Here is a 112,816-nt window from a genome sequence, read left to right on the forward strand (position 1 = left end):
GCTCAACGCCAACCGCTATGCCTACGCCGGCAACGACCCCATCAACAACACCGACCCCACCGGCCACGACACCGGATGTGTCTCGGACGCGGGTCAGATAGGTCTGCTGGTCGGTGCTGGGGTAGGGACAATCGGTGGGGCGCTTCTTGGAGGCATTCCTTCCGCCGGCGTCGGCGCCCCCGTGGGCGCCGGCCTCGGAGCCATGTATGGCGGGGGAGTCGGTGGTTTGGTCGGCGTCGTCGCGGGTGCCATTTTGTGCTGATAACGAGAGCAAGTCACCGACATTCGCAGGAGGCCCGGCTGTGCCAGCTGAGGACAATAAGGCAGAGCCCAAGTTGCTTCTGCCATTAATCATCGTCGCGACCATCACGCTTGGGGTCGTAGCGGTAACGGCTATTGTGACGACCGACGGTCGCGAGGGCTGGTTCCTACTGCTCCTTACTCTGCTGCTCTGGTGTCTTCGATTTTTCTACGTTTGGCAAGTCAAGCGGAAGTGAACCTTACGCGACTGCACCGGGTGAGAGTCCTGGCCAGATCGGCCTATGGGCCTGCCCGCGCAGCTGTGGTGACGCTCGCCGAGCCGACCGGTCCACGGGACATCGACAGCGGGCACCGCGTTCGAGGGCCCGGTGACGCAAGAGGCGCTAGGCACGCTGACCTGCTGGCAGAATCGTGATGGTGAGTGGTGGGGTGCGGTCACCTACAGCTTTCCGACTCGCCACATCGGATCACCCATCCAAGACCGCACCACCGGCTGGATCCACTACGGCGCCCGCTACTACGACCCCACCACCGGCAGCTTCACCCAGCAAGACAGCCTCGACGCACCGCTGGACCCCCTCAACGCCAACCGCTACGCCTACGCCGGCAACGACCCCATCAACATCACCGACCCGCGCGGATATGCGGGCTCCATTGATTCGGCGGGAGCATGCGTTATTGGGGCTGCCTGTGCCGGGGTTAGCGGTGGCGTGGGGTTGGCCGTCGTGGGCAGTGTCGTTCCCGTCATCGGAACTTCACTCGGCGCCGTCGCTGGCTTCATCGGTGGAGTTGTCGGTGGGTGCGCGGCCGGAGTTGTGACCCAGGCGCTTACCGAGAAAGCATTGGAGGACTGACCGCCATGAGGGATCGATGATGCTGCTACCGTCAGTTAGTGCGACTTGAGACCGCCATCGTTTTTGCACTAAGCCCGACCTTCGTCCCAGCTCCGCCCATGGGCGAGGTCTAGATGCGAGCGATGGGCACATCGCCGCTGTGGCCGGCTGCTTGTACCGGCTCAGCGGCCGACCGAGGCGGCAGGAGCCGTTCGGATCGTCAGCGGTCGGTGATGTGGCGGACGACCAGGCGGCCGTCGGCGTCCCGCTCGACCCGGTCAAAGCCCAGCGTGGTCGGCACGGAGGGTCGGCGGGTGGGGTCCAGCGTGCCCTGCGGACGGGGCTCGGGCCCGGCGTCGGGCGTCCCGGCCGAGGCCGGCGGCTCGGCGGAGGGGACGTCCGCGGCGCAGCCGGTGAGCAGCCCGAGGGCCGTCACCGCCGCCGTTACCAGACCCGCTCGCAGCACCCGTCCCACGGACGCCAACCTACCGGGAGGCGCCAACCCGACAGGATGGGTGGCATGACGACCATCCCTGTCCTGGACGGCCACAACGACCTGGCGTGGGCTCTGCGCGAGCACGCGATGGACCCGGCGACGGTGGAGCTGGGCGAACGGCCCGAGCTCCACACCGACCTGACCCGGCTGGCGGCCGGCGGGGTGCGGGGCCAGTTCTGGTCGGTCTACGTGCCCTGCTCCTTCACCGGGGCCGACGCCGTCACCGCCGTGCTGGAGCAGGTCGACACGGTCCACCGGATCGCCGAGCGGTGCCCGGAGCTGGTGCTGGTCGACGACGCCGACGAGGCCGTGCGGGTGCTGACCGCCGACGACGGCCGGGTGGCCAGCCTGCTGGGTGCCGAGGGCGGGCACTGCCTGGACGGCTCCCTCGGGGTGCTCCGCACTCTGCGCCGGCTGGGGGTGCGCTACCTGACCCTCACCCACAACTCCAGCACCGACTGGGCCGACTCGGCCACCGACGAACCCCGCCACGGCGGGCTCACCGGGACCGGCCGGCAGATCGTGGCCGAGATGAACCGGATCGGCATCATCGTCGACCTGTCCCACGTCGCCGCCACCACCATGCACGACGCCCTCGACGTCACCACCGCGCCGGTGCTGTTCTCCCACTCCAGCGCCCGCGCCGTCTGCGACCACCCCCGCAACGTGCCCGACGACGTGCTGGCCCGGCTGGCCGACAACGGCGGCACCTGCATGGTGACCTTCGTGCCCTCCTTCGTCTCCCAGCGGGTGCGGGACTGGTCGAACGAGGTCCGCGAGGCGGTCCGGGCCGCGGGGGAGGACCCCGCCGACGACGCCACCTGGCAGCGCTGGACGTCCGGCTGGTCCACCCCGGCGCCGAGGGCGACCCTGGAGGACGTGGTGGCCCACTGCGAGCACGTCCGCGAGGTGGCCGGCGTGGACCACGTCGGGCTGGGCGGGGACTACGACGGCTGCGCCGGTCTGCCCGAGGGGCTGGAGGACGTCAGCGGCTACCCGCGGCTGCTGGACCGGCTGACCGAGCGCGGCTGGTCGCGCACCGACCTGGAGAAGCTGGCCTGGCGCAACGCGATGCGCGTGCTGCGGGGTGCGGACGCGGTGGCGGCCCGTTCGCGCTGAGGTCAGGCCAGCGCGGGGAGCAGCGCCGGACCCCACACCGCCCCGAGGGCGGCGCCGAGCACCATGCAGGGCCCGAACGGGAAGGCGGTCTGCCGCGAGGCGCGGCGGGCCGCCACCAGCACCACGGCCACGGCGGCGCTGAGGGCGAAGGCGGCCAGCCCGCCGAGCACCAGCTGCGACCAGCCCAGCCAGCCGAGGAAGGCGCCCAGCACACCGGAGAGCTTGACGTCGCCCGGCCCCAGGTCCGAGGGGGCCGCCAGGGCCAGCACCAGGTAGACCACCGTCAGCACCAGCGCGGACAGCAGCGCCCGGGCGAGGGGCGCCCAGCCGTCGCCGGCCGCGGCGGCGACGCAGAGCGGGAGCAGCAGCGCCGGGTAGAGGGGGCCGACCAGGACGTCGGGCAGCCGAAGCACCGCCAGGTCGACGACCACCAGCAGCGCGCACCCCAGGGCGAGCAGCGCGAACCCGACGAGCTCGGCCCAGCCGGTGGCCAGCGCGGCGGCCCCGGCCCCGGCCAGAGCGGCGAGGGGAGCGGCGACCGGGCGCCGCAACCAGCGCGAGCCGCTGCCGGCCACGGTCCGCAGCCAGGGCTCGGCCGTCGCGGCCAGGGTGCCGGTGACCAGGGCGGTCAGCACCACCACGGTGGGTCCCACCCGCTCAGCCGAGCGCGTCGACGATGTCCATCGCCGCCGGGCCGAGCAGCACGATGAACAGCACCGGCAGGATGCACAGCATCAGCGGGAAGATGACCTTCACCGGGATCTGCATGGCCTTCTCCTCCGCCCGCTGCCGCCGCTTCAGCCGCATCTCGGCCGCCTGGGTGCGCAGCACGTCGGCGATCGAGATGCCGTAGGCGTCGGCCTGGACCACCGCGCGGATGAACCGGCGCAGATCGGGGGTGTCGGTGCGGGCGGCCAGGGCGGCGTAGGCCTCGCGGCGGGACAGCCCCATCTGCACGTCCTGCAGGGTGCGCACCAGCTCCTCGGCCAGCGGGCCCCTGCCGTTGCGGCCGGCGCGGGCCATGGCGGACTCGAAGCCCAGACCGGCCTCCACCGCGATGGTCATCTGGTCCAGGGTGTCGGCCAGCTCCAGCTGGATCTGCTGGTTGCGCTCCTGGGCGCGGCTGTGCAGCAGCAGCTCGGGCACGAAGTGGGCCACCACGGTGACGAGCACCGACAACCCGACCGACAGCGGCCGTGGGGCGCCGCTGACGTAGAGCAGCCCGAGCGCCGCGGCGACGACGGGGAGCACGATCTTGACCACCAGCACCCGCTCCAGCGGCCAGGCGGGCGGACGGCCGGCGCGCGACAGCAGCCGGTCGATCCGCCGGACCGCGGCCGCCGGGGTGGTGCGCCGCGCCAGCCGCAGCAGGGTCGGCGTCCGCACGGCGGTGCGGTCGCCGGTGCTGGCGGCGGCCCGGGCCATGCCCCGCTGCAGGTTGGCCAGCGCGAGCTCGCGGCGGCGCTCGGGCGGGGCGAGCAGCGCCCAGCCCAGCAGCAGCAGCGACGCGCTGAGGGCGGCGACGCCGACGACGACGACAGCGGGCACGGGTGGGTTCCTCCTCGGGGTGTTCTCAGAACCGGAAGCTGACGACCTTGCGCAGCCACAGCGCGCCCACGACCATCAGCACCACCGACAGCCCGATCAGGCCGTAGCCGACCAGGCTCTGGGTGAACCGGGCGATGTAGCCGGGGTTGGCCACGCCCAGGAACAGCGTGACGCCCACCGGCAGCGCCATCAGCACGTAGGCCGACAACCGGCCCTCCGCGCTCAGCGCCTGGACCTGGCGGCGGATCTGGTTGCGCTCGCGGATGGTGTGGGCCACCCCGTCCAGCACCTCGGCCAGGTTGCCCCCGACCTCGCGGTTGATGGCGATGGCCTGGGTCACCCAGACGAAGTCCTCGCTGTCCATCCGCCGGGCCGCCGCCTCCAACGACTGGCCCAGCTCGCGGCCGAGCCGGGTCTCGTTGATGATGCGGGCGAACTCCTCGCTGGTGGGCTGCTCGGCCTCCTGGGCGACGCCGTTGAGCGCCTGCAGCAGGCTGTGGCCGGCCCGCAGCCCGCTCGACATCAGCTGCAGCGAGTCCTCCAGCTGGTCGGCGAAGGCCTTCTGCCGCCGGGTCTCCAGCACCCCGAGGGCGATCTTCACCGCCAGCGGGACGGCGGCGGCGAGCAGCAGCCCGACCAGCGGGCCGGCCAGCAGGGAGCCGAGCACGAGGGCGGCCAGCGCGGCGCCGACCACGCGGAGCAGCAGGTCCTGCGGTGCCATCTTCACCCCGGCCCGTTCCAGCAGCGGCGCCGCGGCGGCCGCCCCGCCACGACGTCGCAGCGGCCGCTCGACCAGGCCGGCCGCCTGGGTGGTGGCCGTGGCCAGCAGCCCGGGACCCGGGGCGGCGCCCGGACGTCGCCGCGCCAGCGGCAGCCGCTGCGATCGCGGTGCCAGCAGCGCGTACACCACCACGAGCACGGCCAGGGCGATGGCGAGCACCCCGAGGGCGAGCTGGGGAGAGAGGGCGAGCGGGGGCGTCATCGCAGCGGCCGCCGGTCGGGGACGGCGAACACCCGCGGCGACACGCGGATGCCGAACTCGTCGAAGCGGTCGGTGAACCGGGGGCGGACGCCGGTGGCGACGGGCCGGCCGAGGAACCGGCCGCTGGCGTCCACCCCGGCGGAGTAGTCGAAGAGGAAGGCGTCCTGCAGCGTCACGGTCTGGCCCTCCATGCCCTGCACCTCGGTGACCGCGGTGACCCGGCGGGTGCCGTCGCGGAGCCGGGTCAGCTGCACGACGACGTCCACCGCGGAGGCGATCTGCTCCCGGATCGCGCGCAGCGGCAGGTCCATCCCGGCCATCAGCACCAGGGTCTCCAGCCGGGCGATCGCGTCGCGCGGGGAGTTGGCGTGGACGGTCGACAGCGACCCGTCGTGGCCGGTGTTCATCGCCTGCAGCATGTCCAGGCTCTCGCCGCCGCGGACCTCGCCCACCACGATGCGGTCGGGCCGCATCCGCAGGCTGTTGCGCACCAGGTCGCGGATGCTGATCTCGCCCTTGCCCTCGATGTTGGGTGGCCGGCTCTCCAGCCGCACGACGTGGTCCTGCTGCAGCTGCAGCTCCACCGCGTCCTCGATGGTGACGATGCGCTCACCCTCGGGGATGAAGGACGACAGCACGTTGAGCAGGGTGGTCTTGCCGGTGCCGGTGCCGCCGGAGACGATGACGTTCAGCCGGGCCTCGACGCAGGCGCGCAGCAGCTCGGCCATCTCCGGGGTCAGGGTGCCGAAGCCGATCAGGTCGTCGACCTTGAACGGGTCCTTGGCGAACTTGCGGATGGTGAGCGAGGAGCCGTTGAAGGCCAGCGGCGGGATCACCGCGTTGACCCGGGACCCGTCGGGCAGCCGGGCGTCCACCAGCGGGGAGGACTCGTCGATCCGTCGTCCCACCCGGGACACGATGCGCTCGATCACCCGGCGCAGGTGCTCCTCGGAGGCGAAGCGGACCCCGGCCCGGGCGAGCTTGCCGTGCTGCTCGACGTAGACCATGTCGGCCCCGTTGACCATGATCTCGGTCACCGTGGGGTCGTCGAGCAGCCGCTGCAGCGGACCGTGGCCCAGCACCTCGTCCTGCACGTCGGAGATGAGCCGCTGCTGCTGCTCCGCGGTCAGCGGCACCTTCTCCTGCTCGACCACGTGCGCCAGCTCGGAGCGCACCAGCGCGTGCAGCTGCTGCTCGCTGAGGGAGGTGTCGTTGAGCCGGGCACCGATGCGGGTGAACAGCTCGTGCGCGGCCCGTTCCTTCAGCTTGCCGAGGGCGTCGTTCCCGCCGGGGGGCGGCGCTGCCGCGGCCGGCGGCTGGGGCGGCGCGGCCACGGGTGGGGCGGGCGGCTGGTGCTCCGTCCCCGGGGCCGGGGTCTCGGCCGGACGGGTGACGCCCAGCCGCTCCGACAGCCTCATCAGGCGACCTTCGTCCGGCGCCAGCGGGAGGCGGCGCGGCGGGGCTGGGAGCGTGACCGGCGGGTCGGGTAGCTGTCGGGAGCCGGCTGACCGGAGTCCTCGGTGCCCACCACCCGGTCGACCAGCGCGCGGAGGGCGCGGGTCAGCGGGTCGCGGACCCCGCTCTGCAGCAGCGGCACACCCTGGTCGATCGAGTCCGGGGCGGCCTTGGAGCGGGGCAGCTGCAGGTCCACGCCGGTGCCGATCGTGAACTCCACGTCGGCGACGGTGAGCAGGCTCTTCGGGCTGGCGAAGTTGAGCACCACGTGGTGGGCGGGCGGCAGCAGGTCGAGGCGGCGCAGGGTGTCGATCTCCTTGCGCATGCCGCGGACGCCGGGGACGTCCATGCTCGTGACCAGCACCAGGTCGCTGGTCTCGTCCAGCACGGCCAGGGTGTGCTCCGACAGGCCCGGCGCGGTGTCGACCACGACGTGGCGGAACTCCGAGGCGAGCACCCGCAGCAGGTGGGCGACGTCGTCGGAGGTCACCATGTCGGCGTCGGCGGGGGAGTCGGGGGCGGCGATCACGTGCAGCCCGGTCGGGTGCTGGGTGAGCACGGTCTTGAGCACCATCGAGTCCTGCTTGGCCGGTCCCTGCACGGTGTCGACCAGGAAGTACTCCGGCTCGAGGTCCAGGGCGCTGGCCACGTCGCCGAACTGGATGTCGAGGTCGACCAGGACGGTGGAGCCGGGCGAGCGGCGGGCGAGCTCGACGGCCATGTTGGTGGCCACCGTGGTCTTGCCCACGCCCCCCTTGGGCGAGACCACGCTGATCACCCGGCCGGCGGCGCCCGCGGTCGCGGACGTCGGCTCGGCCAGGGCGGCGGCCCGGGCCTGCGCGGACTGGCCGGCGAGCTCGAGGGCGAGGCGGATCTCGGCCGCCCCGGCGCCGGGCGGCACGATGTCGCGGACGCCGGCGCGCAGCGCGGCCAGCGCCGTCTCGGGTCCCTGGTCGCCCAGCAGCACGACGCTGGCGGCCGGGCAGTGCTGCTGCAGCCGGGCGGCCAGCGACACCGCGTGGGCCGGGTCCTCGCGGGCGTCGAGCAGGACGACGTCGGGCAGCGGGGCGCCCTCGAGCTGGGCGAAGAACTGGGCCGGGTCGGCCGGCAGCGGACCCAGCGGGAGCGGCAGGAAGGCCCCGGCGGTGGCCTGGTGCACCCGGTCGCGGAGCTCGGCGGAGGAGGTGGCGAGGACGATGCGGCTCATCGGTGCACGCTCTCCGCGGTGACCACGTCGGTCCCCGACTCGTCGGTGGCCTCGTCCTGCAGGGACAGCCAGATGGTGCCGTGCTCGGCGGTGAAGACGACCTGCTCGGCCTGGCCGGCCTCGAGGGCGAGGGTGACCATCAGGCTGGACTCGGGCAGGGCGTCGGCCGCGGCGCCGTCCTCCGCCTCGTCCTGGACCGGTGCCGCGGCGCCCTGGACGCGGGTCACCAGCACCTTCTGCAGCGTCAGGTGGGTCTTCTTGTCCACGCTGAGCAGCACCCCGACGGTGTCGCCGGCGCTCAGGTTGCCCCCGACGACCCGCTGCGCCTCCAGCAGCACCGAGACCTGCTGCAAGCCCTCCGGCACCTCGACCTGCGCGGTCTGCGGCTGGGCCGCGGGGTCGACGAACCGCGCCGCCAGCAGCTGCTCGCCCGGCAGCAGGTCGGTACCCGTCACCAGTCCGGCCACCTCGGCCAGGCCCGCCAGGGCGCCGGGCGCGACCGCCACGGCCGGCAGGCTCTCCACCGACACCAGCTCGTCCAGCTCCTCCGCCGGGGTGCCGGCGGGCACGGTGGCGGTGACGACCAGGACGTCCACGGTCTGCACACCCGCCAGGGCGCGCTGGTCGGCGGCGGAGACGTAGCCGAGGACGAGCACACCCCCGAGGGTGGCGAGCAGGACCGCCACGGCGGCGGCGAGGACACGGCGTTTCACGATCGACGGCTCTTCCGGGTGGTCATTCGGTCAGGGAGACGAGAGAGGCGCCCAGGTCGGGGGCGCCGGGACTGGACTCGAAGGCGTCGTCCAGGTCGACGAAGCGGGTGAAGTAGCCCTTGATGCAGCGGTCGTTGCCCTTGCACTGCGGCCCGCCGTTCCACGAGATCTGGCCGGTGAAGTGGTAGCCGGTGACGGTGAAGGCGGCGTAGGCGTGGACGCGGTACCAGGCGTTGGTGCCGCTGCTGCCGTACTCGTCGAAGATCGGCAGCAGCACCGTCCGGCCCCGCACCGCCTCGAAGTCGGCGGGCGAGCAGCCGCTGGGCGCCGACGTCCCGGGGTCGGAGGACATCCGGGCGCCGATGCGGCCGGTGGCCCCGCAGCTGCCGAGGTCGGTGTCGAGCCAGCCGAACCCGCCGGGGACGACGTTGCCGGAGGGGCCGGTGCAGCCGGTGCCGGAGGTCTTGGTGGTGAGGATGACCCGTTCTGCCGTGCCGGACGGCATCCCGCCACCGGTCTGGGCCCGGAACTCGCACAGCGAGAAGGCGAGCGGCAGGACGGCCGTGCCGCCGCTGGGTGCGCCCCAGCGGGCGGTGGCCCGGGCACCGACGTCGCTCGCGTCGAACCCGAGCACCGGCGCGAACAGGTGCTGCCTCGTCGTGCCGGTGACCACCGTCACCTGACCGGTGGACGGGCTCAGCGAGGGGGTGGTGACCGTGGCCGTGGCCTCGCCGGAGCCGAAGTTGGCCGAGGTGAGCGTGCTGGCCGTCTCCGCGGGGGCGCCGCAGCTGCCGCGGGCGCAGTCCTGGGCGATGGCCAGGGCGGCGGCGTCCGCACCGGTCTGCAGCTGCTGGCGGTCCGACCACAGCGCGGCCACGTCGACGGCGATGGCGGCGAAGCCGATGAGCGGGATCATCAGCAGCGCCACCACGACGTTGACCGCGCCGCGGTCGTCCCTCAGCCGTTGCACCGCATGACTCCTCTGCCGGTGAGCGTGATGGAGGCGCCCATGAACCCCCCGATGAAGTCCATGGGATAGGTCACCGTCACGGTCGCGTTCCCCGACCCCGACGCGCGGGCGGCGGCACAGCTGTCGGGGGAGACGGCGATCTGCGCGTCGGTGAGGACGAGCGGCTGGGCGGCGGAGCGGGTGGCGGCCCGGGCGGCCGCCCGGTCGTCCTGCAGGGCCATTACCCGGACCCCCTCGCGGGCGGCCCCGGAGAGGGTCGTCTGGAGGTGGTACGCCCGGCCGAACTCGGTGATGCCCAGCACCAGCAGCAGCAGCACGGGCGCCACCAGGGCGAACTCCACGGCCGCGGCCCCGCGGTCACGGCCGCCAGCTGCCACCGTTCTGCCTCTCCTCCGACCGGCGTCCCGGTGCAGCCACGGTCGGCTGCACCGGGACCTCAGGCACGAACCGATCAGTTGGTGCCACCGGCGGCGGGAGCGTTCCCGTCGGGGAGCTCGATGCCGTTGAAGAGGTCGCGAAGCTCGTCACCCAGGGCCGTGATCGCGACGATGATCCCGACGGCGATCAGGCCGACGAGCAGGCCGTACTCGACGGCGGTGGCGCCGCGGTCCCGGCGCGCGTCGAGGCGACCGGTGAGGGCGCCGAGGGCGATGGTGAGGCGGACGAACATGCTGGTCATGACGGTTCTCCTTGTGGTGTGTGGCTCCGCCCCGATTCGGATCCAGGTACCCGGTGCGCTGGTGGACCGGCTCGGGTAGAACAGTGACAGAAGTTTGCGAGATGCGCAAGATGCACGATCAGGAACTCTTTCCCGATGCGTGAACTTGCCGTTACCTCAGCGTGACATCCCCACAACCGCGCCGATCGTCCCGCCGTCGCGGTGATGGTTAGAACTACAACCGTGTGAGATGGTTCTCCGGTGACGTCCATCTCAGCCCTGGATCTGCCGGGCGACCAGAATATTGCGCTTTCTGCAAACCCGCCGCCAGCGCAAGACCTGCGATACGGTCGGGCCATGAGCGATTCGGGGATCGGCCTACGCGAGATCAAGAAGCAGCTGACGAGGGAGTCCATCGCGGACGCAGCCCTGCAGCTGGCCCTGGAGAAGGGTCTGGACAACGTCACCATCGAGGAGATCGCCAACCTGGCGTTCGTGTCACCGCGCACCTTCTCGAACTACTTCAGCTGCAAGGAGGAGGCCGTCGCCACCGCGGGCACGCAGGCGAACTTCGAGGTCATCGAGCAGCTGGCCCACCGGCCGGCGGAGGAGCCGCCGCTGCAGTCCATCGCCCACGTCATCATCGCCGCGGCGCGTGAGCGCACCGACGAGCAGGTGGCGCTGAGCGCCCGGAAGCTGCGTCTCAGCCGCGAGCACCCGTCGCTGCAGCCCTTCCAGACGGCGCAGTACGACGCCCTCGAGGCCGCGATGCGGCACGTGGTGGCCGAGCGCACCGGCACCGACGCCGAGACCGATCTGTACCCGGGGCTGGTGACCTCGGTGGCGGTCGCGGCGACCAAGCACGCGATCACGACGTGGGTGTTCTCCCAGACCCCGCGCGAGCACCTGCCCGAGCTGCTGGCCGAGGCCTTCGAACAGCTCGGCAGCGGTCTGCCGGCTCCGCAGCCCGGCGTGGGTCCCTCACCGGGGGAGTGAGGGAACCACCGAGCGCCGCGGCCCGGTTCCGGGCCGCGGCGCTCGGGCTGGGCCACAATGCGGTCAGGACGCACCCGGTGAGGAGGCGGATCGACCGATGAGCGGTTTGCTGGAGGTGCTGGTGCTGCACGCCGCCGACGCGCGGCGTGCGGTCGAGGGTGGAGCGGACCGGCTGCACCTGGTGGGCGCCCCCGAGGTCGACGGCCCCTCCCCGCCGCCCGACGTCGTGGCCGAGGTCTGCCGGGCCGTCGACGTGCCGGTACGGGTGACGCTCCGGCTCCGCGAGGGCTTCGGGACCGACGGCGGGGAGGTCGTGCGGCTGCGCGGGCTCGCCTCGGCCTACCGCGACGCCGGCGCGGAGGGCATCGTGATGGGGTTCCTGAACGGTCACGGCGACATCGACCTGCAGGTCCTCGGGGCGCTGCTGGAGGACGGGGACTGGCCCTGGACGTGCTCGCGGGCCGTCGACCAGGCCCTTGACACCGACCGCTCCTGGCGTCGGCTGCTGCAGCTGCCGCGGCTGGACCAGGTGCTGACGGCCGGCTCGGCCCGCGGCGTCGAGGAGGGTCTGGACGAGCTCATCGCCCGGGCGCGGCGGGAGCCGGAGGCCGCGGCGCTGGTGATGGCCGGCGGCGACCTGCACCCGGACCACCTGCCCTGGCTGGGTCGCGCCGGCGTGCGCGCCTTCCACATCGACCTGGCCGCCCGTCCGCAGGGGTCCTGGAAGGCCTACGTCGACACCGCACAGGTCCGCTCCTGGCGGATCCTGGTCGACGACGTCACACGGCCGCGGGGCTGATCCTCCGGCCGGGACGCATCAGCCGAGCAGCTCGACCGCGTCCCCGACCCGCAGCTCGCCCGTGGTCTCGGGTACCAGGTTCTGCCCGAACACCAGCTGCGTACCGCGTCGGCGGTGCCGGGCCAGGGTCCGCAGCGGCTCGCGGCCGCTGGCCAGCGTGGCGGGGTCGACGGTGGTCATCACGCAGCGCCCGCAGGGCTTGGCCACCCGCAGCACGACCGACCCCACCCGCAGCCGGCTCCAGCCGTCCTCGGCGAACGGGTCGGTGCCGTCCACCACCAGGTTGGGCCGGAACCGGTGCATCGGCAGCGGAGCACCGGGCTCCTCGCCGCGGGCCAGCGCCTCGGCCACGACCAGCTCGTCCAGCCGCTGCAGCGAGGCGGTCGTGGTCAGCAGCAGCGGGAAGCCGTCGGCGAAGCCGGTGTGGTCCCCGGGCCGGCTGTGGCGCGGGTCGAGGGAGCGGGCGGCCGGCCGGGAGGCGTGCACCAGCCGTACGTCCTCGCGCCGCAGCGCCCGCCCGAGCCACCGGGCCGCCCGGTCGCCGGCGTCCACACCCACCGTGCGGTCGCCGAACACCGTCAGCGGCTGCTCCGGACCGACGGGCTCGACGAGCGCGAGGTCGTCGAGCCCGTCGGCCCGCAGCCGCAGCCCGGTCACGGACGGGTCGGTCTCGGCGGTGTCGGCGGTGATGGTGAGCAGCCGCCGCTCGGTGCGGGCGGTGAGCATCGCGCCGGCCGCGTCGACCGCCATCCAGCGCCGGTCGCCGACCAGCCCGGCCGCCTCCACCCGCGCCGAGCCGACGTCGCGGACGGCGCTGCTCTTCAGCGGGTGGAGGTGGAGGCTGAGCAGGCGCACCCGGCCACGGTACGGGCTCAGACGCGGCGCAGGGTCAGCGTCCGGGTGGCGCCCCGGGAGCGGCCCAGCGCGGCGTCGACCTGCACCCTGCCGCGGCGGGTGGTGACCGTCAGCTCGTCGTCGGCTCCGACCACCTCGTGGTCGCCCGGCAGGGCCAGCTCGAGCCGCAGCGGGGCGGCGCTGCGGCTCGGGTCCGACACCGCCACCGTGGTCTGCCCGCCCTGACGGACCAGCACCAGCGAGCAGGGCCCCGACGAGCGGTGGCCGTCGACCTCCCCGGCGGTGAAGACGTTGGCCAGGGTGACCAGGGTCCCGCGCTGCACCGCGCGCACGGCCTGGACGTCGGCGGTGTTGGCCAGCACCTGGTGGCCCGGGGCGGACGCCCGTCGCCGCGTCTGCGCGGGCGTCGCCCGCGGCAGCAGCACGTACTCGTAGCCGGCCCCGGCCGGGTCGACCCCGTGCTCGAGGCGGAGCTGGAGGTAGCGCCGGGTGGTGGGGGTGTCGCTGCCGCCGGTGTCACCACCGCTGTTGATGCGGCGCCAGCTGCCGGTGCGCTCCTCGCGCCGGGCGACCAGGCGGCTGCCCGGGCCGAACAGGTAGCCGCCCACGCCCTCGAGGTGGGCCCAGGACGCCCCGGTGAGGTCGGTCTCGCCGTCGACGTCGAGCAGCGTGTCGCCGTCGACCAGCAGCCGGGAGCCCGGGCGCTGCAGCCGGTTCTCGACGCAGGTCTCGACCTCGAAGCCGTCGGTGCTCGTGATCTGGGCCCCGAGGGCGACCACCGAGTCGTCCAGGCAGAACCAGGACTTCCGGGCCGTGAGGTCGCCGTCGTAGGCCAGGTGGTCCATGCCGATGGCTCCCCACCGCCCCGCGGCCACGGCACCACCGGCCCAGGGCCGGGTGGCGCGGGGGATGCCGGTGCCGGCGCCCTCCCCGCTCTGCCGCGGCTCGAGCCCGACCGTGGTGCCCGGCAGCCGGTACGGGTCCACGGTGGGCCAGAAGTCGTCGGAGAACTGGCGCAGGTCGTCCTCGACGTAGAGGTAGGTCATGCCGTCGCCCTGGTACCAGCCGAGGTTGTTCTCGTCGTTGCCCCACTCGTAGCGCCCGATCCGGCTGCTGGAGGTGGAGACGGTGAAGGCCCAGCCGGGCCGGCGGTGGACCGAGCGGTCCTGGTCGGCGAAGTGCTGGTGCCCGTCGACCTCGCGCCCCGGGACCACCGACGCGTCGGCCAGCAGGGCGAGCGCGCGGCTGACCTCGGGCAGACCGACGAGCTCGAGGTAGGGCACCGGCATCGCGTCGATCCAGCCCCGTGCCAGGGAGCGGTAGCGCCGTGCGTGCGCCTCGTCCACGCCCGGCGCCATCAGCAGCAGCGCCGAGATCGTGCTGGCGGCGTCGTGGAAGTCGCGCTCGCGCTCGCGCGAGACCGCCCGGCCGCGGACCGTCTCCATCATCAGCCCGTTCCAGATGAAGGGGGCGAAGGACTTCTCGGGGGCGTCGAGCACCACGTCCCGGTCCGGGTCGGCGACGTCCCAGCTGGAGCCGCCGAGCAGGGCCAGCATCTCCGCGACGCCGCCCAGCGCCACGTTGCCGTAGGTCCCGACGTAGGGCAGCCGGCCGTGCTGGACGAACGAGCCGTCGGCGTAGAAGCCGTCGCCGGACGTGACGTAGCGGAAGACGCTGTTGCGGCCACCGCCCACCACGTCGCTCAGCGCGTCGCGGGCGAGGGCGATCTCGTCGCCGTCGCGGGCCAGCACGCCGCGGACGGCGCAGGCCACGGCCTTGTCGGTGCGGTTCGCGCCGGTCTCGGGCGAGGTGCCCCGGCCGCGGAAGTTCGGGTTCGGGGTGAAGCGGCGGATCGCGGCCAGGTAGTCGGCGAGGTCCTCGGCGGGCAGGGCCGGGCCCAGCAGCGCGCAGGTGTCGGCCAGCCGGCGGGGGTTGCCGATCTCCCAGAACCACCAGTTGCCGCTGGGCGACATCGAGGCGTTGTAGCCCTCGTCGTGCAGGAACCGCAGCGCGGACACGACGGCGGCCAGCACCTCCTCGTCGCCCTCGACGGCCGACCCGGTCGTCGCCCAAGCGAGCGCGAGGTCGAGCAGGCGCTGGTAGCTGACGCCGACGTTGGCCTCCTGCGGGCCGGCGACCGGCAGGTCCTGCCACAGCAGCGTCCGGTCGGCGGAGGTCTGCAGGCCGTCGAGGAGGGTCGCGGTCTGGGCGTCCATCCGGTCCAGGCCGGCCCGGATCTCCGGGACGGACGGGTCGAGCTCGCCTCCGGTGAGCAGGTCGGCCCACCGGGTGCGGAGGCTGTCGTACTCGTCCTGGGCGGCGGCGCGGGTGCCGGGGCCGGTGAGGGTGAGGGCGGCGGTCGAGGCCGTCGCCGTGGAGACCAGCAGCGTCCGCCGGGTCAGCCGGAGGGTGTCGGGGTGGGAGGTGGGCAGGGCGGTGGGGGAGTCCGCGTCGTGGGGGTGCATCGTCCGACCCAAGCAGGAGCCCCGGCCCAGTGGAAGGCCCCGTCCGCCGGTACCGGCGTTTTCATCCCGGTAACGCCGTTCTCACCACCGGACGGCCCGCCGCGGGCTGCGTCAGCCGGCGAGCGCGGCGGGGAGGTCGCGTCGGTGGACCACCACCAGCGACGTCACCGCACGGGTGAGGCAGACGTAGAGGCGACGCAGGCCCGTGACCTCGTCGGCCTCGCCGGCCACCACGTCGGCCGGCTCCAGCAGCACCACGTGGTCGAACTCGAGCCCCTTCGCCAGGCTGGCGGGCACCACCTCGAGGCGGTGCCGGAGCGCCTCCTCGGTGTCGCGGCCCAGCACGCCGTGGTCGAGGCCGGCCGCGGTGAGCGCCGCGACGACCTGGTCGAGCGAGGCGTCGGCCACCACCAGCCCGACGGTGCCCTCCCGGGCCAGCGCCTCCCCGGCGGCCGCCACCGCCGCGCCCGCGTCACCGCGGACCACGCGCAGGTCGCCGCGGCTCCGACGGATCGCGTAGGGCGCCCGCAGCCCGGGAGCGATGGTCGGCAGCAGCCGGGCGGCGAAGTCGATCACCGACGCCGGCACCCGGAACCCCGCCAGCAGCTCCTCCACCTCGGCCTGCTGACCGAGGTGGCGCAGCGACTCCTGCCACGACGACGTGGCCCACGGCGTGGTGGCCTGGGCGAGGTCGCCCAGCAGGGTGACCGAGCCGGTGCTGGCCCGCCGCCCCACCGCCCGCAGCTGCATCGCCGACAGGTCCTGCGCCTCGTCGACGATCACGTGGCCCAGGCTCGGGGTCCGCTCCAGCAGGTCGCCGAGCTCGTCCAGCAGCACCAGGTCGGCGGCGGTCCACCGGGCCGACCCGGCCGAGCGCGGTGCCCGGCCGGGACGCAGCCGGTGCTGCTCGTCCTCGCCCAGCAGGCCCTCGGCGCACCGGGCCAGGAAGCCGGCGTCGGTGTAGAGCCGGTGCAGCACCTTGGTGGCGGTGACGGCCGGCCACAGCCGGGCCGTGAAGGCCTTCACCGGTGCGCTGCGGGCGACCGCGGCCTGCACCCGGTCGTCGGGGGAGTCGCCGGCGGCCTCCATCCGCAGCAGCACCTCGTGCGCGAGCCGCTGCGGCAGCAGGGCCCGCCCAGCCCCGTAGCGCACGCCGCGGCTGCGGAGCTCGGCCACCAGCTCCTCGGCCCGGTAGGCCGCCACCCGCAGCTGGCGCGAGCCGCGGGGCACGACCAGGGGCTCCGACACCGAGCCCAGGTGCGACCACACCGCCCGGGCCAGCACCTCCGCCATCCGGGCGTCGCCCTTCAGCACCGCCACCGGGACCGGCTCCTCGGCGCGGACCTGCTGCCCGGTGGCCTCCTGCACCAGCGAGAGCAGCGTCTCCTGACGGGCGTCGATCTCGCCCAGCGCGGGCAGCACGTCGCCGATGTAGCTCAGGAAGGACTGGTTGGGACCCACCACCAGCACCCCGGCCCGCGCCAGCTGCTGGCGGAAGGCGTAGAGCAGGAAGGCGGCCCGGTGCAGCCCGACGGCGGTCTTGCCCGTGCCGGGGGCGCCCTGGATGCAGAGCGAGCGGGCGAGGTCGGCCCGCACCAGGACGTCCTGCTCGGGCTGGATCGTGGCGACGATGTCGCGCATCGGCCCGGTGCGCGGCCGCTCGATGTCGGCCTCCAGGATCTGCGAGGCCAGCTGCCCGGGGTCGGTCTCGTCTGGTTCCCGCGAGCCGGCGAGCGTCTCGTCCTCATACGCGGTCATCTCGCCCCGCTCGAAGCCGAAGCGGCGGCGCCGGCGGACACCCATCGGGTCCGCGCGGGAGGCGCGGTAGAAGGGCAGCGACATGCCTGCCCGCCAGTCGATGACCAGCGGCGCGCCGCCGGCCTCGCCGGTGACGTGGCGGCGTCCGACGTAGAGGGTCTCGTCCTGCTCGGCGCCGAGCCCGGTGTCGTAGTCGAGCCGGCCGAAGAACAGCGGCACCTCGGGGTCGTCCTCGAGGGCCTGCATCCGCCGGTGCAGCGCCTGGCGGACGTACTGCAGCGAGACGTGGTCGCCGCCGGAGGCCTGCAGGCCGGCGGTGTGGGCGCGCATCCGGCGGAGCGCGGCGCGGGACCGGGTCAGGTGGTCCCGCTCGGCCAGCAGCGTCTGGTCGGCGGGGAGGTCGGGAGGCGGGGTGGGGGCGGACTGGTGCTCGGGCATGCCGGCGGCTCCGATGTGCTCGGATCGGGTCAGGGGGGAGCGCGACGCTACGCGCCCGGGGCGAGCGGGGCAACGCTTTTTCGCCGCCCGGTTCCCTGGTCGGATGCCGGCCGGCGCTGCCAGACTGTCCGCAGCTGTCCAGCGACGGGCGGAGGTCCTCCGGTCCCGTACCCCCTCGGCACCAGGAGCCGCCCCATGGCACGCGCCCGCATCACCCTCGATCCCGACTTCACCCTCGGACCGGTCCCCAAGCGCCTCTTCGGCTCCTTCGTGGAGCACATGGGCCGCTGCGTCTACACCGGGATCTACGAGCCCGGTCACCCCGAGGCCGACGAGCACGGCCTGCGTCGCGACGTGCTCGAGCTCACCAAGGAGCTCGGTGTCACGGTGGTGCGCTACCCCGGCGGCAACTTCGTCTCCGGCTACAACTGGGAGGACGGCGTCGGCCCGGTCGAGCAGCGTCCGCGCCGCCTGGACGGTGCCTGGCACTCGCTGGAGACCAACCAGTTCGGGCTGCACGAGTTCGTCGAGTGGGCCTGGCTGGCCGACGTCGAGGTGATGGAGGCGGTGAACCTCGGCACCCGCGGGGTCGAGGAGGCGCGCGCCCTGCTCGAGTACGCCAACCACCCCGGGGGCACCCAGCGCTCGGACTGGCGCCGCAGCAACGGGGCCGAGGAGCCCTTCGACATCCGGCTGTGGTGCCTGGGCAACGAGATGGACGGGCCCTGGCAGATCGGCTTCAAGACCGCCGACGAGTACGGGCGGCTGGCCGCGGAGACCGCGCGGGCGATGCGGATGGTCGACCCCGACCTCGAGCTGGTCGCCTGCGGCAGCTCCAACCTGTCGATGCCGACGTTCGGCGCGTGGGAGACCACGGTGCTCCAGCACACCTACGAGCTCGTGGACTACATCTCCCTGCACGTGTACTACTCCGACCAGGACGGCGACGTGGAGAGCTTCCTGGCCAGCGCGGTGGACATGGACCGCTTCATCGAGGGTGTGGTCGCCACCGCGGACGCCGTCCGGGCCCGCGGCCACCACGCCAAGCAGATCGACCTCTCCTTCGACGAGTGGAACGTCACCTACCGTCGCGACCAGGAGGTGGAGCCGCTGACCGAGCCGGCGGCCACCCGCAGCTGGGACGAGCACCCGCCGATCGGCGAGGGCGACTTCGACGTCACCGAGGCGGTCGTGGTCGGCACCATGCTGAACTCCCTGCTCCGCCACGGCGACCGGGTGAAGATCGCCAACCAGGCGCAGCTGGTCAACCTGCTCGGCCTCATCCGCACGGTCGAGGGCGGACCCGCCTGGCGGCAGACGATCTTCTTCCCGTTCGCGGCCATGGCCGGCGCGGCGAGAGGCGAGATCCTGCGGGCCGCGGTCACCTCCGACCGGAGCAGCAGCGCCCGGTACGGCGAGGCCGACGTGGTCGACGTCGCCGCCACCTTCGACCAGGAGAACGGCTCGGTCAGCCTGTTCCTGGCCAACCGCGGCCTGAACGACTCCGCCGACGTCAGCGTGGTGCTCCGTGGACTGCGCGCCGAGGGCGTCGCCTCGGCCCGGGTGCTGACGGTGCCCGAGGGCGGGGACCGGTTCTCGGCCAACACCGCCGAGGCGCAGCCGGTCGGCCTGGTGGACCTGGACGGGGTGCAGCTGGAGGAGCAGAACCTGACCCTGACGCTGCCCGCCCTCTCCTGGGCGGCCGTGACGGTGGACGTGGCCCCCGCCTGACGCGGGTCGGGCGGCGACCCGGGGGCCGGGCGAGGTGGGAGTCGTGCGACCGTCACCTGTTCGTCACCCCCAGGTCGCCGCCCGACCGGTAGCGTCCGGGGAGCAGCAGAACCAGACCGAGGGGAACCATGACGAGACGAGGGTGGCGCGCCGGCGCCGTGACGGGGGCGGCGCTCGCCCTGACCGTCTGCACACTGCCGTGGACGGCGTCCACGGCCACCGCGGCGGAGCGCGACATCACCGTGCTGTCGTTCAGCGACTACCACGGGCGGGTGACCGAGGACCTGACCATCCCCTTCGCCGGGCGCATCGAGCAGCTGCGGGACGAGAACGGGGAGGACAGCACCCTGCTGCTCTCCGGCGGCGACAACATCGGCGCCACCCTCTTCGAGTCGGCCGTGGACGACGACGACCCCACCGTCGACATCCTCAACGCCCTCGACGTCGCCGCCTCCGCCGTGGGCAACCACGAGTTCGACCAGGGCTTCGAGGACCTCNCTCCGCGCCCCGCCGCCGCCTGGGACTACCTGGGCGCCAACGTGTATGAGGCGGGCACCGACACCCCGGCCCTGCCCGGGTACGGCACCTACGACGTCGACGGCGTCACGGTCGGCGTGATCGGGGCCGTCACCCAGCAGGTCCCCACCCTGGTCTCCCCAGGCGGCGTCGCCGACCTCGAGTTCGGCGACCCGGTGGCCGCGGTCAACCGGGTCGCGGCGGAGCTCACCGACGGCGAGGCCGGTAACGGCGAGGCCGACGTGCTCGTCGCGGTCTACCACGAGGGCTACGAGGCCGAGGGTGACGACCTGGCCGACGCCGTCGCCGCCAGCCAGGTCTTCGAGCGCATCGTCGACGACACGGCGCCCGAGGTCTCGGCGATCGTCACCGGCCACAGCCACATGGCCTACGACTACGACGCCCCGGTCGAGGCGATGCAGGGGACCCGGCCGGTCATCCAGGCCGGCGAGTACGCCTCCGGCATCGGCGAGATCACCATCACCGTGGACGACGAGGCCGAGGGCGGGCCCGCGGCCGTGGCCGCCGAGGCCCGGATCGTCGACCCCATCGAGGTCGAGGACGCGAACGGCGACGACGACCTCGACGAGGAGATCGAGGCCCTCACCCGGCAGCTGGTCGAGGACGAGGGGTACGAGCGCATCGCCGAGATCGACGAGATCATCACCGCCGCGTCCGAGTTCGCCGACGAGGCCGGCAGCGTGGTGCTGGCCGAGGCCGAGGCGCCCATCACGACCGCCTTCACCGACGGCAGCTACGGCGAGGACGGCTACGGCGACTACGACGGCAGCCCCGCCGACCCGCTGGACTTCACCGACGAGGACTACGCCGCCAGCCGCGACGACCGCGGCAGCGAGTCCGCGATGGGCAACCTGGTGGCCGACGCGCTGCTGACCTCGCTGGCCGACCCGGACCGGGGCGGGGCCGAGATCGCGGTGACCAACCCGGGCGGCCTGCGCTCGGACTTCGCGCCCGGTGAGATCACGGTGGCCGACGCGAACGCCGTGCTGCCCTTCCTGAACAACCTCAACACCATCACCCTCACCGGCGAGCAGTTCGTCACGATGCTGGAGCAGCAGTGGCAGACCGCCGAGGAGGGGCAGGAGCCGCCGTCGCGGGCCTACCTGCAGCTGGGGCTGTCGGCCAACGTCTCCTACACCTTCGACCCCGACGCCGCGCAGGGCGAGCACATCACCCAGGTCTTCGTCGACGGCGCCCCCATCGACCCCGACGAGGAGTACCGGATCGGGACCTTCTCCTTCCTGGCCCAGGGCGGGGACAACTTCCGCGTCTTCCGGGAGGGCACCGACCTGCGTGACTCGGGTCTGGTCGACCGCGACGCCTGGTTCGCCTACCTCGGCGCCTTCGGCGAGGCAGGGGTCCCGCTCCACCCGGACCACTCCAAGCGGTCCGCGGTCTACACCGGCGACGTGCCGGTGGAGGCGACCGCCGGCGAGACGGTCGAGCTCACCGTCTCGGGGCTGGACCAGACCAGCGTCGGCGCCCCTCCGGTGGAGACGGTGACGGTCGGTGTGCTGCCCGAGGACGGCGGCCACCTCGCCGACTGGATCACCGAGACCCGTGGGCAGGAGGCGCAGGTCGCGGCTCGGCGGCAGGCCCCCGACGACGGCATCCACCTCGGCGACTTCGAGGCCGTCGAGGGCTCGGTGGAGATCTCCGCCGAGCTGCCGGAGAACCTGACCGGCACCAACCAGCTGGTGCTGATCACCGACACCGGCAGCCTCGTCGGGGTCACCGTCGAGGTGGCCCCGGCGCAGGTGGAGCCCGAGCCGACGCCCGAGCCGACGCCTGAGCCTGAGCCGACCACGACGCCGGAGCCGAGCCCTGAGCCGACTCCGGGCGAGCAGCCCAGCCCGTCGGCGGGACCGGTCGCTGACGGGGACGACCAGGGCCCCTCGGACCTGGCCGACACGGGCAGCCCGACCGGCGTGGTGCTCGCCCTCGCCCTGGGTGCGGTGCTGCTGGTCGCCGGTGCCGCCGTGCTCGTCGCCCGGGGGCGCCGCCAGCACTGAGGTGGCCCGCTGCCTCTCATCCCATCCGCTCCCGGGCGGTGTGCCGGCCGGCGCCCACCTCCACCACGCGGGTGGCCGCCGCCAGGCCGGTCGGGGGCATGTCGACGTAGACGCTCTCGGCGCGGGCCACCTGGAACGTCTCGTGCCAGATCCCGACCGCCGGCCCCGCCCGCCGGGCCCGACGGTTGAACGCCTGCCAGGCCGGTCGGTGGGAGCGGGCCGGGTCGCCGGCGTAGGCGTAGACCGACTCGACGTCGCGCCAGTACTGCACGACCGTCACGCCGCGGCCACCGAGCAGCAGCCGGTACCCCAGGAACCCCGAGCCGGGATCCCGCGCGAGCTCGCGCAGCATCCGGGGCATCGCCAGGAAGGTCGGCAGCCAGGCGTCCGGCCGCCAGGGGCGGTTGAACCGCATCCCGATCAGGAAGACCGCCAGGGTCCCGTCGTGCTCGTGCGTCGTCCGCGTGCTCATCGGCCACCTCGGCTAGATTGGATACCTGCGCTCTCCAATAGTGGATAGTTGCGGTATCCAAGTCAAGGAGGTCCGATGAGGATCGGCGAGCTGTCGCGCGCCAGCGGCGTCCCGGTGCCCACGATCAAGTACTACCTGCGTGAGGGGCTGCTGCACCCGGGCGAGCTGACCAGCGCGACCCAGGCCCGCTACGGCGAGGACCACCTCGAGAGGCTGGGTCTGATCCGGGCGCTGGCGGAGGGAGCCGGGCTGCCGCTGGCGCGGGTCCGCACCGTGCTCGAGGCCGTCGACCGGCCACCGTCGTCACCGCTGGAGCTGCTCGCCTCGGTCACGGAGGTGCCGGGCGAGGACGATCTCGACCGCTCCGAGGCGGTGGCCCTGCTGCAGCGGCTGGGCTGGGACGACGTCGACCCCCGGAGCTCCAGCGTGCTCGCGCTGGCCCGGGCGCTGCGCTCGATGTCCGAGGCCGGCTTCGCCGTCGAGCCCGAGCACCTGCTGGCGCTGGGCCGGGCGATGGGCTCGGTGGCGGAGATCGAGGTGGCGGGGGTCCCGCTGGACGACCCGGCCGCCGCGGCCCGGTACGTGGTCCTGGGCACCGCCCTCGTCGGCCCCGTGCTGCTGGCGCTGCGGCAGGTGGGCCACGTCCACGCGTCGCTGCAGCGGCTCGGCGGCTGACCCTCAGCCGACGGCGCGCTGCCCGGTCGTCAGCGGCGCCAGGTCCTGCCACAGCTGGTCCGGCACCGGGTGCTGGGCCAGCTCGAGGGTCTGCCGGACCCGCTGCGGTGAGGACATCCCCACCACCGTGGAGACGACCCGGGGCTCGCGCAGCGAGAACTGCAGCGCCGCGGCCGCCAGCGGGACGCCGTGGTCGGCGCACAGCGACTCGATCCGTCGCGCCCGCTCCAGCACCTCCGCCGAGGCCGGCCGGTAGCAGTAGCGGGGCTCGGCCGCCGGACCGCGCACCAGCATGCCGCCGCCGTAGGGCGCGCCGTTGAGGAAGGCGACGCCGAGCTCGGCCGCCTCGGCCAGCAGGTCCGCGGCGCTCTGGTCCAGCAGGGTGAAGCGGTTGTGGCTGAGCACCACCGAGAAGACGCCGAGCCGCAGGTAGCGGCGCTCGAGCTCCAGCGAGCCGCCGGCGACCCCGAGGTGGCCGATGACGCCCTGGGCCTGCAGGTCGACCAGGGCCTCGACCGCCCCGCCCGTCCCGGTGGCGCGGGCGAAGTCGACCCGCTCCGGGTCGTGCAGGTGGACCAGCGGCAGGTGCTCGAGCCCGAGCCGCTGCAGGCTCTCCTCGACCGAGCGGCGGACCCGGTCGCCGGAGAAGTCGTCGCTGCCGCGCAGCGGGTCCACCTTGGTGGCCACCACCCAGTGCGGCGGCGGGCCGCCGATCTCGCGCAGCGCCCGGCCGATCCGCGCCTCGGCGTCGTAGTAGTTGTTCGAGGTGTCGAGGAAGGTGATGGGGCTGTCCAGCAGCGCCCGCACCGTCTCCACCGCCTGCTCGACGGTGACGTCGTGGCCGTACTGGGCGGGCCAGCCGCCCAGCGGGGCAGCCCCCAGGCAGAGCCGGCTGACGGTCAGGCCGGTGCGGCCGAGGGCGACGGGTTCCATGCCGCGATCGTGCCATCCGGGCCCGACGGCCGCCGAGGCCGGGCCTAGACTCCGGCCATGGACGAGGTGAGCGGCGAGCCCGAGCTGGAGGTCCACGAGCCGAAGTCGTCGGCGGCGGGGGTGACGGCGGTGGCGGTCTCGATGCGGCGGGCCGTCCGGCAGATGGGTGTGACGCGCAGCGCCCGCACCCTGCTCAAGCTCAACCAGGCCGACGGCTACGACTGCATGAGCTGCGCCTGGCCCGACCCGGACCCGGAGAACCGCCACACCGCCGAGTTCTGCGAGAACGGGGCCAAGGCCGTCGCCGACGAGGCCACCCGCGTCCGGGCGACCCCGGCCTTCTTCGCCGCCCACAGCCTGGCCGAGCTCGACGCCCACGACGAGCGCTGGCTGGGCCAGCAGGGCCGCATCACGCACCCGATGGTGAAGCGGCCCGGCGGCACCCACTACGAGCCGATCGACTGGGCCGACGCGTTCCGGCTGGTCGCCGACACCCTCAACGGTCTCGACTCGCCCGACCAGGCCGCCTTCTACACCTCGGGCCGGGCCTCCAACGAGGCCGCCTTCACCTACCAGCTCTTCGTGCGCGCCTTCGGCACCAACAACCTGCCCGACTGCTCCAACATGTGCCACGAGTCCACCTCGGTCGCGCTGTCGGAGGCCATCGGGATCGGCAAGGGCAGCGTCAGCCTGCACGACGTCCACACCGCGGACTGCATCGTGATCGCCGGCCAGAACCCCGGCACCAACCACCCGCGGATGCTGCAGGCGCTGGAGACGGCGAAGCGGCGCGGGGCGAGGATCATCGCCATCAACCCGCTCCGCGAGGCGGGGCTGGTGCGGTTCCGCAACCCGCAGAAGCCGCGCGGGGTGCTCGGCCGCGGGACCGAGATCGCCGACCTCCACCTGCCCGTCCGGGTCAACGGCGACCTGGCGCTGTTCCAGGCCATCGGCTCGCTGCTGGTCGGCTGGGACGCGGTCGACCACGACTTCATCGCCACCTGCACCACCGGCTACGAGGCCTGGGCCGAGCACGTCCGCGCGGTCGACTGGGCCCGCGTGGAGGAGATCACCGGGCTGAGCCGCGCCCAGATCACCGAGGCCGCCGAGATCATCCGCGGCTCCGGGGCCACGGTCTGGTGCTGGGCCATGGGGCTGACCCAGCACCGCAACGCGGTCGCCACCATCAAGGAGCTGACCAACCTGGCGCTGGTGCGCGGCGACATCGGCCGGCCCGGCGCCGGGCTGTGCCCCGTCCGCGGCCACTCCAACGTCCAGGGCGACCGGACCATGGGGATCTGGGAGCGCTCACCCGACTCCTTCCTGGACGCCCTGCGCGACGAGTTCGGTTTCGACCCGCCGCGGGAGCACGGGCTGGACACGGTGCGGACCATCCAGGGGATGCGCGACGGCACCGTGCAGGTGTTCATGGGGCTCGGCGGGAACTTCGTGCACGCCGCCCCCGACACCCGGGTGGTCACCGAGGCGCTGCGCCGCACCCGGCTGACCGTGCAGGTCTCGACCAAGCTCAACCGCTCCCACCTGGCCTGCGGCGAGACCGCGCTGATCCTGCCCACCCGGGGACGGACCGAGCGCGACGTCCACGACGGCGTCGAGCAGTTCGTCACCGTGGAGGACTCGATGTCGGCGGTGCACGCCTCCCGCGGCCCGTTGGAGCCGGCGAGCCCGACGCTGCGCTCGGAGGTGCAGATCGTCACCGGGATCGCCCGCGCGACGCTGGGGGACCGGTACGGCATCGACTGGGCGGCCATGGGTCGCGACTACTCCGTCGTCCGCGGCCACATCTCCCGGGTGGTGCCCGGCTGCGAGGACTACGAGGCGAAGGTGGTCCGTCCCGGCGGGTTCACCATGCCGCACCCGCCCCGCGACTCGCGCACCTTCCCCACCAGGTCGGGCAAGGCCGAGATCACCGTCTCGCCGATGGACGTCGTGCAGGTGCCCGAGGGCCACCTGGTGCTGCAGACGCTGCGCAGCCACGACCAGTTCAACACCACCATCTACGGCCTCAGCGACCGCTACCGCGGTGTCGAGGGCGGACGGCGGGTGGTGTTCGTCCACCCCGACGACCTGGCCGCCCTCGGGCTGGCCGACGGCGACCTCGTCGACATCAGCTCGGTCTGGGACGACGACCTGGACCGGGTGGTGGAGGGGTTCCGCTGCATCGCCTACGACACCCCGCGCGGCTGCGTCGCGGCGTACTACCCCGAGACGAACCCGCTGGTGCCGCTGGACTCGACGGCCGAGGGCAGCAACTGCCCGACCTCGAAGTCGGTGGTGGTGACCCTGCGCCGGGGTGCGGCCCCCTCCGGCGACGTCGACGCCGCCGGCGACCCCGGCTCGAGCACCACCGAGGACCACGGCCGCCCCGACCCGCAGCCGCAGCACCAGTCCTGACCGGCGCAGGAGCGCGGAGCCGACCCGGTCGGGGGCCGCGCCGGGCGCTGGGCTAGCGTGGAGGGTCGCTCGTCCCACCGACCGACACGACCGGGCACCGCCCGGATGGAGGAATGCCGTGAAGCCGCGCACCGACGACGTCGCCCGCTCCGCTCCCAGGAAGGTGCTGGCCAGGGCCGTGGCCCTGCTCGGTGCCACCGTGCTGGTGGCCACCGGCTGCTCCGGCAGCAGCGGGAAGCTGATCGAGGAAGGGACCCTGATCGCCGCCTCCAGCGGGGAGTACCGGCCCTTCAGCTACTACGAGGGCGACCAGCTGGTCGGCTTCGACAAGGACGTCGCGGACGCGGTGGCCGCCGAGATGGGGCTGCAGTCGCGGACCGAGACCGGTCGCTTCGACACCCTGGTGCAGGGGCTGCAGAGCCGGCGCTACGACGTCATCATCGGCTCGATGACCCCCACCCCGGAGCGGGACGAGGCGGTGGACTTCACCGACGGCTACTACACCTCCGGCGCGCAGATGTTCGTCCGCGAGGACAGCGACTGCACCGACCCGGCCGCGATGGACGCCCCGACCATCGGCGTCGCCAGCGGCACCACCTACCAGACCTGGCTGGAGGAGGAGGGGCTGGCCGGGGAGATCAGCACCTACGGCTCCGACATCACCGCCCTGGCCGACCTCAGCGCCGGCCGGCTGGACGGCGTGGTCACCGACAAGCTGGTCGGGCTGAACCAGATCAACGAGGCGGGCCAGGCGCTGCGCACCTGCGGGGAGCTGCTCTACACCGAGGAGCCGGCCTTCGCCGTCCGCGACGGCAACACCGAGCTGGTGGAGGAGCTGAACGCGGCGCTGGCCGCGATCAAGGAGGACGGCACCTACGCCCAGCTGAGCGAGAAGTGGTTCGGCGAGGACATCAGCTGAGCCGATGAGCGACTTCCTCAGCGCGGTCGTCGAGTCGTGGCCGCTGTTCTTCGAGGCCGCCGGCCGCACGCTGGCGCTGTCGGCGGTGGCGCTGCTGCTCGGGCTGCCGCTCGGTGCGCTGGTGGCCGCCGCGTCGATGAGCCGGGTGCGTCCGCTGCGCTGGTTCGCCACCGCCTACATCGGCCTGGTCCGCGGCACGCCGCTGATCACGCAGATCTTCATCCTCTACTTCGGGCTGACGATCGTGCTGCTGCTGCCGGGGTTCTGGGCGGCGTCCATCGCGCTGGCCTTCCACAACTCGGCCTACATCGCCGAGATCCTGCGCTCGGGCTTCCAGTCGGTGCCGGTGGGTCTGGACGAGGCCTCCCGCTCGCTGGGGATGAGCTGGTGGCAGACGCTGCGGCGGGTGCGTGGGCCGCTGGCCTTCCGCACCGCGCTGCCCTCGCTGGGCAACCAGTTCATCATCGCGGTGAAGGACTCCTCGCTGGCGGCCTTCGTCACCGTGGACGAGCTGTTCCAGGTGGCGCTGCGGGCGACCGCGTCCTCCTACGAGCCGCTGACCTACTACATCATCGTGGCGCTGTACTACCTGGCCATCGTGCTGATCCTGACCCTCGTGGTGAACCGGCTCGAGCACGCCCTGAGCAAGCACCGGAGGAGCTGATGAGCGCGATCGTGAGCATGCAGCAGGTGACCAAGCGGTTCGGGCCGCTGACCGTGCTGGACGCCGTCGACCTCGAGGTGCAGCAGGGCGAGGTGGTGGTGCTGATCGGCCCGTCCGGGGCGGGCAAGAGCACCCTGCTGCGCTGCGTCAACGGGCTGGAGGGCATCGACGGCGGCACGATCACCGTCGACGGGCAGCAGCTGGTGCAGAAGGGACGCGAGCTCAACAGCCTGCGCCGGCGGATCGGCATGGTGTTCCAGCAGTTCAACCTCTTCCCGCACCTGCGCGTCATCGACAACATCACCATGGCCCAGCGCGACGTGCTGGGCCGCTCCCGCGAGGAGGCCGAGGCGCGGGCGCGCGAGCTGCTGGCGCGGGTCGGGCTCTCGGAGAAGGAGCACGCCTATCCCGAGCGGCTCTCCGGCGGGCAGCAGCAGCGGGTGGCGATCGCCCGCGCGCTGGCCATGGACCCGGTGCTGATGCTCTTCGACGAGCCGACGTCGGCGCTGGACCCCGAGCTCGTCGGGGAGGTGCTGCAGGTGATGCGCGACCTGGCCGAGGAGGGGATGACCATGGTGGTGGTCACCCACGAGATGCGCTTCGCCCGCCAGGTCGCGGACCGGGTGGTGCTGATGGCCGACGGCGGCATCGCCGAGCAGGGGACCCCCGAGCAGGTGCTGGAGCACCCCACCAGCGAGCGCGGGCGGGCCTTCCTGGCCGAGCTCGGAGGCCAGGGTTGACCCATCCCGCGTCCCCGCCCCCCGGCCGCTACCGCACGTTCAGGCCGGTCCCGCCGCTGGAGCGCCCGACGCTGCACCGCCAGGCGGTGCGGGTGCTGCTGGTCGGCCACGGGCCCGAGGGTGAGCAGGTGCTGCTCTTCGAGGACACCGACCCCGGGGTGCCGGGGGTGTCGTGGTGGATGACGCCCGGAGGCGGCGTCGACCCGGGCGAGAGCGAGCTGCAGGCGGCGGTCCGCGAGCTGGCGGAGGAGACCGGGCTGGTGGTGGCGGCGGAGCAGCTGGTGGGGCCGGTGGCCCGGCGTGAGGTGGTGCACGGCTACTCCGACCAGGTGATCACCCAGAGCGAGTCGTTCTGGCTGCTGGAGCTCGACCGGTTCGAGGTCGACGTGGCCGGTCACACCGAGGAGGAGCAGCTCACCATCCAGCAGCACCGCTGGTGGCCGCTGGCCGAGCTGGAGACGACGGCGGCCCTGATCTGGCCCGCGGAGCTGGTGGAGCTGGTGCGGGCCGGGCGGGCCGGAGGACCGGCGCGGGAGCTGGGCCGGCAGGAGGAGTCGACGCTGCCGGTGGCGGTGCCCCGCGGTTTCGACGCCTGCGTGCTGGCCGGTGGGCGCGCCCGCCGGCTGGGCGGGGCCAGCAAGCCCGACGTCGAGGTGCGCGGACGTCGGCTGCTCGACCACGTGCTGGGCGCGGTGGCCGGGGCGAGCGCCACCGTGGTGGTGGCCCCCGACTCCGTCGCCGTGCCCGACCGGGTGGTGCGGGTGTCCGAGCGGCCCGCCGGCGGCGGACCGGTCGCCGGAGCCGTCGCCGGGCTGGCCGCCCTGGCCGAGGGCCGGACGCCGGAGCCGGTGACCGCCCTGCTGGCCTGCGACTCGCCCTTCCTGGCCACCGCCGTGCCGCGGCTGCTGGCCGCGCTGCAGGCCGATCCCGAGGCGGCCGGCGCGGTGCTGACCGACGCCGACGGACGTCCGCAGTGGCTGTCGGGGTTCTACCGGACCAACGCGCTGCGGGCGGCCCTCGCCGGCACCGACGGCCGCGACCGGGCCGTCCGCTCCGTGCTCGGCGGCCTCCCGCTGCTCACCGTCCCCGCCGTCGGCCTGGAGGCCGTCGACCTCGACACCTGGGACCAGGTCTCCGCCCTCCACCCCTGAGCCCGGGGGCGCCCGCCGCTCAGTCGGGGAGGGGGCCGACTGCGACGTAGGTGGTGCAGACGCCCGCGTCGTCGTAGGCGGTGGCGAGCTCCAGCAGCTCGTCGCGCTCCGGCAGCGGCAGCAGGCTGGAGCTGTAGTTCGGGCAGTAGTTGTTGTACGGCTCGCTGACCCTCACCGGCGCCTCCGCCAGCCGCCAGGGCAGCAGCGGCTCGCCCTCGTTCACCATGATGGTCGAGCCGTTGCCCTCGGCCACCTGGCCGTCGCGGTCGTAGAGCATCTGCCCGACGGCGAGCAGCCGGCCGTCCTCGGTGCCGTCGTCGTAGAGGCTGATGGTGGGCGCGTGGCGGAACTGGTGGCGTCCCTCGGCGAGCAGCGGACGACCGAGCGAGCTCACCTCACCCCAGCGCACGCCGTCGCGGGAGCGGCGGAACCGGTGCTGGCACTCCTGCCCGGGGCCGCAGACCTCGAAGCTCATCAGGTACTGCCCGTCCGGGAGCCGCCGGGTGACGGGCATGCCGGGTCGCAGCGCCGGGTCGTCGGCGGCCACCACGTTCTCCAGGGCGCTCCAGCTGACGCCGTCGGAGGAGGTGGCCTGGACCAGGGTCTGGCTGTGCCGCGGCTGCTGGCTCTCGTCGGAGACCTGCATCACCAGCCGGCCGTCGCGGGAGACGCTGAGCTCGGGCTCCCACAGCCCGCCGAAGTTGGGGGAGGTGGCGATGGTGGCGAGCTTGCGCCAGGTCCGTCCGCCGTCCTCGCTGGCGTGCAGCGGCAGGGTCATCCGGCGGTCGGGGCCGGCGTCCTGGCCGACCGAGGCCGACCACAGCAGGGTCCCGGGCGCGAGCTCCCCGACCTGCTGGGGCAGCTCGAAGATGCTGCCGCAGCACAGCCCCTCGCGGGCACCCGGGTCGGCGACCGAACCGATCCGGGTCCAGCTGCGGCCGGCGTCGGTGCTCTCGAAGATGGCTCCGATGCCGTGGCCGGCCTCGAAGGTGACGACCGAGGCGACGACGGTGCCGGCGCGACCGGCGTCGTGCTCGAGCCGGATGGCGCGGGGGTACATGGCGACGGTGCCGGTGAGCCGGGCGCCGTTCTCGGCCCGTCCCGGTGGCACCTCCGGTGCGGCGGCGGCCGAGGTGGCCAGGTAGAGGCTGGACGCGGTGGCGAGGGCGAGCACGCCGGCGACGAGCCGGCGGGGGGTGGGGTGGGACATGGATCCTCCGTTGGTCGATGTCAGCGCCCATTCGACCAGCAGTTTCCAACGGTGTACACCCCTGCGGGTCAGCGGCGTGGGCGCCCCCGGTCCCGGGTGAGGAAGGGGCAGGCGTCGAGCAGCAGGCGGTAGTTGAAGTCGATCGGCTCCGGGCTGAAGGTGAACCGCCGGCGCAGCTCGGCCACGGTCAGCGGCTGGGCGGCCAGGTCGTAGTCGTGGGGGTAGCGGTGCTTGCGCACCGAGGCGAAGTAGTCGTGGAACTTGAACTCGCCGCCCTTGGGGCTGTCGGAGGCCAGCCAGGCGTTGGGGATGCCGTAGGCGTCGGCCACGATCAGCCCGTGCAGCGAGGAGGAGATGAGCCGCCGGCAGGACAGCATCTGCTCGATGATCCCCTCGACGTCGTCGGAGGCGTAGTCGATCAGCCGCACCCCCGGTCCCACCTCGGCCGAGGCCCACTCCCGCTCCGACCACCGCACGATCACCCCGATCTCGTGGGTGATGGGCACCGTGGGCCGGTGGTACAGCGGCACGAGCAGGGCGGGGTCGCCGTACACCTGGGGCGGCGTCATCCCGTAGTGCTTCATCCGCGCCCGCGTCAGCGGGCCGCGGACGGCGGTGTAGGTGGCCTCCTTGTTCACCTGGGACCCGGGCTCGGTGCCGAAGGAGCCGGTGCCCCAGACGACCGACGTGCTGGTGACCCGCCGCAGCACCGACCCGATGGTCACGTAGTGCGGCTCGTCCGGCTCGGCGAAGACGGCCTCGTGGCCGGTCATCTTCTGCATCAGCCAGGGCGAGATCAGGTCCCCGAAGTTGACCGCGTTGGGCCACCAGCTCAGCGGCACCTTGCCGTCGTCGCGCAGGATCAGCCGGTCCACCCGGTACCGCGCGAGCAGGGCTTCGTGGCGGCCCGGCCCGAACGTCTCGGGGAAGCGGCGGCCCAGGTGCTGGCGGGCGGCGCGACCCAGCGTGCGTCGCAGTCTGCTGGCCACGGAGCTCCTCGTCGGTCGGGGCCGCCCATCCTGCCAGCCCGCGGTGGGGCCGGGTGGTCAGGCCCCGCCGCGCAGCCCCAGGGCCGTTCCCAGACCGTCGAGGCCGTGCTCGGTGACGAAGGGCTGCAGCAGCGCGACGAGCGCCGCCACGGCGTCGGCGACCGCGGCCGGGCGGGGTGCGTCGACCAGGGTGGCGGCGAGCCCGGCCGGCACCGGCCGTCCCGCGTTCTCCAGGCTGACCACCCCGAAGCCGGCGAACACCACCTGCTGCTGCGCGGCCACGAGCTGCAGGTAGAGCCCGCGGGCCTCCTCCAGGCAGCGCACCGCCCGCCACACCGAGCCGCGGCGGGCGTGCTTGAGCGCGTCCGCGGCGCCGACGCAGGCCAGGAACGTCCACTCCCGCAGCCGGTCCGCGTCCGGCTCCCAGCGCGCCGGGTCGAGGGACGTCGACAGCCGTCCGGACCTGTCGAGGAGCGCCAGCGACTGCGGCGGCAGGCCGGTGCGTGCCTCGGCCGCCATGACCACCAGCGACAGCTGCCGGCCGTCGCGGTACACGGTCAGCAGGTGCGTCGATCCGGACCCGAAGGGCTCGCGCAGCACCGCCGCCACCGGCGCGAAGGAGCCGACCGCCGCGGCGACCGCGTCGAGCCGGTCCTCCCCGGTGACGCCCACCCCGGCGTCCACGTCGGAGTGCTCGTCCCCCGCACCCCGCCCCAGCGACCCGCCGAGCTCAAGCCAGTCCACCCACGGCGTGCGGGCGACCCAGGCGGTCAGCAGGTCGAGCAGCTCGCCCGGTCCGGACGGCCAGGAGCGCTGTCGTGCCACGGGTCCCCCCGAGCTCAGGCGCCGGGCTCGGCCGGCACGTCTTCGGCGTCGATGATCCGGTAGGAGTAGCCCTGCTCGGCCAGGAACCGCTGCCGGTGCTGGGCGAACTCGGCGTCCACCGTGTCGCGGGAGACGACCGCGTAGAAGCGGGCCGACTTGCCCTCCTGGGGCCGCAGCAGCCGGCCGAGACGCTGGGCCTCCTCCTGCCGGGAGCCGAAGGCGCCCGAGACCTGGATGGCCACCTGGGCCGAGGGCAGGTCGACGGAGAAGTTGGCCACCTTGCTGACCACCAGCAGGTCGATCTCGCCCTCGCGGAAGGCCTGGTAGAGCTTCTCGCGCTGACGGGTGGTGGTCTCGCCCTTGATCACCGGTGCGTCCAGGCGGGCGGCCAGCTCGTCGAGCTGGTCCACGTACTGCCCGATCACCAGCCGCGGGACGCCCTCGTGGCGGCGGACCAGGTCCTCCACCACGGCCATCTTGGACTCCGCGGACGCGGCCAGCCGGTAGCGGACGTCCGGCTCGGCCATCGCGTAGGTCATCCGCTCGTCCTCGGCCAGGCTGACCCGCACCTCGACGCAGTCGGCGGGGGCGATCCAGCCCTGGGCCTCGATGTCCTTCCACGGCGCGTCGAAGCGCTTGGGGCCGATGAGGGAGAACACGTCCCCCTCGTGGCCGTCCTCGCGCACCAGCGTGGCGGTGAGCCCGAGGCGGCGGCGGGCCTGCAGGTCGGCGGTCATCCGGAAGACCGGCGCCGGCAGCAGGTGCACCTCGTCGTAGATCACCAGACCCCAGTCGCGGGCCTCGAACAGCTCCAGGTGCGGGTGGATCCCGTTCCGCTTGGTGGTGATGACCTGGTAGGTGGCGATGGTGACCGGCCGGATCTCCTTGCGGGCGCCGGAGTACTCACCGATCTCGTCCGCGGTGAGCGAGGTGCGCCGGATCAGCTCGTCGCGCCACTGCCGGGCCGAGACGGTGTTGGTGACCAGGATCAGCGTGGTGGCCGAGGCCTTGGCCATCGCGGCCGCGCCGACGATGGTCTTGCCCGCCCCGCAGGGGAGCACGACGACGCCCGAGCCGCCGGCCCAGAAGCCGTCGGCCGCCTGGGCCTGGTAGGGCCGCAGCTCCCAGCCGTCCTGGTCGAGCTCGATCGCGTGGGCCTCGCCGTCGACGTACCCGGCCAGGTCCTCGGCGGGCCAGCCGAGCTTGAGCAGGGTCTGCTTGAGGTGGCCGCGCTCGGAGGGGTGCACCGCGACCGTCTCGTCGTCGATGCGGGGGCCGAGCATGCCCTTGACCTTGGCGCTGCGGGTGACCTCGGTCAGCACGGCGCGGTCGGTGGAGACCAGCACCAGGTTGTGCACCGGGTCCTTCTCGATCCGCAGCCGGCCGTAGCGGTCCATGGTGTCGGCGATGTCGACCAGCAGGGCGCTGGGCACGGGGTAGCGGCTGAACTGCAGCAGGACGTCGACCACCTGCTCGGCGTCGTGGCCGGCGGCACGGGCGTTCCACAGCCCCAGCGGGGTCAGCCGGTAGGTGTGGATGTGCTCGGGGGCGCGCTCCAGCTCGGCGAAGGGCGCGATGGCGAGGCGGCACTCCTCGGCCTGCTCGTGGTCGACCTCGAGCAGGAGGGTGCGGTCGGACTGGACGACGAGGGGACCCGTCATGGGCGAGCGTTCGGGGTTCCGGGCATGGGGTCCATTCTGCCCGGGCAGTCAACGGTCAGCCCGGGGTGTCGTCCCGGGCGCCGACCACCCGAGCCAGCGGCACGGTGAACACCTGCCCGGAGGCGGCGTCGGCGAGCCGCACCGCGCCGGGGGAGACGTGCAGCGGCGTGGCCCGGCGGGTGGTGGACTCGCCCTCGGCGGTGACCAGGTCGACCACCACCGGGGTGCGGGCGGCGGCGGCCCGGGTGAGCACGTCCACCGCCGAGTCCACCGCCCGGGCCCGCGCCCGCCGGTCCGCCTCGCGGCCCAGCAGCAGCTCGGCCACCCGGACGGCGTCCACGGGCTCGGCGGGCGGCTCGGCCTCACCGCCGCCCTCGCGCGCCCGGGGAGGGGGCGGGGCGGTCAGCGCGGTGCCGGACGCGTCGGTGCCCACCGGCGCCAGGCCCACCTCCCGCAGCACCTGCACCACCTCGTCGGGCTCCGCGGTGGCGGCCAGCACGCCGGGGGCGACGGCGTGCAGCCCCAGCCGGGAGGCCTCCGGGCGGCCGAGCAGGCTGGCGGCCTGGGCGGGGTCGTCGCAGCGGACCACCGCCGAGGTCGGCATCACCTGGATGCTGCCGTGGCGGCGGGCGACGTCGGCGAGCAGGTAGCGCAGCGGCTGCGGCACACCGGTGGAGGAGTGCTCCTCCAGCCACCGCTCGATCTCGGCCAGCGCCCAGCCGGCGTCCAGCGCCCGGCGCAGGCTGCCCTCGGTGAAGCGGTAGACCCCGCCGCCGCCGCGGGACTCCTGCTCGGCCAGCAGGCGCATCGTCCGGTTGACCTCGGGCACCAGCGGGCCCGGGGCCACGGCGGTCAGGTCCGCCTGCACCACCAGCCGGTCCACCGGCTCGGGGAAGAGCTCCGCGAGCTCGTCGGGCAGCTCGGCCCCGGCGGCCACGCGCGCCAGCGGGGACACCGCGCCGAGCGCCGTCAGACCCGCCTGCTCGGCCTCGACCAGGACGTCGGCCACCAGCTCGGCCAGCGGGAGCCGCTCCGCCCAGGCCGGGTGGTGCCAGGCCACGACCTCGGTCAGCGGCTCCGGCGCGAGCCGACGCCCGACCGGCTGCCCGGCCAGCACGGCCAGGATCCCCTGGCGGATCTCGACCGCGCCGCGCAGCTCGCCGTCCGGTCCCAGCGGGTGGGCGCCGCCGCGGCTGCCGGCGCGCGGCCAGCGCCCGCTCGCCCGCCAGTGCCGGACCAGGTGCAGCCACCGGTCGGCGCCGGAGCCGCTGATCCAGCGGTCGTAGCGGGCGGTGGGCAGCAGCCGGGGGCCGTCGGGGCCCACCAGACCCGCCGCGGAGGCCCACTCCAGCAGCACCGCCGCCTGCTCCGGGGAGAGCGAGGCCCGGCGTCCCAGCGCCGCCACGTCGCGGGTGGAGACGCCGCCGTCGCGCAGCAGGTCGACGCTGCGCCGGTCGAGGTCGCCCACCAGCTGCTCGACGTCGTGGACCAGCGCCCACGCCGCCCCGGCCCCGGCGCGCTGCACCAGCCGCTCGGCCCGCGTCCCGCCGGCCAGCTCGGGCGCCCGGGTGGCGACCGGGTCGGGCACCAGCCGCCCGCCGCGCAGCACCAGGGCGACCTCGCGGGGCAGCACGACGGTCTCGGAGTCGGCCGGCCGCAGCAGACCGAGGGCGAGCAGCCGCTCGATCGGGCTGCGGGCCTCGGCCAGGGTCACCGCCCGGTCGGCGCGGCGCAGCGCGCCGGTCGGACGCTGCCACAGCAGCCGGTCGAGGATCGTCCGCTCCTCCTCGCCCACCTGCTGCAGCGCCTCCTGCACCGCCTCGGGGTCCATCGGTCGCGGTGAGACGGGCGCCAGCCCGGCCGGGTGGGGGCCGAAGACCTCCCGGACGGTGCGCACCAGGTGCAGCTCGTCGTCGCCGCCCCAGAGCAGGGCGCGGCTCCGCAGGTCCGAGACGGCCCGGGCCACGTCGGCGCGGGTGCCGGTGGCGAGCAGCTCGTGCACGGCACCGACGTCGACGCCGTCGGGGGCGGTGGCCAGCGCGAGGGCGACGAGCCGCTGCCAGGCGTCGAGCCGGTCGAGCGAGCGGGCGACGGAGGCCGGGGTCAGCGCCCGCTGGGCGAGCTCGGTCAGGTCGGCCGGCAGCGGGCGGGCCAGGTCCTCCCGGTGACGCAGCAGGGTGGCCAGGCCGTCGGGGGAGAGGGCGCCCAGCGCCTCTCCCAGGGTGCGGGGGGCCACCTCAGTCCCAGGAGCTGCGGTCGCGGCCCGAGGCCCCGCTCGGCTGCTCGGGCTCGCCGGCCTGGATGCTCAGGTAGGAGGCGATCGGGGCGAAGACCAGCATGACGAGGCAGACCAGCACCGCGGGCAGCTGCATCGCCTCCGACAGCCCGGAGAAGGAGAGGGTGTCGACGAACCCCATCAGCCCGCTGAGGCCGACCACCCCGAGCCCGATCCACAGCCCCGTCCGGAGCTGGCGCCGGCGGCGGGTCGCCAGCGCGGTGAGCGCCAGCGCGAGGGCGACGCAGAAGGGGGACAGCATCGGGATCAGGCCGCAGCCCAGCACCACCAGCAGGGGCACGCTGGTGCCCTGCACCACCTGACGGAGCAGGGTGCGGTCGTCCCGCGGTGCGGCCGGCGGGGCCCAGCTGGTGGGGGCGAACCACTGGTCGGTGCCGGGCGCGGGCATCGCGGGTCCCGGAGGTGCCGGCACGGGGACCTGGCCGGGACGCATGCCCTGGCCGACGGCGAAGGGCTGGTGCGGGTCGTGGCCCGGAGCGGGCGGGACGGCGACGGGCGGCCCCTGCGGCGGGCCCCACTGCTGCTGCGCCGCCGACCACTGGCTGGAGTGGGCGGCGGTCCACGCCGGCCCGGTGGCGGACTGCTCGGTCAGCGTCGAGGTGACCACGGCGAAGGCCTGGTGCGGGTCGCGGACGTCCTTGTCGCGGGGGACCAGGGTCTCCAGCGGGGCGACGTGCTGCGGCACCCGGAACTCGACGGGCGGCTGCAGCGGCGCCCCGGCCGACGGCTTCGCGGGCGGGACGGCCGTGCTCAGCGCGGGCGCCTGCTCCGGCGGCTGGAAGAGGTCAGGGCGCTGGTGGGGTGCGTACTCGGGTCCGTCCTCCCACGTCGCCATGGCGTCATCGTATCGCCGCCCGCCGCGCGTCACGCGGGCCGGAGCCAGCCCCTACGATGACCAGCGACACGTCGAGGGCCCCCGGAGGGGCGGAGGAGTGAACCTGTGGAGATCGTCATCTGCCCCGACGCCGACGAGGTGGGGCGGGTCGCCGCCGCCAAGGTCGCCCAGGTGTGCCGGGCCGCCGAGACGCCGGTGCTGGGTCTGGCCACCGGGTCCTCGCCGCTGGCGATCTACCGCCACCTGCAGGCGATGGTCGCCGACGGCCGGCTGGACCTGTCGGGCGCCAGCGCGTTCGCCCTGGACGAGTACGTGGGCCTGGACCCGGCCCATCCCGAGAGCTACCGCAGCGTCATCCACCGCACCGTCACCGAGCCGCTCGGGCTGGACCCGGCGCGGGTGCACGTCCCCGACGGTGCCGCAGACGACCTCGAGGAGGCGGCGGCTGCCTACGACCGGGCCATCCGCGACGCCGGCGGGGTGGACGTGCAGATCCTGGGCATCGGCAGCAACGGCCACATCGGATTCAACGAGCCGACCTCGTCCTTCGCCTCCCGCACCCGGATCAAGACCCTGGCCGAGCGCACCCGGCTGGACAACCAGCGCTTCTTCGACTCCCTCGAGGAGGTGCCGACCCACTGCCTGACGCAGGGGCTGGGCACCATCATGGAGGCCCGGCACGTGCTGCTCGTCGCCCAGGGCGCGAACAAGGCGCCCGCGGTCGCCGCCAGCGTGGAGGGCCCGGTCAGCTCGATGTGGCCGGCGAGCGTGCTGCAGTTCCACCAGCACGCCACCGTCGTCGTCGACGAGGAGGCCGCCGCCCAGCTGCAGCTGGCCGACTACTACCGCCACGTCTACGCCGGCAAGCCCGCCTGGCAGCGCTTCGCCTGATCTGGCGGCGGGTGGCGGTCTGCCGCTGCCCGACGGGGCGTCCCGCCCGGGTCAACGCCCGCCACACCCCGACACCCCGTCGGGCAGCGGCAGACCGCGTCTGTGCCCGGGTCAGGCTGCCGCGCTGGGCTTCACGGGGTGGAAGGGCTCAGGGCACCCGGACGATGTGCAGCTTCGGGGTCCAGTGGCCGCGGTGCAGGGCCAGCCGGAGGTGGGCCTGGCGGGCCATCATCACGGCCAGCAGGGCGGTCACGACCAGGATGCTGAGCCCGCAGAGCACCAGCGCGGCGCGGGGGCCGAGGGCGTCGCTGAACCGGCCGACCAGCGGGCCCGCCACGGCCTGACCGCCGAGCAGGGCCATCGTGTAGACGCTCATGACCCGGCCGCGCACCTCGGGGGTGCAGGTCAGCTGGATCATCGAGTTGGCCCCGATCAGGAAGGTCATGGTCGCGATCCCGCAGGCGACCAGCAGCAGCGAGAACGCCCACTGCTGCTCGACCGCCGCCATCACGGCGAAGATCAGGCCCAGGGCGCCGAGACCGCCGGTCAGCGAGCGCAGCCGTGCGGTGGCGCTGCGGCGGGCCGACCAGATGCCGCCGATCAGCGCGCCGACCGCGTTCACCGTGGTGAGCAGGCTGTAGCCGGAGACCCCGGTGCCGAACTCGGTGTCGGCCATGGTGGCCAGCAGCACCGGCAGGTTGAAGGCGAACAGCCCGGCCAGCGCCACCAGGGCGATCGCCCAGAACACCTCGGAGGTGCGGACGATGTAGGCCAGCCCCTGGCGCAGGGCGCCCTTGGTCCGCTGCGGCGCCGGCATCACGAACCGCGGCTTGAGCGAGAAGATGATCGCGGCCACGGCCGAGCAGGCGAGCCCGTTGACGATGAAGGACCAGCCCTGGCCGACGGCGGTCACCAGCAGACCCGACAGCGCCGGGCCGACCACGCCGCTGAACTGGAAGGCGGTGCTGTTCAGGCTCACCGCGTTGCGGATCTGCGAGGGGGGCACCAGCTCGCTGACGAAGGCCTGGCGGGCCGGGCCGTCGACCACGACCACCACGCCGAGGGTCAGCGCGATGGCGTAGACGTGCCAGGCCTGGACCACGCCGGTGAGGGCGAGCACCCCGAGCAGCAGGGCCAGCGAGGCCGCGACCGCCTGGGTGATGACCAGCAGGGCCCGCTTGGGGAAGCGGTCGACCACCACGCCGCCCCACAGCCCGAGCAGCAGCATGGGGGCGAACTGCATGGCGACGACCAGACCGACCGCCGCTGCGGAGCCCGTCAGCTCGAGCACCAGCCAGTCCTGGGCGATGCGCTGCATCCACACCCCGGTGCTGCCGATGAGCTGGGCGGGGAGGAAGCGTCGGTATGAGGGTTCGGACAGTGCAGAGAAGGTGGCCGGAACACGGCGCACGACAATCACCTGGATCGATGGTCGAGAGGGCGGGCGACGGGGCGACGTTGCCCCGGAGTGGGAGAGAGGGCCCCTCGTGGGGGCACGTCAAGAGTACCCACCCGCTCCCCATAGACCGGGCGTATGCTGCTGATAAGTCCGATAAGGATCGGTGATGAATCGGTGGAACGACACTTCGACCCGGTGCTGCTGCGCACCTTCCTGGCCGTGGCCGGCAGCCTGAGCTTCACCCGGGCGGCCGCGGAGCTGGGCATCACCCAGCCGGCGGTCTCCCAGCAGATCCGCCGGCTGGAGCAGGCGGCGGGACGGCAGCTGATCAGCCGCGACACCCGCACCATCCGCCTCACCGACAACGGCGAGGCGATGGCCGGCTTCGCCCGCGCGATCCTCAGCGCGCAGGACGAGGCAGTCAGCTACTTCACCGGGTCGGCGATGTCGGGCCGCCTCCGCTTCGGCGCGGCCGACGAGCTGGCCCTCGGCGAGCTGCCCACCATCCTGCGCAACTTCCGCCAGCTCTACCCCCGCATCAACCTGGAGCTGACGGTCACCCAGAGCGGGAGCCTGCTGCGCCGGCTGCACAGCAACCACCTGGACCTGGTCTTCATCAACCAGGAGGCCGACACCCACCTCGGCCGGCTGGTGCGCCGCGACCGGCTGGTCTGGGTGGGGCTGGAGGGCTTCGAGATCGACCCGGACCAGCCGCTGCCACTGGTGACGTACCACGCGCCCAGCTTCGGCCGCTCGGCGGCGATCGGCGCGCTGACCGGCATCGGGCGGGCCTGGCGGATCACCTGCAACACCCGTCAGGTCAACGGCATCCTGGCCGCGGTCCGGGCCGGGCTGGGGGTCTGCGTGCTGGCCCAGAGCCGGGTGCCGCCGGACCTGCGCAACCTCACCGGGCGGCCCGGGCTGCCGCCGCTGCCCGACGTCGAGATGGCGCTGGTGGCCAACCCGCGCAGTGCCTCGGAGCCGGTGGAGGCGCTGAGCCGGGCCATCCAGGGCGTCCCGCTGGCCCCTATCGGGTGAGCTCCTTGCGGCCGCGCGCCTCGGCGGGGGAGAGGATGCCGTCGAGCACGAGGCTGGTCCCCACGCCCAGCAGCCAGACGTCCTTGGCGATGCCGAGACCGTCCGGGGTCGGGGCGAGGCTGCCCGGCTCGCGCAGCCCCGGGGTCTTCAGGTACAGCCCCATCAGCCCGCCGGAGAAGCCCGTGAGCAGCGCTCCCGCCAGCACCCGCGGCACGAAGGGCACCAGCAGTGCGAGCCCGGTGGTGATCTCCACCGTGGCCAGCAGCCGCAGGAAGGTGGTGGGGGCCAGCTTGGCCAGGAAGGGGTAGGTGCCGCTGGCCATGCCGTGCAGGCCCTGGGCGGTCTGCTCGTCGCCCTTCCACTTCTGCAGCCCCGAGTGCAGCACGAAGGCGCCGGTGGCCAGGCGCTCGGGAAGACGGCTCAGCAGCTGTCGTGCGTTCATCGTCGGTGCTCCGATCCCCGCGGGTGGACGTGGTGGCCGGGGACGCCCCGCGGGTCCCGGCGTTCTCCCGGAGGCTCCACGATGCCAGCCGCCGCCGACGGCGCGGCGGGCAGGTGCCGCGGAGTGGTTTCCGCGTTGCGCGTCTCGATAGGCTGGCACGGCCCGGCTGGACGGCAGGGTGGCGGTTGAGCTGAGTGAGGGTTGTTGTGCCTACTGGCAAGGTGCGTTTCTACGACGCCGAGAAGGGGTTCGGCTTCCTGTCCTCCGACCAGGGGGGCGACGTCTACGTGCGCGCGTCCGCGCTGCCGGCCGGGGTCACCAGCCTGAAGGCCGGTCAGAAGGTGGAGTTCGGCGTCATCGCCGGCCGCAAGGGCGAGCAGGCGCTGTCGGTGCGGCTGCTGGAGGAGCCGCCGTCGCTGTCCAAGGCCCAGCGCAAGTCCGCCGAGCAGATGGCCATCATCGTCGAGGACCTCATCAAGATGCTGGACGGGGTGGGCAACGGCTACCGCCGCGGCCGGCACCCCGACGCCCGCGTCGCGGCCAAGGTCGCCTCGGTGCTGCGCGCCGTCGCCGACGAGCTGGAGCTCTGAGCGCGTGGCCACCGCCATCCGCCGCGCCAAGCTCGACCAGCTCTGCGCCGAGGCCGTCGACCTCGCCCGTGAGGCCGCCGAGGCCGAGGCCGGCCCCGGTCAGATCGGCGAGCACCTGGGCGTGCAGGCCGAGGGCGACCGCGTCTGCAGCCACCTCTTCGCCTGCCTGCACCCCGGCTACCGGGGCTGGCGCTGGTCGGTGACCGTGGCCCGCGCCTCGCGGGCCAAGCGGGTCACCGTGGACGAGGTCGTGCTGCTCCCCAGCGAGGACGCCCTGCTGGCCCCGGCGTGGGTGCCGTGGTCGGAGCGGATCGAGCCCGGGGACGTCACCCCGGGCGTGGTCATGCCCACCCCGGACGACGACCCGCGGCTCGAGCCCGGCTACACCGGTGGTGAGGACGCGGCCGGCACCGACCCGGCCGAGGCGAGCATCACCCGGGCGCTGGTGGCCGAGCTGGGGCTGGGTCGTGAGCGCGTGCTGTCGCCGCAGGGACGTCAGGAGGCCGCCGAGCGGTGGCTGGCCGGCGAGGCCGGGCCGGACAACGAGTCCACCCGGCAGGCGCCCGGCAACTGCGTCAGCTGCGCCTACTTCGTCCGGCTGCAGGGCAGCCTCGGACGTCTCTTCGGCGCCTGCGCCAACGTCTGGTCGCCGCGTGACGGCGCGGTGGTCAGCGTGGACCACGGCTGCGGCGGGCACTCCGACGTGGTGGCCGAGCAGCGCGAGGCCGAGCTGCCGCCGCCGGTGTGGGAGACGGTGTCCTGGGAGGACCCCCTCTTCTCCTGAGACGGTGCCCCGCCCGGGGTTGTGTTAACGCTGTTAATGGTTAACATGGTTATCGATGACGAGCCAGACGGAGACCTCGAGCACGGAGCTCGCGCAGGGGATGCGCCGCAGCGTGATGAGGCTGGCCCGGCGGCTGCGGCAGATGCACGAGGAGAGCCTGGGGCTGACCCAGAACCAGCTGTCGCTGCTGGGGCTGCTGACGGGCTCGGGGCCGCGGTCGGTGGGAGAGCTGGCCGAGCTCGAGAAGGTGCAGCCGCCGGCGATCACCCGCACCGTCAAGGCGCTGGAGCAGCTGGGGCTGGTGCAGCGCTCGGCCGATCCCGACGACGGCCGCCGGGCCGTGGTCGAGGTGACGCCGCGGGGACGCGAGATCGTGCTGGCCGACCGTCGCCGGCGGGACCTCTGGCTGGTCGAGCGGCTGGGTGAGCTGACCCCGGCGGAGCGCGAGCTGCTGGGGCGGGCGTCGGTGCTGCTGCAGAGGCTGGCCGACTCGTGAGCATGTTCGCCGCGCTGCGGCTGCACAACTACCGCGTCTACCAGTCCGGCGCCTTCGTCTCCAACATCGGCACCTGGATGCAGCGGGTGGCCCAGGACTGGCTGGTGCTGGAGCTGTCAGGCGGCTCGGGTCTGGCGGTCGGGATCACCACCGCGCTGCAGTTCCTCCCGACGCTGGTGGTCTCGCCCTACGGCGGCGTGATCGCCGACCGGTTCGACAAGCGCGCCGTGCTGCGGTTCTCCCAGACCTGGATGGCCGTCTGCGCGCTGGTGCTGGGGCTGCTGGCGATCAACGGCGTGGCCACCACCGAGATGGTCTACGGGCTCGCCCTGCTGTTCGGCGTCGGCTCGGCGATCGACGTCCCGGCCCGGCAGTCGTTCGTCTCCGAGATGGTGCCGGGACCGCTGCTGCCCAACGCCATCGGGCTCAACGCGGCCACCTTCCACACCGCCCGCATCATCGGCCCGGCCGTCGCCGGCCTGGTGATCGCGGCCTTCGGCTCGGGCTGGGCGATCCTGTCCAACGCCGTCACCTACGTGGCGTTCCTGCTGGCCCTGTCGGCGATGGACGCCTCCCAGCTCACCCCCAGCGAGCGGACGGCGCGGGCGAAGGGCCAGATCCGGGAGGGGATGGCCTACGTGCGTGGTCGCAGCGACCTGCTGCTGGTGCTGTGCATCGCCTTCTGCGTGGGCACCTTCGGGATGAACTTCCAGCTCACCTCGGCGCTGATGGCCCAGCAGGAGTTCGGCAAGGGGGCCGAGGAGTACGGCATCCTGGGCACCTTCATGGCCTTCGGGTCGCTGGCCGGCGCCCTGCTGGCGGCCCGGCGGACCCGCGCGCCGCGGCTGCGGTTCGTGATCGGTGCCTCGGTCGTGTTCGGCCTGATGGAGATCGTGGCCGGGCTGATGCCGGGCTACTGGAGCTTCGCCGCCTTCCTGCCGCTGCTGGGGCTGTCCGCGCTGCTGGCCCTCACCGCGGCGAACGCCACCGTGCAGATGGGCAGCGACCCCACCCTGCGCGGCCGGGTGATGGCCCTCTACAGCATGGTGCTGATGGGCGGCACCCCGATCGGGGCCCCGGTGATCGGCTTCATCGGGGAGCACTTCGGGCCGCGGTGGACGCTGATCGGCGGCGGCGGGCTGGTGGTCGTGGGCGTGCTGCTGTCGGTGCTGCTGGTGGTGCGCAGCCGCCACATCCCCGTGCCCACCGCCCGCAACCTGCTCTCCCGCCCGGCCGGCTGAGCCCGGAGCGGCCCGCGTCCTCAGGCGGCGTGGACGAGGTCGACCTCGACCGGTGGGAGCGCCGGCGCCCGTTCCCGGTAGCGGGTGGGTGGTCGGTAGTGGCGCGCGGCCAGGTGGCCGTGCGACTTCATCCGGTGGTGGCGACGGCACAGCGAGCGCAGGTTGTCGGCGGCGGTGGGGCCACCCCGCCCCCAGGGTCGCTGGTGGTCGAGGTCGGTGCGGTCGGCCGGCACCTGGCAGCCGGCGACGCGGCAGAGACCATCACGCCACTGCAGGGCGGTGCGCAGGGCCTCCGGCGGCTGGTAGCCCAGGCTGGTGGTGTCCATGACCTCCCCGACCGGGTCGAGCACCAGGCGGCGGAAGAGCGTCGTCGGGGAGGCGGCCAGCTCTCGCACCCAGGCGGCCGGGACCGGCAGGCCGAGCCCGCGCACCACTCCCGGCCCGTCGGTGAGCCCGGCCAGGTCGGTGGCGTCGATGCTGATGGCCACCTCGGCGCGGACGTCGGGCCGGCTGCCGGGGCCGCCGGTGAGCCAGCAGCCGAGCAGGTCGGCGCGCTTCTGCTCCAGGGTGCGCTCGTCGCACTCGCCGGTCCCGGGGTCGACCGCCGGGAGCGCGCGGGCGGCGGAGCTCAGCCGGTGCTCGACGGCCACCGCGACCGGGGTGGGGAGGTAGGCGCTGACCCAGCTCATGGCGTCGTCGCCGTGGACCACCTCGACGCGCCGCCGGTCCCGCGCCGACGCGGCCGCAGCCGTGGTCTGCCCGGGCTCGAGCCGGGCGTGCCAGCGCCGCAACCAGACCCGCAGCTCCGCCGCGGTGTGGGAGGCCGCGTAGTCGACGGCGCGCCCGTCGAGCAGCTCCACCAGGGCGTCCGACTCCGCCCGGTCCAGGACCTGGGAGATGGTCCGGACCCGCTGGGCGTCGACGTCGCCCCGGCCGAAGGCGCGCCAGAGCGCCGGGAGGCGTCGTCGGACCCCGCGGGCGACCGACTCGACGACCTCGACGGCCAGCTCGGAGAGCCCGAGCGTCTGGGCGACGTCCAGCACCGCGCAGCCGCTGCCGGTGGCCCCGCGGTGCGGGGAGGGATCGGTCGCCTCGAGCTCGGCGCGGGCCTCGTCGAGGAAGCGCAGGACCTCGCACCACAGCACGAACTCCGCCCGCGCCGCGGCCCGGCGGGCCCGCGTCAGCCGACCGAGGTCGGGGCCGCAGCACCCCGACCCGACCGTCGGCTCCGTGGCGGGTTCCATGTCAGAGACGCTACGGGCAGGGTCTGACAGTTCCGGAGCCGACGCCGACCCGCCTCCCGCGCCGACAGCGGGCTCACGCCCGGGCGATCTCGGCGTCGATCCAGGTCTCGGGGATGCCGAAGCCGGCGACCAGGGTGCCCGCGGAGCGGCGGAGCTCCTCGCACAGCTCGTCGACGGCCCGGGTGACCTCCTTGGAGCGCCCGGGGCTGATGCGGTTGTGCTCGAGGTACCAGCCGCGGTCCCGCTCGATCTGCGACAGCACGTGCAGGTCGCAGACCTTCTCGAGCAGCCGTCGCACCTCCGGCCTCTCGCAGCCGTCGATGGCGGCCAGGAAGGCCTCCAGCACGATGCGGTCCACGTGCGCCCGGGCGGCGTCGAGCAGGTGCGGCTGGACGTCGTTGAAGGCGGCGAAGGAGCCTCGGCTGGCCCGGCCCCGGCGCAGCCGCGCCGCCACCGTCTCCACCAGGTGCTTCTCGCGGTCCTCCAGCAGGGTCAGCTGCCAGACCCGGTTGTGCACCCCCTCGTCGCCGCGCCGCAGCCGGGTGAACACCCCGCGCGGGACGGTGCGCTCGATGGCGGCGTTGACGGCGTTGTCGGCGGCGAAGCGGGCCATCTGGCGCCAGTCCAGGTCCTCGAACTGCGCGGAGTAGTCGGTCAGCAGCCCCTTGCCGACCAGCTGCAGCAGCACCGTGTTGTCGCCCTCGAAGGTGGTGAAGACGTCGGTGTCGGCCTTGAGCAGGGGCAGAGAGTTCTCGGCCATGTAGCCCGCCCCGCCGCACGCCTCGCGGCAGGCCTGCACGGTGGCGGTGGTGTGCCAGGTGGAGACGGCCTTGAGCCCGGCCGCCCGCGACTCCAGCTCCCGCTGCGCCCGCGGGTCCACCTCGTCGGCGGTCATCAGCTCGTGCAGCGTGGTGACCAGCTGGTCCTGGGCGAAGGAGAGCGCGTAGCTGGTGGCCAGCGCGGGCAGCAGCCGGCGCTGGTGGGCCCGGTAGTCCAGCAGCAGCACCTCCTCACCGCCGTCCGGGCCGGGGAACTGCCTCCGCCGCAGACCGTGCCGCACGGCGATCACCAGGGCGTGCTTGGCGGCGTTCTGGGCCGCGCCGCCGATCGTCACCCGGCCGCGGACCAGGGTGCCGAGCATGGTGAAGAACCGCCGGCCCTTGCTCTCGATCGGGCTGCTGTAGGTGCCGTCGGGGGCGACGTGGCCGTACCGGTCCAGCAGCGCCTCCCGCGGCACGGTGACGTGGTCGAAGACGAGCTGGCCGTTGTCGACGCCGTTCAGCCCGGCCTTGCGGCCGCAGTCGGCGATGGTCACCCCCGGCGCCGGACGCCCGTCGGCGGTGCGGATGGGCACCAGCAGGGCGTGCACGCCGTGGTCGCCGTCGGGGGTGCGGAGCTGGGCGAAGACCACGGCGAGCTGCCCGTCGCGGGCGGCGTTGCCGATGTAGGTCTTGCGCGCCGACGGCGTGGGGGAGTGGATGTCGAAGGTCTGGCTCTGCGGGTCGTAGGTGGCGGTGGTCTCCAGCGACTGCACGTCGGAGCCGTGGCCGGCCTCGGTCATCGCGAAGCAGCCCATCAGGTCGAGCTCGACCGCGCGACGCAGGTGCTCGCGGTGGTGCCGTTCGGTGCCCAGCGCGGCGATCGCGCCGGCGAACAGCCCCCACTGCACCCCGGCCTTGACCATCAGCGACAGGTCGCGGTAGCCGAGCATCTCGATCACCACCATGCCGCCGCCGACGTCGCCCGCCCCGCCGGCGATCGCGGGGAAGCCGCTCTGCGGCATCCCGGTCGCGGCGAACTCGGCCAGGCGGGCGGTGACACGGGCCCGGTGGGCCTCGGTGTCGAGCTCGTAGGAACGGGTGTCGAACCGCTGCGGCTCGAAGGTGCGCGCCCAGCGGCGCGCCTGCCCCCAGGCCCCGTCGAGGACCTCGGTCAGCGTGGCCGGGTCGACCTCGTCGGGTGCGCCGGCGGTGGGAGTCGGGACGTCGATGACCTCACTCATGCTCCGATGCTACTCGCCAGTAACTTAAGGCTCCAGGTAGAAAGCGTCGGCGACGTCGGTGATGAACATGTGACCGGGCGCGTGGGTGATGGCGAACGGCGGCCGGGAGGCCATCAGCGCCGCCTGCGGGGTCACCCCGCAGGCCCAGAACACCGGCACGTCGCCGGGCTGCATCTCCACCGCCTCGCCGAAGTCCGGCTGGGAGAGGTCGGCGATCCCCAGCGACTCCGGCGACCCGACGTGCACCGGGGCGCCGTGCACCTGCGGCATCCGGGCCGTCACCTGGACCGCCAGCGGCACCAGCGACGCCGGCACCGGCCGCATCGAGACGACCAGCGGGCCGGAGAGCCGGCCGGCCGGGCGGCAGTCCACGTCCGTGCGGTACATCGAGACGTTGCGGCCCTGCTCGATGTTGCGCACCGGCACCCCCGCGTCCAGCAGCGCCCGCTCGAAGCTGAAGCTGCAGCCGATCAGGAAGGCCACCAGGTCGTCGCGCCAGAGGTGGGTGACTTCGGTGGGCTCCTCGACCAGCTCGCCGTCGCGCCACACCCGGTAGCGGGGCAGGTCGGTGCGCAGGTCGGAGCCCTCGGCCAGCGCGGTGGTGGTGGCGCCCGGGTCGGTGACGTCGAGCAGCGGCACCGGCTTGGGGTTGCGCTGGCCGAACAGCAGCATGTCGAAGGCCCAGTCGGCGGGCAGCACCACCAGGTTGGCCTGGGTGAAGCCGCCGGCGGCGCCGGAGGTCGGGGCCACCAGCCCCTCCCGGTAGCGCTGACGTGCCTCGCTCGCGGTGGTGGTCACCGGTCGTCCTCCTGGTCGTCGTGGGTCCTGGTCGGCGGGGGTGGACCCGTTCCGGGTGCAACGCCCCGCCCGGGCGGTGTGTTCCGGGTCAGTGCCCGGCCGCGCGCAGGGCGGGTCCCACCACGTCGCCGAAGGCCTCCACCTCCGGACGGGGCAGGTGGTAGGTGGTGTCCCAGCTGTGCGCGGGGAACAGGAACACCCGGCTCAGCCCCGTCTCCTCCCGCGCCCGCAGCAGCCGCTCGGCGCAGGCCTGCGGCGAGCCGAACATGCCGAAGGCGTCGCAGATGCGGTCGGCCAGGGCGTCGTCGACGTCCTCGGGCCGGTAGTCCGGCGCCAGCTCGATGCCGGCGTGGCCCAGCCAGCGCAGGTTCGAGGCGCTGGGGTAGCGCAGCCACGGCTGCCCCGGTCGGAACCAGCCCTGCACCCAGGCGCGGACCTCCTCGGGGCCACCCAGGCCGAAGGGGACGATCAGGGTCTCCTCGATCTCGCCCGGGTCCCGGCCCGCCCGCCGGGCACCGACGGCCACGTGCTCGCGGGCGGCCGCCACCGAGTCCGGGTGCAGCCCGACCAGCATCAGCACCCCGTCGGCCACCTCCCCGGCCAGCTCCAGCAGCCGCGGCCCGGAGGCCAGCACCGTCACCCGGCTGCCGCCGGCCGGCCGGTTGAACAGCTCCAGGTCGTGCCCGTCCAGCTGTGCGCGCCCCTCGCCCAGCAGACCGCGCAGCGCCAGCACGACCTGGCGCAGCCGCTCCCGCCGCGCCTGCGGCTCACCGGCCTTCTCGACCGAGAGGAAGCCCGGGGCCACGGTCAGCTCGGCCCGTCCGGGGGCCAGCTCGTCCACCGAGGCGGTCAGCGCGGCCAGCACCAGCGGGTGCCGGGTGACCACGTTGGAGGTGGCCGGGAACAGCCGCACCCGCTCGGTGCGGGCGGCCATCGCGCCCAGGGCCATGAAGGCGTCACGACCGGTGTGGTGGTGGTCGGGCACGCCGACGCCGTCCAGCCCGGCCTGCTCGGCCTCGGCGGCGAAGGCCGCCAGCTCCGGGAGCGGAGCACCCAGCGGGATGCGGATGCCGACCTCGAGGCGGGGAGGGCCGGCGGGGGCGTCGGGGAGAGTCACGGGCACACTCCACCACGCCCGCCCGCCTCCGACGCCCGCCCGCCAGAGTGCGGGCGGTGCGGACCCCACCGTTGCCCGCCGTCGCGGCTGACCCTAGTTTGAGCACACGGTCCGCACCGCCAGCGCCGGCTGGACCCTCCCACCACGTCAGGAGCACGCCATGTCCCACGCCAGCGAGCCCGGTCCCGGCGCCCCGGCCGAGGGGGCGACCCCGGCTCCGTCCACCATGCGGGCCAGCACCCGGTCCACGCTGGTGGGCGCCATGTTCCTGATGGCCACCTCGGCCATCGGCCCCGGGTTCATCACCCAGACCACGGCCTTCACCGTCCAGCTCGGGGTCGCGTTCGCCTTCGCGATCCTGGTCTCGATCCTGGTCGACATCGCGCTGCAGCTGAACGTGTGGCGGGTGATCGGGGTCTCCGGCCGGCGCGCCCAGGAGCTGGGCAACCTGGTGCTGCCCGGGCTGGGCTGGGTGATGGCGGCGCTGCTCGCGGTCGGCGGCCTGGTGTTCAACGTGGGCAACGTCAGCGGCGCGGGTCTCGGCACCGACGCCATGTTCGGGCTGGACCCCAAGATCGGCGGGGCCCTCTCCGCGCTGATCGCCATCGGCATCTTCCTGTCCCGGCGGGCCGGGGTGGCGATCGACCGGATCGTGTTCGTGCTCGGCCTGGTGATGATCGCGCTCACCGCCTACGTGGCCATCACCTCCGGACCGCCGGTCGGCCGGGCGCTGCGCAACGCCGTGCTGCCCGAGCAGGNGCGGCTACATCGTCTACGCCGGCGCGCACCGGCTGCTGGACTCCGGCATCTCCGGACCCGAGCACGTCCGCGACATCAGCCGCAGCTCGGTGCTCGGCATCGTGGTCACCGGCGTGATGCGGGTGGTGCTCTTCCTGGCCATCCTCGGGGTGGTCTCGGGCGGGGCCGTGCTGGACCCCTCGCGCCAGGCCGCCTCGGCCTTCGAGGCCGCGGCGGGCGAGGTGGGGCTGCGGGTGTTCGGCATCGTGCTGTGGGCCGCAGCCATCACCAGCGTGATCGGCGCCTCCTACACCACCGTCACCTTCCTGACGAAGAGCAGCGTCCGCCAGCGCACCCGCACCATCCTGGTGGTGGCCTTCATCGTCGTGACCACCACGGTGTACCTGCTGGTGGGTGCCGCCCCCGCCACCCTGCTCGTCTTCGCCGGCGCGTTCAACGGGATCCTGCTGCCGGTCGGCATCGGCGTCCTGCTGTGGGTGGGGTGGCGGCGTCGCGACCTGCTCAACGGGTACCGCTACCCGGTGTGGCTGCTGGTGGTCGGATCGGTGGCGTGGCTGCTGACCCTCTACCTGGCGATCAACTCCGTCCGCCCGGCCATCGCCCTCTTCTCCTGACCGCCTCCCACCGACCTGCCTCCCCGACCACCACCCGCCGCTGACGAAGGAGCGACCGATGACGACCGTGGACCTCAACTCCGACCTCGGCGAGGGGTTCGGGCACTGGACGCTGGGCGACGACGACGCGCTGCTGGGCATCGTCACCAGCGCCAACGTGGCCTGCGGCTTCCACGCCGGCGACCCGCTGACCATGTCGCGGGTCTGCGAGCAGGCGGTCCGCGAGGACGTCGCCATCGGGGCCCAGGTGGGCTACCGCGACCTGCCCGGCTTCGGCCGCCGGTTCATCGACATCGAGCCCGAGGCGCTGCGTGCCGACGTGCTGTTCCAGCTCGGCGCCCTCGACGGGTTCGCCCGGGTGGCCGGCTCGCGGGTCCGCTACGTCAAGCCGCACGGCGCGCTGTACAACACGATCGTCCACCACGAGGAGCAGGCCGCGGCCGTGGTGCGGGCCGTCGCCGACTACGACGCGACCCTGCCGGTGCTCGGCCTGCCGGGCTCGGCCTGGCTGCGGCTGGCCGCCGAGGCGGGGCTGACGGTGGTGCACGAGGCCTTCGCCGACCGGGCCTACACCCCCGAGGGGACGCTCGTCTCGCGCCGGCTGCCCGGGTCGGTGCTGCACGACCGCGACGAGATCGCCGAGCGCTGCGTGGCGATGGCCACCGGAGGGGCCATCAAGGACGTCGAGGGCGGTGACCTGGTGCTCGAGCCGGGGTCCATCTGCGTCCACGGAGACACCCCCGGTGCGGTGGAGATCGCCCGTGCGGTGCGCGAGCGGCTGACGGCCGCGGGTGTCGAGCTCGCGCCCTTCGCGCCGTGAGGGTGCTGCCCAGCGGCAGCACCGCGCTGCTGGTCGAGCTCGACGGGCTGGGCGAGGTGCTCGCGCTCTACGCGGCCCTCGACGAGGAGCGCGCCCCCGGGGTGGTCGACCTGGTGCCGGCCGGGCGCACCGTGCTGGTCGTCACCGACCCCGGGCAGACGACGCTCGCCGCCGTGGAGGCCTGGGTGCGGGGCACCACCCCGCGCCCCGGCGCCCGTGACGCCGGTGAGCGGGTCGAGATCCCGGTGGTCTACGACGGCGAGGACCTGCCCGACGTCGCCCGGCTGCTCGGCTGCGACGAGGACGAGGTGGTGCGCCGCCACACCGGCACGGAGTGGACGGTCGCCTTCTGCGGGTTCGCACCCGGCTTCGGCTACCTCACCGCCGACGACGGCGACTGGCAGATCGCCCGCCGCTCCTCCCCGCGCACCCGGGTGCCGGCCGGGTCGGTCGCCCTGGCGGGGGAGTACAGCGGCGTCTACCCGCGGCAGAGCCCCGGCGGCTGGCAGCTGATCGGGCGCACGGAGCTGGCCGTGTTCGACCTGCACCGCGACCCGCCGGCGCTGCTCACCCCCGGCACCCGGGTCCGCTTCACGGCGGTGACGGCGTGAACCGGGAGCTCACCGTGGTCGAGCCCGGTCCGCTGACCACGGTGCAGGACGCGGGCCGTCCCGGGCAGGGGGCGCTGGGCATCGGCCGCTCCGGCGCCTGCGACCGGGCCGCGCACCGGCTGGCCAACCGGCTGGTGGGCAACCCGGAGGACGCCGCCGTCCTGGAGGTCACCTTCGGCGGGCTGGTGCTGCGGGCCGGGACCGACGTGCTGGTCGCCCTCACCGGTGCCCGCTGCCCGGGCACCCCGCACCTGGCCCCCACCTGGTTGCCCGCCGGGGCGGAGCTGCGGCTCGCCCCGCCGACGAGCGGGCTGCGGACCTACCTGGCGGTGCGCGGCGGCGTCGACGTCGAGCCGGTGCTGGGCTCCCGGTCCACCGACGTGATGTCGGGTCTGGGCCCGCCCGCGCTGCGTGCCGGTGACCGGCTCCCGGTGGGGGAGCCGACGCTGCCGCTGCCCGGCGTCGACCTGGCCCCGGTGGCCGAGCCACCGGCCGGCACCGTGCAGGTGCGGGTGCTGCCCGGACCGCGCCGGGACTGGTTCGACGACAGCGCCTGGGAGCTGCTGCTCGGCCAGGAGTACCGGGTCAGCAGCGACAGCAACCGGGTCGGCGTCCGCCTCGAGGGCGAGCCGCTGCAGCGGGGGCGCCAGGGCGAGCTGCCCAGCGAGGGCATGGTCCGCGGCGCCCTGCAGATCCCGCCGTCGGGGGTGCCGGTGCTGTTCCTCGCCGACCACCCGGTCACCGGCGGCTACCCGGTGGTCGGCTACGTGGCCGACCCCGACGTGGACCGCTGCGCGCAGCTGCGCCCCGGCCAGGGGCTGCGGTTCTCGTCCCGGCTCAGCTGAGCTGCACCACGTCGCCGGTGCGGGCCGACTCCTGCGCGGCGGCCACCACCTGCAGCGAGCGGAGCCCGGCGGCGCCGTCGGGCTGCGGGGTGCGGCCGGTGCGGATGGCGTCGACGAACTCCGCGACCAGGGGGGCGTCGGCGTCGGAGCCGTAGGGCTGCCAGACGGCGGTGCGCCGGGTCTCGGACCAGCCGTCGACCCGCTGGGCGAAGGCGTCCATGTGGGCGACGCCGGCGGTGGCCACCAGCTCCAGGGTCAGCCCGCCCCAGGTCGGGTAGCTGTCGGGCTTGGACCAGCTGCAGTCGATGGTGGCCACGACCGGGCCCGGGTACTCCACGCAGACCAGACCGGCGGTCTCGGTCGGGGCCTGCTCGGGGTGGATGAGGCTGTTGCTCTGGGCGTAGACGCTGCGGGGCGGGACGCCGTCGAGCAGCGCGTCCAGCAGGTCGGCGACGTGCACGGTGTGGTCCACCATCGCGCCGCCGCCGGCGAGCTCGGGGTCGGTGAACCAGGCCCGGCTGCCGGTCGGGAGCCGGCCGTTGTTGGTGCCGGTCACCGAGCAGACCCGCCCCAGCGAGCCCGAGGCGACCGCCTCGCGCAGGGCGGCGAAGGCGGTGCTGAACCGCACCGGGTAGGCCACCATCAGGTGCACCCCGGCCCGGGCGCAGGCCTCGACCATGGCCTCGCCGTCGGCCAGCGTGGTGGCCAGCGGCTTCTCGCAGAGCACGTGGACGCCGGCGGCCGCGGCCTGCTCCACCAGCGGGCGGTGGCGGGCGTTCTCCGAGCACACCACCACCCCGTCGACGCCGCTGGCCAGCAGCGTGGCGTAGTCCTCGAGGTAGGTCACGCCGAGCTCGGCGGCCAGCTCGGGGCCGCCGACCTCGCCGGCCGGGCGGGTGGCGTGCTCGGGGTCGGTGGCCACCACCTCGACGCCGTCGAGGGCCTGCAGCGCCCGTACGTAGGACACCGCGTGCAGGTGGGCGAAGGACATCACGCCGATCTTCATGCGGCGACCTCCTCGAGGGTCTCGACCAGGACGGGGCGGCCGGTGCGCAGCGACTCGTTGGCCGCCGCGGCCAGCTGGACGGCCGCGACGCCGTCCTCCGCGCTCACCCGCGGCGGCGGTCCGCCGGCGAAGGCGGCCGCGATCTCGCGGATCTGCGTCAGGTAGGGGCTCTCCACGAAGGAGGTGGCCGGCAGCAGCCCGGTGCCGTCGCCGGAGCCGCCGCCGCTGACCCGCAGCGGCGGGTGCTCGGCGGAGTCGTGGCGCAGCAGCCCGTCCGGGCCGGCCACCTCGAAGCTGGTGTGGAACGGCGTGCCGGCCGGGGCCCAGCTGCCCATCACGTGGCTCAGCGCACCGGAGCGGTGGGTGAGCACCACGTGGGCGCTGACCACGCCGCGCCGCTCGGCGGTGTCGGGGGTGCTCACCTGGCGGGCGAAGACCCGCTCCACCTCCCCGGCGTTCCAGCGGGCGAAGTCCAGGTCGTGCACCATCTGGTCGAGCACGATGCCGCCGCTCAGCGCGGGGTCGGCGAACCACGGCTGGACCGGTCGGGACCCGGTGCGGGTGAAGCGCTGCACGGCGACCGGGCCGACCTCGCCGGCGGCCACGGCGGTGTGCATGGCGGCGTACTCGGGGAAGAAGCGGACGACGTGACCGGGGTAGAGCTGCACGCCGGCCGCACGGCAGGTGGCCACCATCTGCTGCGCCTCGGCCACCCCGAGCGCCAGCGGCTTCTCGCACAGCACGTCGACGCCGGCCGCCGCGGCGGCGGCCACCATCTCCGGGTGCGTGGGCGTGGGGGTGCAGACGTCGGCGACGTCGGCCCCGTCCAGGGCCGCCTCGACCGAGCCGACCACCGTCCCGCCGTTGCACCGCTCCACCAGCTCCTGGGCGCCCTTCAGCGAGAACACCCTCACCTCGGCCCCGAGCTCCAGCCAGGCCGTCAGGTGCACGGTGGCGATGCCGCCGGCCCCGATCAGCGCCACGATCTGCCTCACGTCGTCCTTCCTCGTTCCTCGTCCGGGAGCGGTCAGCCCTTGCTGCCGCTGAGTGCGATGCCCTGCACGAACTGCCGCTGCAGCACCAGGTAGACCACGATCATCGGGATGCTGGCCAGCAGCGAGCCTGCCATCAGCACCGGGTAGTTCGTCGAGTACTGGCCCTGCAGCGTGGTGAGCCCGGCGCTGATCGGCAGCACCGACGGGTCGGTGTTGACCACCAGCGGCCACAGCAGGTCGTTCCAGGCGTTCATCAGGGTGATCACCGCCAGCGCCGCCAGCGCCGGCTTCACCATGGGCAGCATCACGCTCCAGAAGATCCGCAGCCGGCCGGCGCCGTCGAGCAGGGCGGCCTCCTCGATCTCGTCGGGGATGGTCAGGAAGAACTGGCGCAGCAGGAAGGTGCCGAAGGCGGAGAACAGGCCGGGCAGCACCAGCGCCGGCAGCGTGTTCAGCAGCCCGAGGGAGACGATGATCTCGTACTGGGGCAGGATCAGCAGCTGGCTGGGCACCATCAGCACCGACAGGAACAGCGCGAAGAGCAGGTTGCGTCCGGGGAAGCGCAGCCGGGCGAAGGCGTAGGCCGCCAGCGAGCACAGCACCAGCTGGCCGACCGTCCGCACCCCGGCCATCACCGCCGAGTTCGCCAGCTGCTGCAGGAACGGCAGCGCGCTGTCCACCTCGGCGTAGTTGGACCACAGCCAGCGCTGCGGCAGCAGGGTGGGCGGTGCGGTGATCGCCTCGGTCTGGGTCTTCAACGAGGTCAGCAGCTGCCAGACGAAGGGGCCCACCATGGCCACCGCACCCAGCACCAGCACCACGTGGGTGGCGACGGACCCGGCCAGCGACCCGCGTGGGCCGCGGCGTCCGCGGAGGGCGGCGACGGACTCAGACATAGGACACCCACTTCCGCTGCAGCCAGAACTGGATCGCGGTCAGCGCCGCGATGAGCACCATCAGCACGAACGCGACGGCGGTCGCGGTGCCCTTGGTGTTCTCCACGAAGGCCATCTGGTAGAAGAGCGTCACCACCGACTGGGTGGCGTTGAAGGCCGGGTTCGCCGTCGAGCTCTGCGCCATCACGTAGATCAGGTCGAAGATCTGCAGGGTGTTGATGACGCTGATCACCGTGCAGAAGAAGATGCTCGGGCTCAGCAGCGGCAGCGTGATGCTGAACAGCCGGCGCAGCGGCCCGGCGCCGTCCAGCTCGGCGGCCTCGAGGTAGTCGCGGGGGATGGCCTTGATGCCGGCGATGAAGATGATCAGGTAGTAGCCGACCTGCGACCACACCTGCACCACGCCGATGGCCAGCAGCGCGGTGCCGGGGTTGGCCACCCAGTAGGTGCCGGGGATGCCGAACACCGACAGGAAGGCGTTGATCAGGCCGTAGTCGCCGTTGTACAGCCACTTCCAGACCATGCCGCTGGCCACCGGCAGGGTGACGAAGGGGATGAAGTACAGCGCCCGGTAGACCGCGACGCCGCGCAGCCCCTCCCGGTTGAGCAGCACCGCGATGGCGATGGCCACCGGGACCACCGCCAGCCCGATCAGCATGTACAGCACCGTGTTGCCCAGCGCCGTCCAGAACGTGTCGAGGGCGAAGACGGTGGTGTAGTTGCTCAGGCCGGTGAAGGTGTTGCCGCCGAAAGGTCCCCACTCGGTGAAGCTGAGCACGAACGTGGCCACGGCCGGGTACAGGTAGAAGACCAGCAGGCCGAGGCCGACGGGGGCCACGAACAGGTAGGCGGTCAGCCGGCTGCGTCCGCTGTCGAGCCAGTGGCGGCGTGGCCGGTGGTCGACGGCGGCGGTGCGGGTGGCGTCTTCGACGGTGGTCATCGCGGCTCCTCGGCCAGCACGGTGTCCATCTCCTGCGCGAGCCGCCGGCAGGCCTCGGCGACCGAGAGGCCGCCGGCGCCGATCCAGGCCTCGCCGAGGATCTGGTACTGCAGGTTCTCCCAGGTGTTGGTGTTGAGCGAGACCGGGTAGGCGGTGGCGTCGTCGACCTGGTCGATGAACGACTGCAGCCGGAACTCGGGCTTGGAGGCCAGGTACTCCGACTCGGTGCCCCGGTAGCTGGGCAGCGCGGAGCCGCTGGCTCCCTGGATCTCCCCGACCCGGCGCCCGGCCATGAACCGGACCAGCTCGAAGGCGGCGTCGGGATGGGGGGTCCGGGCGTTGACCACGTTGGCCAGCCCGTGGATGACGTTGCCGCGGACCCGTCCCCGCGGCAGCACGGTGATCCCCGTCCGCTCCCGGACCGCCGGCTCCTCGTAGGCGGCCGCGGCGTCGTTGGGCAGCCCGTGGTACATGGCGACGTTGCCGCCCAGGAACAGCGAGCGGCCGTCGGTGTCGGCGGTGGCCATCGCGTTGGGGGCCAGGTCGGCCTCGATCAGCTCCGTCCAGTACTCCAGCCCGCCGATGGTGGCGGGGTCGGCGAACCCGGAGCGGCCGTCCCGGACGACCCAGCCCTCGTTCTGGAAGATCGTCGGGTACAGGTTGCGCTGCCGGTCGATCGCCGAGCTGATCCCGTACTGGTTCCGCTCCCGGTTGCGCAGCTCCGGCAGCGCCTGCCGCACCGTGTCCCACGTCCAGGTCTCGTCGGGGTAGGGCACGCCGGCGGCGTCGAAGAGCTCCTTGTTGTAGTACAGGCTGATGCAGTCGTAGTCCTTGGGGACGCCGTACTGCTCACCCTGGTAGCGGTAGAGCTCCACCAGGTCGGGCGGGTGGGCGGCGAGGTCCTCGCCGGCGGCGGCCAGCCTCTCCCCGAGCGGGAGCAGCGTGCCGTAGGCGGCGAACTTGCGGATGTTGGGCCCGTTCATCCAGAACACGTCCGGCGCGCCGCCGCCGGTGATCGAGGTCTGCAGCCGCGTCCAGTAGGTGGCGAACGGGGTGACCTGGATGTCGACCTCGATCTCGGGGTGCTCGGCGGTGAACTCCTCGACCACCGTCCGCATCGCCGGCACCTGCAGCTGGTCCCACACGCCGTAGGAGATCCGGGCCCGCCCGCCGCTGCCGCGGTCCGGCTCCGAGGACGTGCAGCCGAGGGTGGCGGCCACGGGGGTGAGGGCGCAGGCGGAGAGGAAGGAACGACGACGCAACAGGTCCTCCTGGTCACGGGCGGTCGGGGGGGTCCGATCGGCCCGGCCAGCGGCCGGGCGGTGAGCAGGTCACCGACCCTAGCGGATCTGACCCCGGCTGCCCGGTGACGGGCCCGGCGCCGCCCGGACGCGCGCCCGCCCCTTGCCGGCGGTCGGCGTCCCGCCTAGCATCTCGTACAGGCCTGTTCAGCTTGGGGAGGAGGTTCGGGTGGACGCACCGGCGTCTCCCACCGGGGGTGGAACCGAGGTTCTGCCCCGCGGCAGACGCGTGGACGGGCGGCGTCCCGGTTCGCTGGGGGACATGACCGAGACGACGCCCCTGCCGGCCGACGAGCCCCAGCCCGTGGTCAGCGTGCGGGGCCTGTGCAAGTCCTACGGCGGCCGGCGCGTGGTGGACCAGCTCGACCTCGAGGTCCACCCCGGCGAGGTCGTCGGCCTGATCGGTGCGAACGGCGCGGGCAAGACCACCGCGGTGGAGTGCCTGCAGGGGCTGCGGCGCCCCGACGCCGGGCACCTCCGGGTGCTGGGTCTGGACCCCGTCCGCGACGCGGACCGGCTGCGCCCGCAGATCGGCAGCCAGCTGCAGAGCGCCGGGCTGCCGGATCGGCTGCGGGTCTCGGAGGCGGTCTCGCTGTTCGCCCGGACCACCTCCGCCCGCCACGAGCTGCTGCTGGAGCGGTTCGGGCTCGCGCACCGCCGTCGGACGCCGTTCGGCGGGCTGAGCGGCGGCGAGCGCCAGCGGCTGTTCCTCGCGCTCGCCCTGCTCGAGGACCCCCGGCTGGTCGTCCTGGACGAGCTGACGCAGGGGCTGGACCCGGCGGCCCGGCGCGAGGTCTGGGCGGCGGTGGACCAGCTGCGCGGCACCGGCACCACGGTGCTGCTGGTGACCCACGAGCTGGCCGATGCCCAGGCGCTGTGCAGCCGCGTGGTCGCGATGCGCGCGGGCCGGGTGCTGGACCAGGGCACACCGGCGGAGCTGGTGGCCCGCCACGCAGGGGAGGCGACGGTGCGGTTCGCCCTCCCCGCCGCCGACGACGGCACCACCGCGAGCGCCCTGCAGCAGCTCAACTGCCCGGGGTGCAGTCGGTCACCCGGAGCCGGGAGCGCGTGGTCGTCCGCGGCAGCCGCGCGGTGGTCGCCCACGTCGGCGCCTGGCTGGTGGCCCGGGCCGAGCCGGTCCCGCCCGACCTCGAGGTGGACCTCCCCGACCTGGAGGCCGCCCTGCTCACCCTGCTCGAACAGCCCGACGACGCCCTGGCCGGAGCCGCCTCGTGACCACCCCGCCCGCCGGCACCACGCCAGCCGCACCCCCGTCCTCCCGGAGCGCGCCGATCGGCACCCGTTCGGTGCTGCGGCGGCTGCTGCGCTCGGAGCTGCGCCTGGTCGCCCGGGACCCGTTCACGCTGACCTTCACCCTCGCCTTCCCGATCCTGTGCATGGTCGTGGTGGGCAGCGCCTTCGGCAGCGAACCGGCGCACGGGTTCCCGATCAACCCCTCGCACTGGTACATCGCCTCCTACTTCACCGTGATGATCGGGGCGACCGGGCTGACCATGCTGCCGGTCCACATCGCCTCCTACCGCGAGCGCGGCGTGCTGCGCCGCTTCGCCGCCGCCGGCTTCCCGCGGTGGTCCTTCGCGCTGGCCGAGCTGGCCCTCGGGCTGCTGGCCGTGGCCGTCGCCGGCGTCGCGCTGCTGCTGGTCGCCGCACCGGTCCACGGCATCCCCCCGGTCCAGGACCCGGTGCGGGTGGCCGCGGGGGTGCTGGTCGCGGCGGTGGCCTTCGTCAGCACCGGCGTGCTGCTCGGCACCCTGCTGCCGTCGGCGCGGGCGGCCCAGGCCGTGGGGCTGCTGCTGTACTTCCCCTCGCTGCTGCTCGGCGTCGGCGGCCCGCCGACGTTCGTCATGCCACCGGGGCTCCGCACGGTCGCGGAGCACCTGCCGCTGGCGCTGGCCAACCAGGCCATCCGCGACCCGTGGCTGGGACTGGGCACCGGCACCGTGCCGCTGCTGCTGGTCACGGCGATGGCCGTCGTGGCCACCCTGCTCGCCGCCCGCCGGAGCGCGCTGTGACGACCGGGTCGGCCGCCGGCACCGCGCCGGCCCGCTGGGCCGCCCCGGTCGCGCTGACCGTCCTCACGGCCGTGGGCGCGCTCGGCAGCGAGCAGCCCGGGGTCCTGGCGCCGGCCGCCGTCGGGCTGGTCTGCCTGGTGGCCACGGCGGCCGCCTGGCGCCGGCTGACCGGCCCGCGGCTGCTCGCTGCGCTCGCGGTGGTGGCGCCCGGCGTGGTCGCCGTCTGCTGGGGGGACCCGCGCGACGTCGGCTGGTTCGGCTGCTGCGTGGTGGCCGGCTGGGCGGCGCTGGCCTCCTCACCGCGGCTGGCGGTCGCCGCCGGAGCCGCGCTGGCGGCGGTCTTCGCCGCCCAGCTGGTGCTGCTCGGCCCGGAGCCGGGGTGGGTGACGTGGACGGCCGGGATCGCCTTCACCACCAGCGCCTGCGTCTTCGCCCGCCGCCAGCGCGTGGTCGTCGAGCAGCTGCACGCGGCGCAGTCGGAGCTGGCCGAGCGCACCCGGCTCGACGAGCGCCACCGGATCGCCGGTGAGATGCACGACGTGGTCGGGCACGCGCTGACGGTGACGCTGCTGCACCTCGGCAGCGCCCGGCTCTCCCTCGACGACGACCTCGACCGCGTCCGCAGCTCGCTGGCCGAGGCCGAGCGGGCGGCCCGCGCCAGCCTGGACGACGTCCGGGCGGCGGTCGCCCTGCTGCGCGCCCCCGCCCCGCCGGGGGCGGCGTCCGCGCCGCCGACCCCGACCGCGGCCGACATCACCGGCCTGGTCGAGTCCTTCCGGCGGACCGGGACGCCGGTGGAGGTGCAGGTCCGCGGGGACCTGGCGGCGCTGGGCGCCAACCGGGGGCTGGCCGCCTACCGGATCGTGCAGGAGTCGCTGACCAACGCCGCCCGGCACGGGGACGGCTCGCCGATCACCGTGCGGCTGGACACCGCCGCCGACCGCACCACGATCACGGTCCGCAGCGGTGCCGCCGCGCCCTCCCCGCAGCCGGCCGGGACCGGGCTCACCGCGATGCGGGAACGCGCCGAGGCGCTCGGCGGGCAGCTCGTCGCCGGTCCCGCCACCGGCGGCTGGCGGGTCGAGGCGGTGCTGCCCGCGTGAGCCGCGGCGACCTCGTCGAGGTGGTGGTGGTCGACGACCAGGAGCTGGTCCGCGCGGGGCTGCGGGGCATCCTGCGCGAGCGGTACGGCTTCAGCGTGGTGGCCGAGCTGGGCGACGGCACCGACGTCGTGGCCACCGTGGGCCGGCTCGCGCCCGCCGTGGTGGTGATGGACGTCCGGATGCCCCACGTCGACGGGGTGGCGGCCACCCGGGCGCTGCGTGCGGTGGCCGACGCGCCGCCCGTGCTGGTGCTGACCACCTTCGACGACGAGGCGGTGCTGGCCGGGGCGCTGCGTGCCGGGGCGGCGGGCTTCCTGCTCAAGGGCGCCCCGGCGGAGGACCTGCAGCGGGCGGTCCGCACCGTGGCCGCGGGCGGTGCCTGGCTGGACCCCGCGGTCACCGCCCGGGTGCTGGCGACCTACCGCGACGGCTCGGCGCCGGTGCGCCCGGGCGCGCAGGTGGACCTGCTCACCCCCCGGGAGCGGGAGGTGCTGGCGCTCGCCGGGGCCGGGCTGTCCAACGCCGAGATCGCCGCCGAGCTGGTTCTGGGCGAGGGCACGGTGAAGACGCACATCAGCCACGTCTTCACCAAGCTCGGGCTGCGCGACCGCGCCGCCGCGGTGGTCTTCGCCTTCGACCACGGGCTGGTCCGCCCGGGGGAGCCCCGCTGACGGTGTCCCCGGACTGGGACGTGCGCGTCCGGGTCGGTGGTGCCGCTAGATTTCGCGCCATGTTCGCCAAGGTGCTCGTCGCTAACCGTGGAGAGATCGCCGTCCGCGCCTTCCGTGCCGCCTACGAGCTGGGCGCCCGCACCGTGGCGGTCTTCGCCCACGAGGACCGCAACGCCGTGCACCGGATCAAGGCCGACGAGGCCTACCAGATCGGGCAGGAGGGCCACCCGGTCCGGGCCTACCTCGACATCGACGAGATCATCCGGGCGGCGAAGCGCAGCGGCGCCGACGCGATCTACCCCGGCTACGGCTTCCTGTCGGAGAACCCCGGCCTGGCCGAGGCCTGCGCGGCCAACGGGCTGACCTTCATCGGCCCGCCGGCCGAGGTGCTGCGGCTCGCCGGCAACAAGGTGCGTGCGCTGGGCGCGGCCCGCGCCGCGGGGATCCCCACGCTGAGGTCCTGCGAGCCCTCCGACGACGTGGACACCCTGGTGGCTGCCGCGGAGGACATCGGCTTCCCGGTCTTCGTCAAGGCCGTCGCCGGCGGCGGTGGCCGCGGCATGCGCCGGGTGGACGCCCCCGAGCAGCTGCGCGAGGCGCTGCAGGCGGCGATGCGCGAGGCCGAGAGCGCCTTCGGCGACCCCACCTGCTTCATCGAGCAGGCGGTGGGACGCCCCCGCCACATCGAGGTGCAGATCCTGGCCGACGGCCAGGGCGAGGTGATGCACCTGTTCGAGCGCGACTGCTCGATCCAGCGCCGCCACCAGAAGGTCATCGAGATCGCACCGGCCCCGCACATCTCGCCCGAGCTGCGCGAGGCGCTGTGCCGCGACGCGGTCACCTTCGCCCGCTCGATCGGCTACTCCTGCGCCGGCACGGTGGAGTTCCTCGTCGAGACCGAGGGCGAGCGCGCCGGCCAGCACGTGTTCATCGAGATGAACCCGCGGATCCAGGTCGAGCACACCGTCACCGAGGAGATCACCGACGTCGACCTCGTGCAGTCCCAGATGCGGATCGCGGCGGGGGAGACCCTCGCCGACCTGGGTCTGGACCAGGCCTCGGTGCGGATCAACGGGGCCGCGCTGCAGTGCCGCATCACCACCGAGGACCCCGCCAACGGGTTCCGCCCCGACACCGGCACCATCACCGCCTACCGCTCCGCCGGCGGTGCGGGCGTCCGGCTCGACGGCGGCACCGCCGACACCGGCGCCGAGATCAGCGCCCACTTCGACTCCATGCTGGTCAAGCTGACCTGCCGCGGCCGCACCTTCGAGACCGCGGTGGCGCGGGCGCGACGGGCGCTGGCGGAGTTCCGCATCCGCGGCGTCAGCACCAACATCCCCTTCCTGCAGGCCGTGCTCGACGACCCCGACTTCATCGCCGGCGACGTCTCCACCGCCTTCATCGAGCAGCGTCCCGGGCTGCTGACCACGAACGTCCCCGCCGACCGCGGCACCAAGCTGCTGCGCTGGCTGGCCGAGGTCACGGTCAACCAGCCGCACGGCCAGCCCGCGACCTGGCTCGACCCGCGCGAGAAGCGCCCTGCCGGGGTCGACCTCAGCCACCCCTCGCCGGCCGGCTCCCGGCAGCGGCTGCTCGAGCTGGGCCCGGAGGGGTTCGCCGCCGACCTGCGCAACCGCACCTCGCTGGAGGTCACCGACACCACCTTCCGCGACGCCCACCAGTCGCTGCTGGCGACCCGGGTGCGGACCAAGGACCTGCTGCGGATCGCCCCCTACGTGGGCCGGATGACGCCGGAGCTGCTGTCGGTGGAGTGCTGGGGCGGGGCGACCTACGACGTCGCGCTGCGCTTCCTCAACGAGGACCCCTGGGAGCGGCTGGCCACGCTGCGGCACAACATGCCGGGGCTGGCCCTGCAGATGCTGCTGCGGGGACGCAACACCGTGGGCTACACCCCCTACCCGACCAAGGTCACCACCTCCTTCGTCGACGAGGCGGCCCGCACCGGCATCGACATCTTCCGGATCTTCGACGCCCTCAACGACGTCGAGCAGATGCGTCCGGCGATCGAGGCGGTGCGGGAGACGGGCACCACGGTGGCCGAGGTCGCGCTGTGCTACTCCGGCGACCTGAGCAACCCCGGCGAGGACCTCTACACCCTCGACTACTACCTGCGGCTGGCCGAGCAGTGCGTCGAGGCCGGGGCCCACGTGCTCGCGATCAAGGACATGGCCGGGCTGCTGCGCCCGCCGGCGGCCCGGACGCTGGTCACGGCGCTGCGGCAGAACTTCGACCTGCCGGTGCACCTGCACACCCACGACACCGCCGGCGGCCAGCTGGCCACCCTGCTCGCCGCGGCGGAGGCCGGCGTGGACGCGGTGGACGTGGCCAGCGCCCCGATGTCGTCCACCACCAGCCAGCCGCCGGCCTCCGCGCTGGTGGCGGCGATGCAGCACACCGAGCGGGCCACCAACCTCGACCTGCGCGCGGTGATGGACCTCGAGCCCTACTGGGAGGCCGTCCGCCGGCTCTACGCGCCCTTCGAGTCCGGGCTGCCCAGCCCGACCGGGCGCGTCTACGACCACGAGATCCCGGGCGGGCAGCTGTCGAACCTGCGACAGCAGGCCATCGCGCTGGGGCTGGCGGACAAGTTCGAGCAGATCGAGGCGATGTACGCCGCGGCCAACACGCTGCTCGGCCGGCCCACCAAGGTGACGCCCTCGTCGAAGGTGGTGGGCGACCTGGCCCTGCACCTGGTGGCGGTGGGTGCCGACCCGCAGGAGTTCGCCGAGAACCCGCAGAACTACGACGTCCCCGACTCCGTGGTCGGCTTCCTCTCCGGCGAGCTGGGCGACCCGCCCGGCGGCTGGCCCGAGCCCTTCCGCAGCCGGGCGCTGCAGGGCCGCACCGTCAAGGTGCGCACCGAGGAGCTCGCCGAGGAGGACTCCGCGGCCCTCGACGTCCCCGGACGGGAGCGGCAGTCGACGCTCAACCGGCTGCTCTTCCCCGGTCCCACCAAGGACTTCACGCAGGCCCGCGAGACCTACGGCGACGTCGGCCGGCTCGACACCCTGGACTACCTGTTCGGGCTGCGCCCGGAGACCGAGACCACGGTCCCGCTGGGCAAGGGCGTGCACCTGATCCTCGGCCTGGAGGCCATCAGCGCCGCGGACGAGAAGGGCATGCGGACGGTGATGTGCACCATCAACGGCCAGCTCCGCCCGGTCCGGGTGCGCGACCACTCGGTGAAGGTCGAGGCCAAGGCCGCCGAGCGCGCCGACTCCGGCAACCCCGGCCACGTCGCCGCCCCGTTCGCGGGCGTGGTGACGGTCACCGTCGAGGAGGGTGCGCGGGTCGAGGCCGGCGGGTCGGTCGCCACCATCGAGGCGATGAAGATGGAGGCCGCCATCACCTCGCCGGTGGCGGGCACCGTGGAGCGGATCGCGCTGCACGGCGTCCAGTCGGTCGAGGGTGGCGACCTGGTGCTGGTGGTCCGGCCCGGCTGACCGGGTAGGCAGCAGGCATGAGCGACGCCTCCGCCTGGGTGCCCGACCGTCCGACCGTGCCGCGGCTGCGGCAGGCCGCCCACGGCTGCCGCGGCTGCGAGCTGTGGGAGGACGCCACCGACGTGGTGTTCTCCGTCGGCGACCCCGAGGCGGCGATGCTGCTGGTGGGGGAGCAGCCCGGCGACCAGGAGGACCGGGCCCAGACGCCCTTCGTCGGACCGGCCGGACGGGTGCTCGACCAGGCGCTGGAGGCCGCCTCCGTGCGTCGCGAGGACGTCTACCTGACCAACGCGGTGAAGCACTTCCGGCACACCCAGCGGGGCAAGCGGCGGATCCACCAGAAGCCCGAGCTGCGGCACCTGGTGGCCTGCCACCCCTGGCTCGAGGCCGAGCTGGAGGTCGTCGCGCCCGAGGTGGTGGTCTGCCGCGGGACGGGCGGTGCTGGGCCGCACGGTCCGCATCGGGGCCGAACGGGGCCGTCCGGTCACCGACCGCGACGGTCCGCCGGTGGTCATCACCAGCCACCCGTCCGCCCTGCTGCGGCTCCGGGGCCGCGGCGGCTACGACGAGGCCTTCGAGGCGCTCGTGGCCGACCTGCGCACCGCCGCGGGCCTCGTCTCCGCCTGACGGGCGTCCGGCCCGCTCAGCCGGACGGCTGCTGCTGGGCCCGGCGGACGGCCTCGGCCTCCTTGGCCAGCGCCTGGCGCAGCCGGCGCTCGGCCTCCCGGCGGGCCTGCACCGCCTCGCGGACCCGCTTGTCGCGGCGCACGGACTCATCGACCAGCGGCGTCGGCTCCGTCCCGGCCGGCGGCGGCTGCGAGGCGCCGCGCCGTTCCAGGTAGCGCTCGACCCCGTCGAGCATCAGACCGAGGCCGAACTCGAAGTCCGAGCCGTCCTCGGAGACCGCCGACATGGCCTCACCCAGGTACACCCCCGACTGCACCAGCGGGGCCAGGTCGGGGAAGCGCTCGGGCGTCACCAGCTCGCGGTACAGGGCCGCGACCTCGGGTGCGAACCAGGCGGGGCCCTCGCCTCCCGGCCCGCCCTCCCCGGGCTCGTCGCCGGCCAGGTCGTGCTCGAGCAGGGCGTAGGCGCGCACCAGCGCGGTCAGCGCCAGCAGCACCCCCAGCTTCTCCTCCTGCGACAGCTCCAGCGGTCGCATCGCCCGCATGGCGAGGTCCACCACGTGCAGGTTGTTCGGCGTCATCAGCAGGGTCGGGCTGACCCTCAGCTCGACCATCCAGGGGTGGTCGCGGTAGGCGCCGAGCACCAGCAGGGCCCACTCCCGCAGCGCGCTGCGCCAGTCCTGGTCGGGCCGCTCGGCCGGCACCGGGACCGCGGCGGTGGCGTCCTGCATCAGCTGCAGCAGCTCCTCCTTGCTGGTCACGTAGCGGTAGAGCGACATGGTGGTGAAGCCCAGCGACGAGGCCACCCGGCTCATGGTGACCGCGGAGAGGCCCTCGGTGTCGGCCAGGGCGACGGCCGCCTCGACGATCCGTTCGTGGCTCAGCTCCCGCTTCGGCCCCCGCAGGGGCGAGGCGGCCATCCCCCAGGTGATGGCGACCGCGCGCGGCAGCGTGGCCTCGGGCTCGGCGTCACGGGGACCGGTCGGCGGCATGGGGCTCATCGTAGGGCCGAGCCGCAGAACTGCGTAGCGCAGAAACTGTTTAGGGCGTACGCTGTGTGTCACGTACACAACCCTGTCAGGAGGCACCATGTCCGAACCCGCGGTGGAGATCCGCGACCTCCGCAAGTCCTACGGCCGCCAGAGCGTGCTCGACGGTGTCGAGCTCACCGTCCCGACCGGCGCACTGGTCGCCCTGCTGGGCCCCAACGGAGCCGGCAAGACGACCCTGGTCGGCATCGCCACCACGCTGGTGCGCCCCGACGCCGGATCGGTCCGGGTGGCCGGCTTCGACGTCGTGCGCCAGGCCGAGCAGGTGCGGCGCCGCATCAGCGTCACCGGTCAGTACGCCGCCGTGGACGAGGTGCTCACCGGCGTGGAGAACCTGCGCCTGATGGGCCGGCTCTCCGGCCTCGGCGCCCGGGACGCGAGGGCCCGGGCGCAGGAGCTGCTCGCCGCCTTCGACCTCGAGGACGCCGCCGGCCGGCGCGTCGGCACCTACTCCGGCGGCATGCGCCGCCGGCTCGACCTCGCGGTCAGCGTGCTGGTCCCGCCCGCGGTGCTCTTCCTCGACGAGCCGACGACCGGTCTGGACACCCGCAGCCGGCTGGCGCTGTGGCAGGTGATCGGACGGCTGGCGGCGGAGGGCACGACCATCCTGCTCACCACCCAGTACCTGGAGGAGGCCGACCAGCTCGCCGACCGGGTCACCGTGCTCGACCACGGCCGGGTGGTCGCCGAGGGCAGCCCGGCCGAGCTGAAGTCCCGGGTGGGCGGGGAGGTGGTGGAGCTGCGCGACGACCTCGACCGGGTCCTGCGGGAGGTGCCGACCGACGGCACCCTCGCCGGTCTGCGCCGGGTGGTCGACGGGCTGGACGAGGCGGCGGGCCCGGGCACCCGGGTCGGCCTGCGGCGTCCCTCCCTGGACGACGTCTTCCTGCAGCTGACAGGCCGTCCGGCCGGTGCGGCGGCCCCGGCCCGCGAGGAGGTGCTGCGATGAGCACCGCCGTCCCCGTCGTCGGCGCGCCCCCGGCGCGGCAGCACGTCAGCGCCCTCACGGCCCACCTCGTCCTGGTCGGGCGGAGCCTGCGCCGCAGCCTGCGCGACGTGGAGGCGCTGCTGATGGCGGTGGTCCTGCCGGTGGCGCTGATGCTGGTGTTCACCTACGTCTTCGGCGGCGCGCTGGACCCGGGCGGCGGCTACGTGGACTACGTCGTGCCGGGGATCGTCCTCACCTGCGCCGGTTTCGGGGCCTCCAGCACGGCCGTGGCGGTGTCGGTGGACATGACCTCCGGCGTCATCGACCGGTTCCGCACCATGCCGATCCCGGGCGCGGCCGTGCTGACCGGGCACGCGGTGGCCAGCCTGGCGCGCAACCTCGTCGCCACCGTGGTGGTCGTGGCCGTGGCGGTGGCCGTCGGCTTCCGACCCACCGCCGGCCCCGGCGGCTGGCTGGCGGCGGCCGGCCTGACGGCGCTCTACATCCTGGCCATCACCTGGCTGTTCACGGTGATCGGGCTGCTGGCCGACGGGCCCGAGGCGGCCAACGGCTACGGCTTCGCCCTGCTGTTCCTGCCCTACCTGTCGAGCGCCTACGTGCCGGTGGACACCATGCCCGGGTGGTTGCGGCCGCTGGCGGAGCACCAGCCGCTCACCCCGGTGGTGGACACGCTGCGCGCCCTGCTGCTGGGCGACGGCACGGGGGAGCCGCTGCTGGCCACGCTGTGGTGCCTGCTGGTCCTGGTGCTGTCCTACGCCGCCGCGGCCTGGCTCTTCCCGCGGCGCCGGCGCCGCTGACTCAGCGGGAGGCGAAGGCCACCAGGTCGGGCAGCGGCCGGCCCTGCTCGGCGGCGACCCGGCCCCACTGGGGGAAGCCGTCGAGCCAGTGGGAGATCGCGGTCATCGCCCCCCGGTGCGGGGACTGCCGGACCGGCGGGGAGTCCTCGGCGAGCGCCCGCCCCCAGGCCTCGGCCATGGCCAGGGCGAAGGAGTGGGGGCGGGCGCAGGCCATCTCGCCGGGCGGCGGCATCACGCCGATCATGGCGTCGTGGCTGAGCAGCCGGCCCAGCCCGACCTCGCTGGACAGCCCGGCGCGGGCCAGGTCGAAGTCGAGGGTGTCGCGCTCGCCGCGGTCCAGGTCGACGGCCAGGCTGCTCCAGGCGATGCCCTCCACCAGCCGCTCCACCAGCCGCCAGGTGGGCAGCGACCGCTCCGGGCGGACGTAGTGGCCCGAGAGCAGCGTCTCCAGGTCCTGCGGGGTGGGGTCCTCGGGAGCCAGCACCACCGCCTGCGGCGAGCGGCGGAAGATCGGGCCCAGCCTGCCGAGCAGCCCGGGGGCACCGGGTGAGCCGGCCGGGGCGAAGGCCGTGCGGGCGATCTCGCGCAGCCGCGCGGCGAACGGCGCGTCCGCTCCGACGATGTCGCGGACGTCGTCGATCGCCACCGCGTGGAGCCGCAACGCGCCCATGGGGGTCACCGTAACGGCGACACCCGCCGCCGCACCATAGGCTGGGCCGGTGACACCTCGAACCCGACAGCTGGTCGTGACCGGGGTGCTCGTGAGCCTGATCGGCATCGTCGTCGTGGCCGCCCTGCTCGGGCGCTGAGACGACGGGCCCCGAGTCGACGTGGAGCGTGAGACGAGCGTGGTGCTGGCTGGAGGTGCACGCCGCGCCGCCGCCGTCCTCGCGGCCGGTGCGGTGCTGACCGCGGCAGGCGCCGTCCTGCCGGCCGCCGCCGAGGAGGTCGAGTTCACCATCGACGACCCGGAGGTGACCGAGTCCTCCGGGCTGGCCCGTGACACCGTCTCCGGCTGGTACTGGACGGTCGACGACTCCGGGGGCGACCCGCGCGTCTTCGCCGTCGACGAGTCCGGCCGCACCCGCGGCACGGTGTCCTTCCGGGCCGAGGTCAGCGACGTCGAGGCGGTCGCCCGCACCCCCGACGGCCTCTACGTGGCCGACATCGGCGACAACGAGCGCCGGCGCGAGCTCGTGACGGTCTACCGGCTCACCTCCCCGCAGCTGGGCACCACCAGCGTCTACAACGCCTGGGACCTGCGGTACGCCGACGGCGAGGCCCACGACGCGGAGGCGATGGTGGTGACTGCCGACGGGCAGCTGCTCGTCTTCACCAAGGAGGAGCAGGGCGGGATCTGGGCGACCGGGGGCACGCCCACCGGCTCCCAGCTCAACACCCTGCAGCGGGTCGGTGACGCCCCCGCCTGGATCACCGACGCCACCGTGCTGGACGACGGCCGGATCGCCGTCCGCAGCTACACCTCGGTCAGCGTCCTCGACCCCGACGGCTACCAGGTGGTGGCCAGCGCCCCGCTGCCGCTGCAGCCGCAGGGGGAGTCGATCACCCAGTCCCTGGACGGCGAGGCCCTGCTGGTCGGCTCGGAGGGGCGGGGGTCGCAGGTGCTGCGGGTGCCGGTCCCCGAGGCGGTGGCCGAGAACCTGCCCGAGGGCAGCAGCGTGCCGCCCACCGACGACCCGTCCGCCGAGGAGGAGCCGGCTCCGTCCGCGTCGGCGGAGGCGCCGGGCGAGGGCCAGCCCGCCGAGACCCCGGCCGGGGACGCGGGCGAGGAGCCCGCCGAGGACGCCGGCGCGGCCGGCGCCCGCACCGGCACGCTGGTCGCCGTGCTGCTGGCCGCCGTGCTCGCCCTCGCCGCGGGCGCCGTGGCCTTCCTGGTCGGCCGTGGCCGGGAGGACGCCCCGGCCGGCGCGACCGAGGAGGCGGAGGCCCAGGTCGACGAGACGGGGGCCGAGGGGACCGGGGCAGGCCAGACAGGGGCCGACGTCACCACCGAGGTCACCCCGGCGGCCAGCGCGGCCACGGCGCCCGAGCCGCCGGCCGCACCCGAGCCGGAGTCCGAGCTCCCACCTGGACCCGCTCCCGAGGCCGAGCCGGAGGACGGTCCCCGCTACGAGCTGCTCGAGGAACGCCCGGGCCGGGTGACCTGGTCCGAGCCGGCCGACGTCACCGACGGCGGCCCGGCCGGACGCGACGGCGGCGAGCCGGCCCGCCCGCACGACGTCGAGGCTGACCTGCGCTGGCTCTACGAGCAGCGGGGCCGCTGAGCCCGACGCCGCTCAGGCGGTGAGCTGCTCCAGCACCCAGTCGATGCACCCGGTGAGGGCGCGGACGTCCTCGGGGTCGATGGTGGGGAACATCGCGATCCGCAGCTGGTTGCGTCCCAGCTTGCGGTAGGGCTCGGTGTCGACGATCCCGCTGGCGCGCAGCGTGGCGGCGACCTGCTTGGCGTCGACCGAGGGGTCGAGGTCGAGGGTGCCCACCACCGGCGAGCGGAACTCCGGCGCCACCATCGGCGTCACCAGCGGGTGCGCGTCGGCCCACCCGTAGAGGATCTCCGCCGAGCGCCGGCTGCGCCCGACGGCGAACTCCAGCCCGCCGTTCGCGGCCATCCAGTCCAGCTGGTCGGCCAGCAGCCACAGGGTGGCGACGGCCGGCGTGTTGAGGGTCTGGTCGGCCCGGGAGTTGGTCACCGCCACCGACAGGTCCAGGCTCTCCGGGACCCAGCGGGAGGCGGCCAGCCGCTCGGCCCGCTCCACCGCGGCGGGGGAGAGGAAGGCCAGCCACAGCCCGCCGTCGGAGCCGAGGCTCTTCTGCGGGGCGAAGTAGTAGGCGTCGGTCTGGTCCACCTGCAGCGCCATGCCGCCGGCGGCGGAGGTGCCGTCCACCAGCACCAGCGCGCCGGGGTCCGCGCCCGCCACCCGGCGGACCGGGGCGCAGGCGCCGGTCGAGGTCTCGTTGTGGGCCCAGGCGTAGGCGTCGACGCCCTCCACCGCCGTCGGCACGGCGGCCGAGCCCGGCGCCACCTCCGTCAGCACCGGGTCCTCCAGGTGCGGCGCCCGGCGGGCCGCGCGGGCGAACTTGGCCGAGAACTCCCCGAACGCGGCGTGGGCGCTGCGGCGCTCGACCAGGCAGAAGGTGGCCACGTCCCAGAACTGGGTGGAGCCGCCGTTGGCCAGCACCACCTCCCAGCCCTCGGGCAGGGAGTAGAGCTCGGCCAGCCCGCGGCGGACGCGGCCGACCAGGCCCCGGACCGGTGCCTGCCGGTGGGAGGTGCCCATCAGCTGCGCGCCCGGGCCGGCCAGCGAGGCCAGCGCCTCCGGTCGCACCTTGGCCGGGCCGCTGCCGAAGCGCCCGTCGGCAGGACGCAGGTGGGCGGGGACGACGGGTGTGCTCACCCGAGCCATTCTGGCCGACGCGGACGGCTGGGGCATGCTGTGCCCATGGCCGACTCCTCCGTCCCGCACCCGGCACCGGCCGACCTGGCGGGCGAGCGCGTGGACTACACCGCGACGCACCTGTCCCGCCGCACCGCTCCCGCCGATCCGCTGGAGCTCTTCGGGCAGTGGCTCGCCGCGGCCCTCGCGGCCAAGGCCGACGGCACCATCGGCGAGCCGACCGCGATGCAGGTGGCGACCGCCGAGGTCGACGGCGGACGGATCCGGCCGTCGGTGCGCACCGTGCTGCTCAAGGGCTTCGACGCCGACGGCTTCACCTTCTTCACCAACCAGCAGTCGCGCAAGGGCCGGGCCATCGCGGCGAACCCCGACGTCGCCCTGCAGGTGCACTGGCAGCCGTTCTACCGGGCGGTGCGCGTGGAGGGGGTGGCTGCTCCGGTGTCCCGGGCCGAGAGCGAGGCCTACTTCGCCACCCGGCCGCGCGGCTCCCAGCTCGGGGCGTGGGCGTCCCCGCAGTCCAGCGAGCTGGCCAGCAGCGAGGACCTGCGCCGGACCTGGGCGGAGCTGGAGGAGCGCTACGCCGGCGTGGAGGTGCCGTGCCCGCCGTTCTGGGGCGGGTACCGGGTGGTGCCGGAGCGCATCGAGTTCTGGCAGGGACAGCCCAGCCGGCTGCACGACCGGCTGCTGTACACCCGCACCGACGGTGGGTGGCGGATCAGCCGCCTGGCCCCCTGAGCGCTCAGGCGAGCTCGTTCAGCGTGACCGCCACCGAGGTGGGGTCGAGCTCCTGCAGCACCACCAGCCGGGGGTCGGGGGTGGGCCGGACGTCGGGTTCGCGCGGGACCCCCGACAGCGGCTCGAGCCGCGGGTCGGCGAGCACGTCCTCGACCACCCGCCGGTCGCCGCCCAGCACCAGGTGCTGCAGCCGGTCGGCCCACGGCAGCAGCACGCGGGCCGCGTCCTCGACCGCCTCCGCCCCGGCCCTGGCGGCCTGGTTGGCGCGTCGGCGGGCGTAGCGCTGCTGGGACCAGCCGCCGGCCTTGGTCCTGCCCTGCACGTAGCCCGAGCCGACCTTGGAGGCGAGCAGCTGCTCGCCGGTCACCACGCCGGCGGCGTGCCCGCCGCGCCGGGCCAGCACCACCCCCAGCGTCCGGTCGACGGCGACGTGGCGCAGCAGGGCGGGCAGCGGGTCGGGCGCGGGCGTCCAGGGCAGGAACGGCACCCGGATGCCGGCCTCGGCGCCGTCGGGGGAGCGGAGCAGCACGGCGTCCTCGGTGGCGCGGACCTCGGGGTCGCCGTGCCGGGCGGCGAAGCGGTCGAGCCAGCCGGCGAGGCGGGAGCGGGGCACCCGGACGGTCCGCGAGGAGGAGCTCAACTCAGCGGACCAGGAGGAGGAAAGGACAGACCCGCGAGCGGGTCACGTCCTGCTGGGCAGGAGGCGGCCGGTGGACTCCGGCGCTCGCGGGTCTGGGTGACGACAGTGGATTGGCCGACTCCGAGCCGGCTCGGGCCGGAATCAGCCGGCCGCCACCTCACATGTCCGACAGTCACTCATGAATCGAACCACCTCCCTTCCGTGTACGGCCACGGTAGGCACGAGCACGCCCCGAATCAATGGGTTAAGCCGGCGATTCCACCCAGGGCGGAATGCCGGCGCCGCGGCACTAGGGTGTGGCCCGTGACCGGTGAGCCGCTGACCCGACCCTGCGACGCCGCGGGAGCCACCCGATGACCGTGCTGCGGGCCGACCGGGTGCTGCTGCCCTCGGGCTGGCAGGACGACGTGGCGCTGGAGGTGTCGCAGGGCCGGCTGGCCTCGGTCACGCCGGCGGCCGGGGTGCGGGCCGACGAGCACCTCGAGGGGCTGGTGGTCCCCGGCTACGTCGACACCCACGTCCACGGCGGCGGCGGGGCGAGCTTCTCCACCACCGACCCCGACGAGGTCCGCACGGTGCTGGACACCCACGCCCGCGGAGGCACCACCACCCTGGTGGCCAGCCTGGTCACCGCCAGCCTGGAGACCCTGCTCGAGCAGGTGAGGGCGCTGGTCCCGCTGGTCCGCGCCGGGGAGCTGGCCGGCATCCACCTCGAGGGGCCCTTCCTCAACCCCGACCGCCGCGGCGCCCACGACGCCGAGCTGCTGGTCGACCCGACGCCGGAGCGGGTCGAGGCGCTGCTGGCGGCAGCCGACGGGACGCTGGCCATGGTGACCCTGGCCCCGGAGCGGGAGGGCGGGATGGCCGCGGTCGAGCGGTTCGCCGCCGCCGGGGTGCGGGTGGCCATCGGGCACACCGAGGCCGACGCCGCCACCACCGCGCGGGCGGTCGCCGCCGGCGTCGGCGTCGCCACCCACCTGTTCAACGCCATGCCCTCCATCCACCACCGCGAGCCCGGACCGGTCCCCGGGCTGCTGACCGAGCCCGGCGTCGTGGTGGAGCTCATCGCCGACGGCACCCACCTGGCCGACGAGGTGCTGGCCATGGCCGTGGCCGCCGCCGGACCGGAGCGGGTCGCCCTGGTCACCGACGCCATGGCGGCCACCGGCTGCCCCGACGGGCGCTACGAGATCGGCCAGCTCAGCGTGCAGGTGCTGGACCGGGTGGCCCGGCTGGTCACCGAGGACGGCAGCGAGGGCTCGATCGCCGGCTCCACCCTGCTGATGGGCGAGGCCGTGCAACGGGTCGCCGGGCTGCCCGGGGTGGACCTCGCGGCGGCGGTCACCATGGCCGGACGGACCCCGGCCCGCGCCCACCGGCTCGGGCAGGCCGGCACGCTGGTGCCCGGCGGCCCCGCCGACCTCGTCCAGCTCGACGCCGACGCCGGCGTCCGGGCGGTGCTGCGACGGGGCGCGTGGGTGGTCCGCTGACCCTCCCCGGCCCCGGCTGGACCGGGGGTGCGACCGGCCCGATGGCCTAGGCTGTGCTGCGCCGCCAGCAAAGTCAGGAGAGCCTTGTCGTGAGCGATCTGATCGACACCACCGAGATGTACCTGCGCACCGTGTACGAGCTCGAGGAGGAGGGCATCACCCCGCTCCGGGCCCGGATCGCCGAGCGGCTCCACCACAGCGGCCCCACCGTGTCGCAGACCGTCGCCCGGATGGAGCGCGACGGCCTGCTCCGCGTGCACGGCGACCGCCACCTCGAGCTGACCCCCCGCGGCCAGGAGCTGGCCATGCGGGTGATGCGCAAGCACCGGCTGGCCGAGCGGCTGCTCACCGACGTGATCGGGCTGGACTGGCAGCTCGTGCACGACGAGGCCTGCCGGTGGGAGCACGTCATCTCCGAGCACGTCGAGCGGCGCCTGGTGGACCTGCTGGCCGCCCCGAGCGAGTCCCCGTACGGCAACCCGATCCCCGGCCTCAACGAGCTGGGCGTCGAGCGTCCCGAGCCCGACTTCCGGGCCGGCACCGAGATGCTGTCGGACGTGGTCCGCGACCTGGCCGGCGGCGAGACCACCGTGGTGATCCGGCGGATGAGCGAGAACGTGCAGTCCGACGTCGACTTCCTGGCCACCCTCAACGCCGCGGGCGTGCTGCCCGGGGTGGAGGTGGCGGTCTCCGCCGGCGGTCTGGGCGTGCGGGTGCTGCCCGCCGGTCAGCCGGGCTGCGAGCTCGACCTGGAGACCGCCTCCCACCTGTTCGTCGCGAGGCAGTGACCGGACGCGACCCCGCCGGGACGCGTGCCCTGGTCCGGTCGCTGCTGGACCGGCACTGGTACGACGCCGTGGCGAGCCTGCTGGCCGGCTCCCGGACCGGCCCGGAGGCCCGTGCCGCGGCGCTGGCGCGGGTGGCGCGGCGCGTGCTCGACCTCGACGCGGAGGACTTCGGCGCCGTCGCGGCCCAGTACGACCGTCCCTGGGCGGACCGGCTGACCGACTCCGCGTTCCCGATCGAGCCGCGTGACGAGCGCCGGGGGGCGCTGGGCTCGCTGGTGCCGCTGTACGAGCTGATGCTGGAGGTGCTCGACCTCCGCGCCGCCCGCGGCGAGCCGCTGCAGGTCGTGGTGACCGCCCACCTGATCGGGGAGTTCCTGGCGCAGCTGGCCTGGGAGACGCGGCTGGGCCACGCCGGGGACCCGATGCGGATGGCCGCCGACGTGGGCGGGCGGTGGGGGAGCGAGGACCGGCGCTGCCCGCACTCCTCCGCGCAGCGGGCCACCGCCCGCCGCGCGCTCAACGCCTGCGACGGCGACCGGGTCGGCTACACCGCCTACCTCGACCGCTTCCACTCCCGGCTGGGTGACGCGCTCGCCGTCTGCGCCATGAACCACCGCACCGTGGCGGCCGGGGAGCGTCCCGAGGTGGCCCAGACCTGCCCCAACCCGTGCGGCTTCGCCCTCGAGGGCGACCTGGCCGCCCGCCGCGACCTGGACGCCCGGGTCCGGCTGGCACTGCTGTACGTGGAGTCGCCGCTCGTCGCGCTGCGCCACCACGCGCCCGTCGGGCACTTCTTCGGCGTGCCGTCGACCGCGGAGATCTCCCGCGCCTGGGTGCAGACCTGGGAGCGGCTCAGCCAGCCGTGGGCCGACGGCTGCAACCCGCTGCTGCTGGACGGCCCGCCCGGGCGACCCGAGCCCGAGGAGGCGCTGCCCGGCATGTCGGCCCTGGTCTCGGCGGTGGCCGGGAGGACGATCGGACCCGGACGGGTGCTGCGCGAGCTGGGCGCCGACATCCGCGCCGCACTGGACGAGGAGCTCTGAGCGACGATGGCCGCGACCGACTGGCGCCGATACCTGGCCGACTTCCACCGCGACAACCCCGGCGCGGTGCAGGAGGTCCTGGAACGGGCCCGCTCGGGGGACCACAACCCCTACGACTGGCTGGCCCGCGCGGTGCCGCCCTCCGCGCACCGGGTGCTCGACCTGGCCTGCGGTGGCGGGGCGATGGTGCGGCGGCTGGCCAGCCCGGGCCGGACCGTGGTGGGGCTCGACCTCTCCGCGGAGGAGCTCGACGTCGCCCGGCGGCGCGCGCCGGGGTCCTACGTCCGCGCCGACGGGGTGCGGCTGCCGTTCGCCGACGGCTCCCTGGACGCGGTGACGAGCGTGCTCGGGCTGCTGGTGGTGCAGCCGCTGGACGAGGCGGTCCGCGAGATCACCCGGGTGCTGCGCCCCGGCGGTGCGCTGGCGGTGATCGCGCCCTCGATCTGGCTGATGTCGCCGAAGGAGCTGGCCGACGTCACCCGGCTCACCCGCGTGCTGCGGACCCGCCCGCAGTTCCCCAACCCGGTCGAGCGGACGGGGGTCAAGGCGCTGCTGGCGCTGCTGCGGCTGCACCGGGTGGAGGACAAGCGGGAGGTGTACTTCTACACCGTCGACGACCGCGAGGACGCCGAGCGGCTGGTCCGCGCGCTGTACCTGCCGCGCTCGCCGGCGGAGCGCCGCGAGATCGCGGTCGAGCACCTGGTGCACCGGGTCGCCAAGCAGGGGCAGGTGCGGATCGCGGTCGGCATGCGCCGCGTCGTGGCCATGAAGTGAGGTGGCGGTGACGTGAGGTGCGCGTCGGGCCCAGCCGGAATAGCCGGACGCCGCTCCCGGTTGTGCCACCGAGACCCCCGGTGCGCAGCGCCGGGAACGCCGATTCGAGAGGACGCCACATGGCCACCACCGAGCTGACCGCCGAGAACTTCACCTCGACCATCACCGAGAACGACATCGTGCTGGTCGACTTCTGGGCCGACTGGTGCCAGCCCTGCAAGCGCTTCGGGCCGGTGTACGAGAAGGCCTCCAACGCCAACCCCGACATCACCTTCGCCAAGCTCGACACCGAGGCGAACCAGGACGTGGCTGCCGGTCTGGGGATCACCAGCATCCCCACCGTGATGGCCTTCCGCGAGGGCGTGCTGGTCTTCAACCAGGCCGGCGCGCTCAACGGCGCCCAGCTCGACCAGGTCATCACCGCGGTCAAGGAGCTCGACATGGAGGCCGTCCACGCCGAGGTGAAGGCCGCCCGCCAGCAGGAGTCCGCGGCTGAGTGACGCACCGGCCCCGGGTCCGGGCGACCCGGGGCTCTGCGCCGGCTGCGCGCACGCCCGGCTGAACCGGACCCGCCGCGGCCCGGTGTACCTGCGCTGCGACGCCGCCCGCACCGACGACCGGCTGCCGAAGTACCCCGGCTGCCGGTCGTCGTGTGCCCGGCCCACGCGCCGGTCGTTTGACCACCTGCCCGCGGAGGCTGACACAATGCTGGCGCCGGCCCTCGTAGCTCAGGGGATAGAGCAACCGCCTCCTAAGCGGTTGGTCCCAGGTTCGAATCCTGGCGAGGGCGCCGTGTTCGATTCCCACCGCCTCCGGGGGCCCGCAATCGGACGCCATGTCACGGCCAGGTGACGGTGCGACACGCCGACTTGACGGAGGCGGCCACAGGCGTATCCTTCTAGTCGAGACGGGCGCCGATGGAATGTCTCCTGGGGGTGGGTAGACAGGTGCTTTGAGCCCGACATCGGCGCCCTCTCCTCACGTGAACCGCAGCCCTCGTCCTCCGGGACGGGGGCTGCGGTGCGTCCCGGGCCGGTCCCCGGCCGACCGATCTCCTACGATCAGCCCCATGAGTGCAGAAGGTCTCCGCCTAGCCCAGACCAAGATGTCGCAGGCCGGTGTGCCGCAGGCCGCCATCGACGTCTTCAGCCACTACTACGCCCAGCTGGAGGAGGGGGCCACCGGACTGATCAGCGAGGACTCCATCACCCCGCTGACGGAGGTGGACCACCTCGACGACACCGAGGTCGACCCCGAGGCCGCCCGCCAGGCGCTGTCCCAGACGGTGCTCATCAAGCTCAACGGCGGCCTGGGCACGTCGATGGGCATGGACCGGGCGAAGTCGCTGCTGACCGTGCGCGACGGCAAGACCTTCCTCGACCTCATCGTCGACCAGGTGCGCCGGGCCCGCGCCCAGCACCAGGTGCGGCTCCCGCTGCTGCTGATGAACAGCTTCCGCACCGTCGACGACACCCGCGCCGCGCTCGCCGCCCACGAGGACCTGGCCGTGGACGGGCTGCCGCTGGACTTCCTGCAGAACCTCGAGCCGAGGCTGCGGGCCGACGACCTCACCCCGGTGGAGTGGCCCGACGACCCCAGCCTGGAGTGGTGCCCGCCCGGCCACGGCGACGTGTACACCGCGCTGGAGGCGTCCGGCATCCTCACCACCCTGCTGGAGCAGGGCTACCGCTACGCCGCGGTGTCGAACTCCGACAACCTGGGCGCGGCCCCGGACGCCACGCTCGCCGGCTGGTTCGCCGCCTCCGGTGCGCCCTACGCCGCCGAGCTCTGCCGGCGCACCGCGGCCGACCGCAAGGGCGGGCACCTGGCCGTGCGGGTCAGCGACGGCCAGCTCATCCTGCGCGACACCGCCCAGACCGCGCCGGAGGAGATGCACCACTTCACCGACGAGCACCGCCACCCCTACTTCCACACCAACAACCTGTGGTGGGACCTGGAGCAGCTGGCGGCCACCCTCGCCGAGCGGGACGCGGTGCTGGGGCTGCCGCTCATCCGCAACACCAAGAACGTCGACCCCGCAGACCCCTCCTCCCCGGAGGTGATCCAGATCGAGTCCGCCATGGGAGCGGCGATCGAGGTGTTCCCCGGGGCGACCGCCGTGGTGGTGGGCCGGGAGCGGTTCCTGCCGGTGAAGACCACCAACGACCTGCTGCTGCTGCGCTCCGACGTCTACGAGGTGGGGGAGCAGGGCACCGTCGACCGGACCGTGGAGCGGGCGCCGCTGGTCGACCTCGACAGCTCCTACTACAAGCGGATCCGCGACTTCGAGGCCCGCTTCCCCGCCGGAGCGCCGAGCCTGCGCGAGGCCACCGCGCTGACCGTGCACGGCGACTGGACCTTCGGTGCGGACGTGGTGGTCCGCGGCGAGGTCACCCTGGAGGACCGGGGCCCGCAGACCGTGCCGGACGGGACCGTCCTGTCGTGACCCCGTCGCCGGCCCAGTGCCTGGCCTGGGCGCTCACCGGAGAGCTGCTGGAGACCGCCGCCGGCGGCCCCGGGAGCGGGGTGGTCGCCCGGGCCCGGGCCCTGCTGGCCGCGCACGGCTGGGACCAGGCGGCCGTCCGCGAGCACGCCGCGGCCCGGCAGGCGGCCGAGCAGCCCTGGCCGCACCCGCTGCCGGAGGGCTGGGTGGGACCCGGGGGGCACGCCCAGCTGCAGGCGGGTCTGCAGCAGCTGCTCGACGAGCTGGGGGCGCGGGCCGTCCGGCCGCCCGGGCCGTCCGCGCCGCTGTCGGCCCGCGACCGTCAGCTGATCGCGGACCGCCCGCCGCACTGGTGAGCGCTCAGCGGCCCCGCAGCAGGTCCCGGATCTCGACCAGCAGCTGCTCGCTGGTGGTGAACTGGGCCTCCTCCTGCTCGACCGGCTTCGACGTGCGCGCCTTGATCTTGTTGTAGGGCAGCACCACCACGAAGTAGAGCGCGGCGGCGACGATGAAGAAGTTGAGCACCGCGTTGATGAACGCACCCACGTTGATGCCGGCCACCGCGGTGCCGCTGAAGTCGGGCTGGCCGGCGATCAGGCCGAGCAGGTCGGTCAGGATGGCGGTGAAGGTCGACACCACGGTCGCGAACGCGGTGCCCAGGATGAACGCCACGGCCAGCTCGATCAGGTTCCCGCGCAGCAGGAAGGCCTTGAATCCCTTCACGGGACGCTCCTCTCGGGGTCGGTGCGGCGCCCCGGGTCGTCGGGCGGCCGCTGCTGCTCGACGCTAGCAGCGCCGCCCGGCGGGATCGCGGTCCTCGACGGCGTGGCCCGCCGCCGCTCAGCCGAGCACCAGCGACACCGGCCCGGCCGCCGACGCCCCGGCCAGCCGCAGCGCCGTCGCCGGCGGCACCTCCACCAGCAGCAGCGCCCCTCCGCCGGAGGAGCCCGGGGAGAACAGCCCGCCCTCGGCCGGGGCCGTCGGCACGGAGGCCACCCGCGCGTCCGGGGCGAGGACCACCACCTCGCCGGTGCCCGGGTCGGCGCCCAGCACGTCCACCCGGTCGCCGACACGCAGCAGCGCGGCCACCTCGGGGTCGGAGACGCGGACGGGGGCCAGCACGCCGCCGTCGGTCTGCTCGCCGCGGGGAGCCACCACGTCGGCCTCGGTCAGCATCGTGCCGGCCGTCACCGGGGCGGTGAGCGTCCGCCCCACCAGGGCGGCCGGGTCGGTCAGGGCCGCGTCGGGCAGCGCGGCGGCGTCGACCCGTCGCACCTCCAGGTCGGTCCCGCTCAGCCGGGTGCCGCCGGGCAGCGGCCCTCCGGCGACCACCACCGGCGAGGCCTCGGGGGCCTCGGGGGAGACGGCGGCCACGGTGGCCAGCACGGCCAGCACCGCGCAGCCCGCGGCGAGGGTGCGCCGGTGCCAGGACACGGCCCGGCGCAGGCCGGAGAGGGTGAGAGCAGCCATGCCCCCACCATGGGCGGGCTGCCCGGCCGCCGACCGTCCGTCCACAGCCCCGCCGGGCGCCGCCGGCGGTTGTGGACGGCTCGCCGGCTCAGCTGGCCGGCGTCGCGGCCTTCGAGGAGGCGGTGGAGGAGCTGGCGGAGCCGGAGGAGCTGGAGGAGCCGGCGGAGGACGAGGAGCCGTTCGACCCGTTGGAGCCCGAGCTGCTGGCGGAGTCGGTCTTCGTCGAGCCGTTGGAGGAGGAGTCGGACGAGGAGCCGGCCGCGCGGCTGTCGGTCTTGTAGAAGCCGGAGCCCTTGAACACCACGCCCACGGCGTTGTAGATCTTGCGCAGCGAGCCCTGGCAGCTGGGGCAGACGGTGAGTGCGGAGTCGCTGAACTTCTGCACGACCTCGAGCTCGTGGTCGCACTGGGTGCAGCGGTACTGGTAGGTGGGCATTCGGCCTCGCTTCGTCCGTCGGTGCGGCAAACGAGGCGATGATACCCCCGCCGGGCAGCCCCTCCGGCCGCTGCCGGGCGCCGTCGGGACAGGCGTCCTCTAGGGTGTCGGGCGTGTCCCGAGCCCTCCGCATCGCCCTGTTCGGCGTCTTCGTCGGCGTGCTCCTGCTGGCTGCGCTGTCCAGCTTCGCCGCGGTCCGGATCCGCGCCCCGTTCCCGCAGACCGAGGGCCGCCTCGACCTGCCGGGGCTGGGCGCGGAGGTCGAGGTGGTGCGGGACGCGGCCGGGGTCCCGCACCTGTATGGGGACACCGTGGAGGACCTCTACACCGCCCAGGGCTACGTGCAGGCGCAGGACCGCTTCTTCGAGATGGACGTGCGCCGCCACATCACCGCCGGACGGCTGTCGGAGCTGTTCGGGGAGTCCCAGCTGGCCACCGACGCCGCGGTCCGGACCCTGGGCTGGCGGCGGGTGGCCGAGCAGGAGCTGGGGATGCTGTCGGCCGGCACCCGGCGCGCGCTGCAGGCCCACGCCGCCGGGGTGAACGCCTACCTCGCCTCCCGCAGCCCCGAGGAGCTGTCGCTGGAGTACACCGTCCTCGGGCTGCAGGGCCCGCTGCCGGCCCCGGAGCCGTGGACGCCGGCGGACTCGGTGAGCTGGCTCAAGGCGATGGCCTGGGACCTGAGCGACGCCCGCACCCAGGAGCTGGAGCGGGCCCGGCTGGTGGAGCTCGTCGGGGCCGAGCGGGCCGCCGAGCTGTACCCCCGCCCGGACCTGGACGAGCTGCGTCCGGTGCTGCCCGCAGGTGGCGTGCGCGACGGCCGCTTCGACGACGCCGCCACCGCGGGGGACGCCCGCAGCGCCGCCGCGCTGCCGCAGCTCCCCGCCGGTGCCCTCGACGTCCTCGGCCAGGCCGCGGCGGCCGAGGCGGCCGTCCCGCAGCTGCTCGGCGACGCCGACCTGGCCGGCACCGGCTCCAACGCCTGGGTGCTGTCGGGGGAGCACACCGACTCCGGGGCGCCGCTGCTGTCGAACGACCCGCACCTGGCCATCGGCATCCCCTCGGTCTTCACCCAGGTGGGGCTGCACTGCCGCCAGGTCGGGCCGGGCTGCCCGCTCGACGTGTCCGGCTTCTCCTTCGCCGGGGTCCCCGGGGTCGTCATCGGGCACAACCAGTCCATCGCCTGGGGGTTCACCACCCCCTACCTCGACACCGAGGACTACGTGCTCGAACGCGTCCGCGCCGACGGCACGGTGTACCGCGAGGGCGGCTGGCAGCCGCTGCAGACCCGCACCGAGCTGATCCGGGTGCGGGGGGAGTCCGAGCCGCGGCAGATCACCGTCCGCTCCACCCGGCTCGGCCCCGTGGTCTCCGACGTCGACGAGCAGGTGGCGGCGATGGCGGCGCAGGCCGGCCCGGCGTCGGGGGAGCCGACGCCCGGGGCCGAGCAGCAGCCCGAGCAGTGGGCGGCGGTGCTGCAGTCCACCGCGCTCACCCCGGGGCCGTCGATGGACGCCCTGCTCGCGATCAACCGGGCGCAGGACTTCGAGCAGTTCCGCGAGGCCACCCGCGACCTGGTCGCCCCCTCCCAGAACATCGTCTACGCCGACACGGCCGGCACCATCGGCTACCAGCTCCCGGGCGCCGTCCCGCTCCGCGACGGCCGCGACGGCCGCACCCCGGCCCTCGGCTGGCGCGACGACGCCGCCTGGACCGGGACCATCCCGTTCGAGCAGCTGCCCTGGAGCCAGGACCCGGCCGAGGGGTTCGTGGTCAGCGCCAACCAGGCGGTCGTGGACGAGGAGGACTACCCCCACCGGCTGCACACCGACCCCTCGCAGGGGTGGCGCAGCCAGCAGCTGCGGGACCGGCTGGCCGAGCTGACCGCCGACGGCGGCACGGTCAGCACCGACGAGGCCGAGGAGCTGTTCTACGACACCCGGGTCCGCTACGCCGACGCCCTGGTGCCAGCCATGGTCGAGGCGCCCGTGCTGGAGCCGTGGGTGGCCGACGGCCAGCGCGTGCTGGCGGAGTGGGACCTGCGCGCCGACCCCGGCTCCGCGGGTGCCGCGTGGTTCTCCGTCGCGGTCCGCGAGGTGCTGCGGCTGACCTTCTCCGACGAGCTGCCCGAGGAGCTGTGGCCCGGCGGCGGCGACCGCTGGATGGCGGTGCTGGCCGAGCTGGTGGCCGACCCCGACAACCCGTGGTGGGACGACGTGACCACCCCCGACGTGGTCGAGCAGCGCGACGACGTGCTGGCCGAGGCCAACCTCGCCGCCCGCAAGCAGATCACCGCCCTGATCAGCCGCGACCCGGCCGGCTGGGAGTGGGGCAAGCTCCACCGGCTCGAGCTGACCCACCAGACGCTCGGCACCAGCGGCGTCGGCGTCGTGGAGCGGCTGTTCAACCGCGAGGGGCCGGGTCTGGGAGGCACCACCGGCACGGTCGAGGCCACCTCCTGGGACGCCCGCGAGCGCGACTTCACCCCGCTCAACGGTCCCGCGATGCGGATGCTGGTCGACCTCGGCCAGCTCGACGCCTCGCGCTGGGTGAACCAGACCGGCGTCTCCGGGCACGCCTTCGCCGAGCACTACGAGGACCAGAGCCGGCTGTGGGCCCGCGATGAGATGATGCCCTTCGTGCACGGCGCCGAGGCCGTGCACGCCGCCGGGGTGGACACCCTCGTGCTGGCCCCGGTGCAGTAGGGAGGACGTGGATGAAGCTCTCGGCCCGGGTGGACTACGCCCTGCGGGCGGCCTGCGAGCTCGCCGCCGCCGACGGCCCCCGCAACGTGGAGCAGCTCTCCACCGCCCAGCAGATCCCGGCCAAGTACCTGGAGAGCATCCTGGGCGAGCTGCGGCGCGGGCAGGTGCTGCGCAGCCAGCGCGGGCCGGTGGGCGGCTTCCGGCTGGCCCGCCCCGCCGAGCAGATCTCGATCGCCGACATCATCCGGGCCCTCGAGGGGGAGCTGGCCAACGTCCGCGGCAACCGTCCCGAGGAGCTGGAGTACACCGGTGCCGCCGCACCGCTGCAGCAGGTGTGGATCGCGCTGCGGGCCTCCGAGCGGGCGATCCTGGAGCTGGTCACCTTGCGTGACGTGGCGACCGGCGACATGCCCGAGCTGGTCCGCACGCTGGTGGCCAACCCCGCGGCCTGGGCGCGGCCCACCCGGGACCACCCCACGTCCGCAGGCTGAGACCGCGGACTTGCCCCCCGGCGCCGGGCGTCTACGCTCGTCCCGATTCCCTATCAAGTCGGTGGGGTAATAGGGGAAGTGAGAGACGCCCGTGCGCAAGCTCATCGTGCTCGCCCTGGTCGGGCTGCTGGCCCAGCTGGTCGACGGCAGCCTCGGCATGGGATACGGGGTGACCTCCTCGACCCTGCTGGTGGCGCTGGCGGGTCTCACCCCCGCCGCCGCCTCGGCCTCGGTGCACATCAGCGAGATCGTCACCAACGCCGCCTCGGGGGTGAGCCACTGGAGGCTGCGCAACGTCGACTGGGGCGTGGTCGCCCGGATCGCCGGGCCGGGGGCGCTGGGCGCCTTCCTCGGTGCGACAGTGCTGAGCTCGATCTCCACCGAGGCCGCCGAGCCGGTGATGTCGGGCATCCTGCTGGCCCTCGGCGTCTACATCATCGCCCGGTTCGTGGCCGGGGTGCGGCCGCGGATCCGCCGCCCGCTTGGGGTCCGCACGCTCGCCCCGCTCGGGCTGTTCGCCGGGTTCGTCGACGCCACCGGCGGCGGCGGCTGGGGCCCGGTCGGCACCCCGGCGCTGCTGGCCGACGGCCGGCTGCAGCCGCGCAAGGTGGTCGGCTCCATCGACACCGCCGAGCTCGCGGTCAGCGTCTCGGCCAGCGTCGGGTTCCTGGTGGGGCTGGGGGCCGCCGGGATCAACTGGGGCTTCGCCCTGGCCCTGATGGCCGGTGGGCTGGTCGCGGCCCCGCTGGCCGCCATGCTGGTCCGCCACCTGCCCGCGCACCTGCTGGGCGTCCTGGTGGGCGGCATCATCGTGCTGACCAACTCCCGCACGCTGATGCGCGCCGGCGAGGTGGGCGAGGGTGCGCGCTGGTCGGTGTACGCGCTGGTCGTGGTCGTCGTCGCGGTCGGGCTCACGCTGGCCGTCCGGCGGGCCCGCCGGCAGCGTGCCGCCGCGGCCGAGACCTCCGAGGTCGAGGGCGTCCCCGTCGGCTGAGCGGGGTAACGCGGCGGCATGACACCACCTACCAGCCGCCCCGTGGTCGGCATCGCCCTGTCAGGACGCATCCGCGAGGACTACCTCGGTGCGGCGGACCTGGAACGGCTGGGCCGGCTCGCCGAGGTGCGGGTGGAGGAGTTCGAGGTGCCGTCGGGGTGGGGGCCGGTCGAGGCCGACGAGGACTCCCGACGACGGCTGGCCGGGTTCGCCGCCGGCTGCGACCTGCTGGTGGTCTGCCACGGGTCCCCGCCGGTGGACGAGGACGTGCTGGCCGCCGCGCCGCGGCTGCGCTTCGTGGGGGAGCTGGAGGGGGACCGGTTCGCCGGGCGGATCGACGTCGAGGCCGCCCGCGAGCACGACGTGGTGGCGGTGGACACCACCCACTCCTCCTCGTGGCCGGTCGCGGAGTGGGCGCTCGCGCTGGCCCTGCTCGGGCTGCGCCAGCACGGCCTGTTCCGGCGCGTGATGGCCGACGAGGAGCTGCGCAAGGACCGCGACGAGGTGCCGCCGGTGCGCGAGCTCAGCGGGCGCCCGGTGGGGATGATCGGCTTCGGCCACATCGGCTGGCGGCTGCGCGAGCTGCTGCGCCCCTTCGGCGGTCCGGTGCTGGTGCACGACCCCTTCGCCCCCCGCGAGCTCGCCGACGCCCTCGACGTCGACTTCGCCCCGCTCGAGCGCGTGATGGGCTGCGACGTGGTGGTCTGCCTGGTGCCGGCCACCCCGAGCACGGAGGGGATGATCGGCGCCGACGAGCTGGAGCGGCTGCAGCCCGGCGCCGTCTTCGTCAACGTCTCCCGCGGTGCCGTCGTCGACACCGACGCGCTGGTGCGCCGGGCCGCGCGCGGCGACGCCTGGTTCGGCCTCGACGTCCACGACCCCGAGCCGGTCCCGGTCGGGGCGCCGCTGCGGCACCTGCCCAACGTGCTGCTCTCCCCGCACATCGCCGGGGTCACCGAGGAGGCGCGGCCCCGCTTCTTCACCGTCATGGTGGACGAGATCGAGCGGTTCCTGACCGGTCGCGAGCCCCGCGCCCAGCTCACCGACGCCGTGATGGCCGGCCGGGGGCGCCCGGGCTGAGCCGCCGGTCGAGGGGTCTCAGCGCTCCTCGAGGGTGCTGAGCAGCCGGGTCGGGGTGGCCAGCACGTCCACCCGGCGGTCCCAGGCCTGGACGGGCAGGGTGGGCATCACCTCGTCGTCGTTGAGCAGGGCGACCGTGACCGCACCGTCGCCCGCGTGCTCCAGCGCCCGGTCGTACCAGCCGCCGCCGGTGCCCAGCCGGTCACCCCGCGGGGTGGCGGCCAGCGCGGCCACCACCACCACCGAGGCCCGGGCCAGCGCCGCGGGGCCGAGCCCGTCGGCGTCCGGCTCGGGGATGCCGCGGGGCCCGCGACGCAGCCGGGACGGTCCCCGGTACAGGTCCCAGTCCGGTCCAGCGCGCCGGCTGCCGTCGGCCCGCCGCCCCAGCACCGGCAGCAGCACCCGGACGTCCTGGGCGGCCAGCCACGCCACCAGCCGGGTCGTGGAGGGCTCGCTGCCGGTGCTGAGGTAGCAGGCCACCGTCGTCCCGCCGTCGGGGTGGCCGAACAGCTCCTGCAGCCCACGGAGGCGGGCCAGGTCGTCGGCGGCCCGCTGCTCGGCCGGCCGGGCGTCGCGGCGGCGGCGGACGGCGTCGCGCAGGACGTCCTTGGCGCCCGCCAGGGCGCGGTCGTCCGACTGGCTGGGAGGCATGAGCCCTAGGCTAAGGGCCATGGCACTGTTCGGCCGGAGGAAGAAGAAGGACGAGGCGCCCGTCGAGGAGCCGCCGGCACCCACGCTGCCGCCCGCCCCGCCGGTCGACGCCGCGGGCCTGCGCTCGATGGAGGACCACCGCGCCTACCTGCTCGAGCAGGTCGAGCAGCTGCCCGCCTTCGGCCAGCTCCTGCTCGACGCCCTCGACCTGAGCATCTGCGAGGACATCGAGTCCGACGTCGACCTGCCCGGTTTCGACAACGCCGCCATGGACGGCTACGCCGTGCACGCCGAGGACACCGCCGGCGCAGCCGAGGACAGCCCCACCACCCTCGCGGTGGTGGGCGAGATCGCCGCCGGGGACTGGAGCGAGGAGCCGCTGCCCCCGGGCACGGCGGTGAAGATCATGACCGGCGCCCCGGTGCCGCCGGGGGCCGACGCGGTCGTCCCCTACGAGCAGACCGACCGCGGCAGCGAGGACGTGGTGATCACGGCCGCCGTCCGACCCGGCCAGCACATCCGCCGCCGCGGCGAGGACGTCTCCGAGGGCGACCTGATGATGCGCACCGGCGAGCGGATCGGTCCCCGTCACATCGGCCTGCTGGCCGCGATCGGCGTGGACAAGGTGATGGTGCGGCCCCGGCCGCGGGTGGTGGTGCTGGCCACCGGCTCCGAGCTGGCCGAGCCCGGCCTGCCGCTGCGCAACCCCGCCCAGCTCTACGACTCCAACTCCTACCTGCTGGCCGCCGCCGCCCGGGCCGAGGGCGCCCAGGTGTTCCGGGTCGGCTCGGTGGGCGACGACGCCGAGGCGATCAGGCAGACCATCTCCGACCAGCTGGTGCGCGCCGACCTGATCATCACCACCGGCGGGGTGAGCCAGGGCGACTACGACCTGGTGAAGTCGGTGATGCCCGAGCTGGGCCTCACCGACTTCTGCCAGGTGGCGATGCAGCCGGGCAAGCCGCAGGGCTTCGGGCTGATCGGGGAGGACCGGGTCCCGATGATCATGCTGCCGGGCAACCCCGTCAGCGCCTACGTCTCCTTCGAGGCCTTCGTCCGCCCGGTGATCCGCAAGCTGATGGGTCTGGAGCCGCTGTTCCGCCCACCGGTCCGCGCCATCGCCACCCACCTCATCCGCTCCACCCCCGGGCGCAAGCAGTTCGCCCGCGGGCTGGTCACCACCGACCCGGGCGGACGCCGCAGCGTCACCGCGGTCGGCGGCCACGGGTCGCACCTGGTGAGCAACATGGCCCGGTCCAACGCCCTGATCGTGCTCGACCCCGACGTGGACGTCGTCCCCGCCGGGTCGCCGGTCGAGGTCTGGCTGCTCGACGAGCCCAGCTGAGCGGAGGACCACGATGAGCGAGCAGACGTCCTTCCCGCACCTGGACGGCCGCGGCCGGGCCCTGATGGTGGACGTGTCCGACAAGGACGTCACCACCCGGACGGCCACCGCCGCCGGCACGGTGCTGCTGAGCCCCGCGTGCGTGGCCGCGCTCCGCGACGACGCCGTGCCCAAGGGCGACGCGCTGGCGGTCGCGCGGATCGCCGGCATCCAGGGCGCGAAGCGGACCCCGGAGCTGGTGCCGCTGTGCCACCCGCTGCCGATCAGCGGGGTCAGCGTCGAGCTCGAGGTCGCCGACCACGGCGTGGACATCGAGGCCACCGTGCGCACCACCGGCCGCACGGGCGTGGAGATGGAGGCGCTGACCGCCGTCAGCGTGGCGGCCCTGGCCCTGGTGGACATGGTCAAGGCCGTCGACCGCGAGGCCCGGGTGACCGACATCCGGGTGCTGGCCAAGGCCGGGGGCCGCAGCGGGGACTGGACCCGTGCCGGGTCCTGAGACGAGCGCGGTCCCGGCCGGTGCGCGGGCCGCGGTGCTGACCGTCTCCACCCGGGCCGCCGCCGGCCGCTACGAGGACCGCACCGGCCCGGTGCTGGTCGACGCCCTGCGGGGCTGGGGGTTCGAGGTCGCCGACCCCGTGGTGGTGCCCGACGGCGAGGCCGTGGGCCGTGAGCTGGTCCGCTGCCTGGCCGAGGAGCCGGACGTCGTGCTCACCACCGGGGGCACCGGGCTGAGCCCGTCGGACCGCACCCCGGAGCAGACCGCGCCGCTGCTCGAGCGCGAGCTGCCGCACCTGGCCGCCGAGATCGCCCGGCGGGGGGTCGAGAACGGCGTGCCCACCGCCGTGCTGAGCCGCGGGCTGGCCGGCGTGGCCGGACGGACGCTGGTGGTCAACCTGGCCGGGTCCCGCGGTGCGGTCGCCGACGCCCTGGCGGTGCTCGCGCCCGTGCTGGGGCACGCCGTGGCGCAGCTGCGCGGCGGCGGAGGCCACGGGTGAGCGCGCGATGAGGGAGCTGCGCTGGCCGGTCTCGGTGACCCACGCCCTGCCCGACGGCTCCCAGCTCAGCCTGCAGCCGATCCGCCGTCGCGACCGCGGCGCGTGGACCGAGGTCCGCAGCCGCAACAGCGACTGGCTGCGGCCCTGGGAGGCCACCCTGCCCCCGAACTCGCCGCCGGGGCCGGCCAGCTACGCCGCGCTGGTGCGCCTGCTGACCAGCCAGGCGCGCAGCGGCCGGGCCCTGCCCTGGCTGATCCACCTCTCCGAGGGGCCCGAGCAGGACTTCCGGATGGTGGGCCAGCTCACCGTCTCCGGCATCGTCGGCGGGTCCGCGGCGTGGGGCCAGATCGGCTACTGGGTCGACCAGCGCGTCGCCGGCCGCGGGATCGTCCCCACCGCGGTCGCGATGGCGGTCGACCACTGCTTCGCCACCATCGGGATGCACCGGATCGAGATCGCGATCCGGCCCGAGAACGCGGCCAGCCTGCGGGTGGTGGCCAAGCTCGGCTTCCGGCCCGAGGGGCTGCGTCCGCGCTACCTGCACATCGACGGCGACTGGCGCGACCACCTGGTCTTCGCCCTCAACTCCGAGGAGGTCGGCGAGGGCCTGCTGCGCCGCTGGGAGCGGCTGCGCACCTGATCCGCACCCTTGTACCCGGTGGCCGGCCGACACTCCGACGCAGGTCGGGGACCGGACCGGGTCCGGCTCCTATGCTCGCAGGCGTGGGTACCGGACTGATCTTCGCAGCCATCGTCGTCGCCTGGCTCGCCTACCTGGTGCCCCTCTACCTGCGCCGTCAGCAGGTCGACGAGGCCGACTCCGACCCGCGCGAGAGCTTCCCGACCAGCGCCCGGATCATCGCCACCGGGGCCGCGCCGCTGCTGGACCAGGACGGGGCCGCCATCGGCGACGTCGAGGTGTCGACGCCGATGACCCGCCGGTCGGCGATCCGGCGGATCCGGCAGGCCGAGCGTGAGGCCGCGGCCCGGCGACGTCGCGTGCTGCTGGTGCTGCTGACCGCGGTGGCCGTCTGCCTCGGGCTGGCCACCGCCGGCCTGGTGCCCTGGTGGAGCCTCGCGGTCCCCGGAGGGCTGGTGGTGCTGTTCCTCGGCGTCGCCCGCTTCACCGTCGCCGCGATGATCCGCAGCCACGACGAGCAGGTGGCCGCGATCCGGCAGGGCTCCGACGACGAGGCGACCGTGGTGATCCGGGTCGCCAGGTCGCGCGGCGAGCAGGAGGCGTCCCCGGCGACCCGTCCCGTCGCCGGGCTCTGGGACCCCATCCCGGTGACCACGCCGACCTACGTGTCGAAGCCGCTGGCCCCCCGGACCGTCCGCACCATCGACCTGTCCGCCCCGGACGTGACCTCCTCGGGCCGGCGCGACGAGCCCGTGCTGGCCGAGACGGCGCCGGTCGTCGTCGACGCCCCTGCCGAGCGTCCCCGCGCGGTCGGGGAGTAGCTCCGCCCCCAGGTCACTCCGGCGGCAGGATCTGCCCGACCGGCTCGCGCTTCTCGGCCTGGAAGCGGTCCTCGGTGCGGCCGTAGGCCCAGTAGCCCGACAGGCTCACGCTGGAACGGGGCAGCCCGCGCTCGGCGAAGAAGACGTCCCGCAGCTGCTTCATGGCCTCCCGCTCGCCGTGGGCGAAGACGTCGACCTCACCGCTCTCGGGCCAGTCCAGGGCGCGCACCGCGGCCGGCAGCAGGCTGGTCGCGCCGGGCTCGGCGCCCAGGCGGTGCAGCCAGGTGATGCGCACGCCCGGCGGTGGCGTCGGGGCCACCTCGTCGGCGGGGGTGTCCACCTCGACCACCACCTCGCCGCGGGCGTGGGCGGGCAGCACCTCGATGGCGGAGCTGATCGCGGGCAGCGCCGTGTCGTCACCCACCAGCAGGTACCAGGAGGCGTCGGCCGCCGGGGACCAGGCGCCGCCGGCGCCGGACATGCTGAGGGTGTCGCCGGGTCGGGCCCGCAGCGCCCAGGGAGCCGCCACCCCGCTGTCGCCGTGGGTGATGAAGTCCAGGGTCAGCGTCTGCGCGGCGGTGTCCCAGGAGCGCACGGTGTAGGTGCGCCGGATCGGCGGGGCGCCGTCGGCGGGGGTGAAGAGCAGCTTGACGTAGCGGTCCCGGTAGTTGTTGTGGCGCAGCAGGGAGATCTCCTCCCCGCCCAGCACCACCCGCACCAGGTGGGGTGCCAGCCGCTCGGTGGAGCGGACCGTCAACGTGGCGACCGGGCGCTGGGGGCGTGCGGGAGGGGCGTCGCTCATGGTTCCCGACTGTACACAGCCAGGTGAGGCAAGCCTTACCCGTGAGACTCACGGGTCAGCCGGCGGCGGCCGCCCTCCGGACGACCTCGGCGAGCGGGGTGGCGGGGTGGCCCGTGAGCCGCGGCACGTCCTCGGTGACCCCGGCCAGCTCGCCCGCGGCGATCGCGGTGTAGGTGGAGACCCAGGCCTCGACCTGCCACGGCGGGGCCTGGTACCGGGCGCGGGAGGCGACCGCCTCCGCCACGGTCTCGTCGTGGTAGCGGACCGGGCGGCCCAGCACGCTGGTGAGCACCGCCGCCACCTCGGCCAGGGTGAGGGACTCCGGGCCGGTGAGGCTGTAGGTGGCGCCGTCGGAGGGCAGCGGGTCCAGCAGCACGGCGGTGGCGGCGTCGGCGACGTCGTCCTGGGCCACCGGCGCCACCCGCCCGTCGCCGGCGGGGCCGCGGATGACGTCGTCGTCGCCGAGCAGGGCGGGGACGAAGTCGGCGTAGAGGTTGTCGCGCAGGAAGGTGTGCCGCAGCCCGGTGGCCGCGATGTGGCGCTCGGTGATGAAGTGGTCGCGCGCCAGGGTGAACGTGGCGTCGGGCGCCGCGCCGTAGAAGGAGACGTAGACGAGGTGCTGCACCCCGGCCGCCACCGCGGCGTCCACGAACTCGGTGTGCTGGTGCACCCGGTCCGGGCTCTCCGACGCCGAGACCATCAGCACCGTGGGGACGTCGGCCAGGGCCCGGCGGACAGCCGTCGGCTCGTCGTAGGCCGCCCGCACCACCGACGCCCCCCGCAGCTCCGGCGCCCGTGAGGGGTCGCGGACCACGAGACGCTGGCTCACCCCGTTCGCCGCCAGCCGGCGGGCCACCCGCCCGCCCAGCCGCCCGGTGGCGCCGGTGACCGCGACAGCAGGGACGGCACTGGTCATGGACGGTCCTCACGTCGGCCGGGCGGACGGCGCCGTCCGGCGCCGCCACTCCCAGTGTCGCCCGGCAGCTGCGCCAGATCCATCCCCGAGCCGGGTCTCCCGCCGGCGGGCGGGTAGGGGAGGAGGAGAGCGGCGAGCAGGAGGAGGGTCGAGATGACGGCGGTGGCAGCCAGCGACACCTGGCGGGATCCCGACGGGGTGCGCCGGCCCGCCGGCAGCGTGCATGCCTGGCAGCCGGGGACCAACCAGACGCTGTGCGGGCTGGCGCTCAGCCGGTCGCGGCTGCAGCGCTTCGCGGGCACGGACTGGAAGGACGTGCAGCCGGCCACCGGCGGGCACGCCGACGCGGTGCAGGAGGTGTGCCGGCGCTGCGCCGCGGCCACCGGCACCCGTCGCGGCGAGAAGCGCTGGCAGCGCACCAACCCACGGCCCTGACCCCGCGGGTCGGGACCCTCAGGCGGGTGCCGGTGGGGGCCAGGCCGCCACCGCCCGCTGCAGGACCTCGCGTCCGCTCGCGGTCACCTCGCAGTGGGGAGGCCGGACCGGGCCGGCCTCGACCCCGTGCATCCGCAGCAGCTCCTTCAGCACGGCCACGTTGTACTTGCCCCGCCCGGTCGAGCGCAGCGCCTCCACCGGGGCCAGCAGACCCACCTGGCGCTCGAGCGCCTCGCGGTCGCCCGCCCGCAGCGCCGCGTGCACGGCGAGGGCGAGGTCGGGGCGGACGTCGGCCACCCCGGAGGTGAACCCGGTCAGCCCGAGCGCCAGGAACTGCGGTGCCCGGCTCTCGGCGGCCCCGTTGACCCAGGTGCAGCCGGCGGCCGCACCGCCCTCGAGGAGGACCGACAGCGTCCCCAGGTCGGCGCGGGCGAACTTGACCCCCACGACCGCCTCGGCCGCGACGACCCTCCGCAGCCCGTCGACGTCGAGGCGGTCGGAGCGGACGTAGAGCACCAGCGGCAGCGCCGAGTGCCGGCTGATCTCGGCGTAGTAGCGGACGAACCCCTCGCTGTCGCCGAACGGGTCCGCGGGCTCGTGCACCATCGCGGCGGAGTAGCCCAGCGAGGCGGCGGTCTCGATCTCGGCCAGCACCGAGGCCGCGGCGCCGGAGACGCCCGCCAGCAGCACGGCGCTCGCGCTGGCCCTGGCCACGGCGCTGAGGTGGGCCGTGCGCTCGGCCGGGGTCAGCTGGAAGACCTCGGCGGTGTTGCCCAACGACGTCAGCACGTGGACCCCGGCTTGCTCGGTGCGGGCGGCGAGGTCCTCGAGCGTGCCCTCGTCCAGCCGGTCCTGCCGGTACGGGGTCACCAGCACCGCCGTGACGCCCGTCAGGGCGGTCCGTACGTCGACTCCTGCTGCTGCCACCTCGCACCCTCCTCGTGGGACCCGGCCCTGCTGCGGCGGTCAGGCCATCCGGTCCAGCTCGGCCTCCCGCACCTGACGCTGCAGCGGGCGGCCCGCGACCACGCGGGCCAGCTCGTCCAGCGCCCCGTCGGTCATCCGCCGGGTCTCCTCGTCCAGCGACCCGGCGATGTGGGGGGTGATGACCACGTTCGGCAGGTCGTACAGCGGTGAGTCCGACGGCAGCGGCTCGGGGTCGGTGACGTCGAGCACGGCGTGCAGCCGACCCCGCACGCACTCCTGCTCCAGCGCCGCGGTGTCGACGAGCGAGCCGCGGGCGGTGTTGATCAGGCAGGCGTGGTCGGGCAGGGCGGCCAGCTGGGCGGCGCCGATCATCCGGTACGTGGCCGGCAGCTGCGGGGCGTGGATGGACAGCACGTCGAGCCGGGGGAGCATCTCCTCCAGGGTGACCAGCCGGGCGCCGACCGCCGCCACCTCCGCCGGGTCGGCGAAGGGGTCGCTGACCAGGCAGGTGACGTCCGGCAGCCGCTCCACCAGCATCCGCGCGACCCGGCGCCCGATCCGGGAGAAGCCCACCAGACCGACGGTGAGCCCGGTGGTGCTGCGGGTGCCGCGCCGCTCCCGGTAGGACCAGTCCTCACGGTGACGACGGGCGTCGGCGGCCAGGAAGGGTGCCTTCTTGGCCGCCATCACGACGGCGGCGCAGGTGAACTCGGCGACCGGTTCGGCGTTGATGTCGGCGCTGCTGGACACCGCGATCCCGCGCCGCCACAGCTCGGGGCTGACCACCGGGCGCACGCTGCCCGCGCAGTGCAGCACGGTGTGCAGGCGGGGGAGCCGCGCCAGCCTCCCGGCGTCCAGCCGGGGCGTCCCCCACCCGGTCAGCAGCACCTCCACCCGGGCCAGCCGCTCGCCCAGCCCGGCCCCGTCCAGGTCGGGCACCCGCAGCGGGGCGTCCTCGACGCTGAGGCTGCGCAGCCGCTCGATCCGCGGCTGGTCGAACTGCAGCTCCCAGACGCGGTCGTCCAGGGCGACCAGCGTGTTGGGCGTGGTGGCGCGCCCGACGGCCGGCGGGTCCGCCGGCTGGGTGTCGTAGGTGGTCACGCCTGGTCTCCGTTCGTCGGGGCGGGCTCGGGGCGGTGGATGCCTCTGGGACGGTAGCCCAGGGCCGGGGCCACGCCCGCGAGGTCGGCCAGCAGCCAGACCAGCGCCAGCCACATCTCGGTGCCCTGGAGCCCCGGCCGGGTGGGCTCCAGCGAGCGGGTGCTCGGGTGCGGCGCCTGGAAGCCGAAGCCCTGGCCGTCGGTCCAGTGCCCGAGCGCGTCGCGCAGCAGCCGCCGGGCGACGTCGCGGACCTCCTCGGCGCGGTAGCCGGTGGAGCGGGTCAGCCACAGCGGGTGGGCCACGTCGAGGACGTTGCAGGCGTTCTGCCGTCCGGGGGCGAACAGCTGCGGGTCGCGGACGTGCTGCAGCACCGTGTCGACCACCCGTTCCGGGCGGGGGAGGGGCACGCCGAACTGGGCGTAGGTGCCCCGGGTGGTGCGGTAGAACCCGTTGACCACCTGCAGCAGGGAGCCGTCGGGGTCGCGTCCTCCCCACATGCCGGTGGCGGGGTCGGCGTTGAGCCCCAGCCAGCCGAACACCGCCTCGACCGCTCCCGGGCGTCCGGGGACGCCGGCGCGCTGGTTCCAGTGCAGGGCGGTGCCCAGGGTGTCCACGTAGTTGCCGGCGGTCCAGGCGCGGTGCTGCCACGGCTGCCGCCGCAGGTAGGCCACCACGTCGGAGGCCTCCATGTCGGCCACCACCGCGACCGGGTGGGGGAAGCCGCTGCCGAGCAGCTCCAGGGCGTAGCCGACGCAGAGCACGTGGTAGCTGACGTCGCCGTCCTCCAGCTGCGTGCCGGCGGGGCGCCGTGGGCTGCCGGAGTCGTCGAGCTGGCCGACCAGGCCGGTGCGGGCGTCCTGCCAGGACCGCAGCCGCTCCCGCTGCTCCTCGCCGTCGAGCTGCGGCGGGGGGCCGCCGAGGAGCAGCGCGGCGACCTCGACGGCGTCGCACTGGGCCCGCACGGTCGGCGGTGCTCCCGGCCGGTCGGCGAACAGCCCCCGTGCGGGGTCGTAGCAGCGGTCGAGGACCTCGCCGGCCTGCTCCCGGGCGCGCCGGGAGAGGTCGGCCACCGCCGCCGCCAGGTCGCCCGTGCCGTTCTCGCCCGTGCCGCTCCCGGTGGAGGCGGTCGAGGCGGGGGCGGGGGCGGCGTCGGGCACCCGCCAGCGGAGCACCCGGGCGGGGTTGCCGCCGACGACGGCCCCGGCGGGCACGTCCTTGGTGACGACGGCGCCGGCGGCGAGCACCGAGCGGCTGCCGACGGTGACACCGTCGAGCACCACCACGTGGGAGCCGATCCACACGTCGTCGCCCACGGTGATGCCCTTGGGGGTCACGGGCTGGCGGAACACCTCCACGTCGGGGTCGGTCATGGTGTGGTTGAAGGCCAGCAGCGACGTGTGGGCGCCGATGCGCACCGCGTCGCCCAGCCTCACCTCGCCCCGCACCACCGTGTAGGGGTTGAGGGTGCAGTTCCGCCCCGTCCGCAGCGACCCGCTGAGGTAGGCACCCGCCGCCACGTAGCTGCTCGGCCCCAGCTCCAGCACCTCGTTCTGCACCGAGGCCAGCCGCGAGACGAAGCAGCGCGGCCCGAAGCGGTACCCGGGTGGTCCTGCGGTCAGCTGTCGCTGCAGGGCCTCCTGGTCGGCACGGGCCTCCTCGTCGGCGGAGGACCAGAAGGACCAGGGCGAGAAGTCGAAGGCCTGGCGCCGGAACGGCTCCCGCGCGTCGTCCGCGCTCCCGCCGGGGTTCACCGCCGGCCCCCCTCGTCGTCGCCGCAGAAGAGCCAGTCCAGGTCGTCCGGGCCGTCCCCGTGGGTGTCGCGCCCGCTGAACCGCTGGTCGGCGCGGACCGCTCCCAGCACCACGTACGCGCCACGGCCCAGGGCGAGGGTGTGGCGGCCGGCCCCGAGGCGGTGGGCGTGCACGTCCACGGAGGGCAGGCCCTCGGCCTCGACGGCGTGACGCAGCACCGGTTCCAGGCCGCCACGGGCGTCGGCGTGGGTGTCGACCTCGAGGTCGGGCACCTGCAGCCACTGCGGGGACGGGTCGCGGAAGTAGCCGACCAGCAGGTGCCCCGGCTCGGCCAGCTCCACCTCGAGCAGCACCTGCTGGGCGGCGGCCCCGGCGTGGCTGATCCGGTGGGCGGTGGAGCCCTCCAGCTCGGGGGCCAGGCGGGTGACGACGTGCGGCAGGTCGCGCAGCAGGCGCTCGCCCGGGGTGAGCACGAACTCCTCGGCGGGCTCGCCCAGGACCCGGTAGGGCACCCAGCGGAACGGCTGCTCCTCCTCCGCTGCGGCGGGACGACGGCCCGAGCCGGTGAGCCGGGCCACGTTGCGTCGCAGGTGGGTCAGCTCCTCCTCGTAGCGGGGCAGGCACTGCGTCCAGTGGCCGTACTCGTGCCCGTCGCGGAAGGGGACCTTGCGCTGCGGGGTGCGCATGCTGTTGGCGTGGGAGTAGGTCCGGGCGGTGAGCTCGGCCAGCTCGCGGTAGCGCTCGACGCTCTCGGCGACGAGTTCCACCGCCCGCCGCAGCCGCGCCGGCCCGTCGCCGGCCGCCGGGGCCTCCCGGTAGGACAGGACCTCGACGGCGGCGAGGATCCGCAGCGCGTAGAACTCCGCGACGTGCGCCAGCGCGACGGCGTCCGTGCGGAGGCGCTCGTACTCGTCGCGGTGGCGGTGCACGGAGCCGCTGCCCCGCTCCACGGCGCTCACCGCGAGGCGCGAGAAGTGGCGCACCTCGTCCACCACGTCCAGCGGCGTCTCGCCGACGTGCCCGGCGCCCGCCAGCTCCCGGCGGACGTAGCTGTCGAGGCGTTCCCCGAACGGGGCGTGGGAGTTCCACAGGTCCGGCCACGGACGGTGCCGGTGCGGGTTGACCAGCTGGCTCATCGTCATCCCGAGGCTCAGGGTCTGCCGGTTGCCCTCGGTGATGCCGACGCGGCGGACCAGCCGGGGTGCCACCTGGCCCATGGCCTCGTAGGCCGCCAGCGCCGACCGCCCGGCCGGCTCGCTGCCGAACCGCTCCGCGAGCACCCGCGTCCAGTGGCTCTCCTCGGCGTCGGGGTCGCGGTCGGCCTTCCAGGCGTAGCGCAGCCACGCCGCGTACCAGAGCCAGTCGCGGTCGAGCTGGCGCAGCCGGGGCTCGGCCCGGTCCGGCGACCAGGGCCAGTCCCAGTAGAAGAGCGGGTACAGGTGGAGGCCCTGCACGTGGAGCCGGTGCTTCATGGCCTGGACGCTGCGGCGGATGAAGCTGACGGCCCCGTAGCGGAAGGGCTCGAGGTTGGCGAGGATGTGGACGTTGGCGATGTGGGTGCTGCCCAGCGAGGCCAGGTACTGGTGCTGGCGCTGCCAGTCGCCGCGCGGGTTCCAGGTGGTGAGCGACTCGCCGTTGTACTTGGCCTCGGTGTACAGCCGGGGGTGCAGCGCGCGGGCGGCGTCGACGATCGGCTGCGGGTCGATGGCGTGGCCGCGCAGGATCAGCGGCGGCCAGTCCGTCCCGCCGGCGGCCCGCACCCCCTCCCGCACCGCGGGCAGGATCGTCTCGAGGAACCACTCCTGGCCGTGCAGGTCGCCCTGCAGGGCCTCGCCGAGGCACACGTAGAGCCCGACGTCGGGGTACTCGGTGACGAAGGCGGCGACGGCGGCCCGGGTGTAGGCGGCCGTCAACGGGGTCGGCCGGGGCTGGTGCAGCGGGATCTGGTGGTGCTCGGCGAAGGGCAGCGGGATGTGGATGTTGTAGAAGTGCAGCACCACCCAGATGCCGCGCCGTGCCGCCTCCTCGGTCAGCCAGCTGAGGGTCTCGCGGTTGAGCCGCAGCTCCTCGTCGGTGACCTCCTGCGCCTCCGGGTAGCCGGCGAGCCGGACGAAGGAGGAGAACGGGTGCCCGCTCCACAGGTAGACCACGTTGGCCCGCTGCTCGAAGAGCTCGTCGAGGACGTCGGTCCACAGCGCCCGGTCGTAGAACCAGGGGAACCGGTCCGGGGTGACGGGGTACTCGTAGGTCTGGCGCCGGGGCTCCACCGTCGTCTTCTGCAGCCCGACGGCCGGGCCGCGCAGCACCAGGTCGGGGGTCTCGCCGTGGTCGAGGTCCCGCGGCACGCCGCCGGTGCGGCGGACCAGCCGCGCGAGCTCCTGGCAGCCGTACAGCACGCCGACCTCGTCGCCGCCGGTGACCACGCACACCCCGCCGGGCAGCATCGCCAGGTAGAAGCCGTTCGGTCCCGGCGCGCCGGTGGTGTACAGCAGCACCTCCTGGCGCTCGAGCTCCTGCACGGCCGCCTCGGAGCGGACGCCGACGAGCAGCCGGAACCCGCCGGCGGCCGGCAGCTCCGCGCCCGGCGGGTGCACCGTCGCCCCGGTGTCGCCGAGGGCGGCCGTCACCAGGGCCAGGCCGTGGTCGAGGCGGGGGGTCGTGGTGCCACCGGCGACCGTGACCACCCAGGTGGGGGGAGCAGCGAGCAGGGTGGGGCTCATCGGTCAGGGGCTTCCTTCGGGGGTGGGCCGGGGCAGTCCGTTCTGCGAGGATGAGTGAAACGGACCGGATCTCACATGGCAACCAGTCCGAACACGTTCGCACAAGGAGCCGCGATGAGCAGCGACCGTCGGGGCGCCGGGCTGGCGCAGCAGCGCCAGGAGCGCCTGCTGCAGCTGCTGCGGGCGCACGGCTCGGTCCTGGTCAGCGCCGCCGCGGTCGAGCTCGGCGTCTCCGAGATGACCGTCCGGCGCGACATCGACGCGCTGGCGGCGCGGCGGCTGGCCGTCCGGGTGCACGGCGGCGCGGTGCTGCCCGGGGCCTCGCCGTCCGGGGCGGTGCCCTCGGACGGACCGGTGCGGGTGCGCTGGACCGTCGGCATGGTCGTCCCGCAGCTGGACTACTACTTCCCCAGCGTGATCGCCGGTGCCCGGACGGCCGCGGTGGAGGCCGGTGTGCGGCTGCTGCTGCGGACCTCCTCCTACGACATCCGCGACGACAAGCAGCAGATCCGCAGCCTGGCCCAGACGCCGGGGCTGGACGGCATGATCCTGGCCCCCGACGTCGACAGCCCGGAGTCGCCGGCGCTGGTGCACTGGCTGGACCGGCAGCCGCTCCCGGTCGTGCTGGCGGAGCGGCGACCGCCCGACGGGCTGCCGGTGAGCCGGCTGGAGTGGGTCGGGTCCGACCACGCCGACGGGACGGCGACGGCCGTCCGCCACCTGCTGCAGCAGGGCCACCGCCGGCTCGGCCTGCTCAGCGCCGAGCACAGCCCGACCAGCAAGCACCTGCGACGCGGCTGGGTGGAGGCGCTCACCGCGGCCGGTCTCGACCCCGCCGAGCAGCTGGTCGGGCACTCCGACGGCTTGGCCGGAGCCGGCCGGCGGGCGCTGGTGGAGCAGCTGCTGCAGCGGTGCCGGGCCCGGCAGGTCACCGCCCTGGTCGTCCACCCCGACCCCTGCGCGGTGGCCCTCGTGCAGCACTGCGTGGACACCGGGACGTCCGTGCCGGGGGACCTGGCGATCGTGGCCTACGACGACGAGTTCGCCGCGCTCAGCCAGCCGCCGCTGACGGCGGTGATGCCGCCGAAGGCCCACGTCGGCCGGGTCGCCGTCGAGCTGATGGTCGCCCGGCTCGCCGAGGGCGACCGGCGCCCGCCCCACCGCGTCACCGTGAGCCCGCGGCTCAACGTCCGCGAGTCCAGCCGCCGTCCCGCGGCCTGAGGGCCGAGGACCGGTACGGTGTGCCGGTGCCCGCCCCCCGACCCGCCCGACACCTGCCGCGGTGGGCGCGTGAGCCCGACCACGGGCTGAGCCAGACCTGGACGGAGGTGGACGGCCGCCCGGTCCGCTCGCTGAGCACCGGCACGGTCCGGGAGCTGCCCGAGGTGGTCCTGCTGCCGGGGCTCGGCGCCCCCTTCTACCTGCTGCCGTGGGTGCGGGAGCTCGCCCGCTGGACGCGGGTGACCGTCCTGGACCTGCCGGGCTTCACCGGTGGCCGGGCGGCGTCCTCGCCGTCGACGGTGGAGGGGGTGGCCGGGGTCGCGGCCCGCTGGCTGGAGGAGACCGGCCGGTCGGGCGTCGTCCTCGCCGGGCACTCCTCCGGGGCCCAGTCCGCCCTGCGGACCGCGGTGCTGGTCCCCGCACGGATCAGCGGGGTCGTGCTGGGCGGGCCGACGGTCGAGCCGCGGGCCCGGCGTCCGCTGCGGCTGCTCGTCCGCCTGGTGCGGACGCTGAGCGGGGAGGTGCTGCCCGAGCTGCGGGCGGTGGCCCCCTCCTACCTCGGCAGCGGCGGCCTCGCGCTGCTGCGGCTGATCTGGTCGACCCTGCGGGACCGTCCCGAGGACGTCGCCCCCCGCGTCGCCCACCCCGTGCTCGTGGTCACCGGTGAGGCGGACCGGCTGGCGTCCCCGGAGTGGTCGCAGCACCTGGCCGCGCTGGCCGGCGGGCGGTGCGTACCGGTCCCCGGGGCGCACAACGCCTGCTTCACCTTCCCGCGCGAGCTGGACGCCGTCGTGCACCGCACCGTGCAGGCGTGGCACGCCGAGCACCGCAGCGCCTGACGCCCGGCCGGCCGCCTCGCTCAGCGACGTGCCGGGTCGGCGGGCAGCCGCACGCTCACCCGGAGCCCGCCCCCGCTGCGCGGGCTGAGGGCGAGCGTGCCGTCGTGGGCCCGCGCGATGCTGGCGACGATGGCCAGGCCGAGCCCGACGCCGGCGTGGTCGTCGCGGACCCGCGCGGTGCCGCGCTGGAACGGCTCGACCAGCGTGGCGACCCGGTGCGGCGGGAGCGGCTCCCCGGTGTTCTCCACCGTGAGCTCCACGGTGGTGGGGGAGGCGCTGGTGGTCACCCGCACCGCCCCGTCGCCGGTGCGGTTGTGGACGATCCCGTTGTGCACGAGGTTGGTCACCAGCTGCAGCAGCAGCGGCGGGGAGCCGAGGGTCGGGGCGACGTCCCCGGACGTCTCGAGGGCGACCCCGCGCCGCTCGGCGAGCGGCAGCAGGGTCTCGGTGGCCTCCTCGGCGAGGAGGGAGAGGTCCACCTGCTCGCGCGGGAACGAGCGCTGGTCCGCCCGGCTGAGCAGCAGCAGCGCCTCGGTCATCTCGATGGCGCGGGCGTTGACGGCGTGCAGCACGTCGAGCAGGGCGGCGGTGTCGCGGTCGGGGTCCTTGCTGGCGACCTCCAGCAGGGTCTGCGTGATCGTCAGCGGGGTGCGGAGCTCGTGGGAGGCGTTGGCCGCGAACCGCTGCTGCTCGGCCACGTGGGCCTCGAGCCGGGCCAGCATGGCGTCGAAGGCGTCGGCGAGCTCGCGGAGCTCGTCGCGCCGGCCCGGCAGCCGGATCCGGTGCGACAGCGACCCGCTGCCGGCCTCGCGGGTGGCCTCGGTGATCCGGTTCAGCGGGGCCAGCATCCGGCCGGCGAGGAACCACCCGCCCACCAGACCGAGCACGAGCAGCAGGGCCAGCATGAGCCCGGCCTTGGGGGCGAACGCCTCCCACAGGTCGGAGCGGCCGGGGACGAAGAGACCGCCCGGACGCCGGCCGCCGTCGCCGGGGTCCAGGGGCACCACAACCGCCCGGTCGGGCACGTAGCGCAGCAGGAACACCCACACCACCGCGACCAGCCCGACCCCGGCGACCACCAGGAAGGCGGCGTAGCTGAGGGCCAGCTTCAGCCGGACGCTCGGCCCGGGCGGCCTATCCACCCGCCCGCCCTGCGCCGGTGTCGATCCGGTACCCCACGCCGGGCACTGTCGCGATCAGCCAGGGCTCGCCCAGCCGCTTGCGCAGCGCGGAGACCGTGATGCGGACGGCGTTGGTGAACGGGTCGGCGTTCTCGTCCCAGGCCCGCTCGAGCAGCTCCTCGGCGCTGACCACCCCGCCCTCCGCGCCGACGAGGACCTCCAGCACGGCGAACTGCTTGCGGGTGAGCGGCACGTAGCGACCGTCGCGGTGCACCTCCCGGCGGAACGGGTCCAGCCGCAGACCGGCGACCTCCCGCACCGGCGGGCGGTGGTGGGCGCGCCTGCGGTCCAGCGCCCGCAGCCGCAGCACCAGCTCGCGCAGCGCGAAGGGCTTGGTCAGGTAGTCGTCGGCCCCCAGCTCGAACCCGGACGCCTTGTCGTCGAGCCGGTCGGCGGCGGTCAGCATCAGGATCGGGATGCGGCTGCCGGACGCCACGATGTGGCGGGCGATCTCGTCACCGGAGGGTCCGGGGACGTCGCGGTCCAGCACGGCGATGTCGTAGTCGTGGACGGCCAGCAGCTCCAGCGCGGTGCCGCCGTCGCCGGCGGTGTCGGCCGCGATCGCCTCCAGCCGCAGCCCGTCGCGGATGGCCTGGGCCAGGTAGGGCTCGTCCTCGACGACCAGCACGCGCATGGTGCCGATGCTAGGAGCCCGGGCATATCGTCGGCATACCGAGAACCGCATACGGCCTCGCAACACGGGGCCGCGTGAACTGCCGGCATGAGCTCCTCCGCAGCAGCAGGCACCGTGTCGTCCCGGGCCCTCAGGGCCAGCCTCCTCGGTCTGGTGGCCGTCGTGCTGGCGGTCCTCGTCGCCGTCGTCCAGCTGTGGTCGGCGCCCTCCCTCGACGGCGGGCCGTGGGAGGACCACGGTGGTACGGGCGGCGCGGACGGCGCCGTCACGGCCGCGGACGGCGTCCTGCCCGACGGGGCGAGCGTCTTCGACGACCGCTACCCGGGCGTGGCCAACCTCGACCCGGACCTGCTGGCGGCGCTCCGGGAGGCGGCCGAGGACGCCGCCGACCGCGGCGTCGAGCTGGTGGTCAACAGCGGCTGGCGCTCCGCGGAGTACCAGGACCAGCTGCTGCGCGAGGCCGTCACCCGGTACGGCTCGGCGGAGGAGGCCGCCCGGTGGGTCGCCACCGCCGAGACCTCACCCCACGTGTCCGGCGACGCGGTCGACATCGGTCCCTGGCAGGCCACGGCGTGGCTCGCCCGGCGGGGGGCCGCCTACGGGCTGTGCCAGGTCTACGGCAACGAGCCCTGGCACTACGAGCTGCGCCCGGAGGCGGCCGGGCAGGGCTGCCCGGCCCTGTACGCCGACCCCACCCAGGACCCCCGGATGAGCTGACCGGCGAGGAGTTCCGGTGGCTGTACCTACTGGTAGGTGTTAGGGTGTGGCCATGGACTCCCGGGAGCTGCTGGTGGAGACGATGAGCGAGCTGCTGTGGGAGCGCGGCTACGCCGACACGAGCCCGCGCGCCGTCCGCGAACGGTCGGGGGTGGGGCAGGGGAGCCTGTACCACCACTTCCCGACCAAGCGGGACCTGGCGCTGGCCGCGCTCGAGCGCAACGTCGCGGCACTGCTGCCGGCGGTGTCCGACCTGGACGGCCCGGGGGACCCGATGGCCCGGATCGAGGCCTACCTGATGCGCCCGCGGGACGCCCTCAAGGGCTGCAAGGTCGGCCGGATGACCCAGGACCCGCAGGTCCGCGAGGACCCGGTGCTGCTCGCCCCGGTGGGTCGCGCGTTCGCCCAGGCGCACGTCAGCTGGGTGAAGGTGCTCCGCGAGGCGGTGGCGGCGGGGGAGCTGCGCGACGACCTCGACCCCGAGCGGCTGGCCCACACGCTGATGGCCGTGCTGCAGGGCGGCTACGTGCTCGCGATCGCCCAGCAGGACCCGGGCCCCTTCCAGGACGCCTGCACCGGCGCCCTCGACCTGCTCCGGGCGGCCGCGCCGGCCGTCCCGGACGACACCCACCACACCGAGGAGTGACATGACGGTACGGATCGGCATCAACGGTTTCGGGCGGATCGGGCGCAGCTACCTGCGCGCCGCGCTGGCCAACGGCGCGGACGTCGAGGTGGTGGCGGTCAACGACCTCACCGACGCCCGCACGCTGGCGACGCTGCTGGAGTGGGACTCGGTCTCCGGGCACCTGGACGGCGTCGCGGTCGAGGACGACGCGATCCTGCTCGGCGACCGGCGCATCCGCGTCTTCGCCCAGCCCGACCCGGCGCAGATCCCCTGGGGCGAGGTGGGTGCCGACGTGGTGGTCGAGTCCACCGGGCGCTACACCGACGGCCGGGCCGCAGCCGCCCACCTCGCCGGCGGTGCCCGCAAGGTCGTCGTGTCCGCGCCCGCCAAGGGCGACGTGCCCACCTTCGTGCTCGGCGTCAACGACGACCGGCTCGACCCCGACGCCGCCGACGTCTTCTCCAACGGCTCCTGCACGACGAACTCGCTCGCCCCGCTGGCCAAGGTGCTGCACGAGGCGTTCGGGATCGAGTCCGGGCTGATGACGACGATCCACGCCTACACCGGCGACCAGCGGCTGCACGACGCCCCGCACTCCGACCTGCGCCGGGCCCGCGCGGCGGCGCTGTCGATCATCCCGACGTCCTCGGGTGCGGCGAGCACCATCGGCAAGATCATCCCCGAGCTCGACGGGCGGCTGACCGGGGCCTCGCTGCGGGTGCCGGTCCCGGTCGGCTCGATCACCGACCTCACGGTCGTGCTGCGCGAGGGCGTCGGCGTCGAGGAGGTGAACGCCGCGTTCCGCGAGGCCGCCACCTCCGGGCCGCTGAAGCACTACCTGCAGTACTCCGAGGCGCCGCTCGTCTCGGCCGACATCGTCGGCAACCCCTTCTCCTCGGTGTTCGACGCACCGCTGACCGAGGCCGCGGGACGTCAGGTCAAGGTGCTGGCGTGGTACGACAACGAGTGGGGCTTCTCCAACCGGCTGGTCGAGTTCTCCGCCCGGATCGGTGCCGCCCTGGGGTCACGCAGCGGCGCCTGAGGGTCGTCACCTCGCCGGGGCTGCCGGCTCACGGTCGTGGAGGACGGCGTCGCGCACCGTCCGCACCGCGCGAGCCACCTCCTCGGCCCGGGCGGCGGCGTCGTCCCGCTCGGACTCGTGGATGAAGACGGTGGCACCCCGGCGGCTGCCGCAGTAGTCGACGACGCCGTGCTCCAGCTGGGTCCGCAACGACCGCTCGTAGCCGTGACGGTCGTAGGCGCCGGCGTCGTCACCCGCGACGGGGACCAGGTGGGTGGTCAGCGCGCCCAGCCGCGGCCGCAGCCCCTGGCCGGGGTCGTGGTCGAAGGCCCAGCCGTTGACGAAGACCCGGTCGATCCATCCCTTCAGCAACGCGGGCACCGACCACCAGTACACCGGGAAGACCAGGACGAGGTCGGTGGCCCGGTCCAGCCTGCGGTGCTCGCGGAGCACGTCCGGCGGGAGGCTGCCGTCGGCCGAGTAGGCCCGGCGGTCGGCCAGGGTGAACCGGGGGTCGAACCCCTCCTCCGCCAGGTCGGCGACCTCGACGGAGCCGGGTGGCAGCGCGGCGGCCAGCTCCCGGGCGACGGCGTGGGTCAACGACCTCGGGTCCGGGTTGGCGACGACGACGAGGGTGTGCACGGGGTCCTCCGCTCGCTCGGGGCTAACTTACCTTTCGTAGGTTAGCGCGGCACGAGAGCCGTGATCACGCGGGCGAGCGTGCGGCGCGCCTCGTCCGGGTCGACACGGCCGGTGAGCGCCGACCGCGCCAGGGCGTCCGCGGCCCCGACGAGGGCCCGCAGCTGCGCCGTGCCGACCGGTCCGCCGGTCGCGAAGGGTGCCAGCGCCTCGCTGCAGCGGGTGAGGTAGGCGTCCTCGGCCTCCCGCCGCAACCGCTCGAGCGTCGGTGACCCAGCGAGGGCGGCGACGACGTCGGCGAGCTCCCTGCCCTCGGCCAGGGCGCAGTCGAGGTAGGCGGCGGCGACCACGTCCGCCACCGCGTCCAGCTCGTCGGCGGCGCCGTCGAGGGCCGCGTCGAGCGCGTGGTGCTGGCGGGCGTCGAGCTCGCGGTACAGGCCCTCGAGCACGCCGGCCCGGGTGCCGAAGTGGTCGTAGACGAGCGGTTTCGCCACCCCGGCGCGCTCGGCGAGCCGGCCCAGCGTGAGGGCGTCGGTGCCCTCGTCGCGGATGAGGTCCCGGGCGGCCGCCAGCAGCTGGGCACGGCGGTCCTGCTTGGAGAGGCGTCGCCGGGGACCCGCCGGAGCGCGGCGCGGGGTTTCGGTCACGTCCCCTCCTCAGAGCTCGCAGGCACGGGCTTGGAGGGCTCGACGGCCGCCAGACAGGTCGTGCCCCGTCCGGGACGGGGCACGTGCGGTCCTGCCTCGAGCTGTGGTGGAGCTAACGGGATTCGAACCCGTGACCTTCTCATTGCGAACGAGACGCGCTACCAACTGCGCCATAGCCCCTTGCGAGGAGTGATGCTAGCAGCCAGGTGCGGCAGGTCCCAACCCCGCGGACGCGGGACGGCCCGGGAACCCCAGCGGGTTCCCGGGCCGTCGAGCGGTGCGGCGGAGGTCAGCCGGCCATGTAGCCGACGTTCTCCCACTCGATCACGGTCAGACCCGGCGCGCCGTAGTTGGCCAGGTTCGACTTGGTGGCCACGATCTGCGGGCGCTGGTACAGCGGCAGGGTGCCCACGTTCTCCCAGATCAGCGCGGCCGCCTGGTTGGCCAGCTCGGTGCGCTCGGCCACGTCGACGGTCACGTCGACCTGGTCGGCCAGCTGGTCGATCTCGGGGACGCTGAGGTTGCCGAAGTTGCTGTCGGAACCGGTGCCGTAGATCTGCTTGAACTGGTACGGGTACGGGGTCCCGATCCAGGAGAAGGCGAAGATCTCGAACTCGCTGGCGCTCAGCTTGTCGATCCAGTTCTCCTGGGTGGCGTCGGCGATCTTGACGTCGATGCCGACCTCCTTGAGCTGGCTCTGGGTCTGCACGGCCTCGTTCTCAGACACCGGCACGCCGGTGATCTGGGTGAAGGTGACGGTCAGCGGCTTGCCGTCCTTCTCGTAGATGCCGGTGGCGTCGTTCAGGGTCCAGCCGTCGGCCTCGAGGGTCTGGCGGGCCTTGGCCGGGTCGTAGTTGATCCCGGTCTGCTCGGCCACGTCGACGTAGGCCTCCTGGGTCTCCAGGAAGATGTTGTTGTTCAGCGGCTTGACCGGCCAGTCGATGCCGGCGAGGTCGGAGGAGCCGATGGACTGGCGGTCCAGACCCATCACGATGGCCTGGCGGACGGCCTTGCTCTTCAGGTTGCCGGCCTCGACGTTGAAGGTGAAGTGGCGGAAGTCCGGGCCACCGGCCTTGCGCACCGAGCCCTCGGCGTAGCCGCTGGCCTTGGCGAAGGCGTCGGGGTCGATGCCGACCTCGAAGGCGTCGAGCTCGCCGTTGACGAAGGCGTTGGCCTGGGCGTCGGCCGACACGGCCCGCCAGGAGATCTTGTCCAGCAGCGGGGCCTCGCCCCACCACTTCTCGTTCGGGACCAGCGTCAGGACCTTCTGGGTCTCGTCGTAGGTGTCGACCTTGAACGGGCCGGACAGCCAGTCGCCGATCTCGGTGATGTCCTCCCAGCCGCTGTTGAAGGTCTCGGCGTCGGCCATCGAGTCGGCCTTGAAGAGGGTGGTGAAGGGCTGCGTCCAGTCGGGGTAGGCGCCCTTGAAGGTGATGATGGCGTTCTGCTCGTCCACGCCCTGCTCGACCTTCTCGATCTGGTCGTAGCCCTGGGTGCTGGCGCACTGGAACTCGGCGTCGCCGGTGCCGCAGGCCTGCCACATCGCCTCGAAGTCGCGCCAGCTCAGCTTGGAGCCGTCGTTCCACACCGCGTTGGGGTTGAGCTTCCAGTCCACGACCGTCGGGTCCTCGGAGGTGACCTCGGCCGAGACCACGTACTCGGGGTTGATCACCGGCGCGCCGGAGTCGTCCACGATGACCAGCTGGGGCAGGAAGGCCTCGACGATGTCGGCGTAGTCCGCCTCGTTGCCGTTGACGTTCAGCGGGTTCCAGTACACGAAGTCGGTGATCGCCAGCCGCAGCTCACCACCCTGCTGCAGCGCCTCGCGCGGCTGCGGGTTGATGTCCGAGGTGGGGACCGACGAGGTGTCCTCGGTCTGCTCCCCGCCACCGGGGGCCTGCGGTTCGGTACTGCCACACGCGCCGAGGAAGATCAGCGCGGAGATCAGTGGCAGCGCAAGAAGCTTGCGTGGCTTCACATTTCCTCCAGAGAAGTGACGTGCGCGACGGAACCCATCGCGTTTTGTCCGACCCTATGGCGCCGGGCGCCCCGGATGCGCGCGCAGACGGTTACAGGCTCACAACAATGCGGTCACGAAAGCCCGGACGGACGGGCCCGGAGACCTCAGGCGACGACGTCGACGTGGCGGTCGGTGTCGTTGAAGTGGCAGGCCGAGGTGTGGTCGGTCCCCACCGGCAGCAGCGGCGGCGGCTCGGTGACGCAGCGCTCCTGGTCCGACTCCGGCAGCGCCAGCTTGCGCGGGCAGCGGGTGCGGAACTTGCAGCCCGAGGGCGGGTCCGCCGGGCTGGGCAGCTCGCCGCGCAGCAGGATCCGCTCCCGGGTCCGCTCGGTCTCGGGGTCGGGGATGGGGATCGCCGACAGCAGCGCCTGGGTGTAGGGGTGGCGCGGGTTGTCGTAGACCTGGTCCACGTCGCCGTGCTCGACGATCGAGCCCAGGTACATCACCGCCACCCGGTCGGCGATGTGGCGGATCACCGCCAGGTCGTGGGCCACGAACAGGTACGACAGCCCGAGCTCGGCCTTGAGCTGGTCGAGCAGGTTGATGACCCCGGCCTGGATCGACACGTCCAGGGCCGACACCGGCTCGTCCAGCACCAGCAGCTTCGGCTTCAGCGCGAGCGCCCGGGCGATCCCGATGCGCTGGCGCTGCCCGCCGGAGAACTGACCGGGGTAGCGGTTGACGTGGGAGGGGTCGAGACCCACCGTCGCCATCAGCTCCTCGACCCGCGCGGCCGTGTCGGCCTTGGACCACCCGTGGGCCTTGAGCGGCTCGGCGATGAGGTCGAACACCGTCATGCGGGGGTCCAGGGAGGCCATCGGGTCCTGGAAGACGATCTGCAGGTCGCGGCGCAGCTCCTTGCGGGCGCGGCCGCGCAGCGCGGCCGGGTTCTTGCCCAGCACGGTGATGGTGCCGTCGGTCGGCGGCAGGAAGTTGAGGACCTCCATCAGGGTGGTGGACTTGCCGCAGCCGGACTCGCCCACCAGCCCGAGCGTCTCGCCCTCGCGCACCTCCAGGTCGATGCCGTCCACGGCGTACACGGTGCCGACGCGGCGACGCAGCACGGCGCCCTTCATCAGCGGGTAGTGCCGCTTGAGCCCGCTGATCTGCAGCACCGGCTGGCGCTGCTCCCGCGGCACCTGCTCCAGCGCGCTCCAGGCGTGCTCGGCGACCGGGAAGATGTCGGTGTAGCGCAGCCCGTCGCGGACCACGCGGTCGGCGAGGTGGCAGGCGGCGGCGTGGCCGGCCACCGTGGCCGCCTCGGAGTCCGGGCCGGCGGTGACGCGGCGGGCGAGGGACCCGCTGTGCTCGACCAGGGCCGGCTCGGTGGTCCAGCACTGCTCCTCCGCCAGCGGGCACCGCGGCGCGAAGGGGCAGCCGGGCGGCAGGTTGACCACCGACGGCGGGTTGCCCTCGACGGTGGCCAGCGGCTGGCGCTCGGCGGCGTCGAGGCGCGGCACCGAGCCAAGCAGGCCGATCGTGTAGGGCATCTGCGGGCGGTAGTAGATGTCGTCGACGCTGCCCTGCTCGACCGGCCGGCCGGCGTACATCACGGTGACCCGGTCGGCCATCCCGGCGACGACGCCCAGGTCGTGGGTGATCATGATGACCGCGGCGCCGGTCTCGCGCTGGGCGCGCTTGAGCACCTCCAGCACCTGGGCCTGGATGGTGACGTCGAGGGCGGTGGTGGGCTCGTCGGCGATGATGACGTCGGGGTCGTTCGCGATCGCCATGGCGATCATCGCCCGCTGCCGCATGCCGCCGGAGAACTCGTGGGGGAAGGAGCGCACCCGCGCCTGCGGGTTGGGGATCCCCACCAGGTCCAGCAGCTCGACGGCCTCCTTCCAGGCCTGCGCGGCCGGCATCGGCCGGTGCAGCTGGATGGCCTCCACGATCTGGTCGCCGACGGTGTACACGGGCGTGAGCGCGGAGAGCGGGTCCTGGAAGACCATCGACATGGCTTTGCCGCGCAGCTTCGACATCGCGGCGTCGTCGCGGTCGAGGATCTCCTCGCCGTGCAGGCGCACCGAGCCGGTGATCTGGGCGCTGGCCGGGTGCAGACCCATCACGGCCAGCGAGGTGACCGACTTGCCGGAGCCGGACTCGCCGACGATGGCCATGGTCTCCCCGGCCCGCAGGTCGAAGTCGAGCCCGCGGACGGCGCGGACGTCGCCGGCCTCGCTGGGGAAGGTGACGTGCAGGTCCCGGACCGAGAGGACGACGTCCCCGGCTCCGGTGCGCCGGCGGCCGGCGGAGGTGGTGGCGGTGGTCATCAGACGCGGCCTCCTGAGCCGCTGGTGGGGTCGAGGGCGTCACGCAGGCCGTCGCCGACCGCGTTGACCGCGAGGATCAGCAGCACCACGGTCACGGCCGGCGGCACGAACAGCCAGGGGAAGGTGGTGGCCTGGCGGGCACCCACGCCGAGCAGCACGCCCAGCGAGGTGTCGGGGGGCTTGACGCCGAAGCCGAAGAAGGACAGCGAGGTCTCGGCCAGGATCGCCGCCGCCACGTTGAG

109 protein-coding genes, 2 tRNA genes and 2 pseudogenes (1 of these 113 only partly in view) are annotated in these 112,816 nt (G+C 74.3%); 58 read left to right on the forward strand and 55 right to left on the reverse strand.

The annotated features are described in order from the left end of the window. Together GC722_RS18380 and GC722_RS10910 are read left to right on the forward strand one after the other, a co-directional pair. Positions 1-262 (forward strand): hypothetical protein (locus GC722_RS18380; RefSeq protein ID WP_456298113.1); only part of this gene is annotated, 262 nt, incomplete at its 5' end. 367 nt (positions 263-629) lie between these two features. Continuing rightward, complete coding sequence (locus tag GC722_RS10910) at positions 630-1,115, forward strand: RHS repeat-associated core domain-containing protein (protein WP_197430018.1); 486 nt, start codon at positions 630-632, stop codon at positions 1,113-1,115. 199 nt (positions 1,116-1,314) lie between these two features. Here GC722_RS10910 and GC722_RS10915 read toward each other — a convergent pair whose 3' ends face one another. Continuing rightward, the gene (locus GC722_RS10915) at positions 1,315-1,569 is read right to left on the reverse strand and encodes a hypothetical protein (protein WP_156610102.1); all 255 of its coding nucleotides are present in this window, start codon (positions 1,567-1,569) and stop codon (positions 1,315-1,317) included. A gap of 45 nt (positions 1,570-1,614) precedes the next feature. Between GC722_RS10915 and GC722_RS10920 the strand changes: the two genes are divergently transcribed. Further along, positions 1,615-2,709 (forward strand): dipeptidase, encoded by a 1,095-nt coding sequence (locus tag GC722_RS10920; RefSeq protein ID WP_156610103.1) that lies wholly within the window; start codon positions 1,615-1,617, stop codon positions 2,707-2,709. A gap of 2 nt (positions 2,710-2,711) precedes the next feature. On the opposite strand, the gene GC722_RS10925 is transcribed toward GC722_RS10920, so the two are convergent. From GC722_RS10925 to GC722_RS10965, 9 genes are all read right to left on the reverse strand, one after another. Further along, positions 2,712-3,362 (reverse strand): prepilin peptidase, encoded by a 651-nt coding sequence (locus tag GC722_RS10925; protein ID WP_197430020.1) that lies wholly within the window; start codon positions 3,360-3,362, stop codon positions 2,712-2,714. Between the two features lie 4 nt (positions 3,363-3,366). Then, positions 3,367-4,257: a type II secretion system F family protein gene (locus GC722_RS19265; protein ID WP_197430022.1), complete on the reverse strand. Its 891-nt coding sequence runs from the start codon at positions 4,255-4,257 to the stop codon at positions 3,367-3,369. 25 nt (positions 4,258-4,282) lie between these two features. Then, positions 4,283-5,239 carry a type II secretion system F family protein gene (locus tag GC722_RS10935; RefSeq protein ID WP_156610104.1) on the reverse strand — a complete coding sequence of 319 codons (957 nt, stop codon included), beginning with the start codon at positions 5,237-5,239 and terminating at the stop codon, positions 4,283-4,285. Then, positions 5,236-6,657, reverse strand: a complete 1,422-nt coding sequence (locus tag GC722_RS10940) for a CpaF family protein (protein ID WP_156610105.1) — start codon at positions 6,655-6,657, stop codon at positions 5,236-5,238. Before GC722_RS10940 ends, GC722_RS10935 begins: the two co-directional genes overlap by 4 nt. Further along, entirely contained in the window at positions 6,657-7,901 is a 1,245-nt protein-coding gene (locus GC722_RS10945) for an AAA family ATPase (protein ID WP_156610106.1), read from the reverse strand. Before GC722_RS10945 ends, GC722_RS10940 begins: the two co-directional genes overlap by 1 nt. Next, on the reverse strand, positions 7,898-8,614 hold the full coding sequence (gene cpaB / locus GC722_RS19270) for a Flp pilus assembly protein CpaB (RefSeq protein ID WP_197430025.1): 717 nt from the start codon (positions 8,612-8,614) through the stop codon (positions 7,898-7,900). The genes GC722_RS10945 and cpaB overlap by 4 nt, the downstream gene beginning before the upstream one ends. Positions 8,615-8,636: 22 nt before the next feature. Next, positions 8,637-9,584, reverse strand: coding sequence for a pilus assembly protein TadG-related protein (locus GC722_RS10955; RefSeq protein ID WP_197430027.1), 948 nt, complete (start codon positions 9,582-9,584; stop codon positions 8,637-8,639). Then, complete coding sequence (locus tag GC722_RS10960; RefSeq protein ID WP_197430028.1) at positions 9,572-9,961, reverse strand: TadE/TadG family type IV pilus assembly protein; 390 nt, start codon at positions 9,959-9,961, stop codon at positions 9,572-9,574. Before GC722_RS10960 ends, GC722_RS10955 begins: the two co-directional genes overlap by 13 nt. A gap of 74 nt (positions 9,962-10,035) precedes the next feature. Next, positions 10,036-10,263: a Flp family type IVb pilin gene (locus tag GC722_RS10965; protein WP_231747758.1), complete on the reverse strand. Its 228-nt coding sequence runs from the start codon at positions 10,261-10,263 to the stop codon at positions 10,036-10,038. A 336-nt stretch (positions 10,264-10,599) separates the two neighbouring features. Here GC722_RS10965 and GC722_RS10970 point away from each other — a divergent pair, with 336 nt between their 5' ends. Continuing rightward, positions 10,600-11,238, forward strand: coding sequence for an acyl-CoA-like ligand-binding transcription factor (locus tag GC722_RS10970; protein WP_156610108.1), 639 nt, complete (start codon positions 10,600-10,602; stop codon positions 11,236-11,238). A gap of 97 nt (positions 11,239-11,335) precedes the next feature. Beyond that, positions 11,336-12,037 carry a copper homeostasis protein CutC gene (locus GC722_RS10975; RefSeq protein WP_156610109.1) on the forward strand — a complete coding sequence of 234 codons (702 nt, stop codon included), beginning with the start codon at positions 11,336-11,338 and terminating at the stop codon, positions 12,035-12,037. 18 nt (positions 12,038-12,055) lie between these two features. Here the strand turns inward: GC722_RS10975 and GC722_RS10980 are convergent, their stop codons facing one another. The 3 genes from GC722_RS10980 to GC722_RS10990 all read right to left on the reverse strand — a co-directional run bounded on the left by GC722_RS10980 (position 12,056) and on the right by GC722_RS10990 (position 17,553). Then, positions 12,056-12,892: an MOSC domain-containing protein gene (locus GC722_RS10980; protein ID WP_197430029.1), complete on the reverse strand. Its 837-nt coding sequence runs from the start codon at positions 12,890-12,892 to the stop codon at positions 12,056-12,058. 17 nt (positions 12,893-12,909) lie between these two features. After that, positions 12,910-15,357: a polysaccharide lyase 8 family protein gene (locus GC722_RS10985; protein ID WP_156610110.1), complete on the reverse strand. Its 2,448-nt coding sequence runs from the start codon at positions 15,355-15,357 to the stop codon at positions 12,910-12,912. 111 nt (positions 15,358-15,468) lie between these two features. Beyond that, positions 15,469-17,553 carry a HelD family protein gene (locus tag GC722_RS10990; RefSeq protein ID WP_156610111.1) on the reverse strand — a complete coding sequence of 695 codons (2,085 nt, stop codon included), beginning with the start codon at positions 17,551-17,553 and terminating at the stop codon, positions 15,469-15,471. A gap of 195 nt (positions 17,554-17,748) precedes the next feature. Between GC722_RS10990 and arfA the strand changes: the two genes are divergently transcribed. Next, the gene (gene arfA, locus GC722_RS10995) at positions 17,749-19,284 is read left to right on the forward strand and encodes an arabinosylfuranosidase ArfA (RefSeq protein ID WP_156610112.1); all 1,536 of its coding nucleotides are present in this window, start codon (positions 17,749-17,751) and stop codon (positions 19,282-19,284) included. A gap of 932 nt (positions 19,285-20,216) precedes the next feature. Next, positions 20,217-21,833, forward strand: coding sequence for a bifunctional metallophosphatase/5'-nucleotidase (locus GC722_RS11000; protein ID WP_456298117.1), 1,617 nt, complete (start codon positions 20,217-20,219; stop codon positions 21,831-21,833). 16 nt (positions 21,834-21,849) lie between these two features. On the opposite strand, the gene GC722_RS11005 is transcribed toward GC722_RS11000, so the two are convergent. Beyond that, a complete protein-coding gene (locus GC722_RS11005) occupies positions 21,850-22,305 on the reverse strand; it encodes a DUF4188 domain-containing protein (protein WP_156610114.1) in 456 nt (151 codons plus the stop codon). 75 nt (positions 22,306-22,380) lie between these two features. Here GC722_RS11005 and GC722_RS11010 point away from each other — a divergent pair, with 75 nt between their 5' ends. Then, positions 22,381-22,980, forward strand: coding sequence for a MerR family transcriptional regulator (locus GC722_RS11010; protein WP_156610115.1), 600 nt, complete (start codon positions 22,381-22,383; stop codon positions 22,978-22,980). Between the two features lie 3 nt (positions 22,981-22,983). Here GC722_RS11010 and GC722_RS11015 read toward each other — a convergent pair whose 3' ends face one another. Beyond that, positions 22,984-23,913: an aldo/keto reductase gene (locus GC722_RS11015; protein ID WP_156610116.1), complete on the reverse strand. Its 930-nt coding sequence runs from the start codon at positions 23,911-23,913 to the stop codon at positions 22,984-22,986. 57 nt (positions 23,914-23,970) lie between these two features. On the opposite strand from GC722_RS11015, the gene GC722_RS11020 reads away from it, so the two are divergent. From GC722_RS11020 to GC722_RS17785, 5 genes are all read left to right on the forward strand, one after another. Continuing rightward, positions 23,971-26,328 carry an FdhF/YdeP family oxidoreductase gene (locus GC722_RS11020; RefSeq protein ID WP_156610117.1) on the forward strand — a complete coding sequence of 786 codons (2,358 nt, stop codon included), beginning with the start codon at positions 23,971-23,973 and terminating at the stop codon, positions 26,326-26,328. 118 nt (positions 26,329-26,446) lie between these two features. After that, entirely contained in the window at positions 26,447-27,247 is an 801-nt protein-coding gene (locus GC722_RS11025) for a transporter substrate-binding domain-containing protein (RefSeq protein WP_156610118.1), read from the forward strand. Positions 27,248-27,251: 4 nt separating this feature from the next. Beyond that, positions 27,252-27,911 (forward strand): amino acid ABC transporter permease, encoded by a 660-nt coding sequence (locus GC722_RS11030; protein WP_156610119.1) that lies wholly within the window; start codon positions 27,252-27,254, stop codon positions 27,909-27,911. Then, positions 27,911-28,651, forward strand: a complete 741-nt coding sequence (locus tag GC722_RS11035) for an amino acid ABC transporter ATP-binding protein (protein WP_156610120.1) — start codon at positions 27,911-27,913, stop codon at positions 28,649-28,651. The genes GC722_RS11030 and GC722_RS11035 overlap by 1 nt, the downstream gene beginning before the upstream one ends. Beyond that, positions 28,648-29,802 carry an NTP transferase domain-containing protein gene (locus GC722_RS17785; protein WP_197430030.1) on the forward strand — a complete coding sequence of 385 codons (1,155 nt, stop codon included), beginning with the start codon at positions 28,648-28,650 and terminating at the stop codon, positions 29,800-29,802. Before GC722_RS11035 ends, GC722_RS17785 begins: the two co-directional genes overlap by 4 nt. A gap of 19 nt (positions 29,803-29,821) precedes the next feature. On the opposite strand, the gene GC722_RS11045 is transcribed toward GC722_RS17785, so the two are convergent. From GC722_RS11045 to GC722_RS11070, 6 genes are all read right to left on the reverse strand, one after another. After that, the gene (locus tag GC722_RS11045; RefSeq protein ID WP_156610121.1) at positions 29,822-31,012 is read right to left on the reverse strand and encodes a sialidase family protein; all 1,191 of its coding nucleotides are present in this window, start codon (positions 31,010-31,012) and stop codon (positions 29,822-29,824) included. Positions 31,013-31,080: 68 nt separating this feature from the next. Continuing rightward, positions 31,081-32,001, reverse strand: a complete 921-nt coding sequence (locus tag GC722_RS18395) for a polysaccharide pyruvyl transferase family protein (protein ID WP_156610122.1) — start codon at positions 31,999-32,001, stop codon at positions 31,081-31,083. A 57-nt stretch (positions 32,002-32,058) separates the two neighbouring features. Further along, the gene (locus tag GC722_RS11055) at positions 32,059-32,826 is read right to left on the reverse strand and encodes a hypothetical protein (protein ID WP_156610123.1); all 768 of its coding nucleotides are present in this window, start codon (positions 32,824-32,826) and stop codon (positions 32,059-32,061) included. 14 nt (positions 32,827-32,840) lie between these two features. Further along, on the reverse strand, positions 32,841-34,487 hold the full coding sequence (locus tag GC722_RS11060) for a DNA repair helicase XPB (RefSeq protein WP_156610124.1): 1,647 nt from the start codon (positions 34,485-34,487) through the stop codon (positions 32,841-32,843). Between the two features lie 55 nt (positions 34,488-34,542). Beyond that, positions 34,543-36,723, reverse strand: a complete 2,181-nt coding sequence (locus GC722_RS11065) for a helicase-associated domain-containing protein (protein ID WP_156610125.1) — start codon at positions 36,721-36,723, stop codon at positions 34,543-34,545. Position 36,724: 1 nt separating this feature from the next. After that, the gene (locus GC722_RS11070) at positions 36,725-37,618 is read right to left on the reverse strand and encodes a hypothetical protein (protein WP_156610126.1); all 894 of its coding nucleotides are present in this window, start codon (positions 37,616-37,618) and stop codon (positions 36,725-36,727) included. Between the two features lie 105 nt (positions 37,619-37,723). Here GC722_RS11070 and nagB point away from each other — a divergent pair, with 105 nt between their 5' ends. Further along, on the forward strand, positions 37,724-38,509 hold the full coding sequence (gene nagB, locus GC722_RS11075; RefSeq protein WP_331714698.1) for a glucosamine-6-phosphate deaminase: 786 nt from the start codon (positions 37,724-37,726) through the stop codon (positions 38,507-38,509). Positions 38,510-38,657: 148 nt separating this feature from the next. Here the strand turns inward: nagB and GC722_RS11080 are convergent, their stop codons facing one another. Further along, positions 38,658-39,920 (reverse strand): MFS transporter, encoded by a 1,263-nt coding sequence (locus tag GC722_RS11080; protein WP_331714699.1) that lies wholly within the window; start codon positions 39,918-39,920, stop codon positions 38,658-38,660. A gap of 162 nt (positions 39,921-40,082) precedes the next feature. Between GC722_RS11080 and GC722_RS11085 the strand changes: the two genes are divergently transcribed. Further along, a complete protein-coding gene (locus GC722_RS11085; RefSeq protein WP_331714700.1) occupies positions 40,083-40,946 on the forward strand; it encodes a LysR substrate-binding domain-containing protein in 864 nt (287 codons plus the stop codon). Here GC722_RS11085 and GC722_RS11090 read toward each other — a convergent pair. Beyond that, complete coding sequence (locus GC722_RS11090) at positions 40,936-41,388, reverse strand: DoxX family membrane protein (RefSeq protein WP_156610129.1); 453 nt, start codon at positions 41,386-41,388, stop codon at positions 40,936-40,938. The two genes, GC722_RS11085 and GC722_RS11090, sit on opposite strands and share 11 nt — an antisense overlap. Positions 41,389-41,594: 206 nt before the next feature. Here GC722_RS11090 and GC722_RS11095 point away from each other — a divergent pair, with 206 nt between their 5' ends. Genes GC722_RS11095 through GC722_RS11110 form a run of 4 tightly spaced genes read left to right on the forward strand, consistent with a single transcriptional unit; the run spans position 41,595 to position 44,499 of the window. After that, a complete protein-coding gene (locus GC722_RS11095; RefSeq protein WP_331714701.1) occupies positions 41,595-41,978 on the forward strand; it encodes a cold-shock protein in 384 nt (127 codons plus the stop codon). 4 nt (positions 41,979-41,982) lie between these two features. Continuing rightward, entirely contained in the window at positions 41,983-42,762 is a 780-nt protein-coding gene (locus GC722_RS11100) for a DUF3027 domain-containing protein (protein ID WP_331714702.1), read from the forward strand. A gap of 55 nt (positions 42,763-42,817) precedes the next feature. Beyond that, positions 42,818-43,258 (forward strand): MarR family winged helix-turn-helix transcriptional regulator, encoded by a 441-nt coding sequence (locus GC722_RS11105; protein ID WP_156610132.1) that lies wholly within the window; start codon positions 42,818-42,820, stop codon positions 43,256-43,258. Positions 43,259-43,260: 2 nt separating this feature from the next. Beyond that, positions 43,261-44,499 (forward strand): MFS transporter, encoded by a 1,239-nt coding sequence (locus tag GC722_RS11110; RefSeq protein ID WP_156610515.1) that lies wholly within the window; start codon positions 43,261-43,263, stop codon positions 44,497-44,499. 20 nt (positions 44,500-44,519) lie between these two features. Here GC722_RS11110 and GC722_RS11115 read toward each other — a convergent pair whose 3' ends face one another. The 5 genes from GC722_RS11115 to GC722_RS18400 form a co-directional block, all read right to left on the reverse strand. Further along, entirely contained in the window at positions 44,520-45,743 is a 1,224-nt protein-coding gene (locus GC722_RS11115; protein ID WP_156610134.1) for an HNH endonuclease signature motif containing protein, read from the reverse strand. 73 nt (positions 45,744-45,816) lie between these two features. Continuing rightward, positions 45,817-47,745: an acyl-CoA dehydrogenase family protein gene (locus GC722_RS11120; RefSeq protein WP_156610135.1), complete on the reverse strand. Its 1,929-nt coding sequence runs from the start codon at positions 47,743-47,745 to the stop codon at positions 45,817-45,819. Between the two features lie 24 nt (positions 47,746-47,769). After that, positions 47,770-48,543 (reverse strand): putative hydro-lyase, encoded by a 774-nt coding sequence (locus GC722_RS11125; RefSeq protein ID WP_331714703.1) that lies wholly within the window; start codon positions 48,541-48,543, stop codon positions 47,770-47,772. 88 nt (positions 48,544-48,631) lie between these two features. Then, positions 48,632-49,660 (reverse strand): LLM class flavin-dependent oxidoreductase, encoded by a 1,029-nt coding sequence (locus tag GC722_RS11130; RefSeq protein ID WP_156610137.1) that lies wholly within the window; start codon positions 49,658-49,660, stop codon positions 48,632-48,634. Positions 49,661-49,807: 147 nt separating this feature from the next. Further along, on the reverse strand, positions 49,808-50,173 hold the full coding sequence (locus GC722_RS18400; protein ID WP_231747759.1) for a hypothetical protein: 366 nt from the start codon (positions 50,171-50,173) through the stop codon (positions 49,808-49,810). Between the two features lie 335 nt (positions 50,174-50,508). On the opposite strand from GC722_RS18400, the gene GC722_RS18405 reads away from it, so the two are divergent. The 4 genes from GC722_RS18405 to GC722_RS11150 are packed head-to-tail and all read left to right on the forward strand — an operon-like array spanning position 50,509 to position 53,309. Next, positions 50,509-51,033, forward strand: coding sequence for a divalent metal cation transporter (locus GC722_RS18405; RefSeq protein ID WP_231747760.1), 525 nt, complete (start codon positions 50,509-50,511; stop codon positions 51,031-51,033). A gap of 58 nt (positions 51,034-51,091) precedes the next feature. Beyond that, complete coding sequence (locus GC722_RS11140) at positions 51,092-51,853, forward strand: LamB/YcsF family protein (protein WP_156610139.1); 762 nt, start codon at positions 51,092-51,094, stop codon at positions 51,851-51,853. After that, complete coding sequence (locus GC722_RS11145) at positions 51,850-52,464, forward strand: 5-oxoprolinase subunit B family protein (protein WP_331714704.1); 615 nt, start codon at positions 51,850-51,852, stop codon at positions 52,462-52,464. The genes GC722_RS11140 and GC722_RS11145 overlap by 4 nt, the downstream gene beginning before the upstream one ends. Continuing rightward, on the forward strand, positions 52,461-53,309 hold the full coding sequence (locus GC722_RS11150) for a 5-oxoprolinase subunit C family protein (RefSeq protein ID WP_331714705.1): 849 nt from the start codon (positions 52,461-52,463) through the stop codon (positions 53,307-53,309). The genes GC722_RS11145 and GC722_RS11150 overlap by 4 nt, the downstream gene beginning before the upstream one ends. Here GC722_RS11150 and GC722_RS11155 read toward each other — a convergent pair. The 5 genes from GC722_RS11155 to GC722_RS11175 are packed head-to-tail and all read right to left on the reverse strand — an operon-like array spanning position 53,302 to position 58,408. Next, positions 53,302-54,315, reverse strand: a complete 1,014-nt coding sequence (locus tag GC722_RS11155; RefSeq protein ID WP_156610141.1) for a Gfo/Idh/MocA family protein — start codon at positions 54,313-54,315, stop codon at positions 53,302-53,304. The two genes, GC722_RS11150 and GC722_RS11155, sit on opposite strands and share 8 nt — an antisense overlap. Continuing rightward, positions 54,312-55,310 (reverse strand): Gfo/Idh/MocA family protein, encoded by a 999-nt coding sequence (locus tag GC722_RS11160; RefSeq protein WP_331714706.1) that lies wholly within the window; start codon positions 55,308-55,310, stop codon positions 54,312-54,314. Before GC722_RS11160 ends, GC722_RS11155 begins: the two co-directional genes overlap by 4 nt. 32 nt (positions 55,311-55,342) lie before the next feature. Beyond that, a complete protein-coding gene (locus GC722_RS11165) occupies positions 55,343-56,206 on the reverse strand; it encodes a carbohydrate ABC transporter permease (protein WP_156610144.1) in 864 nt (287 codons plus the stop codon). Then, entirely contained in the window at positions 56,199-57,146 is a 948-nt protein-coding gene (locus GC722_RS11170) for a carbohydrate ABC transporter permease (RefSeq protein ID WP_156610146.1), read from the reverse strand. Before GC722_RS11170 ends, GC722_RS11165 begins: the two co-directional genes overlap by 8 nt. Beyond that, positions 57,143-58,408, reverse strand: coding sequence for an ABC transporter substrate-binding protein (locus tag GC722_RS11175; RefSeq protein WP_156610148.1), 1,266 nt, complete (start codon positions 58,406-58,408; stop codon positions 57,143-57,145). The genes GC722_RS11170 and GC722_RS11175 overlap by 4 nt, the downstream gene beginning before the upstream one ends. A 301-nt stretch (positions 58,409-58,709) precedes the next feature. Here GC722_RS11175 and GC722_RS19490 point away from each other — a divergent pair. The 8 genes and pseudogenes from GC722_RS19490 to GC722_RS18415 all read left to right on the forward strand — a co-directional run. Then, positions 58,710-59,291: pseudogene (locus GC722_RS19490) on the forward strand (ABC transporter ATP-binding protein); the annotation flags it as partial. A gap of 194 nt (positions 59,292-59,485) precedes the next feature. Beyond that, positions 59,486-59,683 (forward strand): hypothetical protein, encoded by a 198-nt coding sequence (locus GC722_RS19275; protein WP_156610150.1) that lies wholly within the window; start codon positions 59,486-59,488, stop codon positions 59,681-59,683. Continuing rightward, a complete protein-coding gene (locus tag GC722_RS11190; RefSeq protein WP_156610152.1) occupies positions 59,680-60,480 on the forward strand; it encodes an ABC transporter permease in 801 nt (266 codons plus the stop codon). Before GC722_RS19275 ends, GC722_RS11190 begins: the two co-directional genes overlap by 4 nt. Further along, positions 60,477-61,583 carry a sensor histidine kinase gene (locus GC722_RS19280; RefSeq protein WP_331714707.1) on the forward strand — a complete coding sequence of 369 codons (1,107 nt, stop codon included), beginning with the start codon at positions 60,477-60,479 and terminating at the stop codon, positions 61,581-61,583. Before GC722_RS11190 ends, GC722_RS19280 begins: the two co-directional genes overlap by 4 nt. Next, positions 61,580-62,254, forward strand: a complete 675-nt coding sequence (locus tag GC722_RS11205) for a response regulator transcription factor (RefSeq protein WP_331714708.1) — start codon at positions 61,580-61,582, stop codon at positions 62,252-62,254. The genes GC722_RS19280 and GC722_RS11205 overlap by 4 nt, the downstream gene beginning before the upstream one ends. 59 nt (positions 62,255-62,313) lie before the next feature. Further along, a complete protein-coding gene (locus tag GC722_RS11210) occupies positions 62,314-65,721 on the forward strand; it encodes a pyruvate carboxylase (protein ID WP_156610158.1) in 3,408 nt (1,135 codons plus the stop codon). Between the two features lie 155 nt (positions 65,722-65,876). Further along, a pseudogene (locus GC722_RS18410) lies at positions 65,877-66,104 on the forward strand (uracil-DNA glycosylase family protein); the annotation flags it as partial. Between the two features lie 55 nt (positions 66,105-66,159). Next, entirely contained in the window at positions 66,160-66,348 is a 189-nt protein-coding gene (locus GC722_RS18415; protein ID WP_231747828.1) for a uracil-DNA glycosylase family protein, read from the forward strand. 16 nt (positions 66,349-66,364) lie between these two features. On the opposite strand, the gene GC722_RS11220 is transcribed toward GC722_RS18415, so the two are convergent. Next, positions 66,365-67,339, reverse strand: a complete 975-nt coding sequence (locus GC722_RS11220) for a TetR/AcrR family transcriptional regulator (RefSeq protein WP_156610160.1) — start codon at positions 67,337-67,339, stop codon at positions 66,365-66,367. A 97-nt stretch (positions 67,340-67,436) separates the two neighbouring features. On the opposite strand from GC722_RS11220, the gene GC722_RS11225 reads away from it, so the two are divergent. Both GC722_RS11225 and GC722_RS11230 read left to right on the forward strand, forming a co-directional pair. Then, positions 67,437-68,345 carry an ATP-binding cassette domain-containing protein gene (locus tag GC722_RS11225; RefSeq protein ID WP_156610162.1) on the forward strand — a complete coding sequence of 303 codons (909 nt, stop codon included), beginning with the start codon at positions 67,437-67,439 and terminating at the stop codon, positions 68,343-68,345. Next, a complete protein-coding gene (locus tag GC722_RS11230; protein ID WP_156610164.1) occupies positions 68,342-69,142 on the forward strand; it encodes an ABC transporter permease in 801 nt (266 codons plus the stop codon). The genes GC722_RS11225 and GC722_RS11230 overlap by 4 nt, the downstream gene beginning before the upstream one ends. A 1-nt stretch (position 69,143) precedes the next feature. On the opposite strand, the gene GC722_RS11235 is transcribed toward GC722_RS11230, so the two are convergent. Next, complete coding sequence (locus tag GC722_RS11235; RefSeq protein ID WP_156610166.1) at positions 69,144-69,812, reverse strand: hypothetical protein; 669 nt, start codon at positions 69,810-69,812, stop codon at positions 69,144-69,146. 160 nt (positions 69,813-69,972) lie between these two features. Here GC722_RS11235 and GC722_RS11240 point away from each other — a divergent pair, with 160 nt between their 5' ends. Continuing rightward, entirely contained in the window at positions 69,973-71,427 is a 1,455-nt protein-coding gene (locus GC722_RS11240) for a hypothetical protein (RefSeq protein ID WP_156610168.1), read from the forward strand. Positions 71,428-71,439: 12 nt separating this feature from the next. On the opposite strand, the gene serC is transcribed toward GC722_RS11240, so the two are convergent. Beyond that, the gene (serC, locus tag GC722_RS11245; RefSeq protein WP_156610170.1) at positions 71,440-72,567 is read right to left on the reverse strand and encodes a phosphoserine transaminase; all 1,128 of its coding nucleotides are present in this window, start codon (positions 72,565-72,567) and stop codon (positions 71,440-71,442) included. A 36-nt stretch (positions 72,568-72,603) separates the two neighbouring features. Between serC and pdxH the strand changes: the two genes are divergently transcribed. Beyond that, a complete protein-coding gene (pdxH, locus tag GC722_RS11250; RefSeq protein WP_156610172.1) occupies positions 72,604-73,293 on the forward strand; it encodes a pyridoxamine 5'-phosphate oxidase in 690 nt (229 codons plus the stop codon). A 4-nt stretch (positions 73,294-73,297) separates the two neighbouring features. On the opposite strand, the gene GC722_RS11255 is transcribed toward pdxH, so the two are convergent. Continuing rightward, complete coding sequence (locus GC722_RS11255; RefSeq protein ID WP_331714710.1) at positions 73,298-73,906, reverse strand: acVLRF1 family peptidyl-tRNA hydrolase; 609 nt, start codon at positions 73,904-73,906, stop codon at positions 73,298-73,300. 380 nt (positions 73,907-74,286) lie between these two features. Here GC722_RS11255 and GC722_RS11260 point away from each other — a divergent pair, with 380 nt between their 5' ends. The 8 genes from GC722_RS11260 (at position 74,287) to GC722_RS11295 (ending at position 80,827) form a co-directional block, all read left to right on the forward strand. Further along, on the forward strand, positions 74,287-75,423 hold the full coding sequence (locus tag GC722_RS11260; RefSeq protein ID WP_156610175.1) for an N-acetylglucosamine-6-phosphate deacetylase: 1,137 nt from the start codon (positions 74,287-74,289) through the stop codon (positions 75,421-75,423). An 89-nt stretch (positions 75,424-75,512) separates the two neighbouring features. Then, positions 75,513-76,211, forward strand: coding sequence for a metal-dependent transcriptional regulator (locus GC722_RS11265; protein ID WP_331714711.1), 699 nt, complete (start codon positions 75,513-75,515; stop codon positions 76,209-76,211). Further along, positions 76,208-77,254 (forward strand): hypothetical protein, encoded by a 1,047-nt coding sequence (locus tag GC722_RS11270; protein ID WP_331714712.1) that lies wholly within the window; start codon positions 76,208-76,210, stop codon positions 77,252-77,254. Before GC722_RS11265 ends, GC722_RS11270 begins: the two co-directional genes overlap by 4 nt. Positions 77,255-77,260: 6 nt before the next feature. Next, positions 77,261-78,028 (forward strand): class I SAM-dependent methyltransferase, encoded by a 768-nt coding sequence (locus GC722_RS11275; protein ID WP_156610178.1) that lies wholly within the window; start codon positions 77,261-77,263, stop codon positions 78,026-78,028. A 119-nt stretch (positions 78,029-78,147) separates the two neighbouring features. Continuing rightward, positions 78,148-78,528, forward strand: coding sequence for a thioredoxin (gene trxA / locus GC722_RS11280; protein ID WP_156610180.1), 381 nt, complete (start codon positions 78,148-78,150; stop codon positions 78,526-78,528). 217 nt (positions 78,529-78,745) lie between these two features. Continuing rightward, a tRNA-Arg gene (locus tag GC722_RS11285) sits at positions 78,746-78,818 on the forward strand. Positions 78,819-79,097: 279 nt separating this feature from the next. Further along, positions 79,098-80,474: a UTP--glucose-1-phosphate uridylyltransferase gene (locus tag GC722_RS11290; RefSeq protein ID WP_156610182.1), complete on the forward strand. Its 1,377-nt coding sequence runs from the start codon at positions 79,098-79,100 to the stop codon at positions 80,472-80,474. Continuing rightward, positions 80,471-80,827: a hypothetical protein gene (locus GC722_RS11295; RefSeq protein WP_156610183.1), complete on the forward strand. Its 357-nt coding sequence runs from the start codon at positions 80,471-80,473 to the stop codon at positions 80,825-80,827. Before GC722_RS11290 ends, GC722_RS11295 begins: the two co-directional genes overlap by 4 nt. A 4-nt stretch (positions 80,828-80,831) precedes the next feature. On the opposite strand, the gene mscL is transcribed toward GC722_RS11295, so the two are convergent. The 3 genes from mscL to GC722_RS11310 all read right to left on the reverse strand — a co-directional run bounded on the left by mscL (position 80,832) and on the right by GC722_RS11310 (position 82,377). Further along, complete coding sequence (mscL, locus tag GC722_RS11300) at positions 80,832-81,194, reverse strand: large conductance mechanosensitive channel protein MscL (protein ID WP_331714713.1); 363 nt, start codon at positions 81,192-81,194, stop codon at positions 80,832-80,834. A gap of 117 nt (positions 81,195-81,311) precedes the next feature. Further along, positions 81,312-81,941 (reverse strand): SAF domain-containing protein, encoded by a 630-nt coding sequence (locus tag GC722_RS11305; protein ID WP_156610185.1) that lies wholly within the window; start codon positions 81,939-81,941, stop codon positions 81,312-81,314. 88 nt (positions 81,942-82,029) lie between these two features. Next, positions 82,030-82,377 carry an FmdB family zinc ribbon protein gene (locus GC722_RS11310; RefSeq protein WP_156610187.1) on the reverse strand — a complete coding sequence of 116 codons (348 nt, stop codon included), beginning with the start codon at positions 82,375-82,377 and terminating at the stop codon, positions 82,030-82,032. A gap of 113 nt (positions 82,378-82,490) precedes the next feature. Here GC722_RS11310 and GC722_RS11315 point away from each other — a divergent pair, with 113 nt between their 5' ends. The 4 genes from GC722_RS11315 (at position 82,491) to GC722_RS11330 (ending at position 87,647) form a co-directional block, all read left to right on the forward strand. After that, positions 82,491-85,082, forward strand: coding sequence for a penicillin acylase family protein (locus tag GC722_RS11315; protein ID WP_197430031.1), 2,592 nt, complete (start codon positions 82,491-82,493; stop codon positions 85,080-85,082). An 11-nt stretch (positions 85,083-85,093) separates the two neighbouring features. Further along, entirely contained in the window at positions 85,094-85,573 is a 480-nt protein-coding gene (locus GC722_RS11320; RefSeq protein ID WP_156610191.1) for an RrF2 family transcriptional regulator, read from the forward strand. A gap of 91 nt (positions 85,574-85,664) precedes the next feature. Then, positions 85,665-86,567: a sulfite exporter TauE/SafE family protein gene (locus GC722_RS11325; protein ID WP_331714714.1), complete on the forward strand. Its 903-nt coding sequence runs from the start codon at positions 85,665-85,667 to the stop codon at positions 86,565-86,567. 18 nt (positions 86,568-86,585) lie between these two features. Then, positions 86,586-87,647, forward strand: a complete 1,062-nt coding sequence (locus tag GC722_RS11330) for an NAD(P)-dependent oxidoreductase (RefSeq protein ID WP_156610193.1) — start codon at positions 86,586-86,588, stop codon at positions 87,645-87,647. 18 nt (positions 87,648-87,665) lie between these two features. Here GC722_RS11330 and GC722_RS11335 read toward each other — a convergent pair whose 3' ends face one another. Next, the gene (locus GC722_RS11335; RefSeq protein ID WP_197430032.1) at positions 87,666-88,298 is read right to left on the reverse strand and encodes a 5-formyltetrahydrofolate cyclo-ligase; all 633 of its coding nucleotides are present in this window, start codon (positions 88,296-88,298) and stop codon (positions 87,666-87,668) included. Positions 88,299-88,317: 19 nt separating this feature from the next. Between GC722_RS11335 and glp the strand changes: the two genes are divergently transcribed. The 5 genes from glp (at position 88,318) to sepX (ending at position 92,102) form a co-directional block, all read left to right on the forward strand. Then, on the forward strand, positions 88,318-89,643 hold the full coding sequence (glp, locus tag GC722_RS11340) for a molybdotransferase-like divisome protein Glp (protein ID WP_156610197.1): 1,326 nt from the start codon (positions 88,318-88,320) through the stop codon (positions 89,641-89,643). A gap of 13 nt (positions 89,644-89,656) precedes the next feature. Then, the gene (moaC, locus tag GC722_RS11345) at positions 89,657-90,142 is read left to right on the forward strand and encodes a cyclic pyranopterin monophosphate synthase MoaC (protein WP_156610199.1); all 486 of its coding nucleotides are present in this window, start codon (positions 89,657-89,659) and stop codon (positions 90,140-90,142) included. After that, positions 90,129-90,641 (forward strand): MogA/MoaB family molybdenum cofactor biosynthesis protein, encoded by a 513-nt coding sequence (locus tag GC722_RS11350; RefSeq protein ID WP_331714715.1) that lies wholly within the window; start codon positions 90,129-90,131, stop codon positions 90,639-90,641. Before moaC ends, GC722_RS11350 begins: the two co-directional genes overlap by 14 nt. Before the next feature lie 7 nt (positions 90,642-90,648). Then, a complete protein-coding gene (locus tag GC722_RS11355) occupies positions 90,649-91,281 on the forward strand; it encodes a GNAT family N-acetyltransferase (RefSeq protein WP_156610201.1) in 633 nt (210 codons plus the stop codon). Between the two features lie 83 nt (positions 91,282-91,364). Further along, positions 91,365-92,102 carry a divisome protein SepX/GlpR gene (gene sepX, locus GC722_RS11360; protein ID WP_156610204.1) on the forward strand — a complete coding sequence of 246 codons (738 nt, stop codon included), beginning with the start codon at positions 91,365-91,367 and terminating at the stop codon, positions 92,100-92,102. A gap of 13 nt (positions 92,103-92,115) precedes the next feature. On the opposite strand, the gene GC722_RS11365 is transcribed toward sepX, so the two are convergent. Both GC722_RS11365 and GC722_RS11370 read right to left on the reverse strand, forming a co-directional pair. Further along, complete coding sequence (locus tag GC722_RS11365; RefSeq protein ID WP_156610206.1) at positions 92,116-92,904, reverse strand: siderophore-interacting protein; 789 nt, start codon at positions 92,902-92,904, stop codon at positions 92,116-92,118. Positions 92,905-92,959: 55 nt separating this feature from the next. After that, positions 92,960-93,820: an SDR family oxidoreductase gene (locus tag GC722_RS11370; RefSeq protein WP_156610208.1), complete on the reverse strand. Its 861-nt coding sequence runs from the start codon at positions 93,818-93,820 to the stop codon at positions 92,960-92,962. Between the two features lie 153 nt (positions 93,821-93,973). Here GC722_RS11370 and GC722_RS11375 point away from each other — a divergent pair, with 153 nt between their 5' ends. Beyond that, positions 93,974-94,255 (forward strand): hypothetical protein, encoded by a 282-nt coding sequence (locus tag GC722_RS11375; protein WP_156610210.1) that lies wholly within the window; start codon positions 93,974-93,976, stop codon positions 94,253-94,255. An 18-nt stretch (positions 94,256-94,273) separates the two neighbouring features. On the opposite strand, the gene GC722_RS11380 is transcribed toward GC722_RS11375, so the two are convergent. From GC722_RS11380 to GC722_RS11395, 4 genes are read right to left on the reverse strand one after another with little or no spacing between them, the layout of a single operon-like run. Then, on the reverse strand, positions 94,274-95,182 hold the full coding sequence (locus GC722_RS11380; protein ID WP_331714716.1) for a dihydrodipicolinate synthase family protein: 909 nt from the start codon (positions 95,180-95,182) through the stop codon (positions 94,274-94,276). Between the two features lie 39 nt (positions 95,183-95,221). Next, the gene (locus GC722_RS11385) at positions 95,222-96,283 is read right to left on the reverse strand and encodes a hydroxyacid dehydrogenase (RefSeq protein ID WP_331714717.1); all 1,062 of its coding nucleotides are present in this window, start codon (positions 96,281-96,283) and stop codon (positions 95,222-95,224) included. Beyond that, positions 96,280-98,034 carry an acyltransferase gene (locus GC722_RS11390; RefSeq protein ID WP_331714718.1) on the reverse strand — a complete coding sequence of 585 codons (1,755 nt, stop codon included), beginning with the start codon at positions 98,032-98,034 and terminating at the stop codon, positions 96,280-96,282. The genes GC722_RS11385 and GC722_RS11390 overlap by 4 nt, the downstream gene beginning before the upstream one ends. Next, the gene (locus GC722_RS11395; RefSeq protein WP_231747762.1) at positions 98,031-100,754 is read right to left on the reverse strand and encodes a hypothetical protein; all 2,724 of its coding nucleotides are present in this window, start codon (positions 100,752-100,754) and stop codon (positions 98,031-98,033) included. The genes GC722_RS11390 and GC722_RS11395 overlap by 4 nt, the downstream gene beginning before the upstream one ends. Before the next feature lie 114 nt (positions 100,755-100,868). Here GC722_RS11395 and GC722_RS11400 point away from each other — a divergent pair, with 114 nt between their 5' ends. Further along, entirely contained in the window at positions 100,869-101,975 is a 1,107-nt protein-coding gene (locus tag GC722_RS11400; protein WP_156610212.1) for a substrate-binding domain-containing protein, read from the forward strand. Between the two features lie 26 nt (positions 101,976-102,001). Beyond that, positions 102,002-102,814, forward strand: coding sequence for an alpha/beta fold hydrolase (locus tag GC722_RS18420; protein WP_156610214.1), 813 nt, complete (start codon positions 102,002-102,004; stop codon positions 102,812-102,814). Between the two features lie 20 nt (positions 102,815-102,834). On the opposite strand, the gene GC722_RS11410 is transcribed toward GC722_RS18420, so the two are convergent. Both GC722_RS11410 and GC722_RS11415 read right to left on the reverse strand, forming a co-directional pair. Then, entirely contained in the window at positions 102,835-103,956 is a 1,122-nt protein-coding gene (locus GC722_RS11410; protein ID WP_331714719.1) for a sensor histidine kinase, read from the reverse strand. Then, the gene (locus tag GC722_RS11415) at positions 103,949-104,629 is read right to left on the reverse strand and encodes a response regulator transcription factor (RefSeq protein WP_156610216.1); all 681 of its coding nucleotides are present in this window, start codon (positions 104,627-104,629) and stop codon (positions 103,949-103,951) included. Before GC722_RS11415 ends, GC722_RS11410 begins: the two co-directional genes overlap by 8 nt. 87 nt (positions 104,630-104,716) lie before the next feature. On the opposite strand from GC722_RS11415, the gene GC722_RS11420 reads away from it, so the two are divergent. From GC722_RS11420 to gap, 3 genes are read left to right on the forward strand one after another with little or no spacing between them, the layout of a single operon-like run. Beyond that, a complete protein-coding gene (locus GC722_RS11420; RefSeq protein ID WP_156610218.1) occupies positions 104,717-105,346 on the forward strand; it encodes a M15 family metallopeptidase in 630 nt (209 codons plus the stop codon). A 52-nt stretch (positions 105,347-105,398) separates the two neighbouring features. Beyond that, on the forward strand, positions 105,399-105,992 hold the full coding sequence (locus GC722_RS11425; protein WP_156610220.1) for a TetR/AcrR family transcriptional regulator: 594 nt from the start codon (positions 105,399-105,401) through the stop codon (positions 105,990-105,992). 1 nt (position 105,993) lies between these two features. After that, on the forward strand, positions 105,994-107,016 hold the full coding sequence (gene gap, locus GC722_RS11430; protein ID WP_156610222.1) for a type I glyceraldehyde-3-phosphate dehydrogenase: 1,023 nt from the start codon (positions 105,994-105,996) through the stop codon (positions 107,014-107,016). A gap of 6 nt (positions 107,017-107,022) precedes the next feature. Here gap and GC722_RS11435 read toward each other — a convergent pair whose 3' ends face one another. The 6 genes from GC722_RS11435 to GC722_RS11460 all read right to left on the reverse strand — a co-directional run. After that, positions 107,023-107,637 (reverse strand): NAD(P)H-dependent oxidoreductase, encoded by a 615-nt coding sequence (locus tag GC722_RS11435; protein WP_197430039.1) that lies wholly within the window; start codon positions 107,635-107,637, stop codon positions 107,023-107,025. 41 nt (positions 107,638-107,678) lie between these two features. Continuing rightward, entirely contained in the window at positions 107,679-108,281 is a 603-nt protein-coding gene (locus GC722_RS11440) for a TetR/AcrR family transcriptional regulator (RefSeq protein ID WP_197430040.1), read from the reverse strand. A gap of 104 nt (positions 108,282-108,385) precedes the next feature. After that, positions 108,386-108,461, reverse strand: a tRNA-Ala gene (locus GC722_RS11445). 109 nt (positions 108,462-108,570) lie between these two features. Then, positions 108,571-110,259 (reverse strand): ABC transporter family substrate-binding protein, encoded by a 1,689-nt coding sequence (locus GC722_RS11450; protein WP_156610224.1) that lies wholly within the window; start codon positions 110,257-110,259, stop codon positions 108,571-108,573. A 146-nt stretch (positions 110,260-110,405) separates the two neighbouring features. Continuing rightward, entirely contained in the window at positions 110,406-112,574 is a 2,169-nt protein-coding gene (locus tag GC722_RS11455) for a dipeptide ABC transporter ATP-binding protein (protein ID WP_156610226.1), read from the reverse strand. Beyond that, positions 112,574-112,816, reverse strand: partial view of an ABC transporter permease gene (locus GC722_RS11460; protein WP_331714720.1) — the final stretch only. The gene runs 735 nt beyond the window's last position; only the last 243 of its 978 coding nucleotides appear in the window; the start codon falls outside the window, past its right edge; its stop codon occupies positions 112,574-112,576. The genes GC722_RS11455 and GC722_RS11460 overlap by 1 nt, the downstream gene beginning before the upstream one ends.

Source organism: Auraticoccus cholistanensis (assembly GCF_009742705.1).
GTDB lineage: Bacteria > Actinomycetota > Actinomycetes > Propionibacteriales > Propionibacteriaceae > Auraticoccus > Auraticoccus cholistanensis.

Excerpts from the sequence above, each read along its gene's own strand:
- GC722_RS11020 (WP_156610117.1), top strand. The coding sequence starts at position 23,971 with ATGGACGAGGTGAGCGGCGAGCCCGAGCTGGAGGTCCACGAGCCGAAG.
- gap (WP_156610222.1), top strand. The coding sequence starts at position 105,994 with ATGACGGTACGGATCGGCATCAACGGTTTCGGGCGGATCGGGCGCAGC.
- GC722_RS11010 (WP_156610115.1), top strand. The coding sequence starts at position 22,381 with ATGAGGATCGGCGAGCTGTCGCGCGCCAGCGGCGTCCCGGTGCCCACG.
- GC722_RS10940 (WP_156610105.1), bottom strand. The coding sequence starts at position 6,657 with ATGAGGCTGTCGGAGCGGCTGGGCGTCACCCGTCCGGCCGAGACCCCG.
- GC722_RS11045 (WP_156610121.1), bottom strand. The coding sequence starts at position 31,012 with ATGTCCCACCCCACCCCCCGCCGGCTCGTCGCCGGCGTGCTCGCCCTC.
- glp (WP_156610197.1), top strand. The coding sequence starts at position 88,318 with ATGGCACTGTTCGGCCGGAGGAAGAAGAAGGACGAGGCGCCCGTCGAG.
- GC722_RS10975 (WP_156610109.1), top strand. The coding sequence starts at position 11,336 with ATGAGCGGTTTGCTGGAGGTGCTGGTGCTGCACGCCGCCGACGCGCGG.
- GC722_RS11415 (WP_156610216.1), bottom strand. The coding sequence starts at position 104,629 with ATGCGCGTGCTGGTCGTCGAGGACGAGCCCTACCTGGCCCAGGCCATC.
- GC722_RS11370 (WP_156610208.1), bottom strand. The coding sequence starts at position 93,820 with ATGACCAGTGCCGTCCCTGCTGTCGCGGTCACCGGCGCCACCGGGCGG.
- GC722_RS11275 (WP_156610178.1), top strand. The coding sequence starts at position 77,261 with ATGGCCGCGACCGACTGGCGCCGATACCTGGCCGACTTCCACCGCGAC.
- GC722_RS11290 (WP_156610182.1), top strand. The coding sequence starts at position 79,098 with ATGAGTGCAGAAGGTCTCCGCCTAGCCCAGACCAAGATGTCGCAGGCC.
- GC722_RS11000 (WP_456298117.1), top strand. The coding sequence starts at position 20,217 with ATGCAGGGGACCCGGCCGGTCATCCAGGCCGGCGAGTACGCCTCCGGC.
- GC722_RS11375 (WP_156610210.1), top strand. The coding sequence starts at position 93,974 with ATGACGGCGGTGGCAGCCAGCGACACCTGGCGGGATCCCGACGGGGTG.
- GC722_RS11090 (WP_156610129.1), bottom strand. The coding sequence starts at position 41,388 with ATGAACGCACGACAGCTGCTGAGCCGTCTTCCCGAGCGCCTGGCCACC.
- GC722_RS11425 (WP_156610220.1), top strand. The coding sequence starts at position 105,399 with ATGGACTCCCGGGAGCTGCTGGTGGAGACGATGAGCGAGCTGCTGTGG.
- GC722_RS11365 (WP_156610206.1), bottom strand. The coding sequence starts at position 92,904 with ATGAGCGACGCCCCTCCCGCACGCCCCCAGCGCCCGGTCGCCACGTTG.
- GC722_RS11140 (WP_156610139.1), top strand. The coding sequence starts at position 51,092 with ATGACGACCGTGGACCTCAACTCCGACCTCGGCGAGGGGTTCGGGCAC.
- GC722_RS10920 (WP_156610103.1), top strand. The coding sequence starts at position 1,615 with ATGACGACCATCCCTGTCCTGGACGGCCACAACGACCTGGCGTGGGCT.
- GC722_RS11305 (WP_156610185.1), bottom strand. The coding sequence starts at position 81,941 with ATGGCTGCTCTCACCCTCTCCGGCCTGCGCCGGGCCGTGTCCTGGCAC.
- GC722_RS11005 (WP_156610114.1), bottom strand. The coding sequence starts at position 22,305 with ATGAGCACGCGGACGACGCACGAGCACGACGGGACCCTGGCGGTCTTC.
- GC722_RS11015 (WP_156610116.1), bottom strand. The coding sequence starts at position 23,913 with ATGGAACCCGTCGCCCTCGGCCGCACCGGCCTGACCGTCAGCCGGCTC.
- GC722_RS11330 (WP_156610193.1), top strand. The coding sequence starts at position 86,586 with ATGACACCACCTACCAGCCGCCCCGTGGTCGGCATCGCCCTGTCAGGA.
- GC722_RS11155 (WP_156610141.1), bottom strand. The coding sequence starts at position 54,315 with ATGAAGATCGGCGTGATGTCCTTCGCCCACCTGCACGCGGTGTCCTAC.
- GC722_RS11235 (WP_156610166.1), bottom strand. The coding sequence starts at position 69,812 with ATGGGCGCGTTGCGGCTCCACGCGGTGGCGATCGACGACGTCCGCGAC.
- GC722_RS11420 (WP_156610218.1), top strand. The coding sequence starts at position 104,717 with ATGAGCTCCTCCGCAGCAGCAGGCACCGTGTCGTCCCGGGCCCTCAGG.
- GC722_RS11070 (WP_156610126.1), bottom strand. The coding sequence starts at position 37,618 with ATGGCGACGTGGGAGGACGGACCCGAGTACGCACCCCACCAGCGCCCT.
- GC722_RS11035 (WP_156610120.1), top strand. The coding sequence starts at position 27,911 with ATGAGCGCGATCGTGAGCATGCAGCAGGTGACCAAGCGGTTCGGGCCG.
- moaC (WP_156610199.1), top strand. The coding sequence starts at position 89,657 with ATGAGCGAGCAGACGTCCTTCCCGCACCTGGACGGCCGCGGCCGGGCC.
- GC722_RS11170 (WP_156610146.1), bottom strand. The coding sequence starts at position 57,146 with ATGACCACCGTCGAAGACGCCACCCGCACCGCCGCCGTCGACCACCGG.
- GC722_RS10990 (WP_156610111.1), bottom strand. The coding sequence starts at position 17,553 with ATGCCCGAGCACCAGTCCGCCCCCACCCCGCCTCCCGACCTCCCCGCC.
- GC722_RS10945 (WP_156610106.1), bottom strand. The coding sequence starts at position 7,901 with ATGAGCCGCATCGTCCTCGCCACCTCCTCCGCCGAGCTCCGCGACCGG.
- GC722_RS11210 (WP_156610158.1), top strand. The coding sequence starts at position 62,314 with ATGTTCGCCAAGGTGCTCGTCGCTAACCGTGGAGAGATCGCCGTCCGC.
- GC722_RS11260 (WP_156610175.1), top strand. The coding sequence starts at position 74,287 with ATGACCGTGCTGCGGGCCGACCGGGTGCTGCTGCCCTCGGGCTGGCAG.
- GC722_RS11455 (WP_156610226.1), bottom strand. The coding sequence starts at position 112,574 with ATGACCACCGCCACCACCTCCGCCGGCCGCCGGCGCACCGGAGCCGGG.
- GC722_RS11395 (WP_231747762.1), bottom strand. The coding sequence starts at position 100,754 with ATGAGCCCCACCCTGCTCGCTGCTCCCCCCACCTGGGTGGTCACGGTC.
- GC722_RS11030 (WP_156610119.1), top strand. The coding sequence starts at position 27,252 with ATGAGCGACTTCCTCAGCGCGGTCGTCGAGTCGTGGCCGCTGTTCTTC.
- serC (WP_156610170.1), bottom strand. The coding sequence starts at position 72,567 with ATGGCTCGGGTGAGCACACCCGTCGTCCCCGCCCACCTGCGTCCTGCC.
- GC722_RS10965 (WP_231747758.1), bottom strand. The coding sequence starts at position 10,263 with ATGACCAGCATGTTCGTCCGCCTCACCATCGCCCTCGGCGCCCTCACC.
- GC722_RS11120 (WP_156610135.1), bottom strand. The coding sequence starts at position 47,745 with ATGAGTGAGGTCATCGACGTCCCGACTCCCACCGCCGGCGCACCCGAC.
- GC722_RS10970 (WP_156610108.1), top strand. The coding sequence starts at position 10,600 with ATGAGCGATTCGGGGATCGGCCTACGCGAGATCAAGAAGCAGCTGACG.
- GC722_RS11115 (WP_156610134.1), bottom strand. The coding sequence starts at position 45,743 with ATGGAACCCGCCACGGAGCCGACGGTCGGGTCGGGGTGCTGCGGCCCC.
- GC722_RS11355 (WP_156610201.1), top strand. The coding sequence starts at position 90,649 with ATGAGGGAGCTGCGCTGGCCGGTCTCGGTGACCCACGCCCTGCCCGAC.
- GC722_RS10935 (WP_156610104.1), bottom strand. The coding sequence starts at position 5,239 with ATGACGCCCCCGCTCGCCCTCTCTCCCCAGCTCGCCCTCGGGGTGCTC.
- GC722_RS10985 (WP_156610110.1), bottom strand. The coding sequence starts at position 15,357 with ATGCACCCCCACGACGCGGACTCCCCCACCGCCCTGCCCACCTCCCAC.
- GC722_RS11230 (WP_156610164.1), top strand. The coding sequence starts at position 68,342 with ATGAGCACCGCCGTCCCCGTCGTCGGCGCGCCCCCGGCGCGGCAGCAC.
- GC722_RS11105 (WP_156610132.1), top strand. The coding sequence starts at position 42,818 with ATGACGAGCCAGACGGAGACCTCGAGCACGGAGCTCGCGCAGGGGATG.
- GC722_RS11310 (WP_156610187.1), bottom strand. The coding sequence starts at position 82,377 with ATGCCCACCTACCAGTACCGCTGCACCCAGTGCGACCACGAGCTCGAG.
- trxA (WP_156610180.1), top strand. The coding sequence starts at position 78,148 with ATGGCCACCACCGAGCTGACCGCCGAGAACTTCACCTCGACCATCACC.
- GC722_RS11335 (WP_197430032.1), bottom strand. The coding sequence starts at position 88,298 with ATGCCTCCCAGCCAGTCGGACGACCGCGCCCTGGCGGGCGCCAAGGAC.
- GC722_RS11165 (WP_156610144.1), bottom strand. The coding sequence starts at position 56,206 with ATGTCTGAGTCCGTCGCCGCCCTCCGCGGACGCCGCGGCCCACGCGGG.
- GC722_RS11220 (WP_156610160.1), bottom strand. The coding sequence starts at position 67,339 with ATGCCGCCGACCGGTCCCCGTGACGCCGAGCCCGAGGCCACGCTGCCG.
- GC722_RS11320 (WP_156610191.1), top strand. The coding sequence starts at position 85,094 with ATGAAGCTCTCGGCCCGGGTGGACTACGCCCTGCGGGCGGCCTGCGAG.
- GC722_RS11400 (WP_156610212.1), top strand. The coding sequence starts at position 100,869 with ATGAGCAGCGACCGTCGGGGCGCCGGGCTGGCGCAGCAGCGCCAGGAG.
- GC722_RS11110 (WP_156610515.1), top strand. The coding sequence starts at position 43,261 with ATGTTCGCCGCGCTGCGGCTGCACAACTACCGCGTCTACCAGTCCGGC.
- pdxH (WP_156610172.1), top strand. The coding sequence starts at position 72,604 with ATGGCCGACTCCTCCGTCCCGCACCCGGCACCGGCCGACCTGGCGGGC.
- GC722_RS11225 (WP_156610162.1), top strand. The coding sequence starts at position 67,437 with ATGTCCGAACCCGCGGTGGAGATCCGCGACCTCCGCAAGTCCTACGGC.
- GC722_RS11060 (WP_156610124.1), bottom strand. The coding sequence starts at position 34,487 with ATGACGGGTCCCCTCGTCGTCCAGTCCGACCGCACCCTCCTGCTCGAG.
- arfA (WP_156610112.1), top strand. The coding sequence starts at position 17,749 with ATGGCACGCGCCCGCATCACCCTCGATCCCGACTTCACCCTCGGACCG.